97 protein-coding genes and 1 tRNA gene (1 of these 98 running past the window's edge) are annotated in these 115343 nt (G+C 50.0%); 58 read left to right on the top strand and 40 right to left on the bottom strand.

Annotation, left to right across the window (positions count from 1 at the left end):
- Positions 1-52, bottom strand: partial view of a TatD family hydrolase gene (locus AB1757_18535; GenBank protein MEW6129042.1) — the beginning only. Its footprint begins 728 nt before the window's first position; 52 of the gene's 780 nt are visible here — the first part of the coding sequence; it begins with the start codon at positions 50-52; the stop codon falls past the left edge of the window.
- A 125-nt stretch (positions 53-177) separates the two neighbouring features.
- On the opposite strand from AB1757_18535, the gene AB1757_18530 reads away from it, so the two are divergent.
- Positions 178-570: a heavy metal-responsive transcriptional regulator gene (locus AB1757_18530; protein MEW6129041.1), complete on the top strand. Its 393-nt coding sequence runs from the start codon at positions 178-180 to the stop codon at positions 568-570.
- 6 nt (positions 571-576) lie between these two features.
- Entirely contained in the window at positions 577-990 is a 414-nt protein-coding gene (locus tag AB1757_18525) for a hypothetical protein (protein ID MEW6129040.1), read from the top strand.
- Between the two features lie 95 nt (positions 991-1085).
- Here the strand turns inward: AB1757_18525 and AB1757_18520 are convergent, their stop codons facing one another.
- The 3 genes from AB1757_18520 to priA form a co-directional block, all read right to left on the bottom strand.
- Positions 1086-2231, bottom strand: coding sequence for a TIGR00266 family protein (locus tag AB1757_18520; protein ID MEW6129039.1), 1146 nt, complete (start codon positions 2229-2231; stop codon positions 1086-1088).
- A gap of 202 nt (positions 2232-2433) precedes the next feature.
- Positions 2434-2706, bottom strand: coding sequence for a DUF3303 family protein (locus AB1757_18515; protein ID MEW6129038.1), 273 nt, complete (start codon positions 2704-2706; stop codon positions 2434-2436).
- 149 nt (positions 2707-2855) lie between these two features.
- On the bottom strand, positions 2856-5585 hold the full coding sequence (priA, locus tag AB1757_18510) for a primosomal protein N' (GenBank protein ID MEW6129037.1): 2730 nt from the start codon (positions 5583-5585) through the stop codon (positions 2856-2858).
- A gap of 297 nt (positions 5586-5882) precedes the next feature.
- Between priA and AB1757_18505 the strand changes: the two genes are divergently transcribed.
- A complete protein-coding gene (locus tag AB1757_18505) occupies positions 5883-6161 on the top strand; it encodes a DUF427 domain-containing protein (protein ID MEW6129036.1) in 279 nt (92 codons plus the stop codon).
- A 171-nt stretch (positions 6162-6332) separates the two neighbouring features.
- Here the strand turns inward: AB1757_18505 and AB1757_18500 are convergent, their stop codons facing one another.
- The gene (locus AB1757_18500) at positions 6333-7124 is read right to left on the bottom strand and encodes an SDR family oxidoreductase (GenBank protein MEW6129035.1); all 792 of its coding nucleotides are present in this window, start codon (positions 7122-7124) and stop codon (positions 6333-6335) included.
- 3 nt (positions 7125-7127) lie between these two features.
- Positions 7128-7502, bottom strand: coding sequence for a cupin domain-containing protein (locus AB1757_18495; GenBank protein ID MEW6129034.1), 375 nt, complete (start codon positions 7500-7502; stop codon positions 7128-7130).
- A 413-nt stretch (positions 7503-7915) separates the two neighbouring features.
- Here AB1757_18495 and AB1757_18490 point away from each other — a divergent pair, with 413 nt between their 5' ends.
- The 4 genes from AB1757_18490 to AB1757_18475 all read left to right on the top strand — a co-directional run bounded on the left by AB1757_18490 (position 7916) and on the right by AB1757_18475 (position 12988).
- On the top strand, positions 7916-10888 hold the full coding sequence (locus AB1757_18490) for a TonB-dependent receptor (GenBank protein ID MEW6129033.1): 2973 nt from the start codon (positions 7916-7918) through the stop codon (positions 10886-10888).
- Between the two features lie 166 nt (positions 10889-11054).
- Positions 11055-12419, top strand: a complete 1365-nt coding sequence (locus AB1757_18485; GenBank protein ID MEW6129032.1) for an amino acid permease — start codon at positions 11055-11057, stop codon at positions 12417-12419.
- A complete protein-coding gene (locus AB1757_18480) occupies positions 12419-12703 on the top strand; it encodes a hypothetical protein (GenBank protein ID MEW6129031.1) in 285 nt (94 codons plus the stop codon). The genes AB1757_18485 and AB1757_18480 overlap by 1 nt, the downstream gene beginning before the upstream one ends.
- 48 nt (positions 12704-12751) lie before the next feature.
- Positions 12752-12988 carry a hypothetical protein gene (locus AB1757_18475; protein ID MEW6129030.1) on the top strand — a complete coding sequence of 79 codons (237 nt, stop codon included), beginning with the start codon at positions 12752-12754 and terminating at the stop codon, positions 12986-12988.
- 45 nt (positions 12989-13033) lie between these two features.
- Here AB1757_18475 and AB1757_18470 read toward each other — a convergent pair whose 3' ends face one another.
- Genes AB1757_18470 through AB1757_18460 form a run of 3 tightly spaced genes read right to left on the bottom strand, consistent with a single transcriptional unit; the run spans position 13034 to position 18157 of the window.
- Positions 13034-14524 (bottom strand): glycoside hydrolase family 30 protein, encoded by a 1491-nt coding sequence (locus AB1757_18470; GenBank protein ID MEW6129029.1) that lies wholly within the window; start codon positions 14522-14524, stop codon positions 13034-13036.
- Between the two features lie 36 nt (positions 14525-14560).
- On the bottom strand, positions 14561-17557 hold the full coding sequence (locus AB1757_18465) for a protein kinase (GenBank protein ID MEW6129028.1): 2997 nt from the start codon (positions 17555-17557) through the stop codon (positions 14561-14563).
- A gap of 30 nt (positions 17558-17587) precedes the next feature.
- Entirely contained in the window at positions 17588-18157 is a 570-nt protein-coding gene (locus tag AB1757_18460) for a sigma-70 family RNA polymerase sigma factor (protein ID MEW6129027.1), read from the bottom strand.
- Positions 18158-18439: 282 nt separating this feature from the next.
- Here AB1757_18460 and AB1757_18455 point away from each other — a divergent pair, with 282 nt between their 5' ends.
- Entirely contained in the window at positions 18440-18814 is a 375-nt protein-coding gene (locus tag AB1757_18455; protein ID MEW6129026.1) for a nuclear transport factor 2 family protein, read from the top strand.
- A 236-nt stretch (positions 18815-19050) separates the two neighbouring features.
- A complete protein-coding gene (locus AB1757_18450) occupies positions 19051-20100 on the top strand; it encodes a proline iminopeptidase-family hydrolase (protein MEW6129025.1) in 1050 nt (349 codons plus the stop codon).
- Between the two features lie 78 nt (positions 20101-20178).
- On the opposite strand, the gene AB1757_18445 is transcribed toward AB1757_18450, so the two are convergent.
- From AB1757_18445 to AB1757_18425, 5 genes are all read right to left on the bottom strand, one after another.
- A tRNA-Met gene (locus AB1757_18445) sits at positions 20179-20252 on the bottom strand.
- Between the two features lie 115 nt (positions 20253-20367).
- The gene (locus AB1757_18440) at positions 20368-21942 is read right to left on the bottom strand and encodes an alginate export family protein (protein ID MEW6129024.1); all 1575 of its coding nucleotides are present in this window, start codon (positions 21940-21942) and stop codon (positions 20368-20370) included.
- Between the two features lie 80 nt (positions 21943-22022).
- Entirely contained in the window at positions 22023-22433 is a 411-nt protein-coding gene (locus tag AB1757_18435; GenBank protein ID MEW6129023.1) for a Rieske 2Fe-2S domain-containing protein, read from the bottom strand.
- A 15-nt stretch (positions 22434-22448) separates the two neighbouring features.
- A complete protein-coding gene (locus tag AB1757_18430) occupies positions 22449-24365 on the bottom strand; it encodes an FAD-dependent oxidoreductase (GenBank protein ID MEW6129022.1) in 1917 nt (638 codons plus the stop codon).
- Positions 24366-24497: 132 nt separating this feature from the next.
- Positions 24498-24923 (bottom strand): Rrf2 family transcriptional regulator, encoded by a 426-nt coding sequence (locus AB1757_18425; GenBank protein ID MEW6129021.1) that lies wholly within the window; start codon positions 24921-24923, stop codon positions 24498-24500.
- 265 nt (positions 24924-25188) lie between these two features.
- Between AB1757_18425 and AB1757_18420 the strand changes: the two genes are divergently transcribed.
- The 7 genes from AB1757_18420 to AB1757_18390 all read left to right on the top strand — a co-directional run bounded on the left by AB1757_18420 (position 25189) and on the right by AB1757_18390 (position 35094).
- Complete coding sequence (locus AB1757_18420; protein ID MEW6129020.1) at positions 25189-26889, top strand: GMC family oxidoreductase; 1701 nt, start codon at positions 25189-25191, stop codon at positions 26887-26889.
- A gap of 194 nt (positions 26890-27083) precedes the next feature.
- Positions 27084-28982 (top strand): hypothetical protein, encoded by a 1899-nt coding sequence (locus AB1757_18415; GenBank protein MEW6129019.1) that lies wholly within the window; start codon positions 27084-27086, stop codon positions 28980-28982.
- A gap of 95 nt (positions 28983-29077) precedes the next feature.
- Complete coding sequence (locus AB1757_18410) at positions 29078-29455, top strand: hypothetical protein (protein ID MEW6129018.1); 378 nt, start codon at positions 29078-29080, stop codon at positions 29453-29455.
- A gap of 91 nt (positions 29456-29546) precedes the next feature.
- Complete coding sequence (locus AB1757_18405; protein ID MEW6129017.1) at positions 29547-30641, top strand: SRPBCC family protein; 1095 nt, start codon at positions 29547-29549, stop codon at positions 30639-30641.
- A gap of 169 nt (positions 30642-30810) precedes the next feature.
- Positions 30811-33315, top strand: coding sequence for a PAS domain S-box protein (locus AB1757_18400; GenBank protein MEW6129016.1), 2505 nt, complete (start codon positions 30811-30813; stop codon positions 33313-33315).
- A gap of 221 nt (positions 33316-33536) precedes the next feature.
- Entirely contained in the window at positions 33537-34028 is a 492-nt protein-coding gene (locus tag AB1757_18395; protein ID MEW6129015.1) for an NfeD family protein, read from the top strand.
- 4 nt (positions 34029-34032) lie between these two features.
- Positions 34033-35094, top strand: coding sequence for an SPFH domain-containing protein (locus AB1757_18390; GenBank protein MEW6129014.1), 1062 nt, complete (start codon positions 34033-34035; stop codon positions 35092-35094).
- Positions 35095-35121: 27 nt separating this feature from the next.
- Here the strand turns inward: AB1757_18390 and AB1757_18385 are convergent, their stop codons facing one another.
- The 3 genes from AB1757_18385 to AB1757_18375 all read right to left on the bottom strand — a co-directional run bounded on the left by AB1757_18385 (position 35122) and on the right by AB1757_18375 (position 37215).
- Positions 35122-35796 carry an SEC-C domain-containing protein gene (locus AB1757_18385; GenBank protein MEW6129013.1) on the bottom strand — a complete coding sequence of 225 codons (675 nt, stop codon included), beginning with the start codon at positions 35794-35796 and terminating at the stop codon, positions 35122-35124.
- Complete coding sequence (xrtH, locus tag AB1757_18380) at positions 35771-36307, bottom strand: exosortase H (protein ID MEW6129012.1); 537 nt, start codon at positions 36305-36307, stop codon at positions 35771-35773. The genes AB1757_18385 and xrtH overlap by 26 nt, the downstream gene beginning before the upstream one ends.
- Positions 36308-36402: 95 nt before the next feature.
- Positions 36403-37215, bottom strand: a complete 813-nt coding sequence (locus AB1757_18375) for a CHRD domain-containing protein (protein MEW6129011.1) — start codon at positions 37213-37215, stop codon at positions 36403-36405.
- 224 nt (positions 37216-37439) lie between these two features.
- Here AB1757_18375 and rfbB point away from each other — a divergent pair, with 224 nt between their 5' ends.
- The 3 genes from rfbB (at position 37440) to AB1757_18360 (ending at position 40188) form a co-directional block, all read left to right on the top strand.
- The gene (gene rfbB, locus AB1757_18370) at positions 37440-38444 is read left to right on the top strand and encodes a dTDP-glucose 4,6-dehydratase (GenBank protein MEW6129010.1); all 1005 of its coding nucleotides are present in this window, start codon (positions 37440-37442) and stop codon (positions 38442-38444) included.
- A 128-nt stretch (positions 38445-38572) separates the two neighbouring features.
- Entirely contained in the window at positions 38573-39457 is an 885-nt protein-coding gene (gene rfbD, locus AB1757_18365; GenBank protein MEW6129009.1) for a dTDP-4-dehydrorhamnose reductase, read from the top strand.
- Between the two features lie 32 nt (positions 39458-39489).
- Positions 39490-40188 (top strand): CPBP family intramembrane glutamic endopeptidase, encoded by a 699-nt coding sequence (locus AB1757_18360; GenBank protein MEW6129008.1) that lies wholly within the window; start codon positions 39490-39492, stop codon positions 40186-40188.
- Here AB1757_18360 and AB1757_18355 read toward each other — a convergent pair.
- A complete protein-coding gene (locus AB1757_18355; GenBank protein ID MEW6129007.1) occupies positions 40159-40857 on the bottom strand; it encodes a haloacid dehalogenase type II in 699 nt (232 codons plus the stop codon). The two genes, AB1757_18360 and AB1757_18355, sit on opposite strands and share 30 nt — an antisense overlap.
- 103 nt (positions 40858-40960) lie before the next feature.
- On the opposite strand from AB1757_18355, the gene AB1757_18350 reads away from it, so the two are divergent.
- The gene (locus tag AB1757_18350; GenBank protein MEW6129006.1) at positions 40961-41503 is read left to right on the top strand and encodes an SRPBCC family protein; all 543 of its coding nucleotides are present in this window, start codon (positions 40961-40963) and stop codon (positions 41501-41503) included.
- A 224-nt stretch (positions 41504-41727) separates the two neighbouring features.
- Here the strand turns inward: AB1757_18350 and malQ are convergent, their stop codons facing one another.
- The 5 genes from malQ to AB1757_18325 all read right to left on the bottom strand — a co-directional run bounded on the left by malQ (position 41728) and on the right by AB1757_18325 (position 48423).
- Positions 41728-43239: a 4-alpha-glucanotransferase gene (malQ, locus tag AB1757_18345; GenBank protein ID MEW6129005.1), complete on the bottom strand. Its 1512-nt coding sequence runs from the start codon at positions 43237-43239 to the stop codon at positions 41728-41730.
- 233 nt (positions 43240-43472) lie between these two features.
- The gene (locus tag AB1757_18340; protein ID MEW6129004.1) at positions 43473-44639 is read right to left on the bottom strand and encodes a sugar ABC transporter permease; all 1167 of its coding nucleotides are present in this window, start codon (positions 44637-44639) and stop codon (positions 43473-43475) included.
- Positions 44640-44882: 243 nt separating this feature from the next.
- Positions 44883-46388, bottom strand: a complete 1506-nt coding sequence (locus AB1757_18335; GenBank protein MEW6129003.1) for a xylose ABC transporter ATP-binding protein — start codon at positions 46386-46388, stop codon at positions 44883-44885.
- Between the two features lie 119 nt (positions 46389-46507).
- Complete coding sequence (xylF, locus tag AB1757_18330; protein MEW6129002.1) at positions 46508-47545, bottom strand: D-xylose ABC transporter substrate-binding protein; 1038 nt, start codon at positions 47543-47545, stop codon at positions 46508-46510.
- 92 nt (positions 47546-47637) lie between these two features.
- Positions 47638-48423 carry an SGNH/GDSL hydrolase family protein gene (locus AB1757_18325; GenBank protein ID MEW6129001.1) on the bottom strand — a complete coding sequence of 262 codons (786 nt, stop codon included), beginning with the start codon at positions 48421-48423 and terminating at the stop codon, positions 47638-47640.
- An 806-nt stretch (positions 48424-49229) separates the two neighbouring features.
- Between AB1757_18325 and AB1757_18320 the strand changes: the two genes are divergently transcribed.
- Both AB1757_18320 and AB1757_18315 read left to right on the top strand, forming a co-directional pair.
- A complete protein-coding gene (locus AB1757_18320) occupies positions 49230-50159 on the top strand; it encodes a tetratricopeptide repeat protein (protein MEW6129000.1) in 930 nt (309 codons plus the stop codon).
- Positions 50160-50216: 57 nt separating this feature from the next.
- Positions 50217-50699 (top strand): DUF2231 domain-containing protein, encoded by a 483-nt coding sequence (locus tag AB1757_18315; GenBank protein MEW6128999.1) that lies wholly within the window; start codon positions 50217-50219, stop codon positions 50697-50699.
- Positions 50700-50786: 87 nt separating this feature from the next.
- Here the strand turns inward: AB1757_18315 and AB1757_18310 are convergent, their stop codons facing one another.
- Positions 50787-52028: a TIM barrel protein gene (locus AB1757_18310; protein MEW6128998.1), complete on the bottom strand. Its 1242-nt coding sequence runs from the start codon at positions 52026-52028 to the stop codon at positions 50787-50789.
- Between the two features lie 231 nt (positions 52029-52259).
- Here AB1757_18310 and AB1757_18305 point away from each other — a divergent pair, with 231 nt between their 5' ends.
- Positions 52260-53204 (top strand): TIM barrel protein, encoded by a 945-nt coding sequence (locus AB1757_18305; protein ID MEW6128997.1) that lies wholly within the window; start codon positions 52260-52262, stop codon positions 53202-53204.
- Positions 53205-53351: 147 nt separating this feature from the next.
- Here AB1757_18305 and AB1757_18300 read toward each other — a convergent pair whose 3' ends face one another.
- From AB1757_18300 to AB1757_18285, 4 genes are all read right to left on the bottom strand, one after another.
- Positions 53352-54803: an MATE family efflux transporter gene (locus AB1757_18300; GenBank protein MEW6128996.1), complete on the bottom strand. Its 1452-nt coding sequence runs from the start codon at positions 54801-54803 to the stop codon at positions 53352-53354.
- 483 nt (positions 54804-55286) lie between these two features.
- Positions 55287-56645: an MFS transporter gene (locus tag AB1757_18295; protein MEW6128995.1), complete on the bottom strand. Its 1359-nt coding sequence runs from the start codon at positions 56643-56645 to the stop codon at positions 55287-55289.
- 63 nt (positions 56646-56708) lie between these two features.
- The gene (locus tag AB1757_18290; protein ID MEW6128994.1) at positions 56709-58340 is read right to left on the bottom strand and encodes a sodium:solute symporter family protein; all 1632 of its coding nucleotides are present in this window, start codon (positions 58338-58340) and stop codon (positions 56709-56711) included.
- The gene (locus tag AB1757_18285; GenBank protein ID MEW6128993.1) at positions 58337-58588 is read right to left on the bottom strand and encodes a hypothetical protein; all 252 of its coding nucleotides are present in this window, start codon (positions 58586-58588) and stop codon (positions 58337-58339) included. The genes AB1757_18290 and AB1757_18285 overlap by 4 nt, the downstream gene beginning before the upstream one ends.
- A 142-nt stretch (positions 58589-58730) precedes the next feature.
- Between AB1757_18285 and AB1757_18280 the strand changes: the two genes are divergently transcribed.
- From AB1757_18280 to AB1757_18265, 4 genes are all read left to right on the top strand, one after another.
- Entirely contained in the window at positions 58731-61892 is a 3162-nt protein-coding gene (locus AB1757_18280; protein ID MEW6128992.1) for a TonB-dependent receptor, read from the top strand.
- Between the two features lie 12 nt (positions 61893-61904).
- On the top strand, positions 61905-63428 hold the full coding sequence (locus AB1757_18275; GenBank protein MEW6128991.1) for a PQQ-binding-like beta-propeller repeat protein: 1524 nt from the start codon (positions 61905-61907) through the stop codon (positions 63426-63428).
- Positions 63429-63515: 87 nt separating this feature from the next.
- Positions 63516-63977, top strand: coding sequence for a hypothetical protein (locus tag AB1757_18270; protein ID MEW6128990.1), 462 nt, complete (start codon positions 63516-63518; stop codon positions 63975-63977).
- 155 nt (positions 63978-64132) lie between these two features.
- The gene (locus AB1757_18265; protein MEW6128989.1) at positions 64133-64624 is read left to right on the top strand and encodes a hypothetical protein; all 492 of its coding nucleotides are present in this window, start codon (positions 64133-64135) and stop codon (positions 64622-64624) included.
- Positions 64625-64663: 39 nt separating this feature from the next.
- Here AB1757_18265 and sulP read toward each other — a convergent pair whose 3' ends face one another.
- The 3 genes from sulP to AB1757_18250 all read right to left on the bottom strand — a co-directional run bounded on the left by sulP (position 64664) and on the right by AB1757_18250 (position 68191).
- Positions 64664-66352: a sulfate permease gene (gene sulP, locus AB1757_18260; protein MEW6128988.1), complete on the bottom strand. Its 1689-nt coding sequence runs from the start codon at positions 66350-66352 to the stop codon at positions 64664-64666.
- Between the two features lie 12 nt (positions 66353-66364).
- Positions 66365-67030 (bottom strand): YceH family protein, encoded by a 666-nt coding sequence (locus AB1757_18255; protein ID MEW6128987.1) that lies wholly within the window; start codon positions 67028-67030, stop codon positions 66365-66367.
- A 147-nt stretch (positions 67031-67177) separates the two neighbouring features.
- Positions 67178-68191 (bottom strand): 2Fe-2S iron-sulfur cluster-binding protein, encoded by a 1014-nt coding sequence (locus tag AB1757_18250; GenBank protein MEW6128986.1) that lies wholly within the window; start codon positions 68189-68191, stop codon positions 67178-67180.
- Positions 68192-68494: 303 nt separating this feature from the next.
- On the opposite strand from AB1757_18250, the gene AB1757_18245 reads away from it, so the two are divergent.
- The 3 genes from AB1757_18245 (at position 68495) to AB1757_18235 (ending at position 71156) form a co-directional block, all read left to right on the top strand.
- On the top strand, positions 68495-69340 hold the full coding sequence (locus tag AB1757_18245; GenBank protein ID MEW6128985.1) for a DUF1223 domain-containing protein: 846 nt from the start codon (positions 68495-68497) through the stop codon (positions 69338-69340).
- A gap of 123 nt (positions 69341-69463) precedes the next feature.
- Positions 69464-70441, top strand: coding sequence for a protein-methionine-sulfoxide reductase catalytic subunit MsrP (gene msrP, locus AB1757_18240; protein MEW6128984.1), 978 nt, complete (start codon positions 69464-69466; stop codon positions 70439-70441).
- A gap of 85 nt (positions 70442-70526) precedes the next feature.
- Positions 70527-71156 (top strand): protein-methionine-sulfoxide reductase heme-binding subunit MsrQ, encoded by a 630-nt coding sequence (locus AB1757_18235; protein ID MEW6128983.1) that lies wholly within the window; start codon positions 70527-70529, stop codon positions 71154-71156.
- Positions 71157-71165: 9 nt separating this feature from the next.
- Here the strand turns inward: AB1757_18235 and AB1757_18230 are convergent, their stop codons facing one another.
- The 3 genes from AB1757_18230 to ybaK form a co-directional block, all read right to left on the bottom strand.
- Positions 71166-71390 carry a hypothetical protein gene (locus tag AB1757_18230; GenBank protein ID MEW6128982.1) on the bottom strand — a complete coding sequence of 75 codons (225 nt, stop codon included), beginning with the start codon at positions 71388-71390 and terminating at the stop codon, positions 71166-71168.
- A 45-nt stretch (positions 71391-71435) separates the two neighbouring features.
- A complete protein-coding gene (locus AB1757_18225; GenBank protein MEW6128981.1) occupies positions 71436-71654 on the bottom strand; it encodes a hypothetical protein in 219 nt (72 codons plus the stop codon).
- 122 nt (positions 71655-71776) lie between these two features.
- The gene (ybaK, locus tag AB1757_18220; protein MEW6128980.1) at positions 71777-72265 is read right to left on the bottom strand and encodes a Cys-tRNA(Pro) deacylase; all 489 of its coding nucleotides are present in this window, start codon (positions 72263-72265) and stop codon (positions 71777-71779) included.
- 187 nt (positions 72266-72452) lie between these two features.
- Between ybaK and AB1757_18215 the strand changes: the two genes are divergently transcribed.
- The 25 genes from AB1757_18215 to AB1757_18095 all read left to right on the top strand — a co-directional run bounded on the left by AB1757_18215 (position 72453) and on the right by AB1757_18095 (position 102000).
- Positions 72453-73520: a hypothetical protein gene (locus AB1757_18215; GenBank protein MEW6128979.1), complete on the top strand. Its 1068-nt coding sequence runs from the start codon at positions 72453-72455 to the stop codon at positions 73518-73520.
- A gap of 2 nt (positions 73521-73522) precedes the next feature.
- Entirely contained in the window at positions 73523-73666 is a 144-nt protein-coding gene (locus AB1757_18210; protein MEW6128978.1) for a hypothetical protein, read from the top strand.
- A complete protein-coding gene (locus AB1757_18205; protein ID MEW6128977.1) occupies positions 73663-74394 on the top strand; it encodes a DUF4351 domain-containing protein in 732 nt (243 codons plus the stop codon). The genes AB1757_18210 and AB1757_18205 overlap by 4 nt, the downstream gene beginning before the upstream one ends.
- A 108-nt stretch (positions 74395-74502) precedes the next feature.
- Positions 74503-76440, top strand: a complete 1938-nt coding sequence (locus tag AB1757_18200; GenBank protein MEW6128976.1) for a CBS domain-containing protein — start codon at positions 74503-74505, stop codon at positions 76438-76440.
- Positions 76441-76464: 24 nt separating this feature from the next.
- Positions 76465-77889: an aldehyde dehydrogenase family protein gene (locus tag AB1757_18195; GenBank protein MEW6128975.1), complete on the top strand. Its 1425-nt coding sequence runs from the start codon at positions 76465-76467 to the stop codon at positions 77887-77889.
- A gap of 19 nt (positions 77890-77908) precedes the next feature.
- Complete coding sequence (locus AB1757_18190) at positions 77909-78439, top strand: hypothetical protein (GenBank protein ID MEW6128974.1); 531 nt, start codon at positions 77909-77911, stop codon at positions 78437-78439.
- Positions 78440-78540: 101 nt separating this feature from the next.
- A complete protein-coding gene (locus AB1757_18185) occupies positions 78541-79833 on the top strand; it encodes a glycosyltransferase family 4 protein (protein ID MEW6128973.1) in 1293 nt (430 codons plus the stop codon).
- A 198-nt stretch (positions 79834-80031) separates the two neighbouring features.
- Positions 80032-80697: an ABC transporter ATP-binding protein gene (locus tag AB1757_18180; protein ID MEW6128972.1), complete on the top strand. Its 666-nt coding sequence runs from the start codon at positions 80032-80034 to the stop codon at positions 80695-80697.
- A gap of 37 nt (positions 80698-80734) precedes the next feature.
- Entirely contained in the window at positions 80735-82432 is a 1698-nt protein-coding gene (locus tag AB1757_18175) for a serine hydrolase domain-containing protein (protein MEW6128971.1), read from the top strand.
- 29 nt (positions 82433-82461) lie between these two features.
- Positions 82462-86088 carry an FtsX-like permease family protein gene (locus AB1757_18170; protein MEW6128970.1) on the top strand — a complete coding sequence of 1209 codons (3627 nt, stop codon included), beginning with the start codon at positions 82462-82464 and terminating at the stop codon, positions 86086-86088.
- A 58-nt stretch (positions 86089-86146) separates the two neighbouring features.
- The gene (locus AB1757_18165) at positions 86147-86533 is read left to right on the top strand and encodes a hypothetical protein (protein MEW6128969.1); all 387 of its coding nucleotides are present in this window, start codon (positions 86147-86149) and stop codon (positions 86531-86533) included.
- The gene (locus AB1757_18160) at positions 86523-86954 is read left to right on the top strand and encodes an HNH endonuclease (GenBank protein MEW6128968.1); all 432 of its coding nucleotides are present in this window, start codon (positions 86523-86525) and stop codon (positions 86952-86954) included. The genes AB1757_18165 and AB1757_18160 overlap by 11 nt, the downstream gene beginning before the upstream one ends.
- Positions 86955-87087: 133 nt before the next feature.
- Positions 87088-88335, top strand: a complete 1248-nt coding sequence (locus AB1757_18155) for a PQQ-binding-like beta-propeller repeat protein (GenBank protein ID MEW6128967.1) — start codon at positions 87088-87090, stop codon at positions 88333-88335.
- A 151-nt stretch (positions 88336-88486) separates the two neighbouring features.
- Positions 88487-89752: a PQQ-binding-like beta-propeller repeat protein gene (locus AB1757_18150; GenBank protein ID MEW6128966.1), complete on the top strand. Its 1266-nt coding sequence runs from the start codon at positions 88487-88489 to the stop codon at positions 89750-89752.
- Positions 89753-89813: 61 nt separating this feature from the next.
- Complete coding sequence (locus tag AB1757_18145; GenBank protein ID MEW6128965.1) at positions 89814-90194, top strand: DUF5678 domain-containing protein; 381 nt, start codon at positions 89814-89816, stop codon at positions 90192-90194.
- 23 nt (positions 90195-90217) lie between these two features.
- Positions 90218-90625, top strand: a complete 408-nt coding sequence (locus AB1757_18140) for a hypothetical protein (protein ID MEW6128964.1) — start codon at positions 90218-90220, stop codon at positions 90623-90625.
- Positions 90626-90741: 116 nt separating this feature from the next.
- Positions 90742-92082 carry a PQQ-binding-like beta-propeller repeat protein gene (locus AB1757_18135; protein ID MEW6128963.1) on the top strand — a complete coding sequence of 447 codons (1341 nt, stop codon included), beginning with the start codon at positions 90742-90744 and terminating at the stop codon, positions 92080-92082.
- A gap of 250 nt (positions 92083-92332) precedes the next feature.
- Complete coding sequence (locus AB1757_18130) at positions 92333-92617, top strand: hypothetical protein (protein ID MEW6128962.1); 285 nt, start codon at positions 92333-92335, stop codon at positions 92615-92617.
- Between the two features lie 163 nt (positions 92618-92780).
- Positions 92781-93782: an alpha/beta hydrolase gene (locus AB1757_18125; GenBank protein MEW6128961.1), complete on the top strand. Its 1002-nt coding sequence runs from the start codon at positions 92781-92783 to the stop codon at positions 93780-93782.
- A gap of 184 nt (positions 93783-93966) precedes the next feature.
- Entirely contained in the window at positions 93967-95340 is a 1374-nt protein-coding gene (locus tag AB1757_18120; GenBank protein MEW6128960.1) for a DUF4932 domain-containing protein, read from the top strand.
- A 73-nt stretch (positions 95341-95413) separates the two neighbouring features.
- Positions 95414-96958, top strand: coding sequence for an MFS transporter (locus AB1757_18115; protein MEW6128959.1), 1545 nt, complete (start codon positions 95414-95416; stop codon positions 96956-96958).
- A gap of 414 nt (positions 96959-97372) precedes the next feature.
- Entirely contained in the window at positions 97373-98635 is a 1263-nt protein-coding gene (locus AB1757_18110) for a hypothetical protein (protein MEW6128958.1), read from the top strand.
- Between the two features lie 214 nt (positions 98636-98849).
- Positions 98850-100196, top strand: coding sequence for a PQQ-binding-like beta-propeller repeat protein (locus AB1757_18105; protein MEW6128957.1), 1347 nt, complete (start codon positions 98850-98852; stop codon positions 100194-100196).
- Entirely contained in the window at positions 100197-101189 is a 993-nt protein-coding gene (locus AB1757_18100; GenBank protein MEW6128956.1) for a 2-oxoglutarate and iron-dependent oxygenase domain-containing protein, read from the top strand. It begins immediately after the preceding gene.
- Positions 101190-101241: 52 nt separating this feature from the next.
- Positions 101242-102000 (top strand): class I SAM-dependent methyltransferase, encoded by a 759-nt coding sequence (locus tag AB1757_18095; GenBank protein ID MEW6128955.1) that lies wholly within the window; start codon positions 101242-101244, stop codon positions 101998-102000.
- 72 nt (positions 102001-102072) lie between these two features.
- On the opposite strand, the gene AB1757_18090 is transcribed toward AB1757_18095, so the two are convergent.
- The 3 genes from AB1757_18090 to AB1757_18080 form a co-directional block, all read right to left on the bottom strand.
- Complete coding sequence (locus tag AB1757_18090; protein MEW6128954.1) at positions 102073-104589, bottom strand: protein kinase; 2517 nt, start codon at positions 104587-104589, stop codon at positions 102073-102075.
- A gap of 146 nt (positions 104590-104735) precedes the next feature.
- The gene (locus AB1757_18085) at positions 104736-107318 is read right to left on the bottom strand and encodes a protein kinase (protein ID MEW6128953.1); all 2583 of its coding nucleotides are present in this window, start codon (positions 107316-107318) and stop codon (positions 104736-104738) included.
- Between the two features lie 120 nt (positions 107319-107438).
- On the bottom strand, positions 107439-108041 hold the full coding sequence (locus tag AB1757_18080; protein ID MEW6128952.1) for a DedA family protein: 603 nt from the start codon (positions 108039-108041) through the stop codon (positions 107439-107441).
- 326 nt (positions 108042-108367) lie between these two features.
- Here AB1757_18080 and AB1757_18075 point away from each other — a divergent pair, with 326 nt between their 5' ends.
- From AB1757_18075 to lepA, 3 genes are all read left to right on the top strand, one after another.
- Positions 108368-109333: an ROK family protein gene (locus AB1757_18075; GenBank protein MEW6128951.1), complete on the top strand. Its 966-nt coding sequence runs from the start codon at positions 108368-108370 to the stop codon at positions 109331-109333.
- A gap of 29 nt (positions 109334-109362) precedes the next feature.
- Positions 109363-110319 (top strand): VWA domain-containing protein, encoded by a 957-nt coding sequence (locus tag AB1757_18070; protein ID MEW6128950.1) that lies wholly within the window; start codon positions 109363-109365, stop codon positions 110317-110319.
- Positions 110320-110406: 87 nt separating this feature from the next.
- Positions 110407-112209 (top strand): translation elongation factor 4, encoded by a 1803-nt coding sequence (gene lepA / locus AB1757_18065; protein ID MEW6128949.1) that lies wholly within the window; start codon positions 110407-110409, stop codon positions 112207-112209.
- Between the two features lie 239 nt (positions 112210-112448).
- Here the strand turns inward: lepA and AB1757_18060 are convergent, their stop codons facing one another.
- The 3 genes from AB1757_18060 to AB1757_18050 all read right to left on the bottom strand — a co-directional run bounded on the left by AB1757_18060 (position 112449) and on the right by AB1757_18050 (position 115046).
- On the bottom strand, positions 112449-113258 hold the full coding sequence (locus AB1757_18060) for an energy transducer TonB (protein ID MEW6128948.1): 810 nt from the start codon (positions 113256-113258) through the stop codon (positions 112449-112451).
- A 229-nt stretch (positions 113259-113487) separates the two neighbouring features.
- Positions 113488-114393, bottom strand: a complete 906-nt coding sequence (locus AB1757_18055) for a zf-HC2 domain-containing protein (GenBank protein ID MEW6128947.1) — start codon at positions 114391-114393, stop codon at positions 113488-113490.
- A gap of 11 nt (positions 114394-114404) precedes the next feature.
- On the bottom strand, positions 114405-115046 hold the full coding sequence (locus AB1757_18050; GenBank protein ID MEW6128946.1) for a sigma-70 family RNA polymerase sigma factor: 642 nt from the start codon (positions 115044-115046) through the stop codon (positions 114405-114407).
- Between the last annotated feature and the right edge of the window lie 297 nt (positions 115047-115343).

The following is a 115343-nucleotide window of genomic DNA, read 5'->3' as shown; positions in this document are numbered from 1 at the left end:
GGTCTTCGTCAAATCTATCCGCTTCGATGTGTGCATGCGAATCAATAAACATTCCTACGTGATAATAAGTCTGGCAAGTCCGGCGAGTCTAGCGAGCCGGTATTTTGCCTTTGAGTTTTTTTTGGTGGTTGACTTTATACTATGGTACAGGGTGCAAACTGTGAAGGAGGTTGAGAGATGAGAATCTCACAGGTAGCAACACAGGCAGCCGTAAACATTCAAACCGTGCGTTTGTATGAACGGCTCGGTCTATTGAAAGCGCCGCCAAGGACGCCATCCGGCTATCGCAATTATTCGCAAGCGGCGGTCGAGATGATTCGCTTTATCAAAGACGCGCAGGAACTTGGATTTACCTTGCGGGAGATTAAACAATTGATTGCCTTGCGCGACCCCGCGCGGTTTACAACTGCCGAAGCCGCCGAAATCACCCGCGTTAAAATTCGCGAAATCGAAAACAAAATTGCGCGGCTCACACAGATGCGCGACGCGCTTGTCCTAAGCGCCGCCAATTGTCATTGCGATGACCATGCCGAAGCCTGTGTGCTCGTCAAACTAAAAATCACAAAGTGAGGGATTATGAAAATCATGATGATGGCACTCTTTATAGTCGCAACGGTAGCGACGCTCTTAGCCAATGTGTCTTCACAACGACGCGAAGAGAAAAACCAAACGAATCAAACCGAAGCCGGCTTTTATTGCCGACTCGATGCGCTGACGCCTGCTGAACGCGAGCGTCATCTGTCGCTCTGGAAAAGTTTGCAGGCAGCAAAACAAGCGGTGCGCGAACTCGACAACGGGTACGCGATAGGTTTTCCCGGCGACAGTAAAACCTTGATGGCGGTTGCCGAATTTATTTCCCGCGAGCGGCGTTGTTGTCCGTTTTTCACTTTTGAGATTGAAGCGGCAGGCGAAGATAAGCCGCTGTGGTTGCGGCTCACGGGCAATAAAGGGGTGAAAGAATTTATCAAAACCGAAATCGGCATTCAGTGAATCAACGTTTCACTAAATGAATAAAAGGCGATGCAATCTTTATAAAAATAATCGCCGAATCAAGTGTCTGTTCGGCGATTATTTTTTATCTTTCTCTATGAACCGAAACTCATATTGAAGCCGCCGCCACCGCCGCCTTGTGACGGGAAGAAGGGTTTCAAAATGCCTGCGAGCGCCGCCAGGTTCCGCGTTTGAATCAAGATTTCGCCGGGTCCCATAAATTCCGCGACGATGCCTTCGCCGCTCACCAGGCTTCGGAAAAATCCCGCCGCCGCTTTTCTCAGTTGATATTGCGTTGTGCCTTCCCAGGCGACCAGATGTCCGGTGTCAACGACGTAACGTTCGCCGGGCGCAAGCCGTTTGCGATGAATCGCGCCGTATGAAGAGACCAGCAAAAGTCCCGTTCCATAGACCTGCAAAACAAACAACCCTTCGCCGCCGAAAAACGATTTTGCGCCGCCCCATTTGGTGTCGACGGTCAAACTGGCATCGCCAGCCATGTAAGAACTCGACTGCACATAAAACGCCTGATTGTTGAGTTCCAGCGCCGCGATGTCGCCGGGTGCGCCCGGTGCAAACGCCACTTCGCCGGGGCCGCCTCTTGCGGTGAAGGTTGAAACGAATGCCGATTCACCGCCGACCATGCGTTTTAATGCGCCCATCATTCCGCCTTTCATCTGCGATTGCAATTCGACATTGGCGGACATGGAAACCATCGCGCCCGCTTCGGCGAGGATGGATTGTTCGGCTTGGAGTTGTACGACCGCAAGCGAAAACGCCGGTTGATGCAATATCTCGTAACTGTAACCGCGTCCGCTGCCGCGACCATCGGCGTCAATGTGAATGCCGTGAGCGCTTCCTTGCTGACTGCCTTGTTGTCCGTAACCCTGTTGCTGATACTGTTGTTGCTGCTGTTGATAAGCCGCCGGGTCATATCCTTGTTGCCCGTAACCCTGCTGTCCGCCCTGTTGTCCATAGCCCTGTTGCCCGTAGCCATACTGGTTCGGGTCGTAGCCCTGTTGTCCGCCTTGCGGTGGATAGCCGTATTGACCTTGCTGTTGTTGATAAGCCGCCGGGTCATAAGGCGGTTGCGGATAGCTCGCTTGCGGAGGTTGCTCTGCGGGTGGCGTTGCCGGCGGTTGCGAACCAACCGGCGCAGTCGTTGTCGCCATCGGGTTGCCGCAATTGACGCAGAATTTATAACCATCGGGAACCATTGCGCTGCATTTCGGACAATTCATAATCGGTCTCCTTTGTGAAGTAGAAAGTGCAAGCCAATCATATCAAAAACCCCTGTAAATGCGATGAAAGTTACGCCATTTTTTTACGCGATGAAAAATTATGTTTACCAGATTTACTGACGGAAAATTACCCGCTCACCATTCAAGTTGATATACCGGGCGGTGGTTTTGCGTATCAACCTCTGAACCTTGTCCACACCAATCACAGACGCGGGGCGATGACTTCAAAGGCTTCGGCAGAAGTGCGCACCGCAACGATTTCAAACTCGGCGAGGTCTTGCCAATGGCGAATCCATTCATCAAACAAATTCTCGTTATCGGTTTCCATGAGTTGAAAACAGGTATTGAACTTTAGATCAACCCAACTCGCAACATACGCCAAGCCATCCGGTAACATTCGCCCCTGCGTAGTTGCGCGACGATACAGTTCAACCGCCGCACCCGGCTTAAATTTTTCAACAACCATATAAAGCATAGTAATTTGAGAACGCCTCTTTGTTAATTGTCGCTGTTCCTCACAATATAATCGTCTGGAGAGTTCAGGGATTCTCTTTGATGTTAGTTTTGTACTTGCTCTCTCATAGACTTTACTTCTAATTGAGCCGTTTATTTGCTTATCAATCGTCACATCAAACTGATGGGGTCGACTTCGACGGAAAAGCAGCGCGGGTTGTGACCGGCATTTATCACCCGATGCATGGCGAAATCCAAAGCTTCGCGGGCGCGTTTGCGGCTGCGGGCTTTGATTAAAATCTGAAAGCGGTGGTCGCCTTTGATGCGGGCAATCGGCGCGGGCGCGGGACCTAAAATTCTCAGGCTTCCGTCTTTTGCGACTTCGCGCAACTCCCGCGATAAATCCATCGCCGCCGCGTTGGCGCGCTCAAAATCCTTATCGCGCACGTTGATATTTATGAGCGCCATAAACGGCGGGTAGTGCATCGACCGGCGAAAACTGATTTCGCGCAAATAAAACTCTTCGTAATCCTGCGCCTTGGCGCATTGCAGGGCGTAATTTTCGGGATGGTAAGTTTGAATAATCACGCGACCCGGAAGGCTTCCGCGACCGGCGCGACCTGCCACCTGGGTGAGCAATTGAAACGTCCGTTCCGCCGAACGAAAATCCGGCAAGGACAAACCGACATCAACCGAAATCACCCCAACCAAAGTCACATTATGAAAGTCATGACCTTTGGCGAGTATCTGCGTGCCGACCAGCAGATCAATCGCCCCCGAAGAAAATTCCATGAGCAGATGTTCGAGGCTGCCGCGTTTGCGCGTGGTGTCGCGGTCTACGCGCGCGATGCTCATTTCAGGAAACATCTCTTTCAATTTGGCTTCGATTTGCTCTGTGCCTTCGCCGACATATTGAATGTATTGCCCGTCGCAATGCGGACAGGTTTTCGGCGCCGGTCGCATATAATTGCAATAATGACAAATCAAACTGGTGTTGTAGCGATGATAGGTGAGCGTCACATCACAGTTGATACATTTCAAGGCTTCGCCACAAGTGCGGCACAACGCAAACGATGAATAGCCGCGACGATTGAGCAAAATAATCGCCTGCTCTTTGCGTTCAAAGGTTTCACTAATCGCCTGTTTGAGTTCATCGGAAAAGGTCTGCTGCTTGCCGTATTTTTTAAATACCTCGCGCATATCGACGGTCTGCACATCGGCAAGCGGACGATTGCCATAGCGCGTCTGCAAGCGAATGTAGGTGTATTTGCCGATGTGCGCGTTATGAAACGATTCAAGCGAAGGGGTTGCCGAACCAATGACCACGACAGCCTGGTTATGCACAGCGCGCATTATCGCGGTGTCGCGCCCGTGATAGCGCGGCGATTCGTCCTGTTTGTAAGTGGTTTCGTGTTCTTCGTCGATGATGATGACGCCCAGGTTTTCAATCGGCGCAAAGACCGCCGAGCGCGTGCCGATGACGACGCGGGCTTCGCCTTCTTTAATGCGCCGCCATTCATCCATGCGTTCGCCATCAGACAAACTCGAATGCAAAATGGCAACCGCATCGCCAAAATGCGCGCGCAGTCTTCGTGAAAACATCGGCGTCAATGCAATCTCAGGAATCAGCATCAATGCCCCGAGTCCTTGACGAGTGGCTTCAAGCATAGCGCGAATGTAGATTTCGGTTTTGCCGCTGCCGGTGACGCCGTGCAAAAGAAAAGTTCCATACTGGCGCGCGTGAATCTGTTTGAGAATCTTATCAAGCGCCTCTTGCTGTTCATCGTTAAGCGTGACGAGCGAGAGTTGTTGACTTTTAATATGGGCGAGCGGGTCGCGGCGCACTTCGCGGGCAAAGACCTCGACGATGCCGCGTTTTTCCAATGTGCGAACAACTGATGAAGAAACCTGTGCCTGTTCCAAGAGTTCACTGAGGGCAATCGCTTCGTCGGTCTCTTCAAGCAAAGCGATGACCCGTTGTTGTTGTTCGGTTATCGGCTTCGCCGTCGAGTCTGGAGTCTGGAGTCTGGAGTCTGGAGTCCGCTTGCGACCTTTTTTCGCTGAGTCGTCGTTTGATTTTGGCGTCGTCGGTTCACTTGAAACCGGTGCATCATTCGTCTGATGACCATTGCCATTGATTAAATCAGTAGGTGCTGAATCCTGAATCCTGAATCCTGAATCCTCAAACTGCCGACTGCCTGCTGCCTGCTGCCTGCTCTCTTCCGACACCGGACACCGGACTCCAGACTCCAGACTTTTTAATCGTACCGCATTCTGCATTTTCGGTTTCAGTCTGGACTCGCCGGCGCGTTGCGTAATGCTTACGAGTCCCGCGTGACGCAGCGTGCGAACCAGGGAGGCGACCTGGGTTTTCGGCAGTTGACGTTCGAGTTCTTTGACATTCAAGGTGCCGAGATTGAATAGGAGTTCAAGGGCTTGATGTTTGGTTGAAGACCACGCGAAGCCGCCGGAAAAATTGGCGAGTTCGCTGCGTCCGGCATCGGTGATGGTGAGCATCTGTTCGGTAGCAACCGCTGCGCCAGCGGGCAGTGCAGCGCGAATGCATTCGCCCCACGCGGCATAGTAATAATCGCTCATCCAACGGGTGAGCGCGAGCATCTCGCGTTCGATAACCGGGGTTTCGTCAATCAACTCTTCGACATCGCGAATTTCCATTGTGGGATATTCGCCTTCGAGATTTTCGGGCAAAGCGACGATGAATCCGGTGAGTAATTTTTTATTGAAGGGAACCACGACGCGACAGCCGATTTGGGCGCGCCGCGCCATATCACCGGGCAGGCGATAGGTAAAGGTTTGACGAATGAAAACCGGGACAGCGACTTCTGCAAACATCGCCGTGCATTGTACACGATGCCTTGCAAGGTGACGAGTGACACACATTGACGATTCATTTCATCAAGTGAGTTGTTTCTCGTTAAGTAAAATCCGCGACGATTAAAGGCGAAATTTTAACTTGGGATTCGGCAGATTGGGCGGATTTTCTTGAATCCGTTTTATCCGTTTCATCCGCCTCATCCGAGAATAATTTTTACCATCCAATGACGGACATTTAACTTTTACGGAGAAATCTTCAAGGCGGAAAGGCAAAGGGTTGCGGGCAGAAAACCGTTTTGCATTTTACCGCCAAATCGGTAAACCTATTTATTGATTGAAAGAATTATTTAAAGAGGTAGGGCAATGAAAGCGAAATGGAATGGTGTAACGTTAGCCGAAAGCGATGACACGGTGGTGGTCGAAGGCAATCATTATTTTCCTGCTGAATCCATCAATAAAGAATATTTCCAACCGAGCAACACGCACAGCACCTGTCCCTGGAAAGGCGAAGCGAGTTATTACAATGTCGTGGTGAACGGCGAAGTCAACAAAGATGCCGCGTGGTATTACCCGCAACCGAAAGACGCCGCCGCTGAAATCAAAGACCACGTGGCATTCTGGCGCGGCGTAGTTGTCGAATAAAAGAGAAATCCAAACAGGAAGCGTACACAACAAGGAAATACCGAACAGACGGAAAAAAAATCTTTAGCTGCTGCCGTTTGTTTAGTTATTTCCGTTTGTTCCGAATTCTCTTTTTGCTTTGATGAAAGGCAATTCGGGGCGTCGTGATAATCGTGATGTCAAAATCTGCCGTCACAACAACGAACGAATCCAGCCGCCATCGACGGCAATCGACGAGCCGGTGATATAACTGGCGCGTTCGGATACCAAGAAGGCAGCAAGCGCGGCGAACTCGCGTGGTTCGCCAATCCGCTTCATCGGGATTTCGGCTTCCCAACGGGCATAAACTTCTTCGGGCGTGACCCCATCTTTTGCAGCAACCGCCTGAGCGAGTTGTTCGACGCGCTCGGTTCGCGTATAGCCGGGCAGGATGTTATTCACGGTGATGCCGAAGGTCGCGACTTCATTCGCCAGGGTTCGCGCAAAGCCTGTAACGGCGGCGCGCAAACTGTTCGACAACATCAAATTTGCCACCGGTTGTTTGACGGCAATCGACGTGATGTTCAGGATGCGCCCCCAGCCACGGGCTTTCATTTGTGGCAAGGTGAGCCGGGTTAAATCCAACACGCTGGTGAGTAATAATCGCGTCGCGTCTTCCCACATCTGCGGCGAAAGTGTTTCAAACTGACCCGCAGGCGGACCGCCAACATTGGTGACCAAAATATCAATCCGGTTGAAGCGTTCAAGCCCAAGACTGACAACGCGCTCAACTTCTGTCGTTATGGAGAGGTCTGCGGCGATACCAATAACTTGCACATTAGTTTTTCGCTCAATCGCTTCGCAGGTTTCCTCAAGCAATTTTTCGCCGCGCGCGCATAAAATGAGCGATGCGCCTTCCTGCGCGAGTTCTTCGGCAACCGCGCGTCCGAGTCCGCGACTGGCGGCGGCAACTAACGCGACTTTGTTTGTGAGTCCCAAATCCATCGTTTATTTCTGCCTCAGATAATCATCGGTTTTATCGAGCCAATCCTGACGCGGCGGACAGAAAATATCTACATCGAGGGTATCTTCCAATGCTTCGGCTCGATGCGGCAGATGCGAAGGAATAGTAAGCACTTCACCGGCGCGCACATCAATCACCTCTTCGCCATTTTCGCCGAACCAGAATCTGAGTGCGCCTTTGAGGATATAAGTAATCTGTTCGTTTTCATGTGAATGTTTGGGAACGATGCTGCCTTTATCGAGGTAAACGTGGGCGAGCATCATGCGCTCGCTGCAAATCAAACGGCGCGACAGGGTTTCGGTTAATGGCTCTTTTGGCAGGTCTTCCCATCTGTACCAGGTGGCTTTTTTCTCTTGCATAGTTGCTCCTTCGTGGCAGTTTTTTCGGGCTTGCATCATAGCAAAATGCGCAAGGCAAGACGAACTATAACATTCGATATAATGCGCGCTTGAACTTTGGTTTAATGACAGACTGTAGCGATTCAGATATGCTGCCACGCGAGTTGAGTGGGCGAATTTCCAGCTTCAAACTTTTATCTCCATAATTACAAGCGAAATCGTTTTATAAAACCGATTTTATATTCGCCCGCTGTAAACCTCTCGAATGAGATTTGCGCGGGCATTTTTATTATAGAAATCCTTCACGCTGTAACCCCTGAGTTGAGTTGTTTCATTCAGGACGAATTGCTGAAATTGAATAAGCATAAGGTCTATTGGTAAAGAGCCGAATTTGTGACCCAGACGCCGGAATTTCTAAACAGGAGAAAGTTCACATGAAAAAAGTACAAGCGGCGATTGTCCGTTTGCTGTTTATCTGTTTGCTTGCCGCCACCACCTTCGCACAACAAGCCGCAACCGCTACGCTCAGCGGTCGCGTCCTTGACCCGCAAGGCGCGGTCATCGTTGACGCGCAAATTACCGCTACCCAAAAAGCCACAGGCTTGAAGCGCGAAACGAAAACCAATGACGAAGGACTTTTCACCATCAGCAATGTGCCGCCGGGCGATTACGAAGTAACCATTCAATCGCCAAATTTTCGGACAAAAACGTATGAGGCGGTGATGGTTCAAGTCGGACAAAGTGTTTCGCTGGATACCACACTTGCGGTCGGAGAAGTTGTTGCTGACCCTTTAACCTTGATTGCTTCCCCAGTCATTGAAATTGATAGAACTACATCTGTCGTTGATGGCGTCATCGGTAAACGGGTGATTGAAAATCTGCCGCTCAATGGTCGTAACTTTCTCGAACTGGCATTGCTGATTCCCGGCAATTCGCCCGCGCCCAATTTCGACCCGACGAAAACCAACACGGTGTCGATTTCATCGGCAGGGCAACTCGGTCGCGGCGGCAACGTCACGGTTGATGGCGCGGACAACAATGATGATGTGGTCGGCGGCACGCTCATCAACATCTCGCAGGAAGCCGTGCAGGAATTTCAAATCGCCACCAATCGCTTTTCAGCGGAACTCGGTCGTTCGGGTTCATCCATCATCAACATCGTGACCAAAGGCGGGGAGAACGATTTTCATGGCTCGGCATCATTCTTCTTTCGTGACCGCAATCTGCAAGGTTTGCCCGCGACTTTTGACCGCAGCAACCCCGACCCGCCGTTTGACCGCGAACAATTCGCAGCGGCAGCGGGCGGCGCAATCATTAAAGATAAACTTTTCTGGTTCGGCGCTTATGAATATCGCAATCAGGACGGCGCGGTACTGGTCGGCGAACGCGACACCGCAACCCGCACCATCAGGCGCAATTTTGCAGACGCGCCGCTCAATGATTTGCTGGCAACCGCGCGCGGCGACTGGGCAGTTTCCAACAGTGACCGATTGGGCTTTCGTTATTCACTCGAACGCGCCGAAGACACCACCGCGAGCACCTTGATTCGCGCCATCGGCAGCGCCTCGCAAAGACAGGCAAGCAGCAATCATTATCAATCGTTCGTGACCAGTTGGGAGAAAATTATTTCGCCGCCGCTTTTAAATAATTTCCGGTTCAGCAATACCAATTTCATCAACAAGACTCTGCCGGTCGCCGTCAGCCCGCAATTTACTTTTCCGAGTTTGCAGGACGGTTCATCGTTTCGTGTGCCCCAACAAACCCGCATGAATCGTTTGCAATTTGCCGATACTTTTTCCATTGTCAAAGGCGCGCACACCTTGCATATCGGCGGCGAATTTCAACGCATTGATGCGGATTTCGACCTCGGCGTTTTTCAACAGGGGCGCATCGAATTTGTTCAGGATTTCCCCGATTTCGACCACAACGGCGATGGGCGTGTGGATGATAACGATTTGCTCTTTGCGGTGACGCTGCGCAGCGCAACGCCCGAGCGCGCGTTGGTGCTTCCCGAAAGCGATAACAACTATTTCGCGGCATTCGTGCAGGACAACTGGCACATCCATCCGCAATTCACCTTGAATCTCGGCTTGCGTTATGAACTCGACACCGATGTGAAAAACGTCAGCCGCGTGGATGAACTCAATCCCCTCATACTTCCGTTTTTAAGCGGCAAGCGTGAACGCGACAAAAATAATTTTGCGCCGCGTGTTGGTTTTAATTGGTCAACCAGGGATGGACGCACCAGCATTCACGGCGGCTATGGCATCTATTACGACCGCGTGACCATTGAGATTCAATCGCTTGAACGCGGGCTTGACGGGCGCGCGCTCGCCATTGAAGTTCGCGCCGGCAATGTCTTTTTCATCGACCCCAACACCGGGCGTTTTCCGCCCATCGCGCCCAATATTCAAAACCCGTTTACCGGATTTATTCTGCCGGGCGCAGGCGCAGGCGGCATTAACATTATCGATAACCGCTTGCAAAACCCGATGGTGCAACAGAGCAACATCGGCATTGAGCGCCAGTTGGGCAGCGATTTCGCGGTGCGCGCCGATTACCTGCATAACTTTGGCACACACTTCATCATCGGTCGCGCCATCGGTACGGTTTTCAATCCCGTGGTTGGCGGTCCCGATAGAGTGGTCAATCTCGAATCAAGCGTTAAAACAAAATACGACGGCTTGCTGCTCAGTTTTGAAAAAGGCTTTTCGCATCATTATCAATTCCGCGCTTCTTACACTTTGTCGAAAGCCTTCAATTACGCCAATGACGATCAGATTCCCTTCGCCAATGGCCCGCTCTATCCGCAGAATTTAGGATTGGAATATGCGCCGACGCCCAATGACCAGCGCCATCGCTTCACCTTTTCGGGCGTGTTCGGATTGCCTTTAGGATTGCAGCTTTCACCGATTTGGACGGTGGCTTCGGGCGTGCCGATGGATATTCTGTTGCCCGATGGCAGCTCGCGCCTTCCGCTTCTGCAACGCAATGCCGGAGGTCGTCTGTTTCACACGGGCAGAGAGTTGAATGATTTCATCGCCCAAGTGAATGCAGGCGGGGGCGTCAACGGACAGCCGTTGCCGTTCGTAAGTGACGATGCGCGATTCAACGATAGTTTCAATTCGTTTGACGTGCGACTGACAAAAGCCTTTCGCTTGGGTGAGCGTGTTCGCTTTGAACCGATGATTGAAGTTTTCAATCTGTTCAACGTCACGAATATTTTGGGCGTATCGAATGTCAATTATTCGGGATTTGCGAATACCTTGACGCGCGACAGCGATAATCCCGCAAGTCCCGGATTTTTGCGGTCGTCGAATTTCGGGCGCGCTGTGACCACGGCGGGCGGCGTATTCGGTTCGGGTGGCGCGCGGGCTTTTCAATTGGCAGCGCGATTTTCGTTTTGAAGCTGATTTCAAAGTCAAAAAGTTTTCCTGAAACGAAAATGCTTTTTTGAAATAGCAAAGTTAATCTTCGGATTGGACGGATTGGGCGGATTAATTTCATTCGCCGGATTCGTTTCATCCCTACAATCCTAAGATAACGATTACTGCACTGGGTTTTCAAAGCATCGTGATTGAAACCAAATCAACACAAGCGGGATTGAAGAGACAACTCAGCCTCGTATCGGCAATGGCTCTGGTTGTCGGCGAAGTCATTGCAGTTGGCATCTTTCTTACGCCTGCGGACATGGCGAAATCTTTGGGGTCGCCGATGTGGATTCTGGTGGTCTGGTTAGTGATGGGCGGCATGGCATTAAGCGGCGCGCTCTGTTACGGCGAACTCGCGGCGCGTTTTCCTGCGGCAGGTGGCGGCTATGTTTACCTGCGCGAAGCTTACGGGACGGGACTTGCGTTTGTTTACGGTTGGAAATGTTTTCTGGTGATGGACCCGGGGCTGAGCGCTGCGCTCGCCAGCGGCATGGCAGGTTATATCGGTTATGTCAGTAACCTCTCTCCTTTTTCTGCAAAACTTGTAGCGATTGCCCTCATCGTGGCTTTTTCGATTGCCAATATTTTCGGATTAAAAGTGAGCGGCTTGCTCATGCGCTGGCTTACCTTTCTCAAACTGGGTTTACTCACTTTCATCATTTTATGGGGCTTCGGCAAACGTCTGGGCGACTGGTCAAACTTCAATCCATTCATCGCGCAACGCGAAGGCTCGACGCCGCTCATTGGCGCGCTTGCAGGCGGCTTGGTCGCGGCGTTCTTTTCATTCGGTGGTTGGTGGGATGTCAGCAAACTTGCGGGCGAAGTGCGCGAACCTGCCCGCGTGTTGCCGCGAGCTTTCGCTTATGGTGTCAGCATCGTCACGCTGGTTTACCTATTGACGAGTGCCGTGTTCATTTATCTGGTGCCGATTGAGCGGGCGACTTCCGGCGAAACCTTTGCGGCGCAGGCGGGAGAGGTTTTATTCGGCAGTGCCGGTGGACAAATTTTTTCAATCATCGTCATTGTTTCGGTTTCAGGCAGTCTGCTTGCGGTGATGATGACTGCGCCGCGCGTCTATTATGCGATGGCGCGTGACGGGCTGTTTTTATCAACGGCGGCGCAACTGCATCCGCGATTTCATACGCCGGTTCGCGCCATCATTTTGCAGGCGGCGCTTGCATCGCTACTTGTAGCACTCGGCTCGTTCAATCAAATCGTCGCCTATTTTGTTTTTGTGACCGTCGGGTTTATTTTGTTGACCGTCGCAGCGGTGTTTAAATTGCGAAAGACGCCTCAAAAAGAAAAGACCTTTCAAACGCCGCTCTACCCGTTGACGCCGATTGTTTTTCTCGCGCTCGGCGCTATCCTGCTGGTTTTACTTGCTGCCAATAATCCGGTGCAGGCGCTTGCAGGCGTAGCGGTGGTGGCGCTTGGCGCGCCCGTCTATTTCCTGTTCTTTCGCAAAAATGTATCTACGATGGTGAGTCTAAAAGAGGAGGAAAATTAATGACCTGGATTAAGACTATTCCGCTTTCCGAAGCCGATGAAACGTTGCGTCAGGCAATGACAGGGCAACGCCATCTCTATCCGGTTGAGTATGAAACACCGGTGCATCCGACGCTTGACGGCGAGACCGCAGGCATCGTCGCTTCGCACACCTTGATACCCGAAGCCCTCTTTCATGCCTTTTCAACTTTTGGCGCGTTGATGTCGCCAAACCTGCCGCTTGTGCGCCGCCAGCATGAAATGATTGCCACTATGGTTTCGGTGACCAATCGTTGTTTTTACTGAATCGAGTCCCACGCAGAGTTTCTGCGTCGCGTGACGTTGGATGAAGATTTGGTTGAAGCGTTACGCAAGGATTACCGGACAGCGCCGATTACTGATGCCGAACGGGTGATGGTTGAATATGTGGTGCAACTCACGAAAGACGCCACTAAAATCGGTAAACAGCATCACCGGCAATTGCGTGAAGTCGGGTTCGACGACACGGCAATTTTGCAAATCACCTTGATTGCCTCATGGTTTAATTACATCAACCGGGTTGCTGATGCCTTGGGCGTTGGTCGTGATTGATAACCCTGCAAAATCATTTCAGCAATCGCATAAACCGGCAGAAATTTAAAACACCAGCGTTTGAATCGAATGCGCGGGACTGGAGACTTCTACAGCTTTGCCTTCGACCCAGAGAAAATACGGCGTTTTCTGGTCGCTGCGATTCATCACCACAACCGCGATGCTGCCGTTTGTGTTGCGAAACGCCGTGGCAAGCAAGGCGCTGCGACTCGGCGAACAGGCGATGCGTTTTGCGCCCGGTCGGATGAATTTGGAAAAATGACCGATGTAATAATATGAATTGGTGTAAATCACTTCGCCGGTTTTGGTATTGCCATGAACCGGCGCAAAGCAGAAATTTTTAACGTGATTGGGTCCGCCGGTTTCATCAAGCAAAATATTCCAATCCGTCCAGGCGACTGTGCCGTTATTGAAATCATTAATCATTGAACGTCCGTACAGTTCGCCCAATTTCCAATCGTCCACTTTCTGCAAATCGAATGCTTCTTTACAGCCTTCGGTAAAAATCAGATGTTTATCGGGAAAACTTTCATTCACCAGTTTCACATTGTCGAACATTGCATCGCCGCCGCTCCAAGGTTCGTACCAGTGAAAGCCTATGCCCCAGACATATTTTGCAGCCTCAGCGTCTGCAAGCAGCGTACTAGCTCTTTGATAAATCAAATCGCGGTTATGATCCCAGACGATGATTTTTTTTGCGCCGAGACCGGCTTTGATTAAAGTTGGCGCGAGGTGATTTTTTAAGAAGTCGCGTTCCTCTTCCGCCGTGTAGATACAGGATTCCCAGCGTTGTGTCGCCATCGGCTCGTTTTGAATGGTGAGTCCCCAGATGGGAATGCCCGCTTTTTCATAAGCCTTGATGAACTTCACGTAATAATTCGCCCACGCTTGATAAAATTCCGGTTTTAATTTTCCGCCTTGCAGCATGGAATTGTTCGATTTCATAAATGCCGGTGGACTCCAGGGCGAAGCGTAAGTCGTCAGTTTCCCGCCCGCAGCGGCAATCGCTTTTTTAATAAACGGAATGCGAAATTGTTGGTCGTGATTGACGCTAAAAGATTGCAAGGCTTTATCGCCTTCGCTGACGTAGGTGTAACTGGCGCTCGAAAAATCGCAGCTATGAATGGTGGTTCGCGCCAGCGTATAGCCGATGCCATCTTTGGTATCGAAGTAAGCGTTGACAATTTCCTGTTGTTTAGTTGCGGGCATTTTGGCAAAGGTTTCCGCCGAAGCATCGGTCATCGCCGCGCCGATTCCTAAAAAAGTTTGAAAGGTTTTCGCCGGGTCAATAAAGACACAAACCTGAGTTTCCAGCGGTTGCGCAAGCGACGTGAAAGTCAGGGTGTCGATGGCTTTGATTCGCTCAGCGGTCTTTTCAGCAGTTGAATAGACAGTGACCTTTTTTCCGGCGATGGAGAAAGGTTGCGTCCGTTTAACCGGGGATGATTTTTGTGCTTTAACAGAAGGACTTTCAGATGCCAGTAAACCGGCGGTCGAGGCAGAGGCGAGTAAAAAATTACGACGATTGATTTTCATAAAGTTCAATTTATATCACGATCTGCGCTCGGTCGCTCAGTGAAAGTTGCTGATGATTATCACTTCGCTCGATACCGACCCGCGAAGCATGGCGAGTTTTTTGCCGTCGCGCGAAAGCGCATAGGCGAAGATACGGTCGTTCTTGAAATTGGTGAGTTGTGTTCGCGAGTTGTTTATCAGCGAGGCGCGAAACAGGTTTGAAAACCCTTGAGTGTGATCGACCAAAATTAATGAGCGCGAATCGGTTGACCACTGCCAGTCACTGGGCCTTGGCACAAAGCTTTTGATCGGTTTGCCGCCGTCTATCGGAAAGATGGAGAGGCTGGGTTTCCAACTCTCAAGCCAATACTCGCAAGCGACGGTTTTTCCGTCCGGCGAGACTTTCGCATAATTACAGGTTTGGGGAATAACCTCCTGTACCTCGCCGCCGTCAATCGACACTTTTCCGAGATAGGCAACTTCATTTTTTTTACCTTCAAAAACCACCCACCGGCTGTCAGGTGTGACGCAGGGACGCAGTTCGATGTCGCCGTTGGTGAGTTGAATCGGGTTACTGCCGTCAATGTTGACTCGCCAGATATTGAACCTCCCGGTGCGCTCGCATTGATAAACAATGTAGCGTCCGTCGGGCGTGACGATGGGGTCATAGTTCGCGAAACTGTCCTTGGTGATCTGCTGCAAATGGCTGCCGTCGGCTTCCATCATCCAAATATTACGCCTGCCTCCGGCATTTGAGCCGTAGACGATTTTGCCGTCGGGCGTCCAGGCAATGCCGTAATACAATAGCCCACTCATTTCAGTGAGTCGCTGTAAATTCATCGGCTCCTGTGCCGGGGCAACATAGATATTGGTCTCCTGTCTGCCTTGCACGGTAAGCAGCGAAGCCCCATCAGCCGTGAGGCTGACGCCTTCATACTTATAGAAATCGTTGGTCACTCTCTCGATGTCGCCACTCGGAAAAGCGACCCGAAATATCTGAAACCATTCACCGGCATGGGCTATGGCATTGACCAGCAACTCTTTGCCATCCGGCATCCATCTGAGGGGATTTGGCCATCGCCACTTCGTTGAACCGAGAGGAGACATCGCACCGTCGGCGACATTGATGGAGACGAGCGAGAACTCCTGTATATCGGGGATTGCATCGTTCACCCAACAGACAATCGTCTTCCCGTCGGGCGACCATGCCGGGTCATAAGTGAACCCTTCTGCGCGATTCCGCTCGACAATCACCCGCTCGCCTGTGCCATCGGCATTGGCGATGAGGATTTGCGATTTCTGATTGTCGAAATCTTCTTTCCTGAAGGCGATTTCCCGCCAATCAGGGCTGAACGAGATAAACGAATCAGCGAGAGCAATGATTTTTTCGGAAGCTCCGCCAGCGGTTGGCACTCTGTAAAGGTGAAAAAAACCGCGTTCGATTGCATCCATCTGCCGGTAGAAAATGTGCTGGCTGTCGGGAGCAAAATCCAAACGGGTGAGTTCATCCTTTGACGGTGCGAGAATGGTCAGTGTGCGGTTTTCGGCTACTTGCCACAAGTAAATCGCGTATTGCGCGCCTTCTTGAGAAATATAAGCAACCGATTGACCGTCGGGCGAAATTTTTGCCTCGATAACCGCGCCCACCGTGGTAACCTGCGTCTGTTTCACCGGCATTGAATAGGCGCGCACAGGGGTCGGTTCACCGTTGCTGAAAGAACGCTTGATGAACGAACTTCCAAAACCGATGAGCATCGCGCTCACCAGCAGGCAAATGACCATAAGCGTTTTATGCCGCTTTGTCTGTTCAAGAAAATATGCCGCTCTCGATGCCCGGCGAATGGTGGTGACCGCCGCTTCCTGATTAAAGTTTTCTTTTGCGCGCATAGGGCTGTGAGCATTTGTCCCTTTGAGTAAGGGGTCTTCCATTCGCTGAGCCGGTGATGAACGTTCGAGTTTAATCTGGAAATCGAGTTCGCTTTTGAGGTCGCGCAAATCAATGAGTAATTCGTTAATCGTTTGATAGCGGTCTTGGCGATTTTTGCAAAGCATCTTTTCAACAATGCGTTCCAATTCACGCGGCACCTCGGGAAGCAATGAAGCGAGCGGTGTCGGTTGGTTTTGCAAAATTGCCGCAATCACTTCGCTTGCCGTTTCGCCCGCAAACGGTGTTTTGCCCGCGAGCATTTCGTAAAGCACGATGCCGAGACTAAAAATGTCAGTGCGCGCATCAACTGCCAAGCCCTGCGCCTGTTCGGGCGACATATAGTTGGGTGTTCCCATCATCGCGCTCGGATTGATTTTCGAGTTGAGCGGCTCGTGTTGGTCTAAGTGTGTCGGGCTTATATCCTGGCTTGCTTCTGTCAGTTTCGCTAAACCGAAGTCGAGCACTTTAACCAGTCCGTCGCGGCGGAGCATGAGGTTTTCAGGTTTGATGTCGCGATGAACGATGCCGCCTGCATGCGCCGCGTCGAGCGCCGAAGCGATTTGTGCAGCAATTTCCAAAGCTTCAGTAAATACCATCGTTGCGCTTCGCAATTTTTCGCGCAAGGTGATGCCGTTTACGAGTTCCGAGGCGATAAAGCGCAAGCCTTTGTCGTTGCCGATTTCGTAAATCGTCAAAATGTTCGGGTGATTGAGTGCCGACGCGGCGCGCGCTTCACGAACAAAACGGCGCAAGCGTTCTTCGCTGTTGAGAAATTCTGTGGGTAAAAATTTGAGCGCGGCTTTGCGTTGCAGTTCACCGTCTTCCGCGAGGTAGACTTCGCCCATTCCACCTTTGCCGAGAAGCGAGAGGATGTGATAACGCCCGATGGTGTTGCCGATGATTTGCGCGCTTTGCGGCGTGGCAAGCAGTTCCGCAGCCAGGGATTCCGGCGGCGTATCAATCACGCTTGCGAAGCTCTCGTCAAACGATAAAAGCGATTCAACTTCGCGGCGCAACCCTTCATCACCGCCGCAACTTTCCCGAAGAAAGCTCTCGCGTTCTGCTGGAGGGAGCGCAATCACGGCATTAAAGATTGCTTCGACTTGTTTAAATCGTTCGAGATTCATTGAGCATGTTTTGGTACGGCGGTGATGCTTTTACTGCTTGGATAATTCGCGCAAAAGCCAGGTGCGGGCAAATCGCCAGTCGTGTTTTACGGTGTCGGAAGATATTTTCAAGATGGTGGCAATTTCTTCGTGGGTCAACCCGCCGAAATATTTGAGTTCGACGACTCTGCCTTTGCGTTCATCGAGAACCGCCAGCTTTTCCAGCGCATCATTGAGCGCCACGACTTCATCGGCTCTGTCAAATGAAGCGAGCGCGGTTTCGTCGAGGGTGACTTTTTCAACCGCGCCGCCACGTTTTTGGCTCTGACGCGAGCGCGCGTAATCAACCAGAATGTGGCGCATGGCTTGTGCCGCGACGCCGTAAAAATGGGCGCGGTTTTGCCAGTCTTTATCTGCGCCGCTTGCGAGCTTCAAATAAGCTTCGTGAATCAAGTCCGTAGTTTGCAGGGTATGACCGGACGGTTGATTGCGCATATAACGACGCGCCATACGCCGCAGTTCGTCATAGACCAGCGGCATCAATTGTTCGAGCGCCAGTTGATTCCCCTGTCCCCACTCAACCAGCCACTCGGTGATCTGATTTGCCGATATGTTCGTCATTACTGTTGTTTTGAAATGGATGAATTGCGCGCTGATTATAAGGCAGATTCCGAAATTTTAAAAAAAGATTTTCTCTCATTCCCCTTTTTGCCGCGCTTTTCCGTTTATCCCAATATAAAGACGCTGTGAGAACTGTCTGAAGTAACAACCTGGTCAAAGGAGAACCGGGAAAATTTTTTCTAATGCCCGAACACCTTCAGGCTGGAATTTCCTCTTAGTGGGTCTGCTGTGACCGGTTGCAACAGCGCTGCCAATGCATCAACACTCGAAAGGAAACCCGCGATGACTAACACTGCAAATACTTTTAACGAATATGAAGCGATTGCCAACACCATTCAGCAATACATCAACGGCGGCAAATCAGGCAGGGGCGATGAGATGAAACCGGCTTTCCATAGTGACGCGACCATCTTCGGTTATATCGGCACTGATTTATTCGCAGGAGCCATTCAAGGGCTATTTGATTGGAATGACCAGAACGGTCCGGCAACCGAACTTCAAGGACGGATTGTGAGCATCGACCTGTTCGGCACAGTGGCGACGGCGCGGCTGGAACTCGATAACTGGACCGGTCATCGCTTCACGGACATGTTCACGCTGCTTAAAGTTGATGGCGAATGGAAAATCATCAGCAAGGTTTTCCATTTACACGATTGAGAAGATAGGCAGCTTATCCGCGCGCAAGCCTTCTCTGCCGTGTTAGCTTTCAATGGCAATGCAAATTTCGAGTCCGCCGGTTCCGGTCATCCCATTGATTTGCGCCTTTTTCGTCATCGTATCATTTTCCACTGGGCATGACTCAGTTCATAACCTCCTTGAAATTTTTTCTAAAGTTCAGGATAGTACGCGGTGAATCAGCCAATCTTCTCAAAACGGAGGCAGCGAAATTTCCTATGAAGCGATTTCTCTTGCTCGCATTTGTCGCGCTTGCTCTGCAAGCCTGCAATAATCCGCCCAACAGCAATCAACCGGCAGCAACCCAACCGGCAACTAATGCTTATCTGAATTATACGGGTCGTGATGATGTGCTAAGCGGCGGCGTTAAACTCATTCCCATCACCACCCCCAAAGGCACTTTCCGGGTATGGACGAAACGCATTGGCAATAACCCGAAAATCAAAGTGCTGCTCTTGCACGGCGGACCGGGCGCGACGCACGAATATCTGGAAGCTTTCGATAGTTTCTTTCCGGCGGCAGGCATTGAGTATTACTACTATGACCAGCTTGGTTCTTACTACAGCGACCAGCCGAAAGAGCCGGAACTCTGGGATTTGCCGCGTTTTGTCGAAGAGGTCGAGCAAGTGCGTCAGGCGCTTAAACTCGATAAAAGCAATTTCTATTTGTTGGGGCATTCGTGGGGCGGCGTCCTGGCTATGGAATATGCCTTGAAGTATCAACAGCATCTCAAAGGATTGGTTATTTCAAATATGATGGCAAGCGGCACAGCTTATAATGAGTATGCCGAAAAGGTCTTGATGCCGGCGATGGATCAAAAAGTGCTCGCGGAGATTAAACAGATTGAAGCCAAGAAAGATTATGAGAATCCGCGTTATATGGAGCTTTTAATTCCGAACCACTATGTGCAGCACATACTGCGTCTGCCCGCTGACCAGTGGCCTGACCCGGTTAATCGGGCTTTCAAACACTTGAATCCGGCGGTCTACATTCCCATGCAGGGACCAAGCGAACTGGGGCTGAGTGGCAAATTGCTCACCTGGGAACGCACCAATGATTTGCCGAATATCGCGGTGCCGACGCTGGTGATTGGCGCGAAATATGACACGATGGACCCCGCGCATATGGAGATGATGGCAAAGAAGGTGCAGAAGGGGCGTTATCTGTTTTGCCCGAATGGCAGCCATATGGCGCTTTATGATGACCAGAAAATTTATGTCGAAGGTGTCATTCAATTCATTGTCGATGTCGATGCCGGACGGTTTTAAAAGGCTTCCTGAGCGTGTGCATAATGCAAAAACAAAAAAGGCAAGTTACCGGACTTGCCTTTTTAATGATTTGATTGATAGCGGCGAGTGGACTTGAACCACTGACCTTGGGGTTATGAATCCCACGCTCTAACCACCTGAGCTACGCCGCCTTTTAAATTTGCACTGCTGCTTCAAATAGTTCCTTGTGAAAGGCTGTCGATTAGACCTCCGCAAGAACGCTTGATTGTACATCAAGCAACACGGCGGCTTCAACTGCTGATTGTTTTACCAACGTTGCAGAAATTCCAGATAAAGGAATCGTGCCTGGGGATGATTGCCGCCTTGCGGATAGATGGCGCTTTCGACTCCGCCGCCGCGCACGCCGCCGACATAAAACGTCAAGGCGCTTCTCGCGGTGAGCGCGACATCCATACTGAAATCAAAAAGCGTTCCCATGCCTTTTGTGCCGCCGCTTGGTCGTCCGACATAACCGAAGGTCGATTTTTGAAAAGCGCCGCCGCCGACATACCATAAATCTCTGCGGTTGCTCAGGCGCAAATAGCGAACATCTGTGCGCAGCGCAACGCGCGCATGCGGTTTGAGGCGGAGTTGCGCAAACACATCCTGGTTATTCATCAGATTGTAAAACGGAATTCGCGCATAGATGCGCGGCGTCGGCAGCATCTGGAAAAATGTCGTGTGGCGATTGTCTGTAGGATTGCCATCACCTGTGCTTCTGAAATATCCGACGCGCACCCAGGGTTTCCACGCTGCCGCAAATTGATAACCGCCTTCGGCGGCGATGGCTCCCGCACGATGACTGAGATTTCCCCAATCACCAAATTGTCCGACACCCCATAAGAGTAAATCACAGGTGCCGCTACCCAGTTTGCTGGCATTCAAATAATGACCGCCCAAAGTGGTGAGGCGTATATCTTCGCTATCGACCTGACGCGCCGCCAGTGTGCGGTTATCGGTTTTTAACACGGCGCGACCATCATGATAATGCACAGCAAAAAATCGCGCCTCCTGATGGGATTGTTTACCGCTAAACAATCGGGTAAACGCGCCGTAGTAAAAATCAATGTTCAGTTCTTTATTGCCATTCAGTTGAAAGACGCCCTCGGTTGGTCGCGCTGCAACAAAGGTGAAATTCGATAACCTGGTATTGCGAACATAATGCGCGCCGTCAAAACTTCGTTGAATGTGCGAAAAAGCGAATGTGCCGATCAACCGGTGAGCGATATGGTCGCGCTTCAAGGTCGCAAGCGTCGCATCGGCAGGCGTGGTCTCTGCGCCATCGACAAATTCAAAGCGCCCGATGCGCAAACTGCTTGGTTTGTCGCCGCCTAAACCTTTGAAGCGCACGAATGCCTGTTTCAAAATGGCGCTCGCGTCCTGCCGACCGCTTGCGGCAAAGTACGACGCGCCAAGTCCGAGTTGCCCCTGCGGCGCGGGCGCGATGGCGCTTTCGGGCAGGTTCATCAACACCGGAAACGCGCCTTCTACCTGCCAGTCGAATTTTTCTTTCTGCTGTCCAAGCGATAGTCGCAACAACAGTGCGCCAAAAGTGTAATCGTTATCGGCAGCCGAGGTTTCAAACCAATCCCAGTTTTCAAGCCTCAGGCGCACGCTTCCTGAAAAGGTCACGTCGCCGATTTTTATCGGCTTGGGCGCGATGGGTGTTGCAGGCTTTGCGGTCGCGGTTGCTGGCGTTTGAGGATTTTGTTGCGCTGTACTTTTGCCGGAATCATCTTGTTGCGCAAATGCGCTGATTGCCGAAAAACTTAAAAATCCGAATAAAATTGCGATAAAAAAACTTTCACGCGATAGGAATTCGTTGATTGATTTAGTTGCCATATGACTTACTCCAAGAAAGATTAGCAATGGAGGAGTTGATTCATTTTAACCTCGCCTGTCGGTTACGAAAAATCATTTTGTCAATTGCACGAAGGGGCGCGACGTGTGCTGGTGAATCCATCGCCTTGAGTTGTAAACCGGTTGCCGTGACACGGGCAGAAAATGCGATTCTGCTCTTTTTCATAGCGCGTCAAACAGCCTGGATGCGTGCAGGTCGCGGTCATCGCCACGAAGCCTTGCGCGTCGTGAAAGAGATAAATTTTTTGTTCGCGAAGCGATACCAACGTGCCGACGGGAATCTCTTCGGGGTTGCCGAATTTAAATCGCGTCTCGTCTTCAAACAGCACTTCAGCCCACAGGTAACGAACTGTCGTGATCGCGGTTCCAAATCCAGCCAACCCCATTGCGCTCAACCCTGTAGCATTCAAAAAAGCTCTGCGACGGTATTCCGGGACATCAATCGGCATCTTTAAATCATCAACCAGTGGCATCTCTATTTTCTCGGTTTACAAAATTTTTTCTACGAGGGACAGGAGCGGCGCTTCGGGTTTGCGATAAAACGCCTGCATCGAAATCACCCCTGTCGGACAACGTCGCGCGCAAAGTCCGCAACGGATGCAGGCAGTTTCATCTTTAATCAGCGCCGCGCCATTGGCGCTTTGAAACACTTCCGCAACCTCGCCATTCGGAAGCATTGCCAGCGCTTCTTTGGAAGTTGTCGCGAGGCGCGTGAGGGCAACCAAATCGATGCATTCTTCGGGGCAGACATCCACGCAACCGCCACATTGAATGCATTCGCTGCCCTGCACGCGCGACGAATCAAAAATCGTATTCACCCAGCAATGCAAACAACGGCTGCCTTCGGCTTGCGCTTCCTGTTCAGTCAAACACAACTCCACTTCTTCACGCGCCTGACGGCGTTCGATGGGAAGCACCGGAACCTGGCGTCTGGGAATAATTTCATAATCGCCACGCGCAAAAGGATGGTTGTAACCAGAGGTCGGAAAGACGCGCACGGTATACGATTCCATTTCATCCATGCGCCCGGTTAAATAGGTGTCAATGGATTTCGCGGCGCGTTTGCCATCGGCGACCGCAGAGATGACGATGCGCGGTCCAAAGGCGACATCGCCGCCCGCGTAAATTCCTGCAACCGAGGTCGCCAGAGTTTTCGGGTCAACCATGACAGTTTGCTGCGGCGTAGTTTTAAGTCCATGCCCATCGCCCAGGAAACTCAAATCGGCGATTTGCCCAACCGCTAAAATCACGGTGTCGCAGGGAATCTGTTTTTGCGAATCGGCAATGAATTCAGGCGAAAACCTGTCGTGTTCGTCAAACACGCGCGCCACATCAATGGTTTCTAAAGCGGCGACTCTACCATTACCGAGAATCGCTTTCGGGCCACGCCGATGAATGATGCGTATGCCTTCACGTGAGCCTTCTTCGATCTCTTCAGTGTCGGCGGGCATTTCATCGCGGGATTCGAGCGACACCAAAGTGACTTGTCTATGCAGCAGGCGCGACGCGGCAACCGCAGCATCAGCCGCCAGGTGGTGATGCTCTTCATCCGGCTCGGATGTCCCGCCAAAACGCCGGGCACTGCGCGCCACATCGAATGCGACATTGCCGCTGCCAACCACGACCACATCTTTGCCAAGGTCTAATGGCACACCGAGATTTAAATTCCCCAGAAAATCAACGGCAGTCAGTACGCCGGGTTTATCCGCGCCGGGCAAGTTAAGCATCTTGCCCTTGCGACACCCCGTCGCTAAAAAAATTGCCTGATGTTCGGCTCTGAGTTGCGCGAAGGTGACATCACGACCGATTTCTATGCCCAAACGAAATTCAACGCCCAGGGATTGAATGAAGGCAATTTCGCGGTCTAAGAGTTGGCGCGGTAAGCGATATTCGGGAATCCCCAATCGCATCATGCCGCCAGCAATCGGCGCTGCGTCGTAGATGGTGACATGATGCCCCATCAAAGCGAGGTCGTGGGCGCAGGCAAGTCCTGCGGGACCGCTACCGATAATGGCGATGCGTCCGGGGTTGGTGACGGGCGGGCGCGGGCGTTCAACGACGCGCAAAATCTCTTCAAAACTACAACTGCTTTCAATGCCGAAACGTTCGTTGATGAAACGTTTCATGGCGCGAATGGCGATGGGTTGGTCTAGGTGTCCGCGCCGACAAGCGGCTTCGCAAGGATGCGCGCAGACTCGTCCGCACACCGACGCCAGCGGGTTGGGGGCGCGCGCCAACAGGTAAGCTTCTTTGTAATGCCCTTGAGCGATGAGGCTGACATAGCCTCCGGCATTGGTACTCACAGGACAGGCTGCGCGACAGGGAAAATTGCTTTGCAGATAAGTGAGGTTCTGCGCGTTTCTGCCATTCCACCACGAATTGGATTGTCCGTCTTTTACGCCCATAGAAGCATCCCTTCAATAGCTCGCAGCTAAAATTTAGCGATTGAGCCTCAACCCGGTTGAAGCGGCTTCTCGTGATATAAACGCGCGCAAAAGATATTCGGATGTGCTTATCCACTTAGAAGATAAAAATTTTTATCTTTGAAGTTTTCTCGCTTTTGCGGTTTCAGCCAGATCTGCCAGGGTTTTCTGTTCCAGCATCTGCACCATGTTCTCGCGCATGGCTTTCCAGGTGTGATGCAGAGGACAGGCATTTTCTTCGCTGCAATGTGGCATTCCCAAAACACAATCGCTCACCCGGTCGATGTTATCAATAGCGCCGATGATTGCTCCCAGGGCAATACTATCGGGCGGTTTTGCAAGTTCATAACCGCCATACAGACCTTTGAAAGAACGAATCAGACGATGGCGCACCAGGTTTTGTAATATTTTTGAAAGGAACGGCGTAGGAATCTTTTCGACTTCGGAAATCTCTCTCGCGCCGGCTAGCCTTCCCGGCGGCAGGCTTGCCAGAAAGGTCATCGCGCGAATCGCATATTCGGCTGAACGAGAGAAGATCATATTAGTCTACCTTTTAGTCCTTTTTTATTGCCAAGTCAATCAAAAAAGTGCAGGTCAGCGGATTGTCTATGTTGAGTTGTCAGGCGATTGAGCAAAGCCCCGAAACCTTCAAGTGGTTGGCAATTATTGATAGCCGCTTTTTAATCGCAAGCTTTTGCTTTTTGCTGAGGCATCAACTATGATGGCAAACACACCATTTGTAGGCACAAAAGGTTATCCACGGTTCCGCGCGCAAAATTTAAAAATCATTAGGGAGAGGTATGTAATGGCGAAGCAAGTTGTCTATGACGCGATTGTTGTCGGTTCGGGCGCGACCGGCGGGTGGGCTGCCAAAGAACTTTGCGAAGCGGGAATGCGCGTCATTGTTTTGGAAGCCGGGCGCAAGGTTGACCCGATGAAAGAATATACCGAACACAAATGGCCTTACGAAGTGAAGTATCGGGGAACCATCAATCAACAACAACTCTACAAACGTCAGCCGGTGCAATCGAAATGTTACGCTTGTAATGAATATGGTCATCAGTTCTTCGTTGATGATGTTGATAACCCTTACACGACAGCCGAAGGCAAACCCTTTGATTGGATTCGCGGTCGCCAAATCGGCGGGCGTACCTTGATGTGGGGACGACAATCTTACCGCTTGAGCGATTATGAATTTAAAGCGGCGAGCCGCGACGGGTACGGCGAAGATTGGCCGATCGCTTATGCAGACCTCGCGCCTTATTACGATAAAGTTGACCTCTTCGTTGGCATCAGCGGCAACTCTGAAGGACTCGAACAACTCCCCGATGGAAAATTTCTGCCGCCGATGAAATTTACCTGCGGCGAATGGTTGTTGAAAAACGCCGTTGAACGGCGTTGGAAAGACCGTCGCGTCACCATCGGACGTTCGGCAATCCTCACGCAAAATCACAATGGTCGCGCCGTCTGTCACTGGTGCGGACATTGCGAACGCGGCTGCACCACCTATTCTTATTTCAGCAGTCCGGGTTCGACCTTGCCCGCTGCCGCCAAAACCGGACGCCTGACCATGAGACCAAATGCAGTCGCCAGCCACCTCATCATGGACGCCAACACCGGCAAGGCAAAAGGCGTCGCCTTCGTTGACCGTCTCACCAAAAAAGCTCAAGAGGTTTACGGCAAAGTCGTTGTACTATGCGCCTCGACATTGGAATCAACCCGCCTGATGTTAAACAGCGCCACCCGCCAACATTCAAATGGCGTCGGCAATTCATCCGGCGTGCTCGGTCAATATCTCTTTGACCACACCTATTCGATTTGGGTGGGCGGGGTGATTCCGCAATTGACCAAATCGCGCTACAACTTCGATGACGGGCGCAACAACGGCATCTACATTCCGAAATTCCGCAACGTCGGCAGTGACAAACAACAAAAATACCTTCGCGGTTACGGCATTCAAGGCAGTTCGCAACGCGGCATGTTGCCGACCAACATGGCAAGGATTGCCGGTTTCGGTTCGACCTTTAAGAAGATGGTGCGCGAAGCCGAAGACCCCGCGCCATTCGGTATGGCAGCATTTGGTGAGATGTTGGCGCGCAAAGAAAATCGCATCACCATCAACAACGATAAAAAAGACGCCTGGGGAATTCCGGTGGCGCACATCGAATGCCAGCATTCCGATAATGAACGCGAGATGGCAAAAGAGGCGCTCGAAACCTTGAAAGAGATGGCAACCGAAGCCAAGTTTGAAATTCTCTATACCAACGGGCGGCTGGCTCCTCCGGGCTTGGCGATTCACGAACTCGGCACCGCGCGCATGGGCAATGACCCGAAAACTTCCGTGTTAAATAAATTCAACCAGTGTTGGGACGTGAAAAATTTATTTGTCACCGATGGCGCGTGCTTTGTCTCATCGGGTTGTCAAAATCCGACGCTCACGATGATGGCGCTCACCGCCCGCGCTTGCGATTACATCGTCAGCGAATCAAAACGCGGCAATTTGTAAATTGCGATTGAGAAGATGCTTTCATTTTGTGAGGCGTTCTGATGAACGCCTCTTTTGTTTTTGAGCGAGCTTCGGGTAAACTTTGAGCGCCCTACGTTCAAACGGCTGGCGCGACCTGGTGAAACGGCATTGGGTTTAGCTTGCTCAAAGGCTCGCGCTGCATCATCAAATCAAACCATCGTCGGAGGTTTGTTATGCGACCTTCCTTCAGCAAACGGTTATTGCATTTTGCTTTTGCTTCGGTTTTGCTCATTCAAACCACGGCTTTCAAAATCTCAGCGCAAAATGACGAGCAGCCTGCCAAATGCGATGAATCGCGCGCCTTTTGGTTGATTGACCAGCAACTCGATGAAGCGAAAAAAATTGAAGCAGTGAATAAAAAAATCGCTGTGATGATTCGCGCTGCCGATTTGCTCTGGAAAGCCAGAGAAGCGCAGGCGCGAAAAGTTTTCGCCGAAGCTTTTGACCTTGCCGAACAACATTTCAAAGACAAAGGCGACGAGTCGATTCGTGATGGCAGAAGTTTAACCCTGCTTCCAGACCAACGATTCGTCGTCATGCAGGCGATTGCCCGACGTGATGGCGCGTGGGCGAAACAACTTGCCGTGCGCGTCGCCGAAGAGACCCGCAAGCAGGCTGAAGCCGCAGCCAGCGAAGCCAAATCCCGCAACAGTTATCAACAAAAATTTGAAGACAAGCTTTTGCAAATGGCAATCGACACGGCAAAAAGTGACCCGCAAACCGCTGCCACGTTTGTTCGCAATACCTTCAGCTATCCGCTGACATCATCCATCGGGCCGGCGCTTTATGCCATCCTTGAGGTCAATCAACCGCTGGCAGACCAGCTTTATCAAGACGCCGTTAGAAATTATGCCAACGCGCCGATCAATGAATTTCTGTTTTTAACTGCCTATCCATTCTTACGCGACCGCAACATCGGCACAGAAATCTATATGAATGGTTTTGGCAAACCTAAAAGCGAAACGGCGAATCCGGCAATGCAGCAACTCTTTATTGAAAGCTTGCTCGCGCGCGCCGAAGCAACCCTCAGATTGCCTGAACAACCGATAAGCGGGGCGTATAAATTGCCTGAAGTTTCGCAATTGATTTTTGCTTTAGACCATCTCGAAGGCATTGCCGCCGAGTATCAACCCGCTTATGTCAATCGCATCATTGAACTGAAAAGTTTTCTCAACGGCGCGCTCACACCCGAAATGCGGCAAGCGTTAGGGCAGGTGCAAAATCAACACAAAGACATCGCTTTGCGGATGCAACCAAACAGCGATGCTTTTACGAAATATTCTGAAAAGGCAGAGCGCGAAGCCGACCCCGACAAACGTGAAATGGCAATGGCATTTGCTGTGTTGAACGCCTCCAATGACATCAGCCTCGATACAATCATCAGTCTGATTCGCAAAATTGATGATGAAAAATTGCGTCAGCAATTGTTCGCCTTCACCTATTTCAAACGCAGCCAAAAAGCCGTAAAAGACGGCGATTTTTTTCTAGCTTCGCAACTGGCAAAAAACGTCGAGCAGTTGGATTTGCGGGCTTATCTCTCGTATGAAATCGCTGCCGCCGCGCTGAAAAAAGCCGAGGAGAAGCCCCGCGCCAGAGATGCGCTTGATGAGGTTTTAACGCTTGCCTACAAAGCGCCGAACACCAACGAAAAAGCGCGAACCCTGCTCGGCGTGGTGTTTCTTTACGTCAAGATTGAACCCTTGCGCGCCTTTGAAGTGATGACCGAAGCGGTTAAGACCATCAACAGTCTCGACAATCCGAATTTCTCAACCGCTTATGTGCAACAAAAAATCGAAGGCAAACAATTCAGTTCCTATTACGGTTATGGCGTTGAAGGTTTCGATTTGGAAAAAGTCTTTCGCCTGCTTGCGCCGCTCGATTTTGACGGCGGGCTTTACCGGGCGCGCAGTCTTGATGACCGTTCGCAACGCGCGCTAGGCATTCTCGCGCTTGCCGCCGTATGTCTTGAGGAAGTAGAAAAAAGCAAAAAGCAACAAGAGAATTTAAAGAAAAAATCCGAACCTGCGGAAAAGCCGATTTCCAAAAAAACGAAAACGGCGCGCGCGACTTAGACTTTTGCGATGAAGTTTGTATAATCACGGACGGAACCCAATTAAATATTTTCGACCCTCACTCTAGTGGAATCAAAAATTGAAAGGAGCAGGCAATGAGAAAAACACTAATCTATCTAGCGATAGTAATGCTAATGATCGGCACATCCATCGCCGTCGCAGCGAGAACGAGCGACAACGAGGTCACCATTAAAGGTGAAGTTGTTGATCAACCTTGTTACGATGGCAAAAACGGCGCGCGCGGTGAAGGACACAAAGCCTGTGCACTGTCATGCGCCAAACGTGGCAATCAACTGGCAATCGTTGATGAAAAGAATATTGTCTATTCGATAACCGGCGATTACAGCGCCAACAAGAATGAAAAGCTCATTCCGTTTGTCGCTGAAATGGTCGAGGTCAAAGGCGTAGTTACGGAAAAGGATGGCAAGAAATCTATTGCTGTAACTTCGATTAAAAAAGTGGAAACCAAATAGCCTAACGCATCACGCAAAGTTTAATTGGAAGGGGCGAGACACTCTCGCCCCTTCTTTTTTACAAGCTGCCTGACCGCGTATAATCAACTGAATGATGAACCCATTGGATTTTACGATTGATGAAAATTTGGCGACAGCCAAAACGCTTCCCGCAAGCGTCTATTTCGGCGAAGAAATTTTAGCCCTCGAAAAACAGCGAATTTTTAATCGCACCTGGCAACTGGTCGGACGCCTGGAGCAATTACCCGACGCCGGGAGTTTTTTCACAACCGAGATTGCGGGTGAGCCGCTCGTTTTAGTGCGCGGCAAGGATGAAAAAATACGCGGCTTTTTCAATGTCTGTCGCCATCGCGCGGGACCTGTGGCAAACGGCACGGGTTGCCGAAAAGCCTTTCAGTGCGCCTATCACGGCTGGGCTTATGCCCTTGATGGCAGCTTGCTCAGCACGCCTTATTTTGAAGGCGTTGAACATTTCAACAAAACGGAATATGGGCTGGTGCCGGTTGGTGTCGAGGTTTGGGAGCAATTCATTTTTGTGAGTCTCGATGAAACGAGTCCTCCGTTTGGAGAATTTTTTGCTGACCTTTCCGAGCGCATCCGTCCTTTCAATATTGCAAACATGCAATTTGTCGAGCGCCGCGATTACCTGATTGATTGTAACTGGAAAGTCTATGTTGATAACTATCTCGAAGGCTATCATCTGCCGATGGTGCATCCGGGATTAATGCAGGAACTGGATTTTGCCAATTATCATACGCGAACCTTTCGTTATCATTCTTTGCAGGATGCGCCGATTCGTAAAACCTCTGCCGATGATAGAACTCGCCGTTATGAGAGCGACGGCAAAACCGATGCCCTCTATTTCTGGGTCTTTCCCAATCTCATGGTCAATCTCAATCCCGAAACCCTTTCGACCAATTTGATTATTCCGCTCAGCCCGGAAAAAACCCTGACGATTTTTGAATGGTTTGCACACGACAGTCATTCATTAGAAAGTCAGCAGAGAATGTTGGGCACGGTTCATTTCAGCGATGAAATTCAGCAGGAAGATATTGAAATCTGTGAAGCTGTGCAGCGCGGATTGCGGTCTATCTCTTATACGCAAGGACGGTTTTCCAAACGCTTTGAAAATGGCGTCCATCATTTTCATCGGCTGTGGCAGGAATTCTGTTTGCGAAACGGCTGAAGGCTGTCGAGTACGCGGGAAAAACCTTCATCAAAGCGGTCGAAAGCGGTAGAATGCAGTGGCGCGAAAATGTTTACATTGATTCTTTTGCACTTAAACGTTCAATCATCCCCTCAAAATTTCGCTTCTCTCAAGCTGTATTCAGGAAGCGATTGCCGGAAGAGCAGCTATGATGTTTACCTATCTCAAACGGTTTCTTGCCCCTCCTGTTTTTGAAGCGAATGAGGAAAAGACCCGCCTTGCAGCCTTGTTGCACACCATTGTGCTGGCGGGCTTCACGATAGCCACTTTCTACTTAATTGCCCTGCCGCTGCTGTTGCCCGGAGAGTCAATGCTGTGGACTTTGGTGCGCTACCCGCCCTTTCTCATTAGTTGGGTGTTGTTGCGCAAAGGTTATGTGCGCGCCGCCTGCGCTTTTTTTGTAACGGCTGCGTGGGCAAGTCAAGTCTTCGTATGGGCGAACACCGCAGGTCCTCACCCCCCTAGTGTGGCTGGGGTTGTCGTGTTGGTATTGATTGCCGGCTTGTTGCTCGGCAGTCGTGCCGCGTTTCTCTTCGCGGCTTTGAGCCTGGCAGCCAACGTTGTCATCCGCTATGGCGTCGCGCGCGGGGTCTTGCCTAGCCAATCCTCTACCTATACGCCAAAGGAAATTCTTCTCGATCAAGCCATCTGGTCTATTCTTGCGGCTCTCCTGTTGCATCTGGCGATGTCAAGCGTCAACCGCGCGCTCAACCGCGCGCGCGCCGAGTTGACCGAACGAAAACGCGCCGAGGAAGCGTTGCGCTCCTCAGAAGCCAAATTTGCAAAAGCGTTCAATGCCAGCCCGCTCTCGATGACGATAGGCATCGAAGGGCGTATCATCGATGCCAATGATACCTTTCTAAAGAATAGCGGCTACAGTCGCGAAGAGGTCATCGGTCACACCACGGTAGAATTGAATATCTACGAAAAGCCCGAAGACCGATTCAAGATTATGCGGTTGCTCAAGGAAGAGGGAGCGATTCACAACCTTGAGATTAATTTTCGTGTCAAAAGCGGCGAGTTACGCACCCATCTGCTGTCTGCGGAAATCATCGAGTTAGATGGACAGCAAGGCGTGTTGATGGTAGCCAACGATGTGACCGAGCGCAAACAAGTTGAAGAAGCCCTGCGCGCCTCCGAAGAGCGGTTTTCACAGGCTTTTAATGCCAGCCCCTTGCCTATGGCAATCACTCAGGAACATCTGGTACTGGATGTCAATAATAGCTTCCTGAATCTCACGGATTACAAGCGTGAAGAGGTCGTCAACCACCAAATTTCAGAGATCAATATGTTCGCCAACATTGAAGATTTCGCCCTGGCAGAAAAGATGCTTCGAGAGCAGAAGCCTGTACGCAATCAGGAAGTCAATATACGAACGAAACATGGCGAGGTTCGCGCCCTGCTGTACTCTGCCGAAGTAATCAAGTTCGGTGAACAACTGTGCCTTTTAGGAGCAGGGATTGACATTACAGAACGCAAAGAATTAGAAGCCCAACTGCGCCAGTCGCAGAAACTGCAAGCCGTCGGGCAATTGGCAGGAGGCATTGCCCATGATTTTAATAATGTTCTCACGATTATCATCGGCACCAGCGAACTGCTGCTGCGCCCGAGTTATTCGCCAGCTGAACCCGTTCGTCAGAAAGTGGAAATCATCAAGGATTCGGCGATGCGGGCGGCGAAATTAACCCAGCAACTTCTGGCGTTCAGTCGCCAACAGGTGCTGGAAGTTGAGTTGCTCAACCTGAATGTCGTGGTCGATGACATCTTGGCTCTGCTCGAACCCTTGATAGGCGAGGATATTCATTTACAAACAAATTTAGATTCCGGGTTAAAAGCCGTAAAAGCCGACCGCGGACAACTTGAACAGGTGATGTTGAACCTTGCCACCAACGCCCGTGATGCCATGCCGCGCGGCGGCAACCTGATTATTGAAACGTCGAATATCTATCTTGATGAAACTTATGCCAAACAACACATCGAAGTTACCTCCGGCGGGTATGTCATGCTTGCCATTAGTGATACCGGAATAGGAATGGATGCCGAAACCCTCAATCACATCTTTGAGCCGTTTTTCACCACCAAACCGCGCGGCAAAGGAACCGGGCTGGGAATGGCGATGGTGCATGGCATCGTCAAGCAAAGCGGCGGACATATTACTATTTATAGTGAACCGTGGCGCGGAACAACCATAAAAATTTACTTGCCACAGGCTGATGCTGTTGACGAAGAATATATCCCGGAACACCGGCACATCGAATCGCTGAAAGGAGTTGAAACCATTTTAGTGGTTGAAGACGAAAGCGCCATCCGTCAGGTGATGTGCGAAATATTGGGGAAGTATGGCTATGTCGTACTCGAAGCCAACAGTGAACAGTGCCTTGAGATGAGCGAATCTTATGCAAATGAGATTCAATTGCTGGTGACCGATGTGGTGATGCCGAAAATGAACGGACGGGAACTCGCTGACCAGCTTTTAATCAAACGACCAAACTTAAAGGTGCTCTATATGTCAGGCTATACCGATGATGTGATTGTCTATCATGGCATTTTGAAACCCCACATTGCTTTCTTGCAGAAACCTTTCACCACGCAAGCGCTTTTGGAAAAGGTGCGCCTGGCACTGACTGCAACAAGTCCCAGCTTGCCGAATTAAATTTGGTTTTCTACGAAAGCCCTGGCTTGCAGTCAGCTAAAGGCAGGCAAGACCGAAACGGGCAGCAAGTTTGGGTTTGCGAAAAGGCGCACTGGTAATTCTTCGTGGTTTTGTGTCTTGACACTTTTCCTTGAAGCCATCCTTCAATACAATTGGCGCATATTAAATTGTCGTTCTTGAGGCGTGGTCAGTAGCACAGTAAACTTTCGTCAGGAGCAAGTATGGATAAGCTCTGGTACATCTGGTTCATCCTGGCGGCATTATTCGCCGTCGCCGAAATTTTCACATCGGGGTTTGTGTTACTCTGGTTTGGCGTTGGCGCGTTGGTTGCCGGACTGCTTGCGCTCGCCGGTATCGCCGGGCTTCCTCTACAGATTGTTGTTTTCTTAATCGTATCGATTTTATTAACCATTGCTTCACGCACCATATTCGAGCGTTTCATTCTTAAAAGTTCGCCGGGTCGTGAACTCAAAACCGGCGTTGAAGCGTTGCCGGGTTTGATCGGGGTGGTTGTCGAAGATTCCGCCGGGTCGACGCGAGAAGGCGCGGTGCGCGTTTCGGGTTCGACGTGGCGGGCTTTTTCGCTTGATGAAGAACCGCTGAATAATGGCGAAAAGGTGATTATTGAACGTGTCGAAGGCGCCTCGGTTTACGTCAGGCACTATGATGCCGTGCCGTCCTGGCGCGCACCAAAAAGTTTAAAAGGAGATTGAAAATATGGAAGCCGGATTAATTGTTCTCGGAGCCATCGCATTCGCCGTTTTTATCACCCTGTTGAAATCTTTTCGTGTGGTCGGGCAAGCCTCAGTTTTAATTATCGAACGCCTCGGGCGATTTCATAAACTGGCAACCAGCGGACTCAATATCATTCTGCCGTTTATTGACAAACCCCGTGCCGTGTATTGGTCAGGACAAAAGCCCGGTTTTGCAACCCTCGATTTACGCGAACAATTGCTCGACTTTCCGCCGCAACCGGTCATCACCCGCGACAATGTCACGGTGGCAATTGATTCGGTGCTCTATTATCAAATCACCGACCCGATTAAAGCGGTGTATGAAGTCGCCGACCTCACGGGTTCAATCATGCAACTCACCATCACCTCGATGCGCGCCATCATCGGTGAACTCGACCTCGACCATACCTTCACTTCGCGTGATTTGATTAACAGTAAACTGCGCGCCGTGCTTGATGAAGCGACAGACAAATGGGGCGTGAAGGTTACGCGCGTCGAAATTCGCAACATTCATCCGCCTGAAGATGTGCGGGTGACGATGGAAAAACAGATGACCGCCGAACGCACACGCCGCGCATTGATTTTACAAGCCGATGGTGAAAAACAGGCGGCGATTGCTCGCGCCGAAGGTGATAAACAATCGGCTATCACCCGCGCCGAAGGTGAAAAAACCTCTGCGATTTTGCGCGCCGAAGGTGCTGCGCAAGCCCGCTTGCGTTCTGCGGAAGCCGAAGCGCAGGCTATTCAACAAATCGCCGAATCGATTTCGCAGGGCAATCCGGCTTACTACCTGCTGATGCAACGCTATATTGAATCGCTGACGCAGATGGCTTCAAGTCAAAACTCGAAAGTAGTCTTTATGCCGGTGGAAACCTCTTCGGTGCTTTCATCGGTTGGCGCTTTCAAAGAGGTATTCGGCGATTTAACCGGCAGCGCCGAAAATAAAGCGACGGCAAAAGAAAAACCGAAAGGGCAACTGCCTGCTTCGCCTTCGTCTGTGCAGATGATGCCGATGCCTTCGCCGGAAGAGTTGAACCGACGTTAAGGGTGAGCGTGAATCGGGGCGAATAAATTAACTCCGACCACAACAGCGTTTATATTTTCTGCCGCTGCCACAGGGACAAGGCGCATTGCGAGCCACGGTGATTTTATGCGCCTCAACCTGAGCTTTGATTTTCTCTTTGAAAAAGCCGAGCATCACAAGTCCCAACCAGATGAGTACCGCAACCACCGGTTGCGAAAATGAATAGCCATGAAACGCCAGATTGAAAAAGCCCGATGGATTACGGCTTTGCACGAAATTCGCCTGCGCGATTTTATCTTCCAACTCTAGCCCGGTTATTTTAGCTGATAACATCACTGCCAGGGTGGTGAGTAAAAACATGATGAAAACGCCTAGCCCCAGCGCCGGCAATTTCACGCGCCAGGAATCCGCGCTCGTGACCAGTATGAGTGCAATGAGCATCGGCAAGCCGTAATTGACGGTATCGACTCGCATCATTGATGAATGCGAGGCTCCGCCATAGCCGCTCTCAGGCGTCGCCATTACCGTCATCTTGATTTCTCTGCCTTGCGGTTGAATGGTGGTTCGTGAATCGAATATCCGATAAGCGACATTTGCCAGCGTGCCGCTGAGGTTTGCAGTCGCGCCCAGGCTATACCACCACAGAGGCAGTAACAGCACATATAATCCGAGTGCCGCCAACAAACGCCACAGCCATTTATGCTGTCCGGTAGCGACTGGCAATGCGTTCGAGCCAGAAGATGAGAATGGCGGTTGAGAGGATGATAACCACGGTTTGAGCGACATAGATGTGAATCTCTTCAACGACGGATGGGAAATGCATGCCCGCATAATAGAGCGCAATCAGGCGCAACACATTGATGACTTGAATCAACGGAATGCCGATTGCCAGCCCAATCATTCGCGCTTGCCACGATGTCGGAAAGGCGAGAACCCCGGCTAAAAACAGACAAGCCGCTTCGATGCCATCGCAGCCCATCGCAATGTTAAGCGAAAAATTTTGCGCTTGAATCGTCGTGCCATCGGTGGTTGCGCCTGCGCCAAACAGATTGACCATCGCCGCTACGGCTTTTGCAAGCAGCGCCGTGTAGGGTTTTATGAGCGAACTACGTACCCCTTCGGCGATGCCAAAAACAAAATAGCTGATGGCAAAGATGGCTGCAAACAGTGACAGAAAGCGCAAGGCTTTTTGATTGGCTGCAAAAAAATGTTTGGCTGATTCAACAACTGGCATGACGTTAAAATCAGTAGCCTGACCATAAGGTAACGCAGGACTGAAACGCTTCACCTTAGCGGTGGGCTACTGATTCTCCTTTGTGAAAACTTCGATTAATTCCGCCGGGCGCGGGCGATGAACAAATGAACAATGTACGAGAGCACGATGCCTGAAGCCAACGCGCCGAATACATCAACAAGGTTGGCGCGCATCGCAATGAGCAGCAATGCGATGAGGGCTTCAACATTGAGCGCGACTTTGATGAACAATTGCCAGTTGATAGCCTTCACCGGCGCAACCGCCATCGCGCTACTCTCATTTGCCAGGAAAGCGTTGTTGCGTCCGACCAGAAAAAAGGTTGAAGCGGCAATGAAGAGCAAGGTCATTAAAATAGCGCCCCACTCGGATAAGGTCGGCGCATTGAGCGCAGGGGTGGTTGATTGCGAACGAACCAGTTGCCCGCGCACGACGCCGCCCGGATTCAAGGCTGAATGAACGTTGAAATAAAAGCCCGCAGGATTTGCCAGAATGCGATCTCTCACATCGGTTGGCACAGGCAAATTGGCGCGTGTGAAACTGACGCTGCCATTGACCGGAGGGAGTGGGGCTGAGGGACTCAATCCTGAATCAACTCGTATGGGACCATTCACTCCGGCGGCGGCTTCGTGAATGTGCGCAAGGATGACAGCCGTGGTCAATCCTTCCACACTGGCATCGAATCGCGCAGTATTTGCGGTGGTATCCAAAGTAACCGTAACACTGCCGAAAGCATTCCGTTCGGCATTACCTACCGGCGGCACTTCGTTACTGGCAAGCAACTGCGCGGTAAAAACCACAATGTCGGCTCTGGCGGGTTCGGTCATCAATGACGCGACTGAAAAAACCGTCAAAGCCATCAGAATAATTGATGCGAAAGATTTTTTCATTTTGCCTCCTCGGTTGTTATTACCTTTTCAGGCGAAAAGTGAGTGAATGGAAATGATTATTGTCGCTACTTGATTAGAGCCGCTTTGACGTTATGAACTTTGTGAGGACGTGGACTATAACATAAGCACCAAGCCCCTTCAATGCGAGTATGCTTTGCGTTCATCGGTTGATAAAAGCAAATGGCGATGGCTACAATTCGACCTTTCCATAAGAAAGGACAGTTATGAAATTATTCATTACCGGTGGCGCGGGATTTATCGGCTCCAATTTTATTCGCAATATTTTAAACAAATACCCTGACTATAAAATCGTCAACTTTGACAAACTGACTTACGCGGGCAACCTCGAAAACTTAAACGATGTTGCCGGGGCTTCACGCTACACATTTGTGCGCGGCGATATTTGCGACCGTGCAGCCGTCGATGCAGCAATAAGCGGAGCGGATGTGATCATCAATTTTGCCGCTGAATCTCATGTTGACCGTTCCATCGAAGGCGCAGCCGAATTCATCAATACCAACGTCTTAGGCACGCAGGTTTTGCTTGATGCGGCTCGCGCGCATCACCTTTCCCGCTTCGTGCAAATCTCCACAGACGAAGTGATGGGGTCTTGCAACGAAGATGAATTTTTTGTGGAAACTTCACCGCTACAACCCAACAGTCCGTATGCCGCATCGAAAGCCGCTGCCGAACATCTGGTTCGCGCCGCGTCGGTCACGTTCGGATTGGACACCGTGATTACCCGCGCTTCAAACAACTATGGACCTTATCAGTTTCCCGAAAAACTCATTCCATTGATGATTGCCAATGCCCTCGAAGACAAATCCTTGCCGGTGTACGGCGATGGTCTCAATGTGCGCGACTGGCTTTATGTTGATGACCATTGCAGCGCCATTGACCAGGTTTTACACAAAGGGCGAACCGGCGAAATCTATAACATCGGTTCACGCGCCGAAAAAACCAACCTCGAAGTCGTTCGCGCCTTGCTGGATTTACTCGGTAAACCGCATTCCTTGATTACCTATGTCAAAGACCGCCCCGGTCACGACCGCCGTTACGCGACCGACCCGGCTAAATTGGAAACCGAATGCGATTGGCATCCACAAGAATCATTTGAAAGCGGTATGGAAAAAACCGTGCGCTGGTATCAGGAAAACCAAGCTTGGGTTAAGCGGGCGCAGTCAGGCGAATACGCCGAGTATTACGAACGCATGTACGGTGGCAGATAGAAGAGCGGAAATTAACAGGGATGGACAGAATATGCAGGATAATTTTCTATCCCTCAAAACATCCTGTTTACCCTGCCACTCTCTATTTAAATTTTTGACCGAATGCGTCAATGGCTGTTGAAGAATTCATGACAAGCAAAACAAATTTCGATGAAAAGAAAACCGCCATCGTGACCGGCGCGGGAGGATTGCTTGGAGGTTGTATGACCGAGCAACTGGCGAAGTCAAATTGGCGCGTCATTGCATTGACCCACGCCGACCTCGACATTACCGATGAAACGAACGTGCGGCGAATTATCGAACAGGAAAAACCTGATGTGGTCATTAATTGCGCTGCAACAACCGATGTTGACCGCTGTGAACGCGACATCGAATGGGCATTTGCGGTTAATCAAAAGGGACCACGATATTTAGCGCGCGCTTGTCGCGATGTTCATGCCGAATTCGTTCACATCAGCACCGATTATGTTTTCGACGGTACAAAACCCGGCTTTTACACGCAGGAAGACTCGCCCAATCCCTTGAGTGTTTACGGCAAATCGAAACTCGCAGGCGAACAGGCGGTAAGTCAGGAGTTGCCGGAATCGTTGATCATTCGCACCTCGTGGGTGTTTGGAGTCGGCGGAAAGAATTTCGGCAGCAAGCTTTTCGATTACGCCAGGGCAGGAGCGAAATTAAAAGGCGTTCAAGATCAAACCTCGATTGCCACGTATGCGCCTGATCTCGCCGCCCGCATCGAAGAGTTGATGGCGCTCCGTCACCACGGGCTTTATCACGTCACCAACACCGGCGCGATGAGTTGGCTTGAGTTTGCGCGGCTGGCATTTGAACTGGCGGGAATGCGCGATTTTGCGATTGAACCCTGCACGCGCGCCGATTTAAATCAACTTGCGCTGCGCCCTCACAATTCCGCCATGCGTTGTCTGCTTTCCGAATCCTTAGGCTTAAAACCGCTGCGTTCCTGGCAAGCGGCGCTTAAAGATTTTGTGCGCAATTATTTTCATCAACCTTAAGTTTTAATTCACGCCCTCAAATTTAAAACCAGATGAACAACCTAAAAAGAATTCGCTTGATTGAACTGCTGCTGGTTTCTTTTGTAGCTTTTGGACAATCCATTTTCTACTCGGCAGTTCTTTTCTTTGCCGGGGAAGACAACTATACAGAGGAACGTATCAATGTCCGATTTATTTTAGGGGTCATATCGGAACTTTCTGCGATAGCGATTCTGGTGTATGTACTTTTCAGGCAAGGCAGAAAGTTAAAAGATTTAGGACTAACTTTCTCATGGAAAGATTTACCATTTTCGGTCTTGCTCTTTTTGGGAGCCTTCGTCGTATCAATTCTATTTCAGTTTGCTATTTCTGTGACCTACCATCTGGTTACCGGAAAAACATTAAATACGGCTGCTCAAAATCTGGAGGTTTTTAAAACCAGCTCTTCATTCTTTTATTTTCTTTATGTTTTAGTGAATCCTTTCTACGAAGAAATTATCGCGCGAGCTTTTGTAATGACAGAGGTAAAAGAACTCTTCGGCAAAACCTATCTGGCAATTGCTTCAAGCGTGATTTTGCAAACCTCCTATCATCTCTATCAAGGCGTGAGTTCAGCCCTTATTTTATTCTCTCTTTTTTTAGCTTTTTCTTTGTATTACTCAAAAACCAGAAATATCACACCTATCATACTCGCACATTTCTATTTTGACTTGATGGCTTTCCTATTTTATTCCACAAATTCGAGCCAATGATTGCAAATCCGTCACTTCCCAATCGGGCTGTGCGGCGGCGGCTTTGGTTGCGCCCGCGCCCGCTTTTCCGTGTCTGCGATTGACCCAGACGTTAGCAATGCCTAATTGTTTTGCCGGAATGATGTCATGAAAAATGCTCTGTGCAACATGCAGAATTTTCTCTTTGGGTTTGGCGATGCGCTCAATCGCTTGCAGAAAATTGTTGTGTGAAGGTTTGTAAGATTTAACCTGCTCGGCAGTAATCACCCAGTCGAATTTCACGTTGAGCCGTTCATTTGAAAAGGCGAACAAATCATCATCAATATTCGAGATAATGGCGAGTTGATATTTTTTCTTTAAGCTTTGCAAAGCCTTAACCGTATCGGCAAACGGCAACCAGTGTTTAATCGAAGTTGAAAATTCGTCGAGTTCACTTTCACTCGGCGCAAAATCGAATTCCTTGCCAAGCCGTCGCAAGACATTTTTCAAAACCGCTTTATAATTTTGGTATTCGCCGCTTTCTTCTGCGGCTTCAAATTCGCCATAAAGCGCGAGCAACTGCTCATCATCGGCTTGGATTTGATGCGCGGCGAATATCGGGTTCAATGCGCCGAGCAAGCCGTTTTCCCAGTCAATCAAGGTTCCGTAACAGTCAAAGGTTAAAACTTCAAAGGCTTCAAAATTCAGCATCGAAAAATCTCCAAAACAAATTTGTAAATTGCAATCTGAAAGCTTGGTTTGCTTCGTAGTTGATTGTCAAATTGTTTACAATCGCGCGAGGAAAGGAAAAGCGATGGCATCAAACGATTATCAATTCATCACCCATTGGCGTGTGCGAGGGACGATTAACGAAGTCGCAGACATTTTGCGAAAAGCCGAAGACTTGCCGCGCTGGTGGCCCTCGGTGTATCTCGATGTAAAAATTCTGGAGCCGGGTGATGCGGAAGGCGTCGGCAAAGTCGTCGACCTTTATACCAAAGGCTGGTTGCCTTACACCTTGCGCTGGCAATTTCGCGTCACCGAATCCCATTATCCGCATGGCTTTGCTCTCGAAGCGTGGGGCGATTTCATTGGCTTAGGCGTTTGGACTTTCAAACAGGACGGCGAGTTTGCGGTCGTCACTTATGATTGGCGAATTCGCGCCGAAAAACCTTTGCTTCGGAGCTTATCGTTTTTGCTCAAGCCGTTCTTTGCGGCAAATCACAAATGGGCAATGGAACGCGGCGAACAGAGTTTGAAATTAGAACTTGCCCGGCTTCACGCAAAAACTCCCGAAGAAGCGGCGCGTATTCCTGCGCCCCCGCTTGCTACCTTTACACCGGCGCGACGAAACTAACGCGAAGTTGTATTCCATCGTTTAATTCTCGCGTGGATGAAGCGCGAAAAAAGAGTACGGAACAAACGGAAATAACCAAACAGATGGAAGCTTTTGAAATGCCACGAAGCAAATGGAAACATTGCAAATGCAACCTAACAGACGAAAGCTTTGCAAATGCGTTTTGAATTTTCCGTTTGTTCCGTTATTTCCGTTTGTTCCGTACTCTGGTTTTTATCTTTAGATTACCCGCGCCCGTAAATTTCGGTCATCTCGCGCAGTCGCTCACTCACTTCCTTGGTCATCATCTCGGCACGCACGCGCCAGTTCCAGTTGCCTTTTTCAGTCGCCGGTAAATTCATTCGCGCGCCGGTATTGAGTCCCAAGACATCCTGCATTTGAAGGATGGCAATATCGGCAACCGACGCGAGCGCCGCGCGAATGAAATCCCAGTGAATCGCTTCGCCAGTGGAATTCAAATATTTCAAACAGAAATTCAATTCGCGCCGCGAATGCGGGTTTTCACTTTGCAGTTTTTCCTGATACCAGCCGACAACCGTGTCGTTGTCATGGGTGCCGGTGTAAACCACAGCATTGCGCGGATAATGATGCGGCAAATAGGTATTGCGGGCATCGCCGCCCAGTCCAAATTGCAAAATCTTCATGCCGGGAAACTGGAAATCATCCCGCAGGGCTTCGACTTCCGGGGTAATCACCCCCAAATCTTCGGCAACGATGGGCAATTCGCGAAAATTCGCTTTGAAGGCTTGAAACACTTCACGACCGGGCACCTCGACCCATTTGCCATGCTTGGCGGTGCGGTCTCCGGCGGGCACTTCCCACGCCGAAATAAAGCCTCTGAAATGGTCTATGCGCACCAAATCAACCATCTGCAAGGTCGCGCCCATGCGTTCAATCCACCACTCAAATTCGCTTGCGCGCATCCCCTCCCAACGGTAAATCGGATTGCCCCACAATTGTCCGTCTTCGCTGAAATAATCGGGCGGCACGCCTGCGACCACGGTCGGGCTGCCGTCTTCATTCAATTTGAATAATTCAGGATGCGCCCAGACATCGGATGAATTGTGGGCTACGAAAATCGGCATATCGCCAAACAGTTTGACGTGTTGTTGTTTCGCATAAGCTTTAAGCTGAAACCATTGTTTGAAGAACAGGTATTGATAAAATTTTTGTGCTTCGATTTCTTCGGCAAGTTCCAGCCTGGCTTGAGCCATCGCTTCAGGTTCCCGCGTTGCCAACTTGCGCGACCAGGTGTTCCATGCGGCATCGTCATGGGCTTTCAGCAAAGCGCGAAACAAGGCGTAGTCATCAAGCCAGGTTTCGGCAAAATCGCAGAAGTAAGAAAAATCCCCGTGATGTTTATCGCTGGGTGAATTTTTATAATTGCGATACGCCTGAGCGAGAATGCGATTTTTGAATTCAACCACCGCGCCAAAATCCACACGGTCAGGGTCGCCGGTTGGCGCATCCTGTAAATCCGCAGGCGACAATAACTCGTCTTCAACTAAAAGCTCAGGACTAATCATATTGGTATTGCCTGCGAACGCTGAATAACTTTGATAAGGCGAATCGCCGTAGCCTGTCGGTGTGAGCGGCAGAATTTGCCAGATGGTTTGTTTGCTTGCCGCCAGAAAATCAATGAAACGATAGGCTTGTGGTCCCAGGTCGCCAACGCCGAATTCGCCGGGAAGCGAAGTAATGTGCAGCAGAATGCCGCTTGCTCTTTGAAGCTTCATCTTTACCTTTGTTTATGAAAATTTTTTCAAGGCACAATTGTTGAGAATTCATCCGCCGGTCAGAGACCACCGCTCAACAAGTTTATGAAAATTTGCACCGCAAAATACGCCAAAATAAAAAGGCAGATGGGAGATATTAAAGGTTAGCTTGAAAGTTTTCTACTGCCAGCCAACATTTAATATTTCCCATCCGCTTGCTTGGCGTGATTTGCGTCCTGGCGGTTGATTGATTTTTAACTGCGCTTGCGACCAATCATATCGAGACCGACAGCGGCAACTAAAATCACGCCTTTGACGATGTCCTGTGTGAAGTCTTCAAAGTTTTTCAGCGACATGCCGTTATCGAGGCTCGCCATAAAAATTGCGCCTAAAATTGCGCCGAATACGGTGCCGCGTCCGCCCATCAAACTCGTTCCGCCGATAACGCAAGCCGCGATGGCATCGAGTTCAAGAAGGCGTCCGGCATCGGGCGCGGCGCTGCCGACCCGCGCGGTGTAGATGATGCCGCCGAGTCCCGCCAGCGCCCCCATGATTGAAAAGACCGCAAGCAAATGGTGCTTGATATTGATGCCCGAAAGCCGCGCCGCTTCGGGGTTGCCGCCTATCGCATAGAGGTATCGCCCGAACGTGGTGTTTTGCGTGATGAATGCGCCAAGCAAAGCGACGACCACGAGAATCATCACCGGCACCGGCACCCCCGCATACTTGTTTAAGGCGTAAACGAAACCGACCGCAAGCGCCGCAGGCAAAAGAATCTGCACCGCGAGTTTCGCCGCACTCTGTTCCAGCCCGTAACGTTTTTGTGATTGATGACGCCGCAGAGCAAAGAAGATAATCGCCAGCACCGCCGCGCCCGCAAGCGCGAGTCCGACGGGTTTCATCAAGTAGCATTGGCCGATTTGTTTGAACTGTTCGAGACTCACAGGGATGGTGTTGCCTTTGCTGATGCCTTTAATCACGCCGCGCCAGGCGAGCAACCCTCCGAGGGTGACGATGAATGCCGGGATGTTTCCGTAAGCGACCAAGAGTCCATGAATGAAACCAATCACCAACCCCGTGCCGATGCCGATTAACAGCGAGGTAACGAATCCGTAATTGCCCCAGGTCTGAGCAATCGCCGCAAGCCCTCCGGCAAGCCCTGCGACCGAACCGATGGACAAATCAATATGTCCCGGCAAAATCACCATCAACATGCCGACCGCCAAGACGCCGGTGATAGTCGCCTGTCGCATGAGATTAGAGAAATTGCGGGCTTCTAAAAAAACGCCATTGGTTGTATAGGCAAAAATTATCCAGATGATGATAAGCGCAAAGACCATCGTGTAAGTGCGCCAGTCAACATTGCCGAGGATTTCACTTAAACCGCTTTTCTTTTCGAGTGCTTGTGTTGATTCGCTCATAGTTTGCTCTGTTTGCTGTTTATTTAACGACTGCTTCAAGTGATAGTGAGTATTTGTCTGTTCTGCGGCTCTGCCGCTTTGATGTGCGGTGAGGCTCAGCCTCACCGTCAACTATTGTCTGATGCTTGTCGCGGCTACGCCGCCAATTTAAGGCACCGCCTCAAAACCAGCTACAGGAGCCGATTTCGGGAAGTCACAGGCTTCCCGCACATCAAAGCGGCAGAGCCGCTATAAATTTTTAAATTAAAATGCGCCGGTCGCGCGCGCCATCACGTTTTCCGGAGTCGCTTCGGCGCGGGTGAATTCGCCTGCCACGCGACCTTCGCGTAAAACGATGACGCGGTCGGAAAGTCCTAAAACTTCCGGCAACTCCGATGACACCATGACAATCGCCAGCCCCGTTCGCGCCAGCGCATCAATCTGCGTGTAGATTTCCTGCTTTGCGCCAATATCAATGCCGCGCGTCGGTTCATCCAAAAATAGAACTCGCGGATTGTTCAGCAACCATTTCGCCAGCACGACCTTTTGCTGATTGCCGCCCGAAAGCGTTCCGACAATGGTAAACACCGAGTTGGCTTTTACCCGCAAATCTTTCATCGCCTGATTTCCCGCAGCAATCTCTCTATCCAGGTTGGTCACAAACCGACCCGAAAGCGTTTCAAGCCCGGCAAGCGTCATGTTTTTTAAAATCGTCTGTTCCAGCACCAACCCGTAACGCTTGCGGTCTTCGGTCACAAAGCCGATGCCATTTTTTATCGCATCGGCAGGCGTGGCGATTTTCAAGCGCTTGCCTTGGACGAAAACTTCGCCGCTGGCGCGACCACTGTGCGCGCCGAAAATACTCATCAACAGTTCGCTGCGCCCCGCGCCCATCAGTCCCGCTATACCTAACACTTCGCCGCGTTTTACCGTGAAACTCACATCATCAACAATTTTTTTGCGCGTCTGTAAATCTTCAACCGTCAAGTTGCGCACCTCAAACACCACATCGCTTGGGGTGCGGGTATCGGGCGGAAAAATTTGATTGACTTCACGCCCGACCATTTTGGCAATCACCTGCGCTTCGTTAGTCTCTGGAGTTTTTACCGTATCAATGGTTTTGCCATCGCGCAGCACGGTGATGCGGTCACTGATGCGAAAGACTTCTTCGAGTTTGTGCGAAATATAAATCATGCCGACGCCGCGTTCGCGCAGCTTGTTCAAAATGTTGATGAGGGTTTCGACTTCCGTATCGGTAAGCGCGGCGGTCGGTTCATCAAGCACGAGAATGCGCGCATCCTGCCCTAAAGCTTTGGCAATTTCGACCAACTGTTGTTGTCCGATGCCGAGCTGTCCGACGGGCGTTTGCGGATTGATATTGAGATGCAGCCGATCAAGCAATTCCGCCGATTTTTGATACAACTCGTGCCATTGAATGACGCCGAATTTGCGCGGTTCGCGCCCCAGAAAAATATTTTCACCGACGGTCATTTCCGGCACCAGCGATAATTCCTGAAAGATGATGGCAACCCCTGCGGCTTCGGAATCGCGTATGCCGCTGAAGCGTTTCACTTCGCCATCAATTAAAATTTCGCCGCCGTGTTCGCTCGCCGGATAGACGCCGCTCAGCACCTTCATCAGCGTCGATTTGCCTGCGCCGTTTTCACCGACGAGCGCATGAATCTCGCCTGCCTGTAAATCAAAGGTCACCCCATCAAGGGCGCGAACCCCCGGAAAGGTCTTGGTAATCTCGCGCATTTCTAAAAGCATAGATTTGTACTTTGTGCTTTGTACTTTGTGCTTTGTATTCCCTGTGTAGGGCTTTGCTCTTCGTCTTAATATTCAACAAGTAACCTAAAAACGAAGTACAAAGCACAAAGTACAAAGCACTATTTCTTATAAATTTCTTCGCGTTTTTGATAGCCATCGGCAATCACCGTGCTATCAAGGTTCGATTTATCAACAATGATAGGTTCGAGCAAAATCGACGGCACATCGATTTTGCCGTTATTGACCAAGCCGTTGGTATCGAGAGTTTCGCGACGCGCAAGGGCGACGGCGGCTTCGGCAGCGCGCACTGCAAGTTTGGCAATCGGTTTATAAACCGTCATCGATTGTGTACCGGCAACGATGCGTTGCAATGCCGCAAGTTCGGCGTCCTGCCCTGATACCAGAACTTTTCCGGTGAGGCGTTGTTCCTGCAAAGCCTGAATCGCGCCGCCCGCCGTGCCGTCATTTGAAGCGACCACCGCAACGACATTGTTGTTGGCTTGGGTTAAGGCGTTTTCCGTGTGTTTCAGGGCTTCGTTGGGTTGCCAATCCCTTGCCCACTGGTCGGTGACGATTTTAACGTCGCCGCGCGCAATTGCCGGGTTGAGAATATTCATTTGCCCTTCGCGAAACAGTTTCGCGTTATTGTCGGTTGGCGCGCCGCCAATCAAAATATAATTTCCCCTGGGGGCGCGGTCTAAAAGATATTTCGCCTGCAACTCGCCGACTTTGATGTTGTCAAACGACACATATAAATCGGGCTGCGATTCTTTCACCAACCGGTCATAGCTGAGAACCGGAACGCCTTGCGCTTTTGCCGAATTGACCGCTGCGCCCGAAACTTCTGCGTTATGCGGCACGATGACCAACACATCGATGCCCTGAGTGAGCAGATTTTCGACCTGTTTGTTTTGCACATCATCGTTGCTGTCGGCGGAAAGATAGATCACTTCAGCGCCGAGTTCTTTGGCGCGCGCGACAAATAAATCGCGGTCGTGTTGCCAGCGTTCTTCTTTGAGCGTATCAAATGAAAGCCCGATGCGGATGGGACCTTCTTTTTTGATAATCCCTTGTTCCTGCGGTCCGCAAACACAAGCGGTGAAAAAAACGACGATGAGCGCAATGATTAACAATTTGGTTTTGAGAGCCACATTCATAGATGACAATCCCTTCAACTCGCGAATGAAGATTGATACTGATTTTTACTAAAACGATTTAGAGCTAAGAATTTCGCACAAATCATTTCACATTATCGTTTTTTCTTCAATGCCTCGGCGATGGCTTTTTCGGCAAGCGGTGCCATCACGGCATAACCTCTGGCATCGGCATGGAGTCCATCATAGGTGAGGTCTTCTTTTAAAAAGCCTTTATCATCGACCATCGCCGAATAGTAATCGAGGTAAACGACATCATTTTTTATGCAGAATTGTTTGAGCCATTCATTGAGGGCGCGAATCTTTTCGGGCGGGCGACGCGCGGTCTGCAAAAGCGGTTTTCCCTCTTTATTTTTTTTGTAATCGCAAACCGGCAACAGCGAGGCGAGCACCACGCGAATGCCATTGGCGCGGGCAATCTCGGTCATCGAAGTGAAATTGTCCTGAATCATCTCTGATGTTGAAGGTCCGGTATTACCGGCAATGTCATTCGTGCCGGCAAGGATGACCACCACTTTCGCTTTGAGCGCCACGACATCCTGACGAAATCGCAAAAGCATTTGCGGCGTCGTTTGCCCACCGATGCCGCGATTGACATAAGGCTTGCCGGGAAAGAAACCGCCAAAGCCTTCGTTATCCCAGAGGTCGGTAATCGAATCGCCCATAAACACCACGCGGTTTTCGTTTTTGGCGGGCGGCGCGAGTTTGGCGTTCGCCTCCTGAAAACGCTTGAGCATCGCCCAGTCCTTGGTCATCGTGTCGTAAAGCGACGCTTTGTATTTCAGATAATCGAGGTCTTGCTGTTCCTGAGCAAAAGCCGAACCGGTGAATACCAAAAGAAACCAAACAACGGTTGGAAAAAACACAAACCTTTTTTTCATAGCACCCTCAAGCAATCTACAACACAGCGCGACGATTTAATCAGAAGACCAGGTTTCTGTCTAATGATTGAACCCTCGCGGTTTTTGAATTTTAAAATTTGGGTTGTCGTAATACTGCTGAGATTTGTCGGATTTCAATCGCGCACATTTTACTCTAAGACCGGTAATGAGGAAACCTCAGTTCTAGATGGATTGCGTACAGACTCGTATGCAATCCACACAAAAAGTTCAGGAGGCATACAGAACCCCCGATAATCAACGTCTTTTTTACTTACAACAAATGTCGGCAATAAAATATTTTTTCAATGAGGGCAGCCTGATTAAAAAATTCACCTGATGTCTGGTCAATTCCCAATGCCGGTGTTGATTTGCTGATAAAGGGGACGGAAACCCCAAGTGAAAATCCGGCAATTGCCATCATCAGGTGGTTTAGAACTCAATCTGGGGTTCATTCATTTTAGCTTTACCTTTAGGCGTTTGCTGTGCGTCTTCATTTTGCGCTTCTTGCAAAAGCGAATTGATTCGGAAAACGATTTATTGTCCGCAACAAGGCAGAGGCACACGATAAAAGCGAGCAAATTATTCAATTTTTCCCGGCAAAATTGCGCCTGCGCCGGATAAAACCGGCTATGGGCATAGAAGTTGCGACTGGTTGGGTTGTCGTTTGACTGGCTCTCCAAAGATCGACGCAACGACTAAGAAGAATAAAAACAGAAGGACGAGCAAGGATGTGTAAGGCAGTATATTTTGAAATGTCCCGGAGGTTTGCGCTTAGAGCAACAAATTCAAACAATCTAAAATCAATTTTGCCAATCTTGCTGATTTTTACTCTGATCGGTTCCGGGTGGGCACAGAAAAATCTTTCATTTGATGAGACCTATCATCAGGCATTAAAAAAGTATCACAACAATAATTACGATGGCGCGATTGCCGATTTTGATAAACTCATTGCCACTTATCTACAGACCAGGAGTTCTCAACATCGTTTCAATGGAGCCTCACCTGCGGATGAGACTATCGCGATTTCCTATGACAATGTGGTGGTTTTGGTGCCGCGTACCGCAGCTATCTATTCGGCAAGAGGGTTGGCCTGTTTTGCCAAAGGCAGTATGCAGGATGCCATACGGGATTTTGAAAGCGCCACAGCTATCGCTCCCAATTTTGATGAAGCCTTCGTTAATTTAGGGGTTGCCAGACAAGCCGCAGGCGATTTGCAAGGGGCGATTGAAGCTTATAAAAAAGCGATTCTTATTCGACCGGTTAATGCCGTGGCATTTTATAATTTAGGCACCGCTTACTATCTTCAAAAAGAGTATGACCTGGCGTTAGAAAATTTGACGAAATCAATTGAACTGTATCCGCAAAAAGAAACCGCCTTCCTGAATCGCGGCAATGCCTGGCTGGAAAAAGGTTACAATGATAAAGCTTTTGATGATTATCAAACTGCTCTGAAACTCAATAACAAATCAGCCGGAGCCAATTGCAACCTGGGGGTTATTTACTTCATCCGCCGGGACTATACGACGGCTGCAAGCTATTTCAATCGCGCCATTAACCTGGACGCCAAATTACATTCTGCATATCTGAATCGAGGGATGCTCAGATATGCTCAGGGCAATCAGGCAGAAGCCGATAAAGATTTCGACAAATGCGAGACCCTTGACAGTGGATGTAAACAACAGGCGATGGGAAAAATGAAAAAATGGTCGGAATACAACCTGGCATCCAAAAAATAACTCAGAAGTCGGAAACGATTTTTGTGGAAGAATACACTGTTCATTGGAGAAAAAGTTATGGAAAGCAGAGCAAAACTTTTCGGTCATCCGATTCACCAGATTCTGATTGTGTTTCCTCTCGGTTTGCTGGCAACATCGGTGATTTTTGACATCATTTATCTGATTACAGAGAATCGTCGCTGGTCGGAAATCGCGTTCTGGATGATTGCCGCCGGGGTAATTGGCGGCGCGTTAGCGGCACCTTTCGGTTGGATTGATTTTCTGGCGATTCCACAAAACACGCGGGCTAAAACGATAGGTCTGCTTCATGGCGCGCTCAATGTCGTGGTGCTGGGTTTGTTTGTGGCAAGTTGGTTTCTCAGGCGCGATTTTCCAAGCGAACCAAGCGTCATCGCACTGGCGCTTTCGTTCGCGGCTTTCGCCATTGCCGGGGTAAGCGGGTGGCTTGGCGGCGAACTGGTAGACCGTTTAGGCATTGGTGTGGATGATGGCGCACATGTCAATGCGCCGAGTTCGCTGACGCACAAAACCGTAGGTTGAAAAACGGGAGGCAAGATATTCCACCTGTGGGATTGTTGCCTGGGGTGTCGTGCGCCCTTGCCGGGGTAAAGCAGCATTGAACCCGGATTAGCTACGATACGCTTCGCGCCCGCGACCTTGTACGGGTATGCCTTGTGCAGCGAGCACTTCGGTTTGCAAAGCGAACATACATGCTGCCGCTTCATCTATCTTTCGCGTGAAAGCGATGGAACCTTTGAGCACCGGCATCAATTTTTCTTTGTCCTGTATGCGCGCCGGGGGGTATTCGTGTTCAACAACCAGTTGCGTACTCGCGACATCAAGTTGCAATAGCTCACGCGCCGCCAGTTGATGATCCAGCCAATCGACTGTGCGATTCTGTAAATAGGCGAGCGGGTCGTGTCGCGCCGTTCCCGGCAATTCGTGTTCGCATAAAACCGTCTGCTTTTTCCAGGCATTCGACTGGTCGGCAGGGTTATCCGAAGGTTTGCCGTTTATCCAATCGCCGCGTTCAACCGTTTGCCCGCCATAACCCCAGGCTGCGACTCCACGGGCATCAATGACTTGACCTTTGACGTGAAACCCGCCGATTAAAAAGTTGTAGCCTTCGTCTTTCAGGTATTGAAAAATCGAGCGCGTGTCCTGTCCCATCAAAATCGCGTGCGACGGGTCGTAATGGATGCGGAATTGATCGCCGACGCCGGCGCGTTCACAGATGCGATGCAGGGCAATCCAGGTGCCCGGCGCATAGGCGATGTTGTTATGAAAATTGTCGCCGGTTGTCCAGCCGGGCATCGGACATTGTTCGACGCGATAGGTCAGATTGCGGGCTTTGGCTTCTTGGAGAAGCGGTACAAAATTTTCCGCAAAATCAATGAGATTCTGATCCATGCTCAGTTTCTGATTGCGCCCCACAAACCCGCACACCGCATCGACGCCTAAAAGCGCCGCCGCATCGAAAATGCGCAACATGAAATCATGTTTTTTCTTTCTAATCGCCGGGTCATCGTGCAGCATATTATCGAAATAACCTAAATCCGATATGCCAATCTTGTAGGCATCAAGCGCCGCCTGCACCCGGTTGGCGCGCTCTTTATTAAACGGTTGGCGTAAATCCAGCGTGTTGGCTACGGGGTCGAGCATGGCTTCGGCGGGAACATCGGATTCGGTGGGGTGAAGCGCGGCGGAGATTTGAATATTGTCAACGCCGAGTTCGCTGGCAAACGCGACCCAATCTTCAATCGCCCGATCCGGGTCAGGGTCGCGCACTTCGCGCGGCGTCAACTCCTGCAAGGCTGCGGTTAAAACACTGATTTTCATGAATTGCGGTTGGAAATCTTTGACAGACAATTTATCACCTCTACTGATTGAGATTTGTCGGAATATCGCAGCGGATGCGATGTGCGGCTAAACCTTAGCCTGTGTGATTCCATAGCGTCAAGTTTTCGATTAGGATTCAGGATTCAGGGATTGACACTCATATTTCGCAACCCCTCAGCGATTGACATATCGTTTGTCGCGTAGCATCATCAGTGCCGTTCCGACTGGAAATAAAAAGTGATGAGTAATGAGTGATGTGTGATGAGTTGGAAAGTTTCAGCTATCGCTCATTACTCATTACTCATCACTCATCACTTTTTTATCAGAGGCATTATGAATATCATCAGCAGACGTAATTTAATTAAAGGAATCGGCGCGACAACATTTTCAGCCATGATACTAAAAGATTTCACCTCGTCGGCATTTGCGATGCAGCGCATCGTGAAAAACGGCAGACTCAAACAATCGGTTTCGCGTTGGTGTTACGGCAAAATTCCGCTTGATGATTTTGCCCGCGCGGTTGCCGACATAGGACTCACGGCAATTGATTTACTCGAAGAGAAAGAGTGGGCACCGATTGCCAAATACGGCTTGATTTGTTCGATGGGATACGCCGGTGGCGGTACGATTCCGAAAGCCTTGAACGACAAAGCCAATCACGATGCCATCGTCAAAAATTTTGAAGCGACGATTCCGCGCGCCGCCAAAATGAAAGTGCCAAACGTCATCACCTTTTTCGGCAATCGTCAAAATCAAAGCGATGAACAGGCGAAAGAAAACTGCATCATTGGATTGAACCGCGTCAAAAAAGTTGCTGAAAACGAAGGGGTGACGATTTGCGTCGAACTGTTAAACAGCAAAGTTGACCACAAAGGCTATCAGGGCGACTATACGCCATTCGGCGTTGAAGTGATTAAAGCGGTCGCTTCGCCGCGTGTGAAACTGCTCTATGACATTTATCATATGCAAATCATGGAAGGCGACATCATCCGCACGATTCGCCAGAACATTGATTACATCGCGCATTTTCATACGGGCGGTGTGCCGGGACGCAACGAACTGGACAATACCCAGGAACTCAACTGGGCGACCGTCTGCAAAGCCATCGCCGATTTAGGATTCAAAGGCTACGTCGCCCATGAATTCGTCCCCAAACGCGACCCACTCACTTCACTTCGCGAAGCCGTCGCGCTGTGCGACGTGTAACAGAAGAAAGGGAGATAGGGAGATAGAAGAACTTCCGCAGCTTTTTTGTTTTCTAAAACCGCATAGTGTTAAGTAAAAGCGGCTCAGGGGTTGATAAAAATCTCCCCTTCTCCCTATCTCCCTTTCTCCCCTTCTTCTTCTTCACCGCTAGACCTTCCGCGTCTTCCACTTGCCGCGACGGAAAAGCAGGATGCCGACGACGGCGACCATAGATTCCGCTAAGGCAATGGCGATGAACACGCCTTTGGTGCCAAGCGACGTTCTCGTTGCCAACAAATAGGCGAGCGGTATCTGAAACAACCAGTGACAAAACAGATTGATATAGGTTGGCGTTGTGGTGTCGCCCGCTCCGTTAAACGATTGCACAACCACCATGCCATAGGCATAAAACAAATAACCGAATGCCAGATAGCGCAAACAATTCACGCCAAAGGGAATCACTTCCGGGTCGTTGATGAAGATGCCAATCAAGCTTTCGGCGAACAAAACATACACCAGCGCGATGCTCACCATATAAACCGCATTCAAATGTCCGGTCATCCAGACAGATTTTTCGGCGCGTTCAGGTTTATGCGCGCCGAGATTTTGTCCAACCAGCGTTGCCGCCGCCATGCACATGCCAAACGACGGCAAGATGGAAAAGATAACGATGCGTATGGCAATGGTGTATCCGGCAACCGCTGCTGCGCCGAAGGTCGCGATGATGCGCACCAGTCCAATCCAGCTTGAAGTCGCAACCAATATCTGAAACATGCCGCCGAGCGACAAGCGGAAAAGTTTTATCAATACATCAGGCTTGATTCGCAATTGACTCGGTCGGATATGCACACGCGCATTGCCACTCATTAAAAAGTAGAGTTGAATCAATACGCCAGTGCCGCGACCGATGCTGGTTGCCACGGCTGAACCCATTACGCCGAGTTGAGGAAACGGACCCCAACCGAAAACAAACAACGGAACCAGGATGATGTTGATAATGTTGGCGACCCACAACACCCGCATGGCGATTGCCGCATCACCCGAACCGCGAAACACTGCGTTCAATAAAAACAACAGCATGATAATCACATTTGCGCCCAGTATGACCCGACCATATCCTGCGCCGGTTGTGATGATGCCTTCACTTGCGCCCATCAAATGAAACAGTTTGGGGGTGAAGAAAATCCCGATAAGGCTGATCGGAATCGAAACCAGGATGGCGATAAAGATGGCTTGTGCAGCGGTGGCGGATGCGCCTTCCGGGTCTTTTTCACCGATGCGTCGCGCAACCGTCGCAATCACCGCGGTGCTGAGTCCCATCGCCACGGTAAAAACCAGTGAGAGCATGGATTCGGTGATGCCGACGGCGGCAACCGCATCGGCTCCGAGTTTGGCAACCCAGAAAGCGTCAACCACGCCGAACAGCGATTCCATCAACATTTCTAAAATCATGGGAATCGAAAGCAAAACCACTGCCCGCCTGATACTGCCTTCGGTGAAATCCTGACGTGAACCGAGAATGGCTTCCCGCAAGGTTGCCAGTATGCCGCTCTTTTTATGCGCCGTATGCGTAGTGGTCTCAGCCACTTCCATGACTTGTGTTTCTTCAGGGTAATTCATTTAAACCTCGCTTTGATAAACGCCTGTGAGCGTATGAAAAATCGTGTTGAAAGGCTCACGCGAGAGAGAAAAACGCTGTGCCTGCTCGTCGCCTGAACACACGAAGACTTATAATTGGAAAAAAATTTCTTGGGCGAGAACTATTCGGTTGGAATCAAAACATTTCCATTGACTTCATCAGATTCACCAGTTTTTTTGTTGAATCAATTTTGCAGCAACCTTATGTATCGGAAACCCTGTTGAATGTTGACTGCAAATTCGCTTACGTCAGTTATTACTGTGCGGTTTCAAATTACTTTCACACAGTTTTAACGACGCCGCAGTTTAACACAATGTGCATCATTTGCACACCATTTGTTGAAGACCAATTCTTGATGTATGCAGTTCAAATACAAAACACAGTAAATCGAAAACTTTTTTTCAACTTCCGTCTGTTCGGTTATTTCCGTTTGTTCCGTACGCTCTAAATCTTCTGCCAAAATATTATTCAGGTAACTCTTCTTTCGCCGGTTCAGGCAGTTTGAAGCTGAGCGCCAGATTAATGCCATAAACCAGAAACGCCACTGCCGCTGCGGCATACGCCAGATGTTTTGCAGGTGTATCGCCCGGCATTGTCGCAGCGATTTGTGTGGTCAGTAGCGGCGCTGATGCGCCAATCATGCGTCCGCCAATATTGGCTGCAAAACTTTCACCGGTGCCGCGTAAATGCGTCGGGTACACACGCGGCAGATAATTGCCCCAGAAACTGAGTTGGGCAACGGTTAAGAAACCTGCAACGAACATGCCCCATTTAAGCACACCAAGATTGCTCACCGCCGGAAAGATGAACACCAGTGGCACAAGAATTATTCCCGGCAGTAAAAAGACGCGAATCAATTTGCGGCGCGATAAAATATGAACCGCAAGGTAGGCGAGCGCGAAACGCCCGACAAGTCCGCCCATCTCTTGCCACAGCTGCACACCGGAAACCGTCGCGGCGATGATGCGTCCCCGTTCAGGCGGCGGCATACTGGCATCCACAGGCACGAGTGCCGGAACAATTTGCGGAATCTGTTGAATCGCGCCGAATGCCGCGCCCAGACTACAGGCAAACATAATCGCCGTGATAATCGTAGTGCGGCGGTATTCGGGTTTGAAAAGCTGCGCAATGCTTGGACGTTTGAGCGTACCGGCGGCGCGTTTCTCTTTCCACACCGGGGATTCAGGCAAAAACGGACGAATGAAAATCAAGGGAATCGCCGGAATGAGTCCCGAAATTAACAGGTAACGCCAGCTTGCATGTTCGCCGTAAATTGCCGGAAGCGAATTCAATGAAGTGGCAATCAGGTAAGCGACGCCGCTCACCATCACGCCGCCAAACGATGAGAACGCCTGCGTGTAACCGAGCACCGCTTCACGCTGTTTGGGATGCGAAAACAACTCTGCAAGCCACGCCACCGCCGCGACGAATTCGACGCACACACCGATAAAAGTGGTGCAGCGCAAAAAGAGCAGCATTGGCAGTGAGGTTGAAAAACCGGCAGCGAATGCTGAGATGGCGTAAACCAGAATGCTCCAGGTGAGCACGCGGCGACGCCCCAAGCGGTCAGTCAAATAACCGCCCAAGAGTCCAAAGATGCCGCCGCTCACCGCCGGTACATAAAAAAACAAATCGCGCCAGAAATTGTAATTCGCGGTGCCGAATTGCAATCCGCCCAAGCCTTCTAACGCCGGACGAATAATCAACGGCAACATCAACAATTCATAAGTGTCAAAGGCAAAACCGATAACTGCGATGATGCAAATCAGCCATTGAACACTGGTCAGGCGTGGCGCATTTTCAGGCATGTCCGTTGAAGTCATAAGCAATTGATAGAAAGCGAAAATTGGATTTTTACTGCCATTCCACTGAAAGCCGCCGTGATGCTACACCATTTCTTCGCGTCGTGAAAAGTAACGCGCAAGAGTCGCTGCACTCGGTTTGGCTGTGAGTTTGGAAACCACAAACATCAACAGCGCAGAGATGATGACCATCGGCACCACAGGCATGAGTCCAAAAACGGCGGTGCCGCCAGCGGTGCGCGATAAAATTTCAACGCCGCCCACTGACCACACAACCACAGGCGGGCCGGGCGCGGGCGTCGGCATACTGGCTTGAAAGACGGCAACTGCCGCGACCGCAAAAAACGCCCACAAGGTTGACGCAAGCGCGCCCCATTTGGTGCTGCCTTTCCAAAACAGCGCGCCAATTAGTAACGGCATCAACGCTGAATAACCCGAAAAGGCATACTGCACCGCGAGATCAAAAATCGCCTGCGGTGAGCGTAGCGCGATGATGTAAGCGAAAATGGTAATGAGGATGATGAACACCCGCCCGGTTTGAATCTGCACATGTTCGCCGAATCGCCGCTTGCCGCCATAAAACGCAAATACGTCTTCGGTAAACATGGTCGACAGCGCGAGAATTTGTGAATCGCTCGCCATCACCGCCGCCATAATGCCTGCGCCGAGAAGTCCGGCAAGCCACAAAGGCGCGAAGCGTTCAAGCATCACCAGCAACACATCATCGGCATTGGTTTTGGCGCGCACCTGGTTGCGTTCTTCAGGGGTCATTCGCGCGCCTTCGATTGCAAGCTGGCGGCGCGCTTCGAGTTTCTGTTGAATCTGCGGCGCATCGGTCAAACGATTTGCCATCACCCCTAAAAACACGCATGGAACCCACAACACAATCATGCAAATCGGATAAAAAAGAATGGTCTTTTTGAACTGACTCATCTTCTTTGCGGTCAGACAAAACATGGTCATATGCGGAAAGTTGATGGATGAGAGCGGAATGAAAGTGTAGCTCAAAAAGAAAAGGGGCGCGACCCGTTCGCGGGTCATCAGCGGCGCGGTTGCAGGCGAAGCGAGCATCGCTTCAACGGATTCACCAAAGCCGCCCATCCCTGCGCCAATCACCATAAAGGCGATGGCTCCGAAGCATAAAAAGAGCGTCGTTTGAAAGGTATTCACCCATGCAGTGCCGCGCATTCCGCCGAAAAACACGTAGCACATCACCACTGCCGCAACCAATGCGCCGCCGAACCAGAAGGGCACGCGCCCGCCGCTAATCGCGCTTAGAGCCGTGCCCCCGCCCATCACCCCGATGATGATGTAAGGCACTAAAAATACAGCCTGCACGGCAAATATTACCGTGCCGATGTGCGAACATTCCCAGCGGTCGCGAAACATCTGCACAGAGGTAATGAAGCCTTGCCGTTTGCCGAGTGCCCATATGCGTGTGCCAATAAAAAAAAGTGAAAGCGGAATGATGAGCGCCGACGATGACGCCATCAGTCCATAAGTCACAATGCCATTGTTGAACGCATGACCCGATGAACCGAGTATCGCAAACGCCGTCATGTTAGTGCCGAAAAGCGACAGCAGGAAGACATATTGACCGAGCGAACGATTGGCAAGGAAATAGTCTTCGGCGCGGTCTTTCGATTTGCGAAAGGCGAAGATGCCGATGTAGAGGACGACGGCAAGATAAGCGAAAACAAATATTGCAGCAATCAACGCGCGTCTTCCTCCTCGCGTTGATGTAAAGACATTTCCTGCTCAACCTCTTCTTCGAGGTGCGCAGGCCAAGCCTCGCGGATTAACACCCACATCACTGCTGACACCGCAAGCGTATAAATGGCGTGATAAAAAATGCCGACGGGAAGAAAACCGAAAGCCAATGGGCGGGCATCGCGCCAGAACCAGAAGTCCTGATGCAGCACATACAGCACGACAACGAGAAGCGTGAGCCAAGCTTTTTTCATAGGCATTTCGTAACTGTTGGCTGGTTGCCTGCGTACTATTGCACGTCACAGCGGCAAATTGCAACGGGTGGTAGCGGTTGGTAGAATGGAATCTCATTAGACTCCAACCTTAAAACTTACTGAAGGAAAGTCAGCGATAGCCATGTTGTACACAAAATTTTGTTCCCGCCTTTTTTCACATTTTTTTATCATCGGTTTTCTGGTTGGCAATCTCTTCGCCCTGAATGGCTTTGCGCAAACCACCAGTTCCATTACAGGGGTGGTGGCGGATCAAACCGGCGCGGTTGTTGCAGGCGCAAAGATCACGGCGCGCAGTATTGACACCAATTTCACGCGCGCCACGCAAAGCGACGACGAGGGTCGGTTCACCTTTCAGGAGATGCGCGTCGGGCGTTATGAGATTCGCGCCGAACAGCGCGGATTCAAATCCTGGTCGCGCAAAGACATCGTTTTAACGCTGGGTGAAACGGCAGTGGTTAATGTGGCGTTGGAACCCTCCGGGGTTGAAGAGAAGGTTACTATCGACGACACCAGCAACACGCCTTTGGTCAATACGCAAACGCCGGAACTCAGCTACCTTGTCAATGAACGCGCTATCCGGGAATTGCCCTTGAATGGCAGAAACTATACTGACCTTGCTTTGTTGCAACCCGGCGTCATCGCTTTTCCCAATCGTGATGGCGGCTCGATTGTGGCGCACGGACTTGGCACAAGCGTCAACGGGCAGGATTTGCGCTCGAATGTTTATTTGATCGATGGCACCGTGCAAAATGATTTTACGAATGGTCCTGCCGGCAGCGCCGCCAACACCGTACTCGGAGTCGAAACCATTCAGGAATTTCGCGTCGAGTCGAATTCTTACAGCGCCGAGTTCGGGCGCAATTTCGGCGGGCAAATCAATGCGGTTTCCAAAGCCGGGACGAATGAATTTCACGGGACGCTTTTTGAATTTCTGCGCAATGATAATTTCGATGCGCGCAATTTTTTTGACCCGACACGAAAACCTGACTTTAAACGTAATCAATTCGGCGGCATTTTCGGTGGTCCCATCAAACGCGATAAAACCTTCTTCTTTTTCGGCTATGAAGCTTTAATTGAACGGCTCGGAAAAACTATCTCGTCCGTCGTTCCCGATGACAATGCGCGACGCGGCATTCTGCCTAACCCCGCAAACCCTGCTCAAACTATCACCGTCAATATCAATCCGGTGGTTGTGCCCTACCTCAACGAAATTCCGCGAGCCAATGGCGCGAATTTAGGCGGCGGGCTGGCGGCTTTCAATTTCGGTTTCAATCAAACGGTTGACCAGCATTTCTTGCAAAGCAGAGTTGATCATGCTTTCAATGATTTCAATCGCTCGTTCATTCGTTACACCTTCGATGATGCAGACCAGTTTTTGCCGACCGACTTTCCGCAATTTCCGCGTTCGTTCCTGTCGCGCAATCAATTCGCTACCTTGCAACATGACTGGGTGACTTCACCGCTTACGATTCACACCTTTCGCGGCGGCTTCAGTCGCACGCACATCGGGCAAGATGTACAGGCAAACACGACAACGCCATTGCAACCCTTTGTTCCGGGCAGACTCGTCGGCGACATAGACATTGGCGGGATGCCGCGTTTCGGGCCGCAATCATCCGTGAATGTCACACTCGTACAAAATGTTTTCAGTTTTGAACACCACTTTGCTTACACGCGCGGACGACACAATTTGAAATTTGGCGAACTCATCGAGCGTTATCAAGACAACATGGTCAATCCGACTTTTTCGCTCGGCATTTATACCTTCCCGGATTTGCGTTCATTTCTGGAAAATCGCCCGCAGCGATTTTTAGGGCTTCCACCGCAAGGCGCGCTCGACCGTTACTGGCGCTTCACGCTCTTTGGTTTTTTTGCGCAGGACGATTTTCGCATCAGCCCGCGCCTCACCCTGAATCTCGGTTTGCGATACGAAGCCGCGACTATGCCGGTTGACCTTTACGGACGCGATTCCGCGCTCATCAATTTAAGCGACCCCGCGCCCACCGTCGGCGAGCTTTATAAAAATCCGACCAGGAAAAATATTTCGCCGCGACTTGGATTCGCCTGGGATTTATTCGGCGATGGCAAGATGAGTTTACGCGGCGGCTATGGCATCTATTTCAACACCAACAATCAACAGAACCTGATTGTCACGGTTACCAATCCACCGGCAACGCCGCGCATCATCATTGCCAATCCGACATTTCCCAATCCGCCGTTTGAACGCGGCATCGGCAATTCGATTCGTCCGGTCGAGTACAATTTAAAAAATCCCTATGCGAGCATCTACAATTTGAATCTGCAACGCGAACTCTGGTTCAACACGGTGGTGACCCTTGGTTATGCGGGGGCGCGTGGCATTCATTTGCTGAGAAACACCGATGCTAATATTCCGACGCCGCAACGCCTGCCGGACGGTACGCTCTTTTTTCCGGTTGGACAAGCGCGACCGAACACGGCGTTTTCAACTATCGAACTCAAAAAGAGCGATGGCAATTCGTGGTATAACGCTTTGATTTTTGAAGTGCGCAAACGCTGGAGCGCGGGACTCGAATTTCAATCTTCTTATACCTTCTCGCGCACGCTTGACACCACGCAAGCTTCGACCTTCTTCTCGGATTCAACCACCGGCTCGGTTTCGGCTTTCCCGGAATTTCCCGGTTTTCAGTACAACAAAGGACTCGCCGATTTTCATGCGAAACATAACTGGGTAGTCAATTTCATCTGGGCTTTGCCGTTTGCTAAGGGCAAAGCAGGTTTGACCGGAAAACTTTTAGATGGCTGGCAACTGGTCGGCATCAGCAACAGGCGAAGCGGCAATCCGCTCACCGTTTTTGTGTCGCGCAATCGTTCGCGTTCGCAATGGTCGCCCTCGCAAGCGCCCGGCATCGGCTTTGACCGTCCAAGCCTTGCGCCCGGTTTTACACACCAAACCGCAGTGACCGGCAATCCCAATCAATACTTCAATCCCGCAGCATTCGTGTTGCAAGCGGCAGGAACTTTGGGCAATATAGGGCGCAACACGTTCACGGGACCGAACCTCCGAACCTTCGATTTGTCAGCCGTAAAAAACACGCGGGTGTCATGGCTTGGCGACAGTGGCAACATTCAATTGCGCGTCGAAGCGTTCAATCTGTTCAATCGGACGAATTTCGGGGCACCGAGTTTGATTGCCTTTGCGGGAGCCGCAGACAATGAAAAACCGCTGGCAACTTTCGGGCGCATTCGCTCGACCGTGACTTCCGCAAGACAGATTCAACTGGGGCTGCGAATCGTGTTTTAAGCGAGGCTTCTTATGAAGAAAAAATTGGCGTCACAAATGCTGAGAAGAGGAGAAGAGGAGAAGGGGAGAAGGGGAGAAATAAAATCCTTCACTGCTTCACTGCTTCACCACGTCACCGCTTCTTTCCTTATCGTTATTTCGATTTTCCTTTTTGATACAAACAAAGCAACAGCGCAGGAGTGGTCGCAATTTCGCGGGCCCAATGGCAGCGGCATCTCGGCGACAAAAAATTTGCCTGTTGAATTCAATCCCCAAAAAAATGTGCTCTGGAAAACCCCTTTGCCGCAGGGACATTCATCGCCGGTTTTAGGCACGGATAAAATCTTTGTCACCGGTTTTGAAGGCACCCACCTGTTCACGATTGCGCTCGACCGCAAAACCGGAAAGTTGCTCTGGAAAAAAGAAGCCCCGCGCCCGCGCGAAAATTTTTTACAGAAACCCAATAACCCGGCTTCGCCCAGCCCTGTGACCGATGGACAAAATGTCTTTGTCTTCTTTCAGGATTTTGGCTTGCTCGCTTATAACAAAGATGGCAAAGAGAAATGGCGCATTCCATTGGGTCCTTTTAACAGCGCCTTTGGCATGGCAGCATCACCGATTCTCGTCGAAGACAAAGTGATTTTGCCCTGCGACCAGGACACCAACTCTTTCATGATTGCAGTCGATAAAAACACCGGGCGTGAAAAATGGAGAGTGAAACGACCCGGCGTGATTTCCGGGTACTCGACGCCGATTCTTTACAAGCCCAAAGACGGCGGATTGCAATTGGTGATTGCCGAATCGTTTCAACTGACGGCGTATGCGGTGGCGACCGGCGAAAAGGTCTGGTGGGTGCGCGGTCTTGCCTGTGAAATGAAATCCGTGCCTTCCGTGCAAAACGAAATTTTGTATGTCAACGGCTGGGGCTTTGCCGAAAACCAGCAGGGCATGCAGGTCAAGGTCATGGCTTTTGACGAAGCGTTGGCGAAAGGCGATGCCGATAAAGACGGAACGCTCGCGCTTGCCGAAGGGGTTGACGAGCGCACCAAAAATAAAGCCTATTTTCAGATATTCGACCTCAATCGTGACGGCAAACTTGAAAGAGCGGAATGGGAAACCTATCGCGCCATGATGGCTTCGGAAAATGGCTTGATGTCGATTAAACTCGGCGGGCGCGGCGATATGACGGAAAAGGCGGTGCGCTGGAAATATACCAAGCCGGTTCCGCAAGTGCCTTCAACCTTGCTCTATCAAGGGGTGCTCTATATGGTCAACGACAGCGGCATTTTGATTTCGTTCAACCCGGAAACCGGCGCAATCATCAAGCAGGGGCGACTCAAAGGCGCAATTGATAAATATTTCGCCTCGCCTGTGGGCGCGGATGACAAGGTTTATTTAATCAGTCAGGATGGCACCGTTTCAGTTGTGCAAGCCACAGGTGACTGGGAAGTCTTAGCCGTGAATGCGCTTGATGACGAATGCTTTGCCACACCCGCGCTTGCCGACGGGAAAATTTATGTCCGCACCCGAAGCGCGCTATATTGCTTCGGTAAATAAATACAAAGTAATGAGTGATGCGTGATGCGTGATGCGTCATCATCGGTCACGCATCACTTTCTAAACCTTCAAGGAAAAAAACAGGAGATGAAAAAAAATATGCTCTGGGTTATGTTCGCGCTTGGCGCTGCTCTTTCGTGGGGACTTTATGGTCCGTCGCTGCACACCGGACAGGTTAAACTGGGAAGCCCCATGCGTTCGCTGCTTTGTGTCGGCGTCGCTTATTTTTTAATTGGCGTTTTGGTGCCAGTGATTTCACTCGCCTCGCAAGGGTCAATCAAAGAGGGTTTCAATACGAGCGGCGTCACCTGGGCGACCATTGGCGGCGTGTTGGGCGCGGTGGGCGCGCTTTGCATTATTTATGCTTTCAAAGCGGGCGGCATTCCGACTTATGTAATGCCGCTGGTGTTTGGCGGCGCACCGGTGGTGAACGTGATTTTTTCGATGGTTTTGCACCCTCCTGCAAAAGCCCCCAATCCCCTGCTCTGGTTAGGCTTTGTGCTGGTCGCGGCAGGCGCTGGTCTGGTTTTATTTTTCAAACCGCAATAGCAAACGCTTGTTGCCTGAATAATCCATCTGTCCGAATATTATTGCACTGCAATTTTATCAATCGTGTGAATTCGGCTTGGTTTTCGTATATTTTCAGTTGGCATATTGCTTGCTCTTCATCGACTCAAATACCTTAAAGAATAAGGGGGAGTAAAATGAAAGCGCATAATATTGCCATCGCTTTAATGCTCGTCGTCTGTTTGTTGAATGTCGAAATGGTTGCGGCGCAGCAGACAAAACAACAGATTTCGGAAACCTGGCAAGCGGTTCAGTCACTAGACACAGGCGCGGATGTCATTATCAAGCTTGCCGATGGAAAGACCGTCAAAGGCAATTATGTTGAAGCCCATGACACAATCCTGACCTTGTCAAAAGGGGATAGGCTAATAAATCTTTCGCAGAGTAATATCCGTAAAGTTTACCTCTTCGTGAAAAGAAAAAAAGATACTCAGGAAGCCATTGGTACACTTGCAGGTGCAGGTACGGGCGTGGCTCTCGGTTTAGCTACAGGCTCCGAAGATGGCGACCCGGTTGTACTGGGCGTTGTCATCTCTGCAATCATTTTTGCGGGAATCGGTTATGGATTGGCGCGTTGGTTCACGCCCAAGCATAAAAAAATTCTCATCTACGAATCGAGCAAATCTTAACTCTAAAAAAACTGATAATGGCTCAAACAAAGACGGAAATTAATCGTGTCGCGTCCTTTCTATCTGGGTATTTTCCAGAATCAACTCGGCGCGTTCCAACGCTTCGTAAATATCTTTGGCAATATTTTCTTCGCCCAGACGCCCAAGAAATCCTGATTGTTGCATGGCTACAAACGGTTGTGCAGAAACTGCCGAAAGCAATAAATAAATACCTTTGCGTTGAGAACTGGCAAGCAACTCTTCCATGACCTGCAACCCCGAAGCGTCGATGACTACAACATTGCGCATTCTAAGAATTAACACTTTAGGCGTCTTTTCAACCCGCCGCATGGCATCTTTGAATCGCTCAATCGCCCCGAAAAATAACGAACCGTAAATTTCAAAAATCTCGACGCCGCGCGGAATCGCCAATTTTGACAGGTCTCGCGTTTCGCTTTCATCGCGCTCTCTGAGGTTTTCCGTAATCAATGACACCTGGGTTTCATTCGACATGCGTTGAATGAATAAAAACGCGCCGAGAATCACGCCTACCTGAATGGCGACGGTTAAATCAATCAACACGGTAAGCAAAAACGTTGTCACCAGAACCGCAATATCGCTTTTCGGACTTTTGAATAGTTGCACAAACGCATGCCATTCGCTCATGTTGTAGGCGACAATGATTAAAATTGCCGCAAGCGTAGTCATCGGAATGAGCGCCGCCCACTGCCCCAGAAAGACCAGAATCAACGCAAGCGTCACCGCATGAATGATGGCAGCCACAGGGGTGCGCCCACCGCTTTTGATATTGGTTGCGGTGCGGGCAATCGCCCCGGTTGCGGGAATGCCGCCAAACAGGATTGAAGCGATATTGCCTGCGCCCTGGGCAATCAATTCCATATTCGAGCGATGCCGGGTTCCCATCATACCGTCTGCTACGACTGCCGCTAGCAGTGATTCAAGCGCCGCCAGCAAAGCAATCGTCACCCCCGGTGAAAACATTTGTTGAACCAGTTGCCAGGTAACCAACGGCAAATGTGGCGCGGGAAAATGATTCGGGACATTGCCGAAGCGGCTGCCAATGGTTTCAACCGGCAGGTGAAAAAATTGGACAATCGCAGTCATCACCAGAATCGCCACCAGCGGGCTGGGTATGCGGTGGGTGATGCGCGGCCAGATAATAATAATCAGCAACGACGCTAAGCCAACGCCGAGCGCATAAGGATTCAAAGTCGCAAAATGTTTTCCGTATTCCAGCCATTTTTCAATAAATTCGGCGGGCACCAAATCCATCTTTAAGCCGAAAAAATCTTTGATTTGCGAAGAGAAAATGATTAGCGCGATGCCACCCGTAAACCCGATGATGACCGGATAAGGAATGAATTTGAGCAGCGCGCCCATTCGCGCAACTCCCATCACGATTAACAGCACGCCGGCAATCAAGGTCGCGGTCGCCAGTCCCGAATAGCCGTATTGTTGAACGATGCCGTAGATAATGACGATGAACGCGCCTGTGGGTCCGCTGATTTGAGCGCGGCTGCCGCCAAGCACGGCGATGACGAAACCGGCGATGATGGCGGTATAAAGACCCTGTTCGGGTTTGACGCCGGAAGCAATCGCAAAAGCGATAGCGAGTGGGAGAGCAACGATGCCAACGGTTAATCCGGCGGCTAAATCGGCAAAGAAGTGTTTGCGCGTGTAACCTCCGCGCAAAATGGTGATAAATTTAGGTTCTAATTTTGTGTGCATTATTTGTCTAGACTATTCAAACTGTTTTTTAAAATCTAAAAATTGCTGGCGTAAATCGGAAAGCTCCTGGTTTAAAGTTGCCACTTGCGTTTCAAGTTGAATGATGCGCTCTTCATCAATGCGAGTGCGCGGCGCGCTGGCTTCGCGCGCAGGCGGCGCTTCTTCATAATCCACCTTGACTTCCCCCGCGAGCAAATGCATAAACCGGGCTTCTTTGGTTCCCGCCTGGCGCGGCAATTTGACGACCAACGCGCCGGTATCGCGTTCAAGCAAACGTTGCAAAGCGGCTTCGACTTCATCAAGGCTGTCGAAATTCCACAGCGGATTGCAGCGCGTGCGAATTTCGCCGGGCGTTTGCGCGCCGCGAAGCATCAATACACAAAGCACCGCAATCTCTTCCTGGTTCAACTCAAAACTTTTCTCAAAGACATGACCATATTTCGGAACCCGACTGTCTGCGCCGCGAAATACCCACGCCAAACCTTTATCGCGCAAACTATCGAGGGCGCGCATCACCGTCTGCTCATCGTAAGCAACCACCGGGTTGCGACTCGATTTCTGATTGCAGGCGTTGATAAGCGCATTAAGTGACAGCGGGTAGTAATCGGGCAAAGTAATCTGTTTTTCAACCAGACAACCAAGAACGCGAACTTCAACTTCATTCAATAGAGTTTTCATAATTCCTCTGGTTAGGATACAGGGAAAAGAAAGTATGAAGTAGGAACGATGAACGATGAACAAAAAGCGTTTTGCAATTATTCATCGTTTAACATTCCGCTTTCATCGTTTCTTCTCCCCTGATTCCTGTATCCTGAATCCCGTATCCTAGTAACTCACATTACTCTGTTCGTTATCTTCATCTTTTAAAGCGCGAATAAATTTTCCGAAGACGCCACTCCACGGGGGAATCACAATTGATACCGGACCCGTGACCTGTGTTTGACAAGCCAGGCGAATGAGCGGCTTGTCTTCTTCGCTCAGGATATAGCCGAAATCGGGCATCTTGCGGTATTCAAGCCCGGCAATATCGCTGGTATTTTCAATGCCGCCAAGGATGCCAACCCAACAGGTGCCGCAAGCCCCCGACCGGCATTCAATCGGAATCGCCCCTTCGCCGGTTACGCAACGCGAATCTTTGGGGTAATAATCGCGTTTGTCTTCGGCAGCGGCGGTGGTGATTTGCTGCGTGTTAATGATTGGGAAATGCGCTTCATCGTCGTTTTCATCAAAGGTGACTTTGAAAATTTTGCGATAGCCACGCAGGAACCCCAACAGTCCCTGCCCTTCGTCTTTGGCGCGATTTGCTAAAACCTGTTCGGGCGTTTTGTGCGCCGCCTTTTTGCTGATGTGCAGCGTACCGGGCGCAGCTTTGAATGCGGCAATGCCAACCTGTTGCAAGGTCATAAACGCGACCGCCGTGATACCGACAAGTAATGAGGCATCCACGCCAATCTGCTTTCCGACTTCCAAGGCAACATCTTTGATTTGCGCCGCGAGTTCCAGACTTTTCGGCGCGGTGTTTGAAGTGGCAAATTGCGCGACGGCGGATTTGACCTGCGACCAGTAACGATGCCCGTACAAAAAGGTGTGTGACGAATCAATCTGCTCTTTTAAAGAATACTTGCCTTTGAGCAACAATCGTTTCGCCAAGGCTTCACAGTCTTGGGCTTGTTCAAGAGCCTGATGCAGTGAGAGCGGATAGAAATAAAACCAGATTTGGGTTGCTGCTTTATCGACCACGTGAATCGCCGGCAGAAGCGATTCAATTACTTCTCGCCATTTTTCTTCATTGTGTGAATTTAAGTATGCTGCAAATAAAGAACCACTGTTATGTGTCATCACGCTGATACCTGTTGTTTATGATATAAAAATTGAAATGCGAAATTTTAACAGGTCACTTTGCGCGACTCCAAGCTTGATAATCGCTTGCAATGAAACGATGCCCGTTTCAATAAAAAATTTTCTAACCGCCAGGTCGCCAAATTCGCCGGGAAAATTTTTGCAAAGATTTTAATTTTGGCGGATTTCGCGGTTTGGCGGTTCAAATTTTCTGTATCCAACGAGAATCAAAGGCGTGGGAATAAAATTTCCCGCCTGAGCATTTTATTGATATGTTGAAACTGAAATGACGAGAGGTTGTTGATGAAATTAAGAATAACGCTGTTTTTAACCATGTGCGCGATGTTGCTGATGGGCTTTTCGCTGGTTCGCCATTATACAAAAGTGCGCGCCGAAGCCGAATTTAATCGTGATTTAGCGATGTTGAAAGAGACGGTTGCTGTCGCCGATGGCAAGCGCGTTCCGGTGCTGGTCGAATTATTCACTTCGGAAGGCTGTTCAAGTTGTCCGCCCGCCGATGCTCTGCTTATGCAATTAGACCAATTGCAACCCATCGCCGGTGCCGAAGTCATCGCCCTCAGCCAGCACGTCGATTACTGGAATTATATCGGCTGGAACGATCCCTATTCGTCGCCGTTTTTTAGCCGCAGACAGGAAGCCTATTCATTGTCATTTGGCGGCGACCGGGTTTATACGCCGCAAATGATTGTTGACGGACAACGCGAATTTGTCGGCAGCCGCGTTGCCCAAGCCCGCGATGAAATCGCCAGAGCCGCCGGGCAATCGAAAGCGACGGTCAATATCGCTTTGCTTGCTTCAAATCCGAAAGACGCCCAACTCGAAATTACAATTGAAAATTTGCCCCCCAGAACCTCGACCGACACGACAGAAATTTTACTTGCCATCGCGGAAAACAATTTGAGTTCAAGTGTGTCGCGCGGCGAAAATTCGGGGCGCAAACTCGCGCACACTGCTGTGGTGCGCCAGATGAAAGTCATCGGCAAACTGAACGCCAACGAAAAATCGTTCAGCTTCAATCACACAATCGCCATTGAAAAAAACTGGAAGCGCGATAATCTAAAAGTTGTCGCTTTCATTCAGGAACGTGACAGTCGCAAAGTGCTGGGCGCAGCTTCGATAAAACTTTAAATCTGCGATTCTCGCTGGCGCGTACTTGCTGATGCAAAGAAGCGGCAAATAAATCATAGCGATGTTGAAGGAGCGGTCTGTGACCGCAAATTGCCATCAGGTGAAAAATAAAAGGCAGTTGTTATGTTGATTAAAAAAGCAGACGACTTTAAATCAAGCGAGATTACCGACGAAAATCTGGTGTTGAACCGCCGCAATTTTATTCGCGGCGCGGCGCTTGCCGCGACCACCTTGGGAACCGGTTGGCTCTACCGCACGCTCACCTCAAACAGCAAAGTAACGCCAAGTGCTCAACCGATTGCCAATGTCGAAGCAACTTCGCAACCGGCGGGACTCCTGCCGGGCGAAAAATTGAATTCCTTTGAAGACATCACCAACTACAACAACTTCTACGAATTTACGACTAACAAACAAGGGGTCGCATCGGTCGCCAAAAATTTCATATCGCGTCCGTGGACGGTCGAAGTCGCCGGGCTTTGTCGCAAACCGAAAACTTATGACCTTGATGAACTCACGCGGCTTTGGAAACCGGAAGAGCGCGTCTATCGTTTGCGTTGTGTCGAAGGCTGGTCAATGGTCATCCCGTGGATTGGTTTTCCGCTTGCGAGTTTGTTGAAAGAGGTTGAACCGTTATCAAATGCCAGGTTCGTCGAGTTCGTCACTGTGGTTGACCCGAAACAGATGCCCAATCAACGCGGCACCGATGTATTGGATTGGCCCTATGTCGAGGGACTGAGAATGGATGAAGCGTTGCATCCGCTCGTGATTCTTTCAACCGGGCTTTACGGCAAAGAATTGTTGCCGCAAAATGGCGCGCCGATCCGTCTGGTCGTGCCGTGGAAATACGGATTCAAGAGCATCAAATCCATCGTCAAAATTCGCCTGGTTGAAAATCAACCTAAGACGACGTGGCAGGAAGCGAACTCCCGCGAATATGGATTCTATTCTAACGTCAACCCAGGCGTAGACCATCCGCGCTGGTCACAAGCGACGGAACGTCGCATTGGGGAATTCGGCAGGCGCGATACGATTTTATTCAACGGTTACGGCGATCAGGTCGCAAGCCTCTACGCAGACATGGATTTGCGGAAGAATTTTTAGTCAGTAGTCAGTAGTCAGTAGCCCGTAGGTCGCTTTCGTAAACCTACGGGCTACTGACTACTGACTAAGAACTACGCGAAGCGTTATGAAAGAAGAAATCGGTTTTATCAAATTATTGGTGTTCGTCAATGCTTTGGTGCCGCTGGCACTCCTGAGTTATGACGCCTACTATCATCGGCTCGGCGCGAATCCTTTGGAATTTTTCACCTGGACGACGGGAACCTTGACGTTGGTGTTCTTGATAATCGCCTTGCTGGTGACGCCGCTTAGAAAAATTTTAGGGCTTCCGTGGATGATAAAACTCAGAAGAATGACCGGGCTTTTCGCATTCTTTTATGGCTTTTTGCATCTTGTGGCTTATGTGTGGTTCGACAAATCTTTTCAACTCGGCGCGGTCACCGAAGACGTTGTGAAACGCCCGTTCATCGCTTTTGGGATGCTCGGATTTTTTTTGATGATACCGCTCGCCGTTACTTCAACGCAGGGTTGGGTGAAGCGTCTGGGCGGGAAAAACTGGAATCGTTTGCATAAACTCGCTTATCTTGCGCCGGTCGCCGGAGTGATTCATTACTACTTGAAAGTCAAAACCGATGTCCGTATTCCTGTATGGTTCGGCGTCGCGCTGGCGGTGTTATTGATTTATCGTTTGCTGAACAAATACGCGCCGCAATTGACGCAAAAACAACCTGCAAGAACGCAGGCGCGACCTGAATAATACTTCGCATCATTTCACACTACTCAAGGAATCATTAAGAGCCTTATCCATTTGATGAAGTCCTATCGTGGTGCAATTTTCAACTGCCCAAAATAAATCTTCAATAATTGATTGAGCAGTTTCTTGGTCGCTATCAAGTGCAAGTTCAGGTATCAATTTTTCAAGTTCTTTACTAACCTTGAAAAGCTGATGCGCCAGTGAGTCCAATTTCTCTTTTTTCTTTTCTGGTGTCATGTGAGTTTCGCTACTTCACAAATTTTAATTGCTTTTTTACAAATCTTATTTCAACCCGCGCAGCACGTCTTCTTCATAATCGCAGATTAAACGTTCAGGGTCTTTGGCATCATAAGACTCTCGGTCGAGCCAGATTTTTACGCGCCCGTCGGTGACTTCGCAGACAATTTTATTTCCATAAACATAGTTGCCCGTGAGTTGTCCGTATTCGTTAAAAATGTACATCGGTATCAAATGTTTGATTTCACTGAAATCTACAATCATGAATTGTCCTTTAGAGCATATTTTGGCAGCAGGGTCGGGCTACTGACATCCGGTCAGCAAATACTCAGGGTAAGCGAAGCCCGCACGCTCTGCAACGCGCAATGAGAAAATTCCATCAACCTTCAAAGAGCAATCGCCACTTCGACTTCGGTTACCGGCAACACTTCGCGCAGCACCTGGGGGTTGATTTCAACTAAAAAACCGCGTTTGCCGCCGTTGATATAAATTTTCGGCAAAGCGAAAACCGTCCGCTCTACATAGACCGGCAAATTCGCGCGCGTGCCAAAAGGACTGGTGCCGCCGACTAAATAACCCGTGTGTTTTTGCGCGGTGTTCGGGTCGCAAGGTTGAATGCTTTTGACGCCAAGCTGGCGGGCGAGTTGTTTGGTCGAAACTTCGCGGTCGCCGTGCATCAAGACAATCAGCGCCCGCCGCGCTTCATCTTCCATCACCAGAGTTTTCACAACCGTATGTTCATCGACGCCGAGTTCTTCGGAAGAGCGCCGCGTGCCGCCTTTTTCCTGATAATCATAAAGGTGCGGCGTGAAGGTGATTTTCTTATCACGCAAAACACGCACAGCTTGAGTAATCGGATAATCTGCTTTTGCCATTTTTCTCCTGCAAGGGTAGCGGATTTAGGGCTGCGTTTAGCTAAATCCTAAACCCTAAATCTTCTATCCTTTTTACTAAATCCTTGTCTATCTTGACAGCCTTCTTACTGAGCGGCAACAATCGAATTTTCGCCAGCCATTTTATCAATTAGAGAGAATGAAATTGAAATCAAGAACGGAAACCGATATGCAAGCACAGATGAAGAGCGCACGCGAGCGATTGGATGCCTGGGTGCGCGAAGTTGTTCAGTGGCATTTTAACCCGGAAACCGGCTGCCCTTTCTGGTTAGAGCGGGCAAAGACCTTGGATTTTGATCCGCGTAAAGACATCAAAACCTATGATGACCTGAATCTGTTTGGCAATTTTCAGGATGAATGGTTGCGCGGCGGTCCCGTGCGCCGCTGGGTCCCGAAAGCCTATGCCGATAAACCGATTTATACATTTGAAACCGGCGGGTCAACGGGCGTTCCTAAATCGCGCATCGCCATCAATGATTTTCGCATTGACTATGAACTCTTCAGTGAAACCCTGCCCGATGAATTTTTTCCGAAAGGCGCGGACTGGTTGATGGTTGGGCCATCGGGTCCGCGACGACTGAGACTGGCGATTGAACATCTGGCGCAATTTCGCGGCGGCATCTGTTTTATGATTGACCTCGACCCGCGCTTTTTTATCAAGCTGCTCAAGTGGGGCGAAGCCGAAATCGCGCAGGCTTACAAAGACCATGTGATCAATCAGGCGCTGACGTTAATCAAAGCCCACGATAACATTCAATGTCTGTTTACGACGCCTAAATTACTTGAAGCATTATGTGAAAAAATCTCGCTCAAGAAAGCCGGTATCCGAGGCGTATTTTGTGGTGGCACGGAAATGACCCCGCAATTTCATCGCTTTGCCGTTGAAGAATTAATGGAAGGCGGTTATTTTGCGCCGACCTATGGCAATACGTTAATGGGACTGGCGACGCATAAACCCTTCGACCCGGCAGACAATTACGCGATTATCTATTATCCACCGTCGCCGCGCGCCATGATTGAAGTCGTTGACCCGGATGAAACCGATAGCGTTGTCGAATACGGAAAGACCGGAAGAGTGCGGCTCACGACGCTTACTAAAGAATTTTTCATGCCACGATTTTTGGAACGTGACGAAGCCGAACGCGAGTTGCCCTGTGAAAAATACCCCTGGGATGGAGTTCGCAATGTGCGCCCCTTCTCACGCTTCCAGACCAAAGTGGTTGAAGGAGTTTATTGAAATTGGATGGGCAACCGGATACCGAATCCAAACCGATAGCCAGCGACAATCTCTGCAAAGAACTTGCGGAAAGGTATCCTGAGCAATTCGTGCAGTGGCTTTTCGGGGTGCGCAGCGGCAAAGTGAAAATATTAAAACCGAAATGAGTCGTGAGCCAATTCGCGCCGATTCGGTAATTTTGTCAGCTAAAACCGGCGAGATTTTTCATATTGAATTTCAAACCACTGCGCAAAGTAAAATTCCTTTGCCGCTCAGGATGCTTGATTATTACGTTGGTCTCAAACGCTTGCACCTTACTAATCCCATCCGGCAAGTTTTGATTGTTTTGAAAGCGACCGGCGAAAAAGTGGTTGACGAATATCGCGATGAACATACGCATCATGCCTATACGGTGGTGCGAATGTGGGAACAGGACGCAAAAGCCTTAATGAAATTCGGCGGCTTGCTTCCTTTGGCGGCGTTATGCCGAACCGAATCCGGCGAAAGTTTATTGAGCGAATTGGCGAGCCGGATTGGTATGTTAAAATCGTCACAACAACGACGCGAGACGCTGACTTTTTCTCAAGTGTTGGCGGGATTGCGGTACAATAAAAATATCGTTTATGGGATTTTGAAGGAGAGCGATATGTTGGAAGAATCATCGGTTTATCAGGACATTTTACAAAAGGGCGTGAAGCGAGGTTTGGTTCAAGGCGAACAAAATATCGTTTTGCGATTGCTGACTCGTAAGCTTGGCAGGTTGTCGCCTAAAATCCATCGTCAAATAGAAAGTCTTTCTTCAAAACAGCTTGAAAAAATGAGCGATGAGTTATTGGATTTCAAAACCAAAGCTGACCTCATTGCCTGGCTCGATAAAAATTCCTCGACTCATTAGAAGCGGGTGTGCAAGAAGGCTTTTTTTCAGGCGTTAAAGCAGCTTTTCAAAATTGAGATATCCCCCGTGAAATCAGCAGTCATTTGAACGAATCATTAGGGGATGTTTATGGGGGAACATGATATTGCTCTCGAACATGATGACCGGCAGGCGCTCGGGTTTATGCAATCGTTGCTTGCCGATATTGCCGCGCTTGAACAGATGTTGGAAAGCGGGTTGATTGAAAGCGGCGCGCGCAGAATCGGAGCCGAGCAGGAGATGTTTCTGGTGGATGATTCCATGCGTCCTGCGCCGGTCTCTATGGAGATTCTCGCTGAAGGTAAAGACCCGCGGCTTACTACGGAAATCGGCAGGTTCAATCTCGAAGCCAATCTTTCGCCACAACTTTTTCAAGGTCGCTGTCTGCAATTGATGGAACGCGAGTTGGAAGAGGTTGTTGCCATTGCCAGACGCGGCGCACAAGCCTGTGATGCCGATATTGTTTTAACCGGCATCTTACCGACCATTCGTCATTCAGATTTGTCCCTTGAAAACCTTGCGCCCAATCCGCGATACGCCGAACTCAATCGCGCTGTGAATCTGCTGCGCGGCGGCTCTTTTAATGTTTACATCAAAGGTTTGGATGCCCTGCACCTGACCCACGATAACGTCATGCTGGAAGCCTGTTGCACAAGCTTTCAGGTTCACTTGCAAGTCAGCGCCCAAGAGTTCGTCGGCTTTTATAATCTGGCGCAGGCGATAACCGCGCCGGTGATGGCGGTCTCAACCAATTCGCCGCTATTGCTCGGCAATCGTTTGTGGCACGAAACGCGAATCGCGCTCTTTCAACATTCGGTTGATGAACGCTCAAGCGCGCGCTATGTGCGCGGCTATCCGGCGCGCGTCACCTTTGGCAATCAGTGGTTGGCGCATTCGATTCTGGAAATTTTTCGCGAACAGGTGGCGCGCTACCGTGTGATTTTGACCAAGCATATAGAAGAAGACCCGCTGGGCGCGCTTGAACGCGGCAAACTCCCGGAGCTTTCGGCGTTGCGTTTACATAATGGCACGGTCTGGCGTTGGAATCGCCCTTGTTACGGCATACTCGACGGCAAAGCGCATCTGCGGATTGAAAACCGCGTCATTCCGTCGGGTCCAACGATGCTCGATGAAATAGCAAACGCTGCGTTTTTTCTGGGACTGATGAACGCGCTCCCGGATGAATATGGTGACGTCCGGCAAATCATGTCGTTCGATGATGCGAAAGAGAATTTTTATGCGGCGGCGCGGCACGGATTGAATGCGCAATTCAGTTGGGTGAACGGTCGCCGGATTCCCGCGCCGGAACTCGTTCTCGACCATCTCTTGCCGCTGGCGCATCAAGGGCTGGAAAAAGCCGCCGTGCCGGTGGAAGACCGCGACCGTTATCTTGGCACCATCGAAGAGCGCGTCAGGCGCGACCAGAACGGCTCGCTCTGGATATTGCGTTCGCTTGCGGCGATGCACGAACAGGGTACGCGCGAACAAAGGCATCAGGCACTGGTGGCAACCATGCTCAAAGAACAAAAGCTGAATAACCCGGTGCACACTTGGGAACTCGCCAAACTGTCGGGCTTTCGCGATTGGGCGAATAGTTTTCGCACCCTCAGTCAATTTATGACGACGGATTTGTTTACTCTAAGACCCGATGATTTGATTGACCTCGCGGCATCGGTGATGGATTGGCGGCACATTCGTCACATTCCGGTTGAAGACAATGAAGGACATTTGATCGGTCTGGTGTCGCATAGAGATTTGCTCAAGATGCTCTATCATCGCACGACCGATAAAAAATCCGAGCCGATTAAAGTGAAAGAGATTATGAAATCGGAGCCGCTCACCGCAACCCCCGACACCTCGATTATCGAAGCGATGGAACTGATGCGCGAACATCGCGTCGGCTGTTTGCCAATCGTTGAAGACGGTCAACTGGTTGGCATCGTCACCGCATATGATTTTTTAACCATTTCCGCCGATTTAATTAGAAAAATTTTTTCAGAGATTGAAAACGACGACCCGGTCAGCTAAAACCTTTATGCGAGCGACAAATTTATGATACACATACCCATTCTCAGAAAAGGCAATCCTTATAAAAGCGTTGACGTTTCGACGACTCCGCATCATCAGACCCGCGAACCCTTTGTGGAAATTTCGCAAGCCAACGGCGGTCTGATTCGCCGCGATCTGCTCACCCAACACCAAAGCCGCCTGGCGCTGACGAAATTTTCTACCGAAGAGTTACTCGCGATTTCCAGGCAGGCTGCGGAATATTTTTTAAACGATAGCTTGCCGCTTGGTGACGGCGAGCAATCGCCGCAGGATTATGTCGAGCAGTTATCGGCAACCACCGGCATGCCGTTTGTGATGGTGCGCAAAAATATGCGCAAGATTTATAACGCGCTCGCCCAGATGCGCAGCGTTATTGACGGGCTGACACGGGGACTTGATTTGCAGATTCTCGATTCGGGGTTTGGCGCTCACGAAGGTCACGCGGTCGGTTTTTACCCGCGCGGCGATACGCTTGGCGTCGTCTTGCCGAGCAATTCGCCCGGCGTACATTCATTGTGGATTCCGGCGATTGCCCTCAAAACGGCGCTGGTTTTAAAACCCGGCGCGGCTGAACCGTGGTCGCCTTATCGCATCATTCAAGCCTTCATCAAAGCGGGTATTTCGCGTGAAGCATTTTATTTTTATCCGACATCGCACGCGGGTGCGGCGGATATTTTAAGAATGAGCGGGCGCGGCATGATGTTCGGCGATGTCGCGGCGGTCGGCAAATTCAAAAACGACCCGCGCATTGAATTGCACGGGCCCGGTTACAGCAAAGTTGTCATCGGCGAAGATTGTATAGACGAATGGGAAAAATATATTGATGTGATTGCTTCTTCGATTTTGGAAAACGGCGGGCGTTCGTGCATCAATGCCTCGGGCGTCTGGGTGCCGCGTCACGCAGATAAAATCGCTCAAGCCTTGGCTGAACGTTTCGCTCAAGTGATGCCGCTGGCTGCCGATGATGACAACGCGCAAATCGCGCCGTTTGCCGATGGCGCGGTTGGTGAACGCATTTCGGCGATGGTTGATGGCGGATTAATGGAAGAAGGCGCGCAGGATTTGACCGCCGCTTATCGCAACGGCGAACGCATCGCGCATTTGAATGGCTGTACCTACTTGCTGCCGACCGTGGTGCTGTGCAATTCGCCTGAACACACTTTGGCGAATAAAGAATTCCTCTTCCCCTATGCAAGTGTCGTGACCGTGAGTCAAGACGAAATTCCCGAACGCCTGGGGCAGACATTGGTGCTAACGGCAATCACGCGGGATGAATCGTTAATCGAGCGTTTGATTACTTCGCGCTTGGTTGACCGTTTAAACATCGGCGCGATTCCGACCTGGCAAATCGGTTGGGATCAACCGCACGAAGGCAATCTCTTTGAACACCTCTATGCGCGGCGGGCATTTCAACGCGCAAGGGCTTAAATAGGCAATGGAGGAATTCATGACACGATTAGTACGTACAACAACTCTTTCGTTTTTAATTGTAGTTATATCTTCCATTTTGGTAGCTAATGTAACCACCTCATCACAAAACCTAGAAGTCGTTTTTTATAAATTAGAAATAGATTCCGAACCTCTTAGAATGATTGAACTGCCAGCAGTTTTTGATCAGTGTGCATCTTGCAAACTAACCGATGAAGAGATGCAATATCTCAAAAGCCAAGGACTGACAGGTCAATTGCACTTCAGAAGTCAGGGTGTTCACGGAAACAAATTTGGAAAATTTAGTCGTGCGCTCATCATTATGTATCGGCAGCCGCCTCCGATGGAAATAACCCGCCTATATCAACCAGATGGCTGTAACGTAATCTACACGCAAACAGAAAACGGTTGGGATAAGTATCCAAAAGATGCTCGTACAACTTCATTAGCTATTACATTGAGTAGCCGCCCTGAATATCCTAACCAAATAATCTATTCTGCTGACCTGGCTGCTGGCGGAAGACAAGGTGGTGCAGCAATCATTTGGTAAAACTGGAATTCCCCTGGATAATTAAGTCTGCTTAGATTTTTCCTACAAACCCGGTCGAACTTTCTTTCAAATCTTTTTCTGGTTACTATTCAAAAACGACGATGAAACTGATTTACATCACGGCTGGGGCAGCGGGTATGTATTGCGGCAGTTGTTTGCGCGATAATGCGCTGGCTGCGGAAATGAAACGCCAGGGGCACGACGTAATGCTTGTGCCTATCTACACGCCGACGCTTACCGATGAAGTGAATGTTTCGCAGGAAAAGGTCTTTTTCGGCGGCATCAGTGTTTACCTTGAACAACACTCCGCCCTGTTTCGCAAAACCCCATGGCTACTGGACAAACTCTGGGATTCAAAATTCGCTTTGAAAATGGCAGCGAAACGCTCAATCGCCGTTGACCCCAAACTGCTCGGCGAAATGACCATCTCGACCCTTAAAGGCGAAGACGGTTTTCAGCGCAAAGAGATTCATAAACTCATTCACTGGCTTAGGACCGAACCCGACATTGACCTCATCAATCTGCCGAACGCCTTGCTCATCGGACTTGCGCGACCTCTGCGCGAAGCCCTTAAAAAACCGATTGTCTGCACCCTGCAAGGCGAAGATTTATTTTTAGACGGACTGCAAGACGCTTACCGCCAAACCGCCATGAATCTGGTGCGTGACAATATCGAATACGTCGATGCCTTCATCGCGGTGAGCAATTACTACGCGGAGTTTATGGCAGATTATCTGCGCATTCCGCCGGAAAAAATTCACCTCGTGCCGCTTGGCATCAATCTCGAAGGCTACTCGCGCCGAGAGCGCGAAAACCACGCGGACATTTTTACGGTCGGCTACTTTGCGCGCATTGCACCCGAAAAAGGGCTGCACGTTTTAACCGAAGCTTACAAATTTTTGCGTGAACGCCGGGACGCGCCGAAGATGCGTCTGGAAGTTGCCGGATACCTCGGCGCTGAAAATCACGATTATTTCAATAAAATTAAACAGCAGGTAAGCGATTGGGGCTTTAGCAATGAATTCACCTATCGCGGTTCGCTCGACCGGCAGGGCAAAATCGATTTTCTGCATACGCTCGATGTGCTTTCGGTGCCGACGCCTTATCATGAACCGAAAGGCTTGTTTTTATTTGAAGCGATGGCATCAGGCATTCCGGTTGTGCAACCGCGACACGGCGCATTTCCTGAAATCATCGCGAAAACTTCCGGCGGTATCCTGGTCGAACCCGGTGATGCTAAAAATTTAGCAGACGGATTGTTTGCCATCTGGCAGGATAGAGCGTTGGCGGAAGAACTCAGCCGCAACGGACACGCGGGCGTGCGTAAACATTACAGCGTCGAACGCATGACCGAACGCGCCGTCGAAGTTTATACAGGATTAATCAATCAATGAAGTTAAAGTGATTAAAAATAACCACAGGTGAAGAAGAAGGGGAGAAGGGGAGAGAGGGAGAAAGGGAGACCAAACGGATTTCAAGCATTTCCGTGAACTCAATTTTTAGAATTTCAGGATGTTTTTAGGAGTCGAATGAAATTCTCTCTTTCTCATTTTCTCTCTTCTTCCTCAAGTGGTGAAAAAGAGGTTCTCTGATTGCTCGAAATTACCAACTTAACCAAAACCTACCCAACACCCAACGGCACGCTTCCGGTGCTTGAAGACATCAGCTTAAAAATTGAACGCGGCGACGCGGTTTCGATTATGGGTCCTTCGGGCAGCGGCAAAAGCACACTGCTTTACATTCTCGGCGCGCTCGATACGCCAACCAATGGGAGTGTCACACTCGATGGGCAAAATCCCTTCGCGCTTGATGAAGCGCAACTCGCGACCTTTCGCAACCAACAAATCGGCTTTGTCTTTCAAGACCATTGTCTGTTGCCGCAACTCACCGTCTTGGAAAATGTGCTGACGCCGACGCTGATTGCCGAAAAAGGTGAAGATTTTACGGCGCGCGCCAAAACTTTGCTTGCGCAGGTAGGACTCACCGAGCGACTCACCCATCGACCGGCGGAACTATCGGGCGGCGAAAAACAACGTGTAGCGATTGCCCGCGCCTTGATTATGCAACCAACGATGCTTTTGTGCGATGAACCGACCGGCAACCTCGACCACAACTCCGCCGAAGCGGTCGCCGGACTTTTATTTGAACTGCACCGGAAACAACAGACTATTCTCGTGGTGGTTACTCACAACGCCGAACTCGCGGCGCGTTTTCCGAAACGCTTTGAAATGTGCGACCATCACCTTAAACAAATTTAATCAGCGATTGCTTCTTTAATTTCAAGGAGACTGCACGATGAAATTATCCCATCACCGATTCCCTTTATTAGAACTTGTTGTCATGCTATCGGGCATCGTTCTATTGCCATTTTCAACGTTCGCGCAAAACCATCAGGCTGAAACGCTCGCCGCTAAGGTTGATAAAATTTTCGCGAATTGGGATAAGCCGACCTCGCCCGGTTGCGCGCTTGGCGTCATCAAAGACGGGCAGTTGATTTACAAACGCGGTTATGGAATGGCAGACCTCGACCATGACATTCCAATCACCTCTGCCTCAGTTTTTCACGTCGCCTCGGTTTCCAAACAATTTACTGCGATGGCGATTCACCTGCTCGCCAAACAAGGCAAACTGTCGCTTGATGATGAAGTGAAAAAATATATTACGGAATTGCCGGATTTTGGGCACAAAATCACCATTCGCCATTTACTGCATCACACCAGCGGACTGCGCGACCAGTGGAGTTTGTTGGTGATGGCGGGCTGGCGACTTTCCGAAGACGTAGTGCGCGACGAAGACATTCTCGAACTCGTATCGCGACAGAAAGATTTGAACTTCAAACCCGGCGACCAGTTTCTTTATTGCAATACCGGGTACACCTTGCTGGCGATTATCGTTAAGCGCGTGAGCGGCAAATCCCTGCGCGAATTCGCCGCTGAAAATATTTTCAAATCGCTTGGCATGAACAACACTTTCTTTCGTGATGACCATGCAGTGATTGTTAAAAATCAGGCATACGGTTATGTGCCTGCCGCCAATAATACATTCAAATTCAATGTGCCGAATTACGATACTGTGGGCGCGAGCAGTTTGCTTACCACCATCGAAGACCTCGTCAAATGGGATCAAAATTTTTACGACTATCAAGTCGGTGGAAACGACGTGATTACGCAAATGCAAACCACCACGACGCTCAATAACGGCGATAAATTCCCTTACACACATGGACTGGCAGTTGGCAATTATAAAGGTTTGAAAATCGTCGAGCATTCGGGAGCCGATGCCGGTTATCGCTCGCACCTGATGCGGTTTCCCGAACAGAAATTTTCTGTCGCCTGTCTTTGCAATCTCGCCAGCACCAATCCCGGTATGCTGGCGCGACAGGTCGCCGATGTTTATCTTGCTGACCTTCTGAAACCGGAGGCGGCGAAACCCGTTGCGGAAATTAAGGGGGTGACGCTTACCGAAGAGCAGTTGAAACTGAAAATAGGCGCGTACTGGAACCCGTCTGCCGAAGATTTCGCCAAAGTGACGCTCTCGAATGGCAAGCTCTATTTCGCGGGCGGCACAAGCAGCGAACTCATTGCGCTTTCCGAAAACCGTTTTCAGATGAAAGTGCAACCCGCCGAGGTGCGATTTGAACCGGGTGCGGATGGCAGACTCCAAATGATTGTCAATATCGAAGGCAGAAAGCCGATTCTATTTACACAAATGGAGGCGATGAATCCGACTGCCGACGAGTTGAAAGAGTATGCCGGGGCGTTTTATAGCGATGAGTTGGACGCGACTTACAGAATCGAAATCCAGGATGGCAAGCTGTTTTTGAAACGCAAAAAATATCCGGCTGCGTCGTTTATGACAGCATTCAAAGATGCGTTCATCAACATTCAACTGGGAACCCTTCGCTTTACACGCGACGCGCAAAAACGCATTAACGGATTGATTATCGGTTCGGGACGCATACGCAATATGCGCTTCGTCAAACAAGCGCAATAAATTTGCGACACCAGTCAATGCAGTTCATTATGAAAACCTCCAGGCTGATTAAACAAAACCTCCTGCATTTTTGGCGCACCAATCTCGCGGTCATCTCAGGTGTAGCGACTGCCGTGGCGGTGCTTGCCGGAGCCTTGCTCGTCGGCGATTCGGTGCGCGCCAGCCTTCGCGAATTATTTTTATCAAGGCTTGGCAATACCGATTACATCATTTCTTCGACAAGCTTTTTTCGCGAACCGCTTGCCGCCGATTTACAGGCGAATAATCAATTCAGCGCCAATTTCAAAGCCGCCTGTCCGGTCATTACTTTGAACGGATATGTAACGCACGAAAAAAGCAAACAGAGCGCCTCGCAGGTGCAGGTCTATGGCATTGATGAACGCTTCTGGCAATTTCACGGCAAAACCGCTCACCCAATCGAAGACCGCGAATTGCTTATGAGCGAGGCGCTTGCCGCTGAACTTGGAAGCAACGCCAATGATTCGATACTGCTGCGCATTGAAAAACCTTCGGCAATTCCGGCGGGGTCTTTGCACGGCAAGAAAGATGATTTAGGTCGCACCATTCGCCTCTCAATGCGCGAAGCATTGAGCGAATCCATGCTTGGCAGTTTTTCACTGCGCCCGCAACAAGGTCAGGTGCGCGCAATTTTTGTTTCCCTGCGTCGCCTGCAAAAAGATTTGGAGATGCAGGGCAAAGCCAATGCCTTACTGATTCAAGGAAGTCAGGAATCAGGAGTCGGGAGTCGGGAGTCGGGAAAGGTTGCAACGCTTGCGAAAATTTTAAAAGAGCAATTCGCGCTCGAAGATTTAGGATTGAAATTGCGCGTGCTCGAAGACCAAAGTTGTATTCAACTTGAAAGCGACAGCGCCATCATTAACGACACGATTGCCGATGAAGTAAAGACCGTTGCCGCAAGTTCCGGCGCGAAAGCCGAGCCGGTGTTGAGTTATCTGGCAAATACTATCAGCACCGAAAGCCATGCAATTCCTTATTCACTGGTCACAGCGTTTGATGAAACGCGGCTTGCGACATTGACCAAATCCAACCCGGTTTCACGCAATACATCCGCGAAAAATGATGCAAGCCATTCAACTCAAACTGCGCCGCAAAACGCGACAGGCAATGCGGAATCAGGATATGCGAATCCTCGTGCCGCGCAAGGCACAGTGACTGCGCAAAGCCCGCCGATTATTCTGAATGACTGGGCAGCAAGTGATTTGCATGCCCGGGTCGGAGATGTAATCACCCTTGAATATTATGTTTGGCAAGAAGACGGGAAATTGGAAACCGCGCGCGCCAATTTTCGACTGGCAGGTGTGACTTCAATTGCAGGCGCGGCAGCCGACCGCAATCTGGTTCCCGATTATCCGGGTATCAGTGATACCGCAAGTCTTTCGGATTGGGACCCGCCGTTTCCCGTAGACCTCAAACGTGTGCGTCCGAAAGACGATGCCTACTGGAAACAATATCGCACCACGCCGAAAGCTTTTATCGAATTGCCGGTCGGGCAAAGGCTCTGGCAAACCCGTTATGGTCGGGCGACTTCAATGAGAATTTACCCCGAAGATAAAAGCGATTTGCAAAGTTCGCTTGCAAACTTCAAAACCCGATTGCGCGATGCGCTAGACCCTGTGGCAGCGGGTTTGGTGGTATTCGATGTGAAAGCGCAAGGGTTAAAAGCATCGCAGGGCGCGACCGATTTCGGCGAATACTTTATCTATTTCAGTTTCTTTCTGGTGGTTTCAGCATTGATGCTTGCAAGCCTGTTTTTCAAACTCGGTATTGAACAGCGCGTCAGAGAAATCGGCTTGCTGCGCGCCATCGGTTTTTCCAATAGCAAAGTTCGCAACCTGTTTTTAATCGAAGGCGTGATGCTCGCGGCGCTTGGCAGTCTCATCGGCATTGTTGCAGCAATCATCTTTGCCTGGTTGTTGATGGTTGGGCTGAAAACGTTTTGGGTCGGCGCGGTCGGCACCACGCTTTTGCGATTGCACATTAGTCCAATATCGCTGATTTTCGGAAGCCTCGGCGGCGTGATTGCGGCGCTTCTGTGTATCTGGTGGACGTTGCGCGCGCTTAAACGTGCCGCGCCGCGCGCTTTGCTATCCGGCGTGGTGGTCGGCGATCAGTCGCCGGTCGTTGGTGAAAAAAACAAACGTCAGGGCTTTGCCATCGGGCGACTGTTTTCTGCCCGAGTTGCGGCAATCATTTTTGCCATACTGGGCTTTGCGCTGCTGGCGATGGCAGCAACCAATCGTATCGGGCAGGTTGCGGGATTTTTCGGGGCGGGGATTTCGCTTTTGGTTGCCTTGCTTGGTTGGCAATCGGTGTGGTTGCGCAGCGAAAACAAATCGCTACTCAAGGGCAAAGGTTTTCGCGCCGTATCGGCGATGGGATTTCGCAATGCGACGTATCGTGCCGGACGCAGCGTCCTGTGTATCGCGCTCATTGCTTCGGCGGCGTTCATTATCGTCGCGGTTGATGCGTTCAGACGCGACGTAAGCGCCAATGCGTTTGATAAAAAATCGGGAACCGGAGGATTTCCCTTGCTTGCCGAAACGCTTTTGAATTTGCATTATGACCCGGCAACCGTTGATGGACGCGAAGAATTGAACATCACCGCCGACAGCCGGTTTTCGCCCGATATGGTCGCGTTTACGCGCTTTCGACTGAGGCGCGGCGAAGATACCAGTTGTTTAAACCTCTATCAACCGCACAACCCGCGCATTCTCGGCGCAACCGACGATTTCATTCAAAGCAATCGCTTCACCTTTCAGGATTCACTGGCACAAACCGCAGAAGAAAAAGCGAATCCCTGGTTATTGCTCAACAAAGATTTTTCAGAATCAAATTCAAAAAACCAATCGCAATCATCAACCAGCAGCGTCAATCCGCAATCCACAATCCGCAATCCGCAATTGGAAAGTCCGCAATCGGTGATTCCGGTTATTGTTGATGCCAATTCGCTCACCTATGTTCTGCATTTGAAGTTGGGCGATGAATTTTTGCTCGAACAAACCGGCAAAGCGGCGCTCAGATTAAAAATTGTTGCGGCGCTCTCTGACAGCCTCTTTCAAAGCGAATTTCTGATGAGCGAGAAAAATTTTTTAAACGCCTTTATTAACGAAGGCGGATATGGATTTTTCCTGCTTGATGTCGAGTCGCAGAATCAAACCGCAGTCACTGCGGCGCTTGAAGAAAAATTATCCGATTATGGGTTTGATGTGATGTCTACGGCAGAACGTCTGGCGAGTTTTCATCGCGTCGAAAACACCTATATCTCTACGTTTCAAACCCTCGGCGCATTGGGACTGTTGCTTGGCACGCTGGGGCTTGCGACCGTGCTCTTGAGAAATGTTTTAGAGCGGCGCAAAGAGCTGGCACTACTAAAAGCCATCGGTTACAACGCCAGGCATTTTTCACTGATGGTGATTGCCGAAAACGCGCTGCTGTTAATTTGCGGACTGGTGACCGGAACCGCGTGTGCGCTACTTGCCATCGCCCCGGCGTTTCTGGCGCGTGGCGGACATTTGCCGACCGTGTCGCTGGCGCTGTTGTTGCTTGCGGTTTTAGCGACTGGTTTGCTGGCATCGGTTTTTGCTACGCGGGCGGCGCTCAGGTTGCCCTTGCTTGCTTCTTTGCGCGCCGAATAAATCATTTTGCCGGTGTGACCTCATTGCATAAAATGGAAAGGTGGAAAGGAAATCGTCTATGTCTACAACACCAGCCTCGCCGATGACTGTAGAAAACTTACTGGCGGTCATTAAGCGATTATCTCCTTCCGAATTGCGTGAGTTCAAAAACCGCTTTGCCGATTGGCAAAATAAAGAGGCGAAGAAATCCGAAGCTGAATTAATAAAAGCGACCCGGCTTTCACTTTCGCCTGCCGATAAACGTCGGTTGCAACGGCTCACCGATAAAAGTGAGCGCGGCAAGCTCACCGAAAAAGAATTAACCGAATATCAACGCCTCGCCCGTCAGGCGGAAGAAATAGCGGCAAAGCGCGTCGCCGCCTTAGCGGAATTGGTTCAACGGCACAAACAACCGGTCAGCGCGGTGAAGCGAAAAATCGGTTGGAAAAATTCCTATGACAGCTAAAGCCATCTCGCGCGCCGTGCGACGGATGGTTCGCCAACGGGCTGGCAATCGTTGCGAATATTGCCGCCATCCGGCTGACTATGCTTGCGCGCCTTTTGTTTGCGAACATATTTTGCCGCGTGTGTTCAGCGAAGATGATTCAATAGAAAATCTGGCGTTTGCCTGTGCGGCTTGTAATGGACATAAATATGCGAAAACTGAGGCACCCGATGCGCAAACCCGACGCTCGGTTTCGCTGTTTCATCCGCGTCGGCAGCAATGGTCGAGACATTTTCAATGGAGTGATGATTCGCTGTTCATCATCGGACGAACGGCTACCGGCAGAGCGACGGTTGATGCTTTGCATCTGAATCGCCCGGAAGTCGTCAACTTGCGTCGCGCCTTGAAAGCCCTTGGCGAACACCCGCCCTCTAAGAAGTGAGAGGATTCAGTATTCTCCTTCAGGTTGCCGTTGCTTGCCTCTTTGCGCGCCGAATAAAAACGGGAATAAATTTTCATATGAATGATTTTTAATGATAATCACCAGCCAGTAATTATTGGGAGTTCAAATTTTCATGCTTAAAAGAAACCTTTTTCGCCCAGTTTTTTTCGTTGCTTTAACTACTTTCTTCATCACTCAATCAACTCTTGCGCAAGATTGGGCGCAATGGCGCGGCGCGGGTCGTGATGGCATTGCCAACGGTTTTGTTCAACCCAAAAGCTTGCCGGAACAATTGCAACGCCAATGGAAAATCGAAATCGGTATCGGGCATGCATCGCCTGTGGTTGTCGGCAAGCGCATTTTTACGTTCACGCGAGTGGGCGAACTCGAAACCGTTGCCGCTTATGATTTGGCAAGCGGCAAACCAATCTGGAAAGACAGCTATGCGGTGGATTACAAGATGAATCCCGCTGCCGTCACCCACGGCAAGGGACCGAAATCAACTCCGGTTATCGCCAACGGCAAGCTTTATACTTTCGGCATCAACGGGGTGCTGTCCTGCTACGACGCGACGACTGGCGCGCGCCGATGGCGCAAGGAATTTTCCAAAGAATTTAAAACCACCTCACCCGATTTCGGCGTCGCTATGTCGCCCATCGTGGATAAGGGGTTAGTGATTGCGCATGTCGGCGGCTTGAATAGCGGCGCGCTCACGGCATTTGATGCCGAGACCGGCGAGGTGAAATGGCGCTGGATGGGCGATGGTCCCGCTTACGCTTCGCCGATTGTCGTTGAACTCGGCGGCACGCGGCAACTGGTTACGCAGTCACAAGTCAACATCATCGGCGTCAACCCGGCGAATGGCGAATTGCTCTGGCAGATACCATTTACCACAGCGTATTTGCAAAACATCGTCACTCCCGTCGCCTATAAAGACACGTTGATTTTTTCCGGCATCGACAAAGGCACATTTGCAGTTCGCCTCACAAAAAGCGATGGGAAATTCAAGCCCGAAACTGTCTGGGAAAATAAAGAGGTGGCGATGTACATGAATTCGCCTGTACTGCGAGGCGATTATCTTTACGGCATGTCGCACAAGAAAAAAGGGCAATACTTTTGCCTTGATGCGAGGACTGGCAAAACCCTTTGGACAAGCGCAGGACGCGAAGGCGACAATGCGGCAATCGTCGCTGCCGGGTCATGGCTATTTCTGCTCGACGACGGCGCGGAACTCACGGTTGCCAATGCTTCTGAAAAACAGTATCAGATACTCAAGAAATACACCGTCGCCGATAGTCCGACGTGGGCGCATCCCGCAATAATCGGCAAGCAGGTGTTGATTAAAGACCAGAACTCACTGGCGCTTTGGAGTTTTGAATAAAAGCTGTCAACCGATTGACCATCAGCGCGGGCGTTCAGGTGTGTGCGCTCTGATAGTCGGTCTATGAGCGAATTTCGATTTGGCTTTGCGTTCCTGGCGTTTTTGCGGTTAGTTTTACATTTCCTAAACACACACTACAGGGAGGTAAATCGTGACCCAACGAATTTTCATTGCGGGATTCATCCTTTTGTTTTGTCTGAATATTTCGTTTGCCGAAAATTGGGCGCAATGGCGCGGACCCAATTTAAACGGCACGAGCAGCGAAAAGAATCTGCCGACCACCTGGAGCGAAACCGAAAACCTTACCTGGAAAGTGCCGATGCCTGCCTTGAGCGGGTCAACGCCGATTATCTGGGGTGAATTGATTTTTTTAAACATCGCTGATGGCGATAGCCTCTACCTCTGGTGTTTAAATCGCGCCAAAGGCGAAACGCTTTGGAGGAAACTTTTAGGCACCGGCAATGTCAAAATGCGCAAACAGAATATGTCATCGCCCAGTCCTGTCACCGATGGGCAAAACGTCTGGGTGATGACCGGCACCGGCGTTTTAAAAGCTTTTGATTTCAAAGGCGCGGAAACTTGGGCGCGCGATATTCAAAAAGATTACGGACATTTCGGCTTGAACTGGGGTTATGCTTCATCGCCGCTTCTCCATGAAGATTCGCTTTATGTGCAGGTGCTTCACGGCATGCGAACCGATGACCCGTCATACATCCTTCGCATTGATAAAAAAACCGGCAAGACTTTGTGGCGGGTTGAACGTCCTACGCAAGCCATACAGGAATCGCCCGATTCCTATGCGACACCGGCGCTTCTGAAATACGGCAACACCAAAGAAATCGTCATCACCGGCGGCGATTGTGTAACCGGGCACGACCTGGCGACCGGCAAAGAGTTGTGGCGCGTCAATGGTCTCAATCCCGAAAACCATCCGTTTTATCGCATCGTCGCGTCGCCTGTGGTTGCAGATGGCATCGTCTATTCACCGAGTCGCGTCAAGCCTGTAGTCGCGATTAAAGCCGGAGGGCGCGGCGATATTACCGCTTCGCATAAGCTCTGGTCATTTGATAGAGGACCCGATGTGCCGACGCCGGTGACCGATGGAAAATATTTTTATTCGTTCGATGACCGGGGCGTCACCTGGTGTCTGGATGCGAAAACCGGAAAAGTCATCTGGGGACCTGAACGCATTAAACCCGCGACCTACAGCGCCTCGCCTATCTTGGCGGACGGCAAAATTTACATCACCAATGAAGACGGACTCACCGTCGTGTTAAAAGCCGGTGATAAATTTGAAGTGCTCGCTGAAAACGATTTGAAAGATTATTGTCTGAGTACGCTGGCAATTTCCGACGGGCAGATTTTCATTCGCACCACGCAGCACCTTTATTGCATCGGCAAACGTGTAGCCAGATAAGGCGCGCAAGTTATCGCAATCAATTGAGCGATACGCTATGATAGCGACCAGGAGAATGGTTATGTCTGAAGTGACGCTCGAAAAAGTTATTGCTGAGATTGATGCCTTGAATCAGGAAAGCTTGCGTCAATTGCGTCAAGTGGTGGACGAAAAATTGCAGCGGCTGGAACAAGCAACTTCAGAACCGACGCCCAATAAACTTCCAGTGCCGCGATTTCTCGGCTACACTGCGCCTCCCAAAGACCGCACCAAAGAATACGAGTGGTTACGAGCGCACCGTCAGGAATATTTGCATCAATGGGTAGCGTTGGATGATGATAATTTGCTTGCACATGGCAAAAAGTTCAAAGAAGTCATTGAAACAGCGCGACAAAAAGGGGTTCCTGATGCATTGATGATTTTTGTCGAACCGCCCGATGCGCCGCCATTTGTGTTGTGGTAATCCTTTTCAGGTTTTGAATCTGTATGCCATTTCAACTCACATTTGCTGAGCGTTACGTTTATAAATCTCTGGAGAGTGGAATCACTATACCAACGGCTTTGCGGCTTGGTCGACATTTTGTTTCCGTTGATGCAAAGATAGATACCGGCGCGCAAGTTTGTCTTTATACGCGAGACGCCGGTGAAGATTTGGGAATTGATATTGAATCCGGCATTCCTTTATCGCTCACGACGATTGCGGGCAGTATGCTGGCTTATGGGCACGAAGTCACATTGGAAACGCTGGGACTCAGTTTCCAAACTATTGTCTATTTTTCCGAATTTGAAAATTTGCCGCGCAATCTTTTAGGTAGGCAAGGATGGCTTCGACTGGTGCGACTTGCCATCGTTGATTACGATGAAGCGATTTATCTGAGTCCGTACACGGGTTAATTGAATCAACACCCGGCAAATTGCTTGAGACAACTTATGCTTTCTTTTAAAGCGTTTTTCGATTTGAAAGAGAACCACCGTTTGATTTCCAAATTAACAATTAAAGGGACAAGAAGATGCATATAAAAACTCATTTGGCGATGTTGTTGATTTTGCTTTTTATCAATCCGGTTTTTGCTCAAACCAACTGGACGCAGTTTCGCGGCGCGGGTTCGCTTGGGGTGGCAACCGATGACCCGAATCTGCCCGATAAATGGAGCGCGACGGAAAACGTCGTCTGGAAAACTGATATATCGGGAACCGGATGGAGTTCGCCTGTGGTGTTTGGCGATTCGATATTCTTAACTTCGGTGATTTCGGCAAGCGATGAAGAGAAGCCGAAAAAAGGGCTTTATTTCGGCGGCGAACGCCCGGCGTCGAAAGCCGAACATCGCTGGGCGGTTTACGCTGTGGATTTCAACACCGGCAAAATCAAATGGGAACGCGAAGTTTTTAAAGCCATCCCCGAAGCCAAACAATCGCGCCACTTGAAAAATTCTTATGCGTCGGAAACCCCTGTGACCGACGGCGAACGTGTCTATGCCTATTTCGGCAACGTCGGGCTTTTTGTTTTCGATATGAAAGGCAAACCGTTGTGGTCGAAAAAATTCGGCGCTTTTAAAACCCGTTACGGCTGGGGCACGGCGGCTTCGCCGGTGGTTTACAAAGACCGCGTCTACATCGTCAACGACAACGACGAACAATCGTTCATCGTTGCCTTGAACAAAAAGACCGGTGAAGAAATCTGGCGAGCCGCAAGACAGGAAGGCACCAACTGGGCGACGCCTTACATCTGGGAAAATGAGCAGCGCACCGAACTCGTCACTTCCGGCACTGACCGCGTGCGCGCTTATGATTTGAACGGTAAAGTGCTCTGGGAATTTTCCGGTATGTCGTCGATTGCCATCCCGACGCCGTTTTCAAAATTCGGACTGCTTTACATTGCATCAGGTTACGTCGGCGACCAGCATCGCCCGGTTTATGCGATTCGCGCAGGCGCAAGCGGTGACATCTCGCTTAAAAAAGGCGAGACTGCAAATCAATTCATCACCTGGTATCAACCGCAAGCCGGGCCCTACAACCCCTCGCCAATCATTTACGGCGATAACTATTACACGCTCTATGACCGGGGCTTTTTCACCGCCCACGATGCCAAAACCGGCAAAGAGATTTACGGCAAACAACGCATCGACCCGGCTACCACTGCCTTCACCTCTTCACCGTGGGCTTATAACGGAAAGATTTTTGCCTTGAGCGAAGACGGCGATACCTTCGTCATTCAAGCGGGCAACGAATTCAAAGTCATCGGCAAAAATTCATTGGAAGAGTTTTGCATGGCGACACCGGCAATCGCGCGCGGCAGTTTAATCATTCGCACCGCGTCGAAACTCTATCGCATCGCCAAAAAGAAAAGCTGATGCCCCTGAAGGCAATTCACCATTGCCAAGCCGTTGATAATCACAAATGACAAAAGGTTCACTACCGGGTGAACCTTTTATGTTCTTCAGGTTTTTATGTCATCTGTCAGGATGACATAGGGGCTTGAAGTAGCGGATTCGCCTGGTTTAATCATTTTACGCGAAGCGATTCTGGGCGCGCACATTGACCGCTGCCTCGTGCTTCACTTAACATTGCCTCGCAAAATTTCTTTTCATTGGAGCGACGATCATGAGTTCAACGGGAATTCCTGACATTAAATCGAGATTCATTCAACCGCCGACGGAAAAAACCGGCGCGTACCTGCCGCTGCTTCCCGGACAGACGGTGTGTACAGTGAAAAACGAAAAAGGCGAAAATTGTTTAGGGCATATCAAACAATGGTTCACGGCTTCAAAAGAGGATTTAGCCAAAGCCGCAGCGGGTAATGTCCTGCATCGTTGTCAACGCTGCCAGGCGGTTTACGAAGGTCCGCCGAAACAACATCTCAACCCGCTACCGAAAAAGAAGAAATGAATCCGTTGAGGAACGGGCTTTGATTGCGCCTCACTTCAACGATGAGCGCAAGGATTTCTTCTCACAGATTATCGAAGAGACCTGTTAAAAAGTTCTATTTGTTGAGTGTGAGTCTTATGCCCGCGCTCAACTCAAATCCCCGATTGAAAGAGATGCAACGCTTATGAAAACCAAAACCGCACCCTGGATTTTTCGTTTGCTGACAAGCTGTCTGGTCGTCGGCACTTTGATGCTCTCGGCGTATGCCGACGGCGCGAAAGACAAAAAGAACGGAGCAAAAAAGGTTATGTTCAAGCACCAATACGCCGAAGTCAACGGCGTCAAATTGCATTATGTGAAAGCCGGTGAAGGCAAAAAACTGGTGATGTTCGTTCACGGCTTTCCCGAATTCTGGTACGAATACAAAAATCAACTCGAAGACTTCGGCAAAGATTACACCGCCGTAGCCCCCGATATGCGCGGTTACAATTTATCGGAAAAACCTGCGGAGCTTGAAAAATATCAAGTCAAATACATGGTCGAAGACCTGCGCCTGCTTGCCGAAAAACTCGGACACCGGAAATTTATATTGGTTGCGCACGATTGGGGTGGAGCCATTGCCTGGGCATTTGCGATTGCGCATCCTGAAAATTTGGAAAAACTCGTCATCATCAACGCGCCGCATCCGGGTGTCTTTGCCCGCGAACTGGCGCAAAATCCCGCCCAACAAAAAGCCAGCGGTTATATGTTGTGGTTTCGCGGTCCTGATGCAGAGAAAACGCTGTCGGCGAATAACTATGCAATGTTGGTCAACATCGTTTTAGGCGAAGGACTCAAAACCGGCGTCTTCAACGAAGAAGATAAAAAGATGTATATCGAAGCCTGGTCGCAACCCGGCGCGCTCACTGGCGGTTTGAATTATTATCGCGCCGCCAGAGTTGGCCCTCCGGCTGAAGGACAAAAGAGCGAAGCCAATTTTGCATCAGGCATGAATTCGTTAATGGTGAACGTGCCGACCCTGGTCATCTGGGGCGAAAAGGATGCCGCGTTGCTTACCGGCAATCTCGACGGTCTGGATAAATTCGTTCCGCAACTCACCATCAAACGCATACCCGAAGGCACGCACTGGGTGATTCACGAAAAACCGCAACTCGTCAATCAATACATTCGCGAATTTATCAAATAAAAATTGATAAAGCCCGGATCATTTTTAAGCTTGTCAACCAAAACTTCTTTCAGGCTCTGAGTAAAACCAGAGCCTGACTTCCTCCCACCAATTGCTTCTAAACATGATGAGAATAAAAATTTCAGCGGTTATTTTATCTTTGGTCTCACTGCTTGTTTTGTGCAATCCGGCGGAATCTCGACCTGTGCAAATCGCAAAACCAGTTCGACAAAAACCATTTTTTATCGCTCCGAAAGTTGACCGCCGCGTCGAACTCTTGAGCATCGTTGCGCGGCTCGCTGAGTTTGAAGAGTACAGTGGCAATGATTTCAAACTCTATGTTGATGAAGTCAACCGGCATTTCGCGAAATACAAACAACACGCCGTCGTTCAGCAGATGTTGAAAGTGCGACAGCAAAACGGCGTCGGGTTTGATGCCGTCATGAATATGGCTGTGCATCTCAGCCCGCCACCGGAACTTGCGCCTCGTGTTGCCTTCACAGACAAAATTCCCGATAGACGCTGGGGCAAAGCCGACGCCGAGGAGTTCACCAGGCTATTGCGGCAGTTTTACAAAGATGCCGATTGCGAAAATTTTTTCAAAGCCCACAGTGAGTTATACAACACCGCCGAGCAGCGCTTTCAACAACTCTTAAACAAGGTGGATTTCGATTGGTATAAACGTTTTTACGGCGAAGTGCCAGGCGGCACCTTTAACCTCTACATTGGATTGTTAAACGGCGGCGGCAATTACGGTCCGAAAGTTGTGCATCCGAAAGGCGAAGAAGACCTCTATGCCATCATCGGCACCTGGCAGATGGATAAAGAGGGAATGCCGCTTTACAACGAGCGATTGCTTTCGACCATCATTCACGAATTCAATCACTCATTCATCAACCATCTGGTTTATGCCAACGAAGCCGCTTTGAAAAATGCCGGAGAAAAAATTTATCCGCCGGTTCGAGAGAAAATGCAAAAGCTTGCCTATGGTAACTGGCAGGTAATGATGCTTGAATCGCTGGTGCGTGCCGCCGTGGCGCGTTACCTCTTTGAACACGAGCAAGAATCGGCAAATAAAGAGGTCATTCAACAACGCAATATCGGATTCTTGTGGATGAGCGAGTTGTTTGCCTTGCTTGGCGCGTATGAAAACAACCGCGCGAGTTACCCGACTTTTCGTTCGTTTATGCCGATGGTCATTGGTTATTTCAACGATTACGCCAAACGCATAACCCTTGATGCCAAAAATTTTGAAGACCTGACGCCGCGCGTTGCCAGCCTTGCGCCATTCGCAAACGGCGCGCAGGATGTTGACCCGACGATTACCCGATTGACCTTTACCTTTGATAAACCGCTCGACCCGAAAGGCGGCGTGTCAATTAATTTCGGCGAAGGCGGACGCGAACACTTCCCGATTACCAAAGTCGTCGGCTATAACGAAACGGGCACGACGTTTACCGTCGAGATGCAATTGAAACCCGATTGGCAATATGAATTTGCGCTCACCGGGATCGCGTTCAAAACCAGAGACGGCTATCCGTTGCAGCCCTACACGGTGAAATTCAAAACGCGAAAGTAATTCGCTTGCTTTTCAAAAAAATAGTTTTCACCTTTTGCAGAAAATCAAATCCTTCGTTGAGGAAAAAAACAAAATGTTTAAAGACCCTGTTGCGCAGTTGAATGCTTCACCTAAGACCACCACTGCCACCAACGGCGATTATAAAATCTGGCAAGTGATTTCGGCTTCGGCGGTCGGCACCATGATTGAGTGGTATGATTTCTATATTTTCGGAAGCCTCGCTACGGTTATCTCGCCGCTCTTTTATCCCACGGGCAACGAAACGCTGGCGCTCATCGCGTATCTTTCGACCTTTGCGGTTGGGTTTGTGGTGCGCCCGTTTGGGGCGCTCTTTTTCGGTCGCATCGGAGACTTAGTCGGGCGCAAATACGCTTTTTTAGTGACGCTTTTAATTATGGGCGGCGCAACCGCGATTATCGGCTTTTTGCCGACCTATAACAGCATTGGTCTTGCCGCGCCTGTCGCGCTTTTACTCATACGGATATTGCAAGGCTTGGCGCTTGGCGGCGAATATGGCGGCGCGGCGGTCTATGTCGCAGAGCATGTGCCCGATGGCAAACGCGGTTTTTATACGAGCTTTATTCAAATCACCGCAACCCTTGGACTCTTCGTTTCGCTTGCGGTGATTCTGATTGTGCAAAATCTGATGAGCAAAGCAGCGTTCAACGAATGGGGCTGGCGCATTCCGTTTTTGATTTCGATTTTTCTGGTTGGCGTATCGCTTTACATTCGCTTGCGCATGAAAGAGTCGCCGATTTTTCAACATATCAAAGGCGCGGGAATGACTTCGGCAAAACCGCTCAAGGAAGCCTTCACCCATTGGGACAACCTGCATCGCGTGCTGGTGTCGCTCTTTGGCGCAACCGCCGGGCAAGGCGTCGTCTGGTACACCGGGCAATTTTACGCGCTCTTTTATTTGCAGACGATTTTGAAAGTCAACGCCACGTCGGCAAATTACATTGTGGCGATGGCGTTGCTTTTAGGGATGCCGTTTTTTGTTTTCGCAGGGGCGCTCTCTGACCGCATCGGTCGCAAAAAAATTATGATGCTTGGCTGTTTCCTGGCAGCCGTGTTTTACCTGCCGATTTATAAAGCCATGCAATCGGTCGCCGGTTCAAATGTGGTGACCGCGACTTCGCAAACCAACGCGATCACCGGCGCGATTACCCTTGAACCGCAAACCTCTGTTGATGGTGTGTTGCAAACCGCAAAAGAGGTGTTGATTTATACAAACTTCAGCGATTTCATCAGCAATCCGATTGCCTGGAAATTAATATTACTGGTATTCGTTCAAGTGATTTTTGTGACCCTGGTTTACGGGCCGATTGCGGCATACCTGGTCGAAGCCTTTCCCGCAAAAATTCGTTATACGGCATTGTCTCTGCCTTACCACATCGGCAATGGTGTATTCGGCGGACTGTTGCCGCTCATCGGGCTGACCATCGTTGCTGAAACCGGCAACATCTATGCAGGGCTTTATTACCCGATAGCAGTTGCCGCAATAACGTTTATTGTTGGTTCGCTATTGTTGAAAGAGACTCGTAGCGTGCTCATCTGGAGAGAACTGGAAACCGATTTGCCTGACCATGTGACCAGCGATATGGAAGGTCCAGCTTAGGCATGAACAGGTGAAAGGGTGTGAAGGTGAAGCGGTGAAAGACTGATTAAAAATTTTTATAAGGTATTTGGGGTTGACAGAATTTTGTTTTCAACTCTTGAGTAGTAGCACAATGATTTTCCGTATCAGACATTGACGATAAAACCGGCTCGTGGAGCCGATGCAACCCCGTTGAATCCTCGTTGAGATTTAATTCGTCCGAAAACTCATCAACAAATTCTTGTTGGAGTTGTTTCGGGTAAGGATTCGCAATTACTGATGACCCCACGGTTGTGAATTAATTTTCAGCATTCGCTTCCTTGGGTTATTTTGTTGGATAAAGGAAAGCCAGCGTAGAAAAATTCTGCTAGACTAAATTCATCAACCCGGCAATTTTAAATCCAGTGGAAACCTTGAAACGATGGAGATGTTGGTATGAATTTCATGGTCGATATGATGTCCTTGTTGAGAAAAGTTCGATTGATAAACCGGAAACTGGTAAGCAATGATCGGATTGTCGCAAGCCCCGTGTGCCTTGCGGCAATCCTATTTTTGTTGCTGTTTAATGCCTCATTAAACACCTTTGGACAAACCGCTACGAAACCACAAACTGCGCCGGTAACCAGTGCGACACCGGTAAAACAACCTGAGAGTTTGAGCGCCGCCGAATTTTCCCGGCTGGTTCGTGAACTTTCCGAAGAAGGCGGTTATTTTCGCTCGGACAATTTTACCTCGAATGAAACCTCATACCTGCACATCGTTGATAAATTGAAACAGTTGGGCGCAACCGGGGGCGCATATCTTGGCGTCGGTCCCGAACAGAATTTCACCTACATCGCCAAAATCCGCCCGCGCATCGCATTTTTAATCGATATTCGTCGTCAGGCGATTATTCAGCACTTGATGTACAAAGCGATTTTTCATCTGTCGCCGACCCGCCCGCAATTTCTGTCGCGATTATTCAGTAAACCGTTGCCGAAAGAAAAAGCTCCGGCGGCAGATGTGCCGATCAATGATTTGTTGAATTTTTTCAGCCAGGCAGCCGCAGACGATAAAACCTATGAAGCGAATCTCGCGGCGGTTCGTAAAACCATTCAGGAAGATTTTCAGTTCCCGCTTTCCGAAGAAGACCAGCACAGTCTTGATTATGTGTATAAAAGTTTTCGCGCCGATGGATTGGATATTTCCTATCGCGTCGAAGGAACCTGGGGAAATAATTATTTCCCGACCTTTAGGGAAATCATTGCCGGAACCGATTTAAATGGTAAGCAAGGCAATTTCCTCGCCACTACGGATGATTTTAACTTTGTGCGCGATATGCATCGCAAAAATCTGATCATTCCGGTGGTCGGTGATTTCGGCGGCAAAAAAGCGATTGTCGCGGTTGGCGATTACCTGCGTAAAAACGGATTTACGGTCACTGCATTTTATACCTCGAATGTCGAGCAATATCTTTTCGGCAGCAGTTCGTTTGCAGCCTTTGCAGAAAATGTGCGCAAATTGCCGATGACCGAAAAAAGCTTGTTCATTCGCGCCGCGGCAGGACGCAATGCCCATCCGGCGCACATTCCGGGGCATCGTTTGACAACCTTGCTGCAATTGATGAAGGTTTTTCTGAAAGATTTTGACGAAGGGCGTTATCAAACTTATAACGACTTGATTACGACAAACTACATCGCGGCGGAAGAGAAAAAATAGACTGACAATCGTCAGCAGCGCGAACCGTTTCATCTGGTATAGCTGTCACTCAAGGACGAATTAATAATCATTGAGCAAGCGGTCTTTGACCGCCTAAGTGATGGGTTTCTAATTCAAAATCAACTTCAACACAGTGGATTCTAAATCACCAACGTCGGCACTCATTGTAGACCGGCGAAGATAAGTTCAACTTTGCATTGAGGTGAAACAGGCTATGAAGAAAATATCGGTCTTTGCTGTAACCGCGTTTCTATTTTCGTTAATTAATGCATCGGTTATTGCCGACAACCAGCAGGCGCATTGGCCTGAATGGCGCGGACCTTCTTTTAATGGCATGGCGCGTGGCGATGCGCCGACCAGTTGGGACGAAACCAAAAACATCAAATGGAAAGCCTCGATTCCCGGTCGCGGTCATTCGACGCCAATCATCTGGGGCGACAAAATTTTTCTGACGACTGCCACGCCGACGGGCAAAACCCCGCCACCTGCGCCTGAAGCAGGCGGGCAAGGGCGGCGCGGCGGATTATCAGGCGGCGGCGCGATGGCACAGGTCGAACATAAATTCGAGGTACTTTGCCTCAATCGTAAAACCGGCAAAATTCTCTGGCAGAAAACTGCCCGCGTCGCCACCCCGCACGAAGGCTACCATCGAATGTATGGCAGCTTCGCTTCCAATTCGCCGGTCACCGACGGCAAATATGTTTATGTCTCTTTCGGTTCGCGCGGCGTCTATTGTTTCGATATGAACGGCAAGCTCATCTGGGAAAAAGACCTCGGCGTGCAGATGCGTATGCGCTTGCAATTCGGCGAAGGGACGGCTCCGGCGCTCGACAAAGACAAACTGATTTTGACTTTTGACCACGAAGCCGGTTCATTCATCGTGGCGCTCGATAAACAAACCGGTAAAGAGTTGTGGCGCGTGTCGCGTGATGAAATCAGCGCCTGGAGTGTGCCGTTGATTATTGAATACGGCGGACGGCGGCAAATCATCGTGGCGGCAAGCAAGAAGGTGCGAAGCTATGACGCGCAAACCGGCAAAGTGATTTGGGAATGTGCGGGCTTAGGTTCAAATGTGATTCCCGCGCCGATTTTTTATAACGGCGTAGTGTACGTGATGAGCGGGCATCGCGACCCGAAATTGATGGCGATTAAACTGGGCAAAGAAGGTGATTTGACCGGAACCGATGCGGTGTTATGGACGCATACGCGCGGCATGTCTTATACGGCGTCGCCGGTTTTGCATGACGGCAAACTCTATGTGTTGACCGACGGCGGACAGGTCAGTTGTTTTAATGTTGCGACGGGTGAGCCTTATTTTCAGCAGGTGCGTTTGCCGCGTCCGTATAATTTCAAAGCCTCGCCGGTTGGCGCAAACGGCAAACTTTATCTGGCAAGCGAAGATGGCGAAGTCATCATTTTGAAGATGACCGATAAACTCGAAGTCTTAACCACCAACAAACTCGAAGATCAGATGTTTATTGCCTCGCCGGTGATTGTCGATGGCGAACTGTTTCTGCGCAGTCAAAATACGCTCTACTGTATCAGCGAAAATAAAAAGTAAATGAGTGATGGGTTTTCACACATCCCGATAATCGACATCAGCGCGCTGGTTCAGCAAAAGCCTGAACGGCGCGCTGTGGCAGCGCAAATCGGGCAGGCGTGTCGCGAATGCGGATTTTTTTACATAACCGGGCACGGCGTTGATGAAGCGTTGCAAGCGAGGCTTGAAAATTTGAGTCGCGAATTTTTCGCGCAACCGCTTGCAGACAAATTGCAAATTCGCATGGCACGAGGCGGACGCGCCTGGCGCGGTTATTTTGCGGTTGGTGATGAACTCACATCCGGCAAACCGGATTTGAAAGAAGGCATCTATTTCGGCGCGGAACTCGGTGATGACCATCCAATGGTTCAAGCGCATACGCCGATGCACGGGCGCAATCTCTTTCCGACGGGACTCAATGAATTTCGTGAAACGGTGCTTGACTATATGGCGGCGATGACCGCGCTTGGTCATCAATTGATGCAGGGTATCGCGCTCAGTCTCGAACTCGATGAAAATTATTTTTATGAGCGCTATACGGCTGAACCATTGACGCTTTTTCGCATCTTCAATTATCCGCCTGACCTTGAAGTTGAAAAAAGCTGGGGCGTTGGTGAACACACGGATTATGGTGTGCTGACGATTTTAAAACAGGACGATTCGGGCGGCTTGCAGGTGAAATCAAAATCGCAATGGGTCGAAGCGCCGCCGGTTGCCAATACGTTTGTCTGTAACCTGGGGGATATGCTTGACCGCATGACCGGCGGGTTGTATCGGTCAACGCCGCATCGCGTGAAAAATCCGACAACCCACAATCGGTTATCGTTTCCGTTTTTCTTTGATCCGAATTTCAATGCTGAAGTCAAAGCCATTGACCTGAGCCTTGCAGTCAAGGATGATAAGGATGAGCGTTGGGATAAAGCGAGTGTTCATGAATTTCAGGGCACTTATGGCGAGTATTTGTTAAACAAAGTGGCGAAGGTTTTTCCGCAGTTGCGCGAGAAAATCATCTGATAAAATGGGCAAATCTTCGTTCAATACTACTCAATCTATTCAATAAAAAACCATGGACGAAAAATTCTGGGATAGCCTTGCGGCGAATTACGATGAAGAAGTTTTTGATACCTTAAAAAATGATAAGCATGGCATTCTTGCCAAATACATTGACCGGTTTGCGTCAAGCGAACATCAGGCGACGGATTTCGGCTGCGGTGTAGGGAAATATTTGCCGACGCTTGCCAAAAGGTTTCATAAAGTTTATGCCATCGACCATTCACAAAAATGCCTGGATGTTGCCAAAAAGTCGTGTGAAGAATTTTCAAATATCAGATTTTTGAAATGCGATTTGAGTAACGGCGAATTGCGCATCCCTAAAGCTCATTTTGCTATCAACACCAATGTCATCATTATGCCATCGCCGGAAAAGCGGCTGGCGATTTTGCAGAACCTGTCACGCAAAATCGTTAAAGGCGGGCATCTGCTGTTGCTTGCGCCTTCGGTTGAATCGGTGCTCTACACGCAGTTTCGCATCGCCGAGTGGTTTGCAAAATTGAACAAGCGGCGCAAAAATCCGCTTTACGAAAAACTTTCGGATGGCAGTCTGAAAAATTTTTCTATCCCCAACGGCATCCTCAATATCGAAAACGTTGCCACCAAACATTATGTCAAAGAAGAGTTGCTGGTTTTACTGCATCGCGTGGGACTCGAGGTGAAATCGTTTGAAAAAGTCGAATACGATTGGCGGCTTGAGTTGGATGAATCGGCAGATGAATTGACGCCGCCTTACCCCTGGGACTGGCTGGTGGTGTGCGAAAAAGTCCGTTGAGACGAATCGCGCAAAGCAAAATCCAAAGCCATTGAAAGCGCCGTCAAACACCGCTTGCTCAAAGGTTATTGATTAATTCATCAAGCTCATGCGGCGCAAGATATCCTGAAAACGCGGGTCGGTGCGTAACGGGTCAAAACGCGGGTCGGCTTTTACATAAGACAAATATTCGTTGCGTTCTTCATAAGCTTTTTCCAACCACTCAATGGCTTTTTCGGTTTCGCCAAGCCCTGTGTAAATCACCGCAATGTCGTAAGACGAAGGTTTGCGTTCGTTGGGTTCATTGGTGAGTTCATCCAACAGTTTTTGCGCTTCGCGTTTTTTTCCGGCAACGGCATAAGCGTGACCCAGGGCGGCAATCATAATCGGATTGTTGGCTGATGATTCGCGTCCTTTTTCAAATTGCTCGATGGCTTCGTCATATTTATTTTGCGCTTCGAGAATCAACCCGTAATAACGCCGCGCCGAAAAGAAATTGGGTCCCATCTCAATCGCCTTTTGACAGGCTTTCGCGCCCGCATCATATTGCCGCGAGTAAAAATAAATCCATCCGATTTGCGCGTTTGCCATCAGCGACAGCGGGTCAAGTTCCTGTGTGCGTTTCGATTCTTCAATGGCTTCCAGGCTGCGACCGACGGAAACCAGATGATTGGCGTACCATTGTCTGGCGAGCGCGTAATTGGGATTGAGTTCGATGGCGCGACGAAAGGCGGCTTCTGCGCCTTCCCAATCCCACTCATAACGGCTTTTGACGAACGCCAGCGAGGTATGCGCTTCAGCCAGAGTGTCATCCAAAGCGAGGGCTTTTTCGGCGGCTTCTTTGGCTTTAGGGAAAGCCTCGTGCGGCGGCATAATGCCATAAACCACCAGCAGGTTGTAAGAATCGGCAAGCCCTGCATAAGCCGGCGCGTATTGCGGATTTTTATCAATTGCCTGTTGGAAATAATCCAAACCTTTGCGCACATCGTCGGCGCGACGCTTGTTCCAATAATTGCGTCCCATCAAATAGAGTTGATAGGCTTCCAGGCGTTTGCGCTCATCGCTGTTGAGTTTGAGTTGGAGTTTTTGCGAAATGCTGCGCAGGATTTCTTCCTGCAAAGCAAGGATGTCCGAGAATTTGCGTTGATATTGTTCGCCCCAGATGCGCGTGTTATCGCGGGCATCAACGAGTTCGATGTTGACCAGGACGCCATCATCGCGTTTGCTGATTCTGCCCGACAGCACCGCCTGCACACTGAGGTCGCGACCAACCGCGCGCGGGTCAACATCGCCGCCTTTGTAACGCAAGACGGAAATCAACGACATGACTTTGAGCTTAGGCAATTGCGAAAGATTTTTAATCAAACTTTCAGTCATGCCGTCTGCAACATAATCGGAACTCGGTTCGCCGCCGGTATTGACAAAGGGCAGGACGGCGATGGAATCAACAGCGGTCTTGTTTCTGCCATTAAAATAAATCAACGCGACAACCGCGAGAATCACTGCGAACAACGAAAAGAAGACGGTTTTCTTGCGTTGTTTAAGTTCGGTGATGATGTATTCGGCGCTCGACATCGGACGCACGGGCTGCATATCGCCTGTGAAAAATTCATCTCGCGAATAGTCAACCACCGTCGGGCGACTGCCGCTATTGCGAATCGTACTGACTTCGTAACTCACATCGGGCGTCATCGAACGTTCGCGAATTTCTTCAAATGCCAGATGCTGACGCAGATTTTTTAAATCGAGCGCGATGTCTTTGGCGGTTTGATAGCGTTCTTCACGGTCTTTGCGCAGGGCTTTGGTGACGATGCGCTCCAACTCCTGCGGCACTTCTCTTGAGTAACGCGCCAGTAAGGGTGGCTCTTTGTAGAGAATCGAAGCGATGATTTCGCCTGGCGTTGAACCTTCAAAGGGCGTGCGTCCCGAAACCATTTCATAAACCATCGAGCCGAGGCTGAAAATATCGGCGCGCGCATCGATGCTCATGCCGCGCGCCTGTTCGGGCGACATATAATGCGGCGTGCCCATGACGATGCTTGGGTCGGTGCTTAAAATCTGGGTTTCCGTTTCATCATCAATCTCGCCGGAATTCGGCAGTGGTTCCGTAAGTTTCACCAGTCCAAAATCGACGACTTTGACATAACCATCGGGACGCACCATCACATTTTCAGGTTTGATGTCGCGATGCACGATGCCTGCCGCATGGGCTGCGCTCAGCGCGTTGGCGACTTGAATGGCAATCTTTAAGGCGTCGCGGAGGCTTAGTCGCCCGCTCATCATGCGTTGTCTGAGGGTTTGTCCTTCAATAAATTCGGTGACGATGTAATTGAGTTCGCCTGTGTGACCGACTTCAAAAATGGTGATGATATTGGGATGGTTCAAAGCCGAGGCGGCGCGCGCTTCCTGCTCGAAGCGCCGCAAGCGGTCGGCTTCGTGGGTAAAATGCGAAGGCAAGACTTTGAGCGCCACTTTGCGTCCGAGTCGCGTGTCTTCCGCCAGGTACACTTCACCCATGCCGCCCGAACCGAGTCTGGACATGATGCGATAATGCGAAAAACTTGTACCGGCTGCGAAAGACATCTTCTGCATAGCTTGTTGCTTTGCCAATTTAAAATTTATTGTCGCCCAATACGGGTTTGATTATGCCAGTGATTTTTAGCCAAGCAAACAGCGATTAGCAACCCAAATGAAAATCCACTGTGATTACGGAATTATTCCTGAATGAAAGGTGAAAAGCGATTGTACTTTTCCAATTAATTTAAACCAACACGCCGCGCCAGATCGGCAAAGCGCGGGTCATCGCGCAATAAATCGAGTTCCGGTTCGACATTCATATACGCGAGCAACCCGTAACGCTCTTCAAATGCCATATCCAAAAATTTAAAGGCGCGATCTTTGTCGCCAAGCCCGACGAAAATTCTTGCAAGAAAATATGCCGGTACATATTGATGACACGACAGGTCGCCGAGTTCTTCAAGCAGCCGATGGGCTTCATCGCGATTACCGGAAAGCGCATAAAAATAGGCTTGGGAAGCTAAGGTTTCCAGGTCTTCACCGGCAATCTGTAGCGCCTTTTGAAATTCGGCAGCCGAGGCTTCGTACATTCCTTTGATGGCATAGACCTGCCACAAACGCCGTCGCGCCAGTAGAAAGTTCGGTTCAATCTCCAAAGTTTTATGCAGTTGGTCAATCGCTGCGTCGTAATCGCGGCTCATATACAACAACCAACCGAGATTGGCTTTAATCGGTAAAGACATCGGGTCAATCTCTTGCGCCTTTTGCATTTCAACGAGCGCTTCATCGTGGCGTTGCAGGGCGACGAGATATAGCGCATACCAGAGATGGGCTGTCGCATAGCCCGGATTGAGCGCAATCGCTGTGCGAAATTCGCGTTCGGCAGCCGCCCAGTCCCAATCGTATCCGAGTTTCACAAACGCCAGTGAGGTGTGAGCTTCGGCGAGCGCCTCGTCCAACGCTAAAGCGCGAGTCGCCGCCGAACGCGCTTTCGGAAAGGCTTCGCTGGGTGGCGATGAACTGTAACTGGCGATGATGTTATAAGCGTCTGCGAGTCCCGCATAAGCGAGCGCATAATTGGGGTCAATATCAATCGCTTTGTTGAAATGCTCGATGCTTTTATGCAACCCGTCGCGCGAGCGTTTGTTCCAATGAAAGCGCCCTTTCAAATATTCCTGATAAGCGTCAGTGTTCTGGGTGTGGCGTTTGCTTAAACGTTTTTTCTGTTCGCCGGTCAGTTTGAGTTTCAGTTTGTCGGAAATCTCTCTGGAAATCTCTTCTTCGATAGCGAAGATGTCTGCGAGTTGCCGGTTGAATTGTTCGCCCCAGAGTTGCGACCCGTCGTCCGCGTCAATCAATTCGGTTTTGATGACCAGCCGGTCGCCGCGTTGCAGGACTCTGCCGGTCAGTACGCCGCGAACTCCGAGTTCCGCTGCGACCGCTTGCGGGTCAATGGCTTTGCCTTTGTAGCGAAACACCGTTGACCGCGCCATGACTTTGAGTTTGCCAATTTGTGACAGGTTATTGATGATGCTTTCGGTGATGCCATCGCTTAAAAACTCGGCGTCCGCATCGTGGCTGTCATTTTCAAAAGGCAAAATGGCGAGCGCGTCAATGGCTTTGCGTGAACGTTTGCGAACCGCTCCGGTTGACTTAGTCAGTGATGCGGTATTTTTTGCCGCCTGTTGAATCTCCTGTAAATCGTTTAATAAATCGCGCGCCGTTTGATAGCGATTTTCGCGGGCTTTTTCGAGACATTTTTTCACCACGCGCGCGAATTCCGCAGAGAGACCGGGTTTAAGCGCAGTGAGCGGCGCGGGTTCTGTGAAGCCGATGTTTTGAATGAGTTCGCGCTCAGTGTTGCCGGTAAACGGCAGCGCGCCGGTCGCGAGTTCATACATCACCACGCCGAGGCTGAATAAATCCGTGCGCGGGTCGAGCGCAAGCCCGAAAGCCTGTTCGGGCGACATATAAGGCACCGTGCCCATCACCACGCCAACAGCCGTTTCCTGGAACGCGGGCGTTGCCTCTTGCGCGACCTCGGGCGCGTAAACCGTTTTGAAACTGTCGGCTTGCATTTTTGGGTTTGCTGAATCAAGGCGCGTGGCGTATTCATCAAGCGCCACAGTCGGTTGCGAAGTTTCGTCGAGCGTCACTGTTGGTTGGCTCAGGTCATCAAGCGCCACGGTCGGATTGGTTGAAATATCAAGCGCATCGGTCGCGGCTGAGTCATCGAGTAAAACGGTTGCAGCATTCGTTTCATTCAATTGAACCGTGGGGTAGTTGGAAAAATTATCCGCTTCGTTGGCAAGCGGCTGGGTTTCATAATGCCGCCCGTCTTCATTGAGTCGCCCGGTGACGCGCGCCAACCCGAAATCGAGCAGTTTCACCAGCCCGCGCGGGGTTATCATAATATTCGAGCATTTAATATCGCGGTGAATGATGTTAAGTGAATGGGCTTCGTCGAGGGCTTCAACGACCTGCGCGGCAATATCAAGAACAGCGGTTTCAGCAAGCGGCCCGCAATGAATTTTGCGTGACAATAAATCGCCTTCGACATATTCCATCACGATAAAGCTCAACCCCTGATGTTCGCCGATGTCATAAATTGCTGCGGTATTTGGCGAACGCAAGGCGGAAGCGGCGCGCGCTTCTTTCAAAAACCGTGAACGGCGTTCGGGGTCGTATTGATAGGATGCCGGTAAAATTTTTAGAGCGACCTGACGAAACAAGCGTGTGTCTTCGGCGAGATAAACTTCACCCATTCCGCCCGCGCCGAGTTTTTTAATAATTTTGTAATGAGAAATTTGTTCAGACAGCAAGCCGATTTACCTCGAAACCAATCTGCCAACACGCGCGCCCGGAATGTTTTAAAAGTATAAACCACAAATGGGGAGCCAGTCAGTGTTAAAAGCGGCACGGGGTTGCATCACGCTCAGATATTACGAAGCTTCACCGGATTTCAGTTTTTCTTCTTCGAGTTCTTCTTCGATGACCTTCTCTTCGATTTTATGCTCGAATTTGCCGATGGCATAAAACAGCAAAATGATGCCGACCACCACCAGCAGAATGATTTGAATGCGTTTGAGATCGCCCGTGAGTTTTTCAATGCCGGTTGCAAAAGTAAATCCGATGCCTGCAAGTATGCCGACCCACGCGCCGCAACTGAGCAGGGTTAAAACCAAAAACCTGACCCTGCCGAAATGCGCCAAGCCCCAGAACATGGCGCTTGCGGTTCTCAGTCCATAAACATATTTGACGATAAACACCGACGCCACCCCGAAATGGCGCATCAACATTTCAATGCGTGGTTTGGCGCGGACGAAAAATCTTAGTGAGCGAGCTTTGCCGCGAAAGCGCGAGCCAATCCAATAGGTAATGGAATCGCCAACCACGCCGCCGGCGGTGCCAACTAAGAATGCGTCTCGAAAAGAAAACAGTCCGGTTTTCGCCAGCACCCCTGCAAACAGCAGCGTCAGGTCGCCTTCAATCATGGTGCCGAAAAAAACCGCCCACAGTCCGTATTGTTTGATTATGTCTTCCATTGAACGTTATGAAAAATATTGCGCGTCGTAAGTTTGAATTATGAATTTCAGCCATAAAAAATAGCTGGTAACTACGCGCAGCCTGATTTACGTGGCGTGAGATTGTAGCTTATGGGAGCGAAAATTGACATCCATTTTAAGCCTTTGTTATGCTCAGCTTTCCGATTCAATTCTGAACTCTTAATTAATTTTTCGCGGACAAAGCAGGGAAATCAATAAAGATTCGAGAGCGCGGGTCGTAAAAATTCTGAAACGACGCATTCATCAAATTAAATATCCGCATCTAAGGCAGCGTTTTCCGAATCGACACGCTAAGGATTGCTTTTATGACAGAACAAAATGACAAACTATTTATCGGTATAGACCTCGGCGGAACTACCATCAAAGGCGCGCTCGTTGACGACGCGGGTAACATCGTTTACGAAACGCGCGTCGATACGGAAAAAAATGATTCCGAAAAACTTCTCGCGCAAATCATCGAATTTACCAAACACCTGCAACAACAATCGGAAAGTCGCGCCGCAACCATCGGCATAGGGGTGCCGGGACTCGTCAACATCAAAACCAACCGCATAGAGACCATGCCCAACTTGCCCAATTTAAGCGAGATTGATATTCCCGGTCGCCTCAGCGAAGCGACCAAACTCCCGGTGACGATTGATAATGACGCGAACGCCGCGGCTTATGCGGAACTCAAAGCGGGCGCGGCGCGCGATAAAAAAGATGTGTTCTTCGTAACTCTTGGCACAGGCGTCGGCGCGGGGCTGATTATGGACGGCAAAATTTATCGCGGCGCGACCGGGTTTGCGGGCGAATTCGGGCACATGACGATTGACCCCGAAGGTATCGAATGCGGCTGCGGCAATGTCGGTTGTTTGGAAACCATTGCCTCTGCGCCCAACATTGTGCGACGTATGCGCGCCAGACTGCAACGCGACCGCACCAGTTCGCTTTCACTGCTTGCCATCCCGCGTGACCGCGAAATGACCGCCGAAGACATTGGCGTTGCGGCGCAAAACGGCGACGAAATGGCGCAGTTGATTATGGAACGCACCGGCATGTTTTTAGGCATTGCGATTGCGGCGGTGGTTAATTTGTTGAACGTTGAAATGGTCGTGCTTGGCGGCGGGGTGATGGCGGCAGGCAATTTGATTTTGAAACCGACAACCAGTGAAACGCGCCGCCGGGCTTTCCCGCCGTCGTTTAATAATTGTGAAATTGTACTCGCCGAACTCGGAGCCGCAGCCGGCGTCATCGGCGCAGCCCTCATCGGACGCGATTACGCGAAGTAAGAGATAGCGGCAAAAGGGGATTTGTGAGTATGAACAAGCCATTGCGATTGATTAGCTTGGTTCTCATCTCTTGGTTAGGTCTTGTGTGTCTCTGCCTACCTCAAACTGCTTATCAAAAACAGAATTCAGCTTACAGCCATTTAATTCACGTCACAGTTTCCGATGAGAAGAAAAAATCCATAGTTGAAGGATTACCTAAAGAAGCATTCACGGTTTTTTCTGAAGATGAAAAACAAGACATTACCTTTTTCGCAGGGCAGCACGTCCCCACAAGCATAGGATTGGTAATTGACGCTTCTGGTTCAATGCAATCTCATAAAGACAAAGTAACGACCATACAAACCGCACTCTTGAAATTTGTTAGCCAAGGTCACTCATCCAATAATTATTTTGTTATGAGCTTTCAGGAAGAGCCTCGGTTATTGGCTGATTGGACAAAAAATATTGAAACTATAAAAACAGCTTTGAATCAGGCAGTAGCAAGACCAAAACGAAGAGGTAGCCTATTTGACACCTGTTACGAAGCAGTAAAAAAATTAATGCAAGGAAAGGTTACTACAGCGAAGCGGGTAATTTTTTTAATTAGCGATGGGGAAGATAGCTATTCTAAAAAAAGTTTTGAAGACTTAAAAAAACTTTTACGGCAATCGGAAGTAATGATTTATTCGCTTGGCGTAAGGGATTTCTTTTACGAACCATTAACCGGTTTTGGGCGAGAAGTACTTGAAGAGTTAGCTCGGATTTCTGGCGGCAAATCTTATATCCCGACTCAATCAAAGAAGTTTGACGAGGCAGTTCAAGAAATATCTTTGGAATTGCAGAATCAATACACTATCGGATTCAATCCAATTATTTCTGACAACAAATATCACAAAATTAAAGTCATCGTTTCCCCTTCACCAGTACAAGAAGTATCTACGAAAGATTCCACCACCCAAAATATGAAACTCAAAGCCCGCACCCGCGAAGGCTATTTTGCCAAGTAAGAGTTTCTGGTTTCCAGTTTCCAGTTAGGTTATGCTTTGAAGTTCGTGTAAACTAAAAATTCAAACTGTAGACTAGAAACGATTAAGATGTCCGATTTATCACACATTAGAAATTTTTCGATTATTGCTCACATTGACCACGGCAAAAGCACGCTGGCTGATCGCTTGCTCGAATTCACGGGGGCGCTTTCGCAACGCGAAATGAGTGAACAAGTTTTAGACGCGATGGACCTCGAACGCGAGCGCGGCATCACCATCAAAGCCCATGCGGTGCGCCTCAATTACCAAGCTAAAGACGGGCGCGATTACATTCTCAATCTCATTGACACGCCCGGTCACGTCGATTTTTCTTACGAAGTTTCGCGTTCGCTTTCGGCTTGTGAAGGCGCGCTGCTTGTCGTTGACGCTTCGCAGGGCGTCGAAGCGCAGACGCTTGCCAACACCTACCTTGCGCTTGATCATAACCTCAATTTGATTCCGGTGATTAATAAAATTGATTTACCGGGCGCGGAACCCGAGCGCGTGCGCGAAGAGATTGAACACACCATCGGGCTTGAAACCGAAAATGCCGTAAACATCTCTGCGAAAATGGGGCTAGGCATTGATGAAGTTCTGGAAGCCATCGTGCGCGACGTGCCGCCGCCCACAGGCGAAACCGATACCTCGCTCAAGGCGTTGATTTTCGATTCGTGGTTCGATAGCTACCGTGGCGTGGTTGTCCTCGTGCGTTTGATTGACGGCGTGCTTAAAAAAGGCATGCGTGTGCGCTTTATGGACACGCAGAAAGATTATTTGATTGATTCGCTCGGCGTGTTGACGCCGAAACCGCGCGAGATTGATCAACTCAGCGCCGGTGAAGTCGGCTTTTTCACCGCCGCCATCAAGACCGTCGCCGATGTTGAAATCGGTGACACCGTCACCGAAGCCGCGCGCCCGACCGCAATCCCATTTCCCGGATTCAAACGTATCAAACCGATGGTCTTTGCGGGGCTGTATCCGGTCGAGTCGAATAAGTATGAAGAGTTGCGCGATGCGCTCGATAAACTGCGTCTGAACGATTCATCATTTTTTTATGAGCCGGAATCATCGGCGGCTTTAGGGTTCGGGTTTCGTTGCGGCTTTCTGGGACTCCTGCACATGGAAATCGTGCAGGAGCGTTTGGAGCGCGAATTCGATTTGGATTTAATTACTACTGCGCCAAACGTGCGTTATCGCGTGACCACGACATCAGGCGAAGTGTTGGAAATCGATAGCCCGTCACGCCTGCCCGACCCCGGAAAAATTGCCATGATTGAAGAGCCGTACATTCGCGCCATGATTATGTGCAATGACGAATTCGTCGGGCAGTTGTTTGCGCTTCTGGAAGAAAAACGCGGCGTCCAGATAGGCTTTGAATACCCCGCGACCAAACGGGTATTGCTCACCTATGAAATTCCGCTTGCCGAAATCATGCTCGATTTTTATGACCGTTTGAAAACCGTGTCGCGCGGTTATGCGTCGTTTGATTACGAACTCATCGGTTATCGTGAAGGCGATATGGTCAAACTCGACATCTTGGTTGCGGGCGAACAGGTGGACGCTTTGTCGCTCATTGTGCATAAGGAGTTCGCTTATTCACGCGGCAAAATTTTAGTTGAAAAGATGCGCAAACTGATTCCACGCCAACTTTTTGAAGTGCCGATTCAAGCCGCTATTGGGAACAAAGTGATTGCCCGCGAAACCGTCAAAGCCATTGGCAAAAATGTTCTGGCGAAATGTTACGGCGGCGACATCACCCGCAAACGCAAACTGCTCGAAAAACAGAAAGAGGGCAAAAAGCGCATGAAGCGCGTCGGCAAAGTTGAAATCCCGCAGGAAGCTTTCCTCGCCGTTTTGAAAGTGAATGAATAGATTCAGGATTCAGACAGAAGAGACGTAGAAGGTGAAAGGATCAACAATGAGCAAAAGAGTTTTCAATTAAGTAGAACCGAAAAAGTTCTTTGACACGAAACCGCGAATTTCCTAAGAAATTCCAATAGTTTTTGTCAAAGAAGTTTTTCCTGCCTACTTAGTTCATGGTTATCCTTCCACCCTCCTTCTTGCTGAATCCTGAATCCTGAATCCTGAATTCTATATCCTGTACCCTCTACCTAATTGATTCTGAAATTAAAGGTAATCACGCCGGTCACGCGCACGGTTGTGCCGTTTAATATCGTCGGTTCAAAACGCCAGCCGTATGCCGCATCGACGGCGGCTTTCGTGAGCAACGGATGCCCGCCAAGCGCCCGCGCTGATTCGACGCGACCTTCGGGCGAGATAACGATTTCCACGACAATCGAACCTTCCAGACGAATCTGTTTGGCAATCGCCGGATAATCGGGGGTTTTTCTGGTGAGGGCTTTGCCGGTCAAAATACTTGAAGCAACTCTGACAATTTTATTTTCCGGTTCTTTCGCCTGCGGTGGCGGCTCCGGTTTCGGCTTTGGCGCAGGCGGCGGTGGGGTTATCTCTTCGCCGTGAGGAACACCTGTAGGAACGCCGATGCCTCTGCCGTCTGGGTCTCCATAAAGCACACCGTTGGGGTCGCCGATTCCCTCTGATCCGGCATCACCGATGATTGTGTTCGTAGGAAGGTTTATGCCTGCTTTAATCATATTGGGGTTTGATTCAGGGTGCGTGATTTGGTCAAGGGTCGCCACTTTGTAAGGGTTTGGTTGCGGTGCAGGGTTTGAATTAGCCTCTTGCACAGGCGCGCGCCCTTTCGGTGGGAGTGGCGGTGGAGGAACAGCAACAATGTGTGTCACATCGCTTTTTTCAAATATCGCGGGGTTTGCGGCAACCACCGAAACCACCAGCGCCGATACAACGACAAAGGAATAAAACATGGTTGTCAGCAGAAAAAATCTGCCGGTGCGACCCTGGCGCTTTGCTTTACTTGATAGCACTAATTTTTCAAACATAACGAACTCTCCTTTCATTAAACACACGTTGAGTGGTGAGCCGATGCAAACGGGCAATGAGCGGAAATCGTGTGTTGGTGACAGGCGCTCTTGAGTTGATGATTGCGGTTCCGGGAAGCGGAACCATCAGGCAGGCGCTCTAAAAATGGGTTGGTGACAAGCGAGGCTGAATCGAAATCGGAAGGGAGAAAGCGGAAAACTTCGCCCGCTCTCTCCGTTCAAAGTTTATTTATCCACGGACATCCATCTTTTCAAAAAGCAGAACGATGTGGGTCGTGACCGGCTGACCTTCGACCTTTGCGGGTTTAAACGAATTATTCGTAAGCGACCACCAGAGTTGTTCGATAACCGCAGGGTCTTTGGGTTCATTAAACACGTTGACCAGACGCGCGCGTCCGTTCGGGTCTACTTCGACCAAGGCGGACATATCTTCATTGCCAGGTTTTTGATAAGCGATGTGACTGAAACTGACCATCGGGTCGGTGTTCAAACGCGGCAATTCATAATCCAAACCAAAGACCGGTGGCGGTGGCGGCGGAATCGCAAACAATGCCGAAGCATCCGTCAGGTCTTTATCCTGTTGCAAATTGTTGTAACTGAAATATTCCTTTGCTGACCCGACAATCGGATAAATGAACGATGCCGTTTGATCAAGTTCTTCTAATTGCTCATGAGGAACCGGAATCGGTTTGAATCCGGTCATTAAAAAGGCGAACAAAATAACCGTGACCACTGAACCTGTGGCAATGGAAAAGGGTCGCGGATTCATCTTTAACAACCATTCGGTGAGTCGTTGAAAAAAACTGATGTCGTGATTGACTCGCCCGACGATGGCATTCATGACATAACCGCGCAGTTCTCGCGGCACTTCAGGAGTTGGTGTCTGTTTTAATAAAAGCGAAGTTTGTTTAATTTCTTCGAGGTGCTCACGACACGCCGAACAAAATGCCGTGTGGGCGTGAAAGTGTTCGGTTTCTGGCGCGGTCAGTTCCTCGTCCAGGTAAGCGGAAGCCATTAATTGAAAATCATTGCAAATCATAACAACATACTCTTTTTCCGTTTTCAAAGGTTTGCCCGAAAGCAAACGTTTAAAAACCGGCGGGGAGTTCCATTCATTCAAAGCATCCGAAGCCAAAATCTTCTGTCCTAAAGCTGCATCAGATCTTTTAATTTGTGGCGCAACTCTTCGCGTCCACGAGCAATACGAGATTTCACCGTGCCGATGGAAATCTCTAAGGTGTCAGCAATCTCTTCGTAAGAGAGTTCCTCAATTTCGCGCAACATCAGGGCGGCGCGGTATTCCGCTTTGATTTCGGAAAGCGCCCGCATAATGCGGCGTTCGCGCTGGCTTTCAATGGCGCGCTCTTCAGGCGTCGCATGAGCGCCCGCCAGGGTGTTGCCGAAAGTGGTTTCCGAATCGGTGCGGCTGAGGTCAAGCGAAATGGTTTCATCTTTTTTGCGGCGTCGCCACCAGCGTTGCTGATTCATTGCCTGATTGATGGCGATGCGATAAATCCAGGTCTTTAGTCCCGATTCGCCGCGAAAACTGTTGAGTCCTCGATAAATTTTCAAAAAGGTCTCTTGCGCCGCATCGCGCGCGTCCTCTGCATCACCAAGCAGGCGATAACAGATGGCATAAACCGGACGCTCGAAATGCAACACCAACTCTTCAAAAGCCCCGAGGTCGTGAGCGCGCAAACGCGCGATGAACTGCGCCTCATAGCGATTTTCTATGGGCTGCGCATCCAGTTCGACCTGAGCAATCGTGGTTTGCTCTAATGCAATCATGCGGCTTTTGTTGACCTTTGGCGCTCTGTGAGTTTTTTAGGCGGGTCAAAGCACGTTCCTGAGGAAGCCGAGCGCCGTTTTAGCTCCAAACCGAACGGGCAATGACCCTCACCTCACTTGTCGTTTATGTTAGACACCCGGCTTACGGAAAAAGTTCCAGCCAAGTTTAATCTATAGACCTCATGAAAAAGAATTTCTGAGAATCACTTGAAAGTAAGGATTCAATCGGGGTATCTCCATAGTTTCACTTTATCCAAAAACCAAAGGAGATTCCCCGATGTTACCCTTTCGTCTTAC

The organism is Acidobacteriota bacterium (genome assembly GCA_040754075.1).
Taxonomy (GTDB): Bacteria; Acidobacteriota; Blastocatellia; order UBA7656; family UBA7656; genus JBFMDH01.
This window is presented reverse-complemented; position numbering and strand designations above follow the sequence as displayed.

Coding starts and splice junctions, on each gene's coding strand:
- AB1757_18530 (MEW6129041.1), top strand. CDS start 178: ATGAGAATCTCACAGGTAGCAACACAGGCAGCCGTAAACATTCAAACC.
- AB1757_18525 (MEW6129040.1), top strand. CDS start 577: ATGAAAATCATGATGATGGCACTCTTTATAGTCGCAACGGTAGCGACG.
- AB1757_18520 (MEW6129039.1), bottom strand. CDS start 2,231: ATGAATTGTCCGAAATGCAGCGCAATGGTTCCCGATGGTTATAAATTC.
- AB1757_18515 (MEW6129038.1), bottom strand. CDS start 2,706: ATGCTTTATATGGTTGTTGAAAAATTTAAGCCGGGTGCGGCGGTTGAA.
- priA (MEW6129037.1), bottom strand. CDS start 5,585: ATGTGTGTCACTCGTCACCTTGCAAGGCATCGTGTACAATGCACGGCG.
- AB1757_18505 (MEW6129036.1), top strand. CDS start 5,883: ATGAAAGCGAAATGGAATGGTGTAACGTTAGCCGAAAGCGATGACACG.
- AB1757_18500 (MEW6129035.1), bottom strand. CDS start 7,124: ATGGATTTGGGACTCACAAACAAAGTCGCGTTAGTTGCCGCCGCCAGT.
- AB1757_18495 (MEW6129034.1), bottom strand. CDS start 7,502: ATGCAAGAGAAAAAAGCCACCTGGTACAGATGGGAAGACCTGCCAAAA.
- AB1757_18490 (MEW6129033.1), top strand. CDS start 7,916: ATGAAAAAAGTACAAGCGGCGATTGTCCGTTTGCTGTTTATCTGTTTG.
- AB1757_18480 (MEW6129031.1), top strand. CDS start 12,419: ATGACCTGGATTAAGACTATTCCGCTTTCCGAAGCCGATGAAACGTTG.
- AB1757_18470 (MEW6129029.1), bottom strand. CDS start 14,524: ATGAAAATCAATCGTCGTAATTTTTTACTCGCCTCTGCCTCGACCGCC.
- AB1757_18465 (MEW6129028.1), bottom strand. CDS start 17,557: ATGAATCTCGAACGATTTAAACAAGTCGAAGCAATCTTTAATGCCGTG.
- AB1757_18460 (MEW6129027.1), bottom strand. CDS start 18,157: ATGACGAACATATCGGCAAATCAGATCACCGAGTGGCTGGTTGAGTGG.
- AB1757_18455 (MEW6129026.1), top strand. CDS start 18,440: ATGACTAACACTGCAAATACTTTTAACGAATATGAAGCGATTGCCAAC.
- AB1757_18450 (MEW6129025.1), top strand. CDS start 19,051: ATGAAGCGATTTCTCTTGCTCGCATTTGTCGCGCTTGCTCTGCAAGCC.
- AB1757_18440 (MEW6129024.1), bottom strand. CDS start 21,942: ATGGCAACTAAATCAATCAACGAATTCCTATCGCGTGAAAGTTTTTTT.
- AB1757_18435 (MEW6129023.1), bottom strand. CDS start 22,433: ATGCCACTGGTTGATGATTTAAAGATGCCGATTGATGTCCCGGAATAC.
- AB1757_18430 (MEW6129022.1), bottom strand. CDS start 24,365: ATGGGCGTAAAAGACGGACAATCCAATTCGTGGTGGAATGGCAGAAAC.
- AB1757_18425 (MEW6129021.1), bottom strand. CDS start 24,923: ATGATCTTCTCTCGTTCAGCCGAATATGCGATTCGCGCGATGACCTTT.
- AB1757_18420 (MEW6129020.1), top strand. CDS start 25,189: ATGGCGAAGCAAGTTGTCTATGACGCGATTGTTGTCGGTTCGGGCGCG.
- AB1757_18415 (MEW6129019.1), top strand. CDS start 27,084: ATGCGACCTTCCTTCAGCAAACGGTTATTGCATTTTGCTTTTGCTTCG.
- AB1757_18410 (MEW6129018.1), top strand. CDS start 29,078: ATGAGAAAAACACTAATCTATCTAGCGATAGTAATGCTAATGATCGGC.
- AB1757_18405 (MEW6129017.1), top strand. CDS start 29,547: ATGATGAACCCATTGGATTTTACGATTGATGAAAATTTGGCGACAGCC.
- AB1757_18400 (MEW6129016.1), top strand. CDS start 30,811: ATGATGTTTACCTATCTCAAACGGTTTCTTGCCCCTCCTGTTTTTGAA.
- AB1757_18395 (MEW6129015.1), top strand. CDS start 33,537: ATGGATAAGCTCTGGTACATCTGGTTCATCCTGGCGGCATTATTCGCC.
- AB1757_18390 (MEW6129014.1), top strand. CDS start 34,033: ATGGAAGCCGGATTAATTGTTCTCGGAGCCATCGCATTCGCCGTTTTT.
- xrtH (MEW6129012.1), bottom strand. CDS start 36,307: ATGCCAGTTGTTGAATCAGCCAAACATTTTTTTGCAGCCAATCAAAAA.
- AB1757_18375 (MEW6129011.1), bottom strand. CDS start 37,215: ATGAAAAAATCTTTCGCATCAATTATTCTGATGGCTTTGACGGTTTTT.
- rfbB (MEW6129010.1), top strand. CDS start 37,440: ATGAAATTATTCATTACCGGTGGCGCGGGATTTATCGGCTCCAATTTT.
- rfbD (MEW6129009.1), top strand. CDS start 38,573: ATGACAAGCAAAACAAATTTCGATGAAAAGAAAACCGCCATCGTGACC.
- AB1757_18360 (MEW6129008.1), top strand. CDS start 39,490: ATGAACAACCTAAAAAGAATTCGCTTGATTGAACTGCTGCTGGTTTCT.
- AB1757_18355 (MEW6129007.1), bottom strand. CDS start 40,857: ATGCTGAATTTTGAAGCCTTTGAAGTTTTAACCTTTGACTGTTACGGA.
- AB1757_18350 (MEW6129006.1), top strand. CDS start 40,961: ATGGCATCAAACGATTATCAATTCATCACCCATTGGCGTGTGCGAGGG.
- malQ (MEW6129005.1), bottom strand. CDS start 43,239: ATGAAGCTTCAAAGAGCAAGCGGCATTCTGCTGCACATTACTTCGCTT.
- AB1757_18340 (MEW6129004.1), bottom strand. CDS start 44,639: ATGAGCGAATCAACACAAGCACTCGAAAAGAAAAGCGGTTTAAGTGAA.
- AB1757_18335 (MEW6129003.1), bottom strand. CDS start 46,388: ATGCTTTTAGAAATGCGCGAGATTACCAAGACCTTTCCGGGGGTTCGC.
- xylF (MEW6129002.1), bottom strand. CDS start 47,545: ATGAATGTGGCTCTCAAAACCAAATTGTTAATCATTGCGCTCATCGTC.
- AB1757_18325 (MEW6129001.1), bottom strand. CDS start 48,423: ATGAAAAAAAGGTTTGTGTTTTTTCCAACCGTTGTTTGGTTTCTTTTG.
- AB1757_18315 (MEW6128999.1), top strand. CDS start 50,217: ATGGAAAGCAGAGCAAAACTTTTCGGTCATCCGATTCACCAGATTCTG.
- AB1757_18305 (MEW6128997.1), top strand. CDS start 52,260: ATGAGTTGGAAAGTTTCAGCTATCGCTCATTACTCATTACTCATCACT.
- AB1757_18300 (MEW6128996.1), bottom strand. CDS start 54,803: ATGAATTACCCTGAAGAAACACAAGTCATGGAAGTGGCTGAGACCACT.
- AB1757_18295 (MEW6128995.1), bottom strand. CDS start 56,645: ATGACTTCAACGGACATGCCTGAAAATGCGCCACGCCTGACCAGTGTT.
- AB1757_18285 (MEW6128993.1), bottom strand. CDS start 58,588: ATGAAAAAAGCTTGGCTCACGCTTCTCGTTGTCGTGCTGTATGTGCTG.
- AB1757_18280 (MEW6128992.1), top strand. CDS start 58,731: ATGTTGTACACAAAATTTTGTTCCCGCCTTTTTTCACATTTTTTTATC.
- AB1757_18275 (MEW6128991.1), top strand. CDS start 61,905: ATGAAGAAAAAATTGGCGTCACAAATGCTGAGAAGAGGAGAAGAGGAG.
- AB1757_18270 (MEW6128990.1), top strand. CDS start 63,516: ATGAAAAAAAATATGCTCTGGGTTATGTTCGCGCTTGGCGCTGCTCTT.
- AB1757_18265 (MEW6128989.1), top strand. CDS start 64,133: ATGAAAGCGCATAATATTGCCATCGCTTTAATGCTCGTCGTCTGTTTG.
- sulP (MEW6128988.1), bottom strand. CDS start 66,352: ATGCACACAAAATTAGAACCTAAATTTATCACCATTTTGCGCGGAGGT.
- AB1757_18255 (MEW6128987.1), bottom strand. CDS start 67,030: ATGAAAACTCTATTGAATGAAGTTGAAGTTCGCGTTCTTGGTTGTCTG.
- AB1757_18250 (MEW6128986.1), bottom strand. CDS start 68,191: ATGACACATAACAGTGGTTCTTTATTTGCAGCATACTTAAATTCACAC.
- AB1757_18245 (MEW6128985.1), top strand. CDS start 68,495: ATGAAATTAAGAATAACGCTGTTTTTAACCATGTGCGCGATGTTGCTG.
- msrP (MEW6128984.1), top strand. CDS start 69,464: ATGTTGATTAAAAAAGCAGACGACTTTAAATCAAGCGAGATTACCGAC.
- AB1757_18235 (MEW6128983.1), top strand. CDS start 70,527: ATGAAAGAAGAAATCGGTTTTATCAAATTATTGGTGTTCGTCAATGCT.
- AB1757_18230 (MEW6128982.1), bottom strand. CDS start 71,390: ATGACACCAGAAAAGAAAAAAGAGAAATTGGACTCACTGGCGCATCAG.
- AB1757_18225 (MEW6128981.1), bottom strand. CDS start 71,654: ATGATTGTAGATTTCAGTGAAATCAAACATTTGATACCGATGTACATT.
- ybaK (MEW6128980.1), bottom strand. CDS start 72,265: ATGGCAAAAGCAGATTATCCGATTACTCAAGCTGTGCGTGTTTTGCGT.
- AB1757_18215 (MEW6128979.1), top strand. CDS start 72,453: ATGCAAGCACAGATGAAGAGCGCACGCGAGCGATTGGATGCCTGGGTG.
- AB1757_18205 (MEW6128977.1), top strand. CDS start 73,663: ATGAGTCGTGAGCCAATTCGCGCCGATTCGGTAATTTTGTCAGCTAAA.
- AB1757_18200 (MEW6128976.1), top strand. CDS start 74,503: ATGGGGGAACATGATATTGCTCTCGAACATGATGACCGGCAGGCGCTC.
- AB1757_18195 (MEW6128975.1), top strand. CDS start 76,465: ATGATACACATACCCATTCTCAGAAAAGGCAATCCTTATAAAAGCGTT.
- AB1757_18190 (MEW6128974.1), top strand. CDS start 77,909: ATGACACGATTAGTACGTACAACAACTCTTTCGTTTTTAATTGTAGTT.
- AB1757_18185 (MEW6128973.1), top strand. CDS start 78,541: ATGAAACTGATTTACATCACGGCTGGGGCAGCGGGTATGTATTGCGGC.
- AB1757_18175 (MEW6128971.1), top strand. CDS start 80,735: ATGAAATTATCCCATCACCGATTCCCTTTATTAGAACTTGTTGTCATG.
- AB1757_18170 (MEW6128970.1), top strand. CDS start 82,462: ATGAAAACCTCCAGGCTGATTAAACAAAACCTCCTGCATTTTTGGCGC.
- AB1757_18165 (MEW6128969.1), top strand. CDS start 86,147: ATGTCTACAACACCAGCCTCGCCGATGACTGTAGAAAACTTACTGGCG.
- AB1757_18160 (MEW6128968.1), top strand. CDS start 86,523: ATGACAGCTAAAGCCATCTCGCGCGCCGTGCGACGGATGGTTCGCCAA.
- AB1757_18155 (MEW6128967.1), top strand. CDS start 87,088: ATGCTTAAAAGAAACCTTTTTCGCCCAGTTTTTTTCGTTGCTTTAACT.
- AB1757_18145 (MEW6128965.1), top strand. CDS start 89,814: ATGTCTGAAGTGACGCTCGAAAAAGTTATTGCTGAGATTGATGCCTTG.
- AB1757_18140 (MEW6128964.1), top strand. CDS start 90,218: ATGCCATTTCAACTCACATTTGCTGAGCGTTACGTTTATAAATCTCTG.
- AB1757_18135 (MEW6128963.1), top strand. CDS start 90,742: ATGCATATAAAAACTCATTTGGCGATGTTGTTGATTTTGCTTTTTATC.
- AB1757_18130 (MEW6128962.1), top strand. CDS start 92,333: ATGAGTTCAACGGGAATTCCTGACATTAAATCGAGATTCATTCAACCG.
- AB1757_18125 (MEW6128961.1), top strand. CDS start 92,781: ATGAAAACCAAAACCGCACCCTGGATTTTTCGTTTGCTGACAAGCTGT.
- AB1757_18115 (MEW6128959.1), top strand. CDS start 95,414: ATGTTTAAAGACCCTGTTGCGCAGTTGAATGCTTCACCTAAGACCACC.
- AB1757_18110 (MEW6128958.1), top strand. CDS start 97,373: ATGAATTTCATGGTCGATATGATGTCCTTGTTGAGAAAAGTTCGATTG.
- AB1757_18105 (MEW6128957.1), top strand. CDS start 98,850: ATGAAGAAAATATCGGTCTTTGCTGTAACCGCGTTTCTATTTTCGTTA.
- AB1757_18100 (MEW6128956.1), top strand. CDS start 100,197: ATGAGTGATGGGTTTTCACACATCCCGATAATCGACATCAGCGCGCTG.
- AB1757_18095 (MEW6128955.1), top strand. CDS start 101,242: ATGGACGAAAAATTCTGGGATAGCCTTGCGGCGAATTACGATGAAGAA.
- AB1757_18080 (MEW6128952.1), bottom strand. CDS start 108,041: ATGGAAGACATAATCAAACAATACGGACTGTGGGCGGTTTTTTTCGGC.
- AB1757_18075 (MEW6128951.1), top strand. CDS start 108,368: ATGACAGAACAAAATGACAAACTATTTATCGGTATAGACCTCGGCGGA.
- AB1757_18070 (MEW6128950.1), top strand. CDS start 109,363: ATGAACAAGCCATTGCGATTGATTAGCTTGGTTCTCATCTCTTGGTTA.
- lepA (MEW6128949.1), top strand. CDS start 110,407: ATGTCCGATTTATCACACATTAGAAATTTTTCGATTATTGCTCACATT.
- AB1757_18060 (MEW6128948.1), bottom strand. CDS start 113,258: ATGTTTGAAAAATTAGTGCTATCAAGTAAAGCAAAGCGCCAGGGTCGC.
- AB1757_18050 (MEW6128946.1), bottom strand. CDS start 115,046: ATGATTGCATTAGAGCAAACCACGATTGCTCAGGTCGAACTGGATGCG.